Annotated in this window: 93 protein-coding genes and 1 pseudogene (1 of these 94 running past the window's edge); 45 read left to right on the top strand and 49 right to left on the bottom strand. The window is 65.1% G+C overall.

Annotated features, from left to right (window positions below; genetic code table 11):
* Nucleotides 1–412: the 3' end of an outer membrane protein assembly factor BamD gene (locus tag ASC94_RS00450; protein WP_082615974.1), read on the top strand. The gene continues 422 nt to the left of window position 1, outside the view; 412 of the gene's 834 nt are visible here — the last part of the coding sequence; its start codon lies off the left edge, out of view; its stop codon occupies nucleotides 410–412.
* Between the two features lie 90 nt (nucleotides 413–502).
* Here ASC94_RS00450 and yaaA read toward each other — a convergent pair whose 3' ends face one another.
* Nucleotides 503–1,273: a peroxide stress protein YaaA gene (gene yaaA / locus ASC94_RS00445; RefSeq protein ID WP_056389148.1), complete on the bottom strand. Its 771-nt coding sequence runs from the start codon at nucleotides 1,271–1,273 to the stop codon at nucleotides 503–505.
* A gap of 35 nt (nucleotides 1,274–1,308) precedes the next feature.
* Between yaaA and ASC94_RS00440 the strand changes: the two genes are divergently transcribed.
* The 3 genes from ASC94_RS00440 (at nucleotide 1,309) to ASC94_RS00430 (ending at nucleotide 4,066) form a co-directional block, all read left to right on the top strand.
* Nucleotides 1,309–1,746: a putative toxin-antitoxin system toxin component, PIN family gene (locus ASC94_RS00440; protein WP_056389146.1), complete on the top strand. Its 438-nt coding sequence runs from the start codon at nucleotides 1,309–1,311 to the stop codon at nucleotides 1,744–1,746.
* Between the two features lie 117 nt (nucleotides 1,747–1,863).
* Complete coding sequence (locus ASC94_RS00435) at nucleotides 1,864–3,042, top strand: pyridoxal phosphate-dependent aminotransferase (protein WP_056389142.1); 1,179 nt, start codon at nucleotides 1,864–1,866, stop codon at nucleotides 3,040–3,042.
* Between the two features lie 25 nt (nucleotides 3,043–3,067).
* On the top strand, nucleotides 3,068–4,066 hold the full coding sequence (locus ASC94_RS00430; protein WP_082615973.1) for an HD-GYP domain-containing protein: 999 nt from the start codon (nucleotides 3,068–3,070) through the stop codon (nucleotides 4,064–4,066).
* A gap of 63 nt (nucleotides 4,067–4,129) precedes the next feature.
* Here ASC94_RS00430 and ASC94_RS00425 read toward each other — a convergent pair whose 3' ends face one another.
* From ASC94_RS00425 to ASC94_RS00350, 16 genes are all read right to left on the bottom strand, one after another.
* Nucleotides 4,130–5,518 (bottom strand): tetratricopeptide repeat protein, encoded by a 1,389-nt coding sequence (locus ASC94_RS00425; RefSeq protein ID WP_056389139.1) that lies wholly within the window; start codon nucleotides 5,516–5,518, stop codon nucleotides 4,130–4,132.
* The gene (locus ASC94_RS00420; RefSeq protein WP_056389136.1) at nucleotides 5,515–6,405 is read right to left on the bottom strand and encodes an ExeA family protein; all 891 of its coding nucleotides are present in this window, start codon (nucleotides 6,403–6,405) and stop codon (nucleotides 5,515–5,517) included. Before ASC94_RS00420 ends, ASC94_RS00425 begins: the two co-directional genes overlap by 4 nt.
* On the bottom strand, nucleotides 6,405–8,186 hold the full coding sequence (gene mshL / locus ASC94_RS00415; RefSeq protein WP_056389133.1) for a pilus (MSHA type) biogenesis protein MshL: 1,782 nt from the start codon (nucleotides 8,184–8,186) through the stop codon (nucleotides 6,405–6,407). The genes ASC94_RS00420 and mshL (ASC94_RS00415) overlap by 1 nt, the downstream gene beginning before the upstream one ends.
* A gap of 35 nt (nucleotides 8,187–8,221) precedes the next feature.
* On the bottom strand, nucleotides 8,222–8,590 hold the full coding sequence (locus ASC94_RS00410; RefSeq protein WP_229417118.1) for an MSHA biogenesis protein MshK: 369 nt from the start codon (nucleotides 8,588–8,590) through the stop codon (nucleotides 8,222–8,224).
* Nucleotides 8,575–9,366, bottom strand: a complete 792-nt coding sequence (gspM, locus tag ASC94_RS00405; protein WP_056389130.1) for a type II secretion system protein GspM — start codon at nucleotides 9,364–9,366, stop codon at nucleotides 8,575–8,577. The genes ASC94_RS00410 and gspM overlap by 16 nt, the downstream gene beginning before the upstream one ends.
* On the bottom strand, nucleotides 9,363–10,058 hold the full coding sequence (locus ASC94_RS00400; RefSeq protein WP_056389127.1) for a hypothetical protein: 696 nt from the start codon (nucleotides 10,056–10,058) through the stop codon (nucleotides 9,363–9,365). Before ASC94_RS00400 ends, gspM begins: the two co-directional genes overlap by 4 nt.
* Entirely contained in the window at nucleotides 10,055–10,999 is a 945-nt protein-coding gene (locus ASC94_RS00395) for a hypothetical protein (RefSeq protein WP_056389125.1), read from the bottom strand. Before ASC94_RS00395 ends, ASC94_RS00400 begins: the two co-directional genes overlap by 4 nt.
* 154 nt (nucleotides 11,000–11,153) lie before the next feature.
* The gene (locus ASC94_RS00390) at nucleotides 11,154–14,201 is read right to left on the bottom strand and encodes a DUF11 domain-containing protein (RefSeq protein ID WP_056389122.1); all 3,048 of its coding nucleotides are present in this window, start codon (nucleotides 14,199–14,201) and stop codon (nucleotides 11,154–11,156) included.
* A gap of 56 nt (nucleotides 14,202–14,257) precedes the next feature.
* Entirely contained in the window at nucleotides 14,258–14,710 is a 453-nt protein-coding gene (locus ASC94_RS00385) for a hypothetical protein (RefSeq protein ID WP_056389118.1), read from the bottom strand.
* Nucleotides 14,707–15,564, bottom strand: coding sequence for a prepilin-type N-terminal cleavage/methylation domain-containing protein (locus ASC94_RS00380; protein WP_056389116.1), 858 nt, complete (start codon nucleotides 15,562–15,564; stop codon nucleotides 14,707–14,709). The genes ASC94_RS00385 and ASC94_RS00380 overlap by 4 nt, the downstream gene beginning before the upstream one ends.
* Nucleotides 15,561–16,118, bottom strand: coding sequence for a prepilin-type N-terminal cleavage/methylation domain-containing protein (locus tag ASC94_RS00375; RefSeq protein WP_056389114.1), 558 nt, complete (start codon nucleotides 16,116–16,118; stop codon nucleotides 15,561–15,563). The genes ASC94_RS00380 and ASC94_RS00375 overlap by 4 nt, the downstream gene beginning before the upstream one ends.
* Nucleotides 16,108–16,656: a prepilin-type N-terminal cleavage/methylation domain-containing protein gene (locus tag ASC94_RS00370; protein ID WP_056389111.1), complete on the bottom strand. Its 549-nt coding sequence runs from the start codon at nucleotides 16,654–16,656 to the stop codon at nucleotides 16,108–16,110. The genes ASC94_RS00375 and ASC94_RS00370 overlap by 11 nt, the downstream gene beginning before the upstream one ends.
* A 16-nt stretch (nucleotides 16,657–16,672) precedes the next feature.
* The gene (locus ASC94_RS34110) at nucleotides 16,673–17,134 is read right to left on the bottom strand and encodes a type II secretion system protein (protein ID WP_056389108.1); all 462 of its coding nucleotides are present in this window, start codon (nucleotides 17,132–17,134) and stop codon (nucleotides 16,673–16,675) included.
* A gap of 63 nt (nucleotides 17,135–17,197) precedes the next feature.
* Nucleotides 17,198–17,743, bottom strand: a complete 546-nt coding sequence (locus ASC94_RS00360) for a type II secretion system protein (protein WP_056389104.1) — start codon at nucleotides 17,741–17,743, stop codon at nucleotides 17,198–17,200.
* Nucleotides 17,743–18,969: a type II secretion system F family protein gene (locus tag ASC94_RS00355; RefSeq protein ID WP_056389100.1), complete on the bottom strand. Its 1,227-nt coding sequence runs from the start codon at nucleotides 18,967–18,969 to the stop codon at nucleotides 17,743–17,745. The genes ASC94_RS00360 and ASC94_RS00355 overlap by 1 nt, the downstream gene beginning before the upstream one ends.
* Before the next feature lies 1 nt (nucleotide 18,970).
* Nucleotides 18,971–20,674: a GspE/PulE family protein gene (locus ASC94_RS00350; protein WP_056389097.1), complete on the bottom strand. Its 1,704-nt coding sequence runs from the start codon at nucleotides 20,672–20,674 to the stop codon at nucleotides 18,971–18,973.
* A 149-nt stretch (nucleotides 20,675–20,823) separates the two neighbouring features.
* Between ASC94_RS00350 and ASC94_RS00345 the strand changes: the two genes are divergently transcribed.
* The 15 genes from ASC94_RS00345 (at nucleotide 20,824) to ASC94_RS00275 (ending at nucleotide 42,829) form a co-directional block, all read left to right on the top strand.
* On the top strand, nucleotides 20,824–22,782 hold the full coding sequence (locus ASC94_RS00345) for an AAA family ATPase (RefSeq protein WP_056389094.1): 1,959 nt from the start codon (nucleotides 20,824–20,826) through the stop codon (nucleotides 22,780–22,782).
* Nucleotides 22,783–22,884: 102 nt separating this feature from the next.
* Entirely contained in the window at nucleotides 22,885–24,747 is a 1,863-nt protein-coding gene (mshL, locus tag ASC94_RS00340; protein WP_056389092.1) for a pilus (MSHA type) biogenesis protein MshL, read from the top strand.
* The gene (locus ASC94_RS00335) at nucleotides 24,744–26,840 is read left to right on the top strand and encodes a tetratricopeptide repeat protein (protein ID WP_056389089.1); all 2,097 of its coding nucleotides are present in this window, start codon (nucleotides 24,744–24,746) and stop codon (nucleotides 26,838–26,840) included. Before mshL (ASC94_RS00340) ends, ASC94_RS00335 begins: the two co-directional genes overlap by 4 nt.
* A 2-nt stretch (nucleotides 26,841–26,842) precedes the next feature.
* The gene (locus ASC94_RS00330; RefSeq protein WP_056389085.1) at nucleotides 26,843–28,573 is read left to right on the top strand and encodes a GspE/PulE family protein; all 1,731 of its coding nucleotides are present in this window, start codon (nucleotides 26,843–26,845) and stop codon (nucleotides 28,571–28,573) included.
* Nucleotides 28,573–29,781: a type II secretion system F family protein gene (locus tag ASC94_RS00325; RefSeq protein WP_056389082.1), complete on the top strand. Its 1,209-nt coding sequence runs from the start codon at nucleotides 28,573–28,575 to the stop codon at nucleotides 29,779–29,781. Before ASC94_RS00330 ends, ASC94_RS00325 begins: the two co-directional genes overlap by 1 nt.
* A gap of 7 nt (nucleotides 29,782–29,788) precedes the next feature.
* Entirely contained in the window at nucleotides 29,789–31,381 is a 1,593-nt protein-coding gene (locus ASC94_RS00320; RefSeq protein ID WP_082615970.1) for a hypothetical protein, read from the top strand.
* The gene (locus tag ASC94_RS00315) at nucleotides 31,378–32,055 is read left to right on the top strand and encodes a hypothetical protein (protein WP_056389078.1); all 678 of its coding nucleotides are present in this window, start codon (nucleotides 31,378–31,380) and stop codon (nucleotides 32,053–32,055) included. Before ASC94_RS00320 ends, ASC94_RS00315 begins: the two co-directional genes overlap by 4 nt.
* The gene (locus ASC94_RS00310) at nucleotides 32,052–32,636 is read left to right on the top strand and encodes a hypothetical protein (protein WP_056389075.1); all 585 of its coding nucleotides are present in this window, start codon (nucleotides 32,052–32,054) and stop codon (nucleotides 32,634–32,636) included. The genes ASC94_RS00315 and ASC94_RS00310 overlap by 4 nt, the downstream gene beginning before the upstream one ends.
* A gap of 49 nt (nucleotides 32,637–32,685) precedes the next feature.
* Entirely contained in the window at nucleotides 32,686–33,375 is a 690-nt protein-coding gene (locus tag ASC94_RS00305) for a hypothetical protein (RefSeq protein WP_157201226.1), read from the top strand.
* A gap of 19 nt (nucleotides 33,376–33,394) precedes the next feature.
* The gene (locus tag ASC94_RS00300; RefSeq protein ID WP_056391934.1) at nucleotides 33,395–34,093 is read left to right on the top strand and encodes a type II secretion system protein; all 699 of its coding nucleotides are present in this window, start codon (nucleotides 33,395–33,397) and stop codon (nucleotides 34,091–34,093) included.
* Nucleotides 34,094–34,119: 26 nt separating this feature from the next.
* Nucleotides 34,120–34,722 carry a prepilin-type N-terminal cleavage/methylation domain-containing protein gene (locus ASC94_RS00295; RefSeq protein WP_082615968.1) on the top strand — a complete coding sequence of 201 codons (603 nt, stop codon included), beginning with the start codon at nucleotides 34,120–34,122 and terminating at the stop codon, nucleotides 34,720–34,722.
* A 63-nt stretch (nucleotides 34,723–34,785) separates the two neighbouring features.
* Nucleotides 34,786–35,865: a phosphotransferase gene (locus tag ASC94_RS00290; RefSeq protein ID WP_056389070.1), complete on the top strand. Its 1,080-nt coding sequence runs from the start codon at nucleotides 34,786–34,788 to the stop codon at nucleotides 35,863–35,865.
* A gap of 11 nt (nucleotides 35,866–35,876) precedes the next feature.
* Nucleotides 35,877–37,136, top strand: a complete 1,260-nt coding sequence (locus ASC94_RS00285; RefSeq protein ID WP_056389067.1) for an acyl-CoA dehydrogenase family protein — start codon at nucleotides 35,877–35,879, stop codon at nucleotides 37,134–37,136.
* A gap of 135 nt (nucleotides 37,137–37,271) precedes the next feature.
* Nucleotides 37,272–41,909 (top strand): PAS domain-containing protein, encoded by a 4,638-nt coding sequence (locus ASC94_RS00280; protein ID WP_056389064.1) that lies wholly within the window; start codon nucleotides 37,272–37,274, stop codon nucleotides 41,907–41,909.
* Nucleotides 41,906–42,829: a diguanylate cyclase domain-containing protein gene (locus tag ASC94_RS00275; protein ID WP_056389061.1), complete on the top strand. Its 924-nt coding sequence runs from the start codon at nucleotides 41,906–41,908 to the stop codon at nucleotides 42,827–42,829. Before ASC94_RS00280 ends, ASC94_RS00275 begins: the two co-directional genes overlap by 4 nt.
* 33 nt (nucleotides 42,830–42,862) lie before the next feature.
* Here the strand turns inward: ASC94_RS00275 and ASC94_RS00270 are convergent, their stop codons facing one another.
* The 8 genes from ASC94_RS00270 to ASC94_RS00235 form a co-directional block, all read right to left on the bottom strand.
* On the bottom strand, nucleotides 42,863–44,353 hold the full coding sequence (locus ASC94_RS00270; protein ID WP_200955519.1) for a polysaccharide lyase family 1 protein: 1,491 nt from the start codon (nucleotides 44,351–44,353) through the stop codon (nucleotides 42,863–42,865).
* Between the two features lie 128 nt (nucleotides 44,354–44,481).
* Entirely contained in the window at nucleotides 44,482–47,919 is a 3,438-nt protein-coding gene (locus ASC94_RS00265) for a ligand-binding sensor domain-containing diguanylate cyclase (RefSeq protein WP_082615966.1), read from the bottom strand.
* A 142-nt stretch (nucleotides 47,920–48,061) separates the two neighbouring features.
* On the bottom strand, nucleotides 48,062–48,514 hold the full coding sequence (locus ASC94_RS00260) for a MaoC family dehydratase (protein WP_056389050.1): 453 nt from the start codon (nucleotides 48,512–48,514) through the stop codon (nucleotides 48,062–48,064).
* A complete protein-coding gene (locus ASC94_RS00255) occupies nucleotides 48,507–48,971 on the bottom strand; it encodes a MaoC family dehydratase (RefSeq protein WP_056389046.1) in 465 nt (154 codons plus the stop codon). Before ASC94_RS00255 ends, ASC94_RS00260 begins: the two co-directional genes overlap by 8 nt.
* Nucleotides 48,972–48,989: 18 nt before the next feature.
* Nucleotides 48,990–50,129 (bottom strand): acyl-CoA dehydrogenase family protein, encoded by a 1,140-nt coding sequence (locus ASC94_RS00250; RefSeq protein WP_056389042.1) that lies wholly within the window; start codon nucleotides 50,127–50,129, stop codon nucleotides 48,990–48,992.
* A gap of 11 nt (nucleotides 50,130–50,140) precedes the next feature.
* Entirely contained in the window at nucleotides 50,141–51,331 is a 1,191-nt protein-coding gene (locus ASC94_RS00245; protein ID WP_056389039.1) for an acyl-CoA dehydrogenase family protein, read from the bottom strand.
* A gap of 81 nt (nucleotides 51,332–51,412) precedes the next feature.
* The gene (locus ASC94_RS00240; protein ID WP_056389036.1) at nucleotides 51,413–52,225 is read right to left on the bottom strand and encodes a hypothetical protein; all 813 of its coding nucleotides are present in this window, start codon (nucleotides 52,223–52,225) and stop codon (nucleotides 51,413–51,415) included.
* A gap of 226 nt (nucleotides 52,226–52,451) precedes the next feature.
* Nucleotides 52,452–53,345 (bottom strand): DUF2306 domain-containing protein, encoded by an 894-nt coding sequence (locus ASC94_RS00235; RefSeq protein WP_056389033.1) that lies wholly within the window; start codon nucleotides 53,343–53,345, stop codon nucleotides 52,452–52,454.
* 155 nt (nucleotides 53,346–53,500) lie between these two features.
* Between ASC94_RS00235 and ASC94_RS00230 the strand changes: the two genes are divergently transcribed.
* Both ASC94_RS00230 and ASC94_RS00225 read left to right on the top strand, forming a co-directional pair.
* Nucleotides 53,501–54,571 (top strand): sensor histidine kinase, encoded by a 1,071-nt coding sequence (locus ASC94_RS00230; RefSeq protein WP_056389030.1) that lies wholly within the window; start codon nucleotides 53,501–53,503, stop codon nucleotides 54,569–54,571.
* Entirely contained in the window at nucleotides 54,568–55,353 is a 786-nt protein-coding gene (locus ASC94_RS00225; protein ID WP_056389027.1) for a LytTR family DNA-binding domain-containing protein, read from the top strand. Before ASC94_RS00230 ends, ASC94_RS00225 begins: the two co-directional genes overlap by 4 nt.
* Before the next feature lie 14 nt (nucleotides 55,354–55,367).
* Here ASC94_RS00225 and ASC94_RS00220 read toward each other — a convergent pair whose 3' ends face one another.
* The 3 genes from ASC94_RS00220 to ASC94_RS00210 form a co-directional block, all read right to left on the bottom strand.
* Nucleotides 55,368–57,635 (bottom strand): NHL repeat-containing protein, encoded by a 2,268-nt coding sequence (locus tag ASC94_RS00220; protein ID WP_056389023.1) that lies wholly within the window; start codon nucleotides 57,633–57,635, stop codon nucleotides 55,368–55,370.
* A gap of 193 nt (nucleotides 57,636–57,828) precedes the next feature.
* On the bottom strand, nucleotides 57,829–58,572 hold the full coding sequence (locus ASC94_RS00215) for an SDR family oxidoreductase (protein WP_056389019.1): 744 nt from the start codon (nucleotides 58,570–58,572) through the stop codon (nucleotides 57,829–57,831).
* Nucleotides 58,569–59,627, bottom strand: coding sequence for a patatin-like phospholipase family protein (locus tag ASC94_RS00210; RefSeq protein ID WP_056389015.1), 1,059 nt, complete (start codon nucleotides 59,625–59,627; stop codon nucleotides 58,569–58,571). Before ASC94_RS00210 ends, ASC94_RS00215 begins: the two co-directional genes overlap by 4 nt.
* A gap of 89 nt (nucleotides 59,628–59,716) precedes the next feature.
* On the opposite strand from ASC94_RS00210, the gene ASC94_RS00205 reads away from it, so the two are divergent.
* Nucleotides 59,717–60,919, top strand: a complete 1,203-nt coding sequence (locus tag ASC94_RS00205; protein ID WP_056389012.1) for a phosphatase PAP2 family protein — start codon at nucleotides 59,717–59,719, stop codon at nucleotides 60,917–60,919.
* A complete protein-coding gene (locus ASC94_RS00200; RefSeq protein ID WP_056389010.1) occupies nucleotides 60,916–61,533 on the top strand; it encodes a CDP-alcohol phosphatidyltransferase family protein in 618 nt (205 codons plus the stop codon). The genes ASC94_RS00205 and ASC94_RS00200 overlap by 4 nt, the downstream gene beginning before the upstream one ends.
* Here the strand turns inward: ASC94_RS00200 and ASC94_RS00195 are convergent.
* Genes ASC94_RS00195 through ASC94_RS00185 form a run of 3 tightly spaced genes read right to left on the bottom strand, consistent with a single transcriptional unit; the run spans nucleotide 61,484 to nucleotide 65,310 of the window.
* Nucleotides 61,484–63,277 (bottom strand): bifunctional alpha/beta hydrolase/class I SAM-dependent methyltransferase, encoded by a 1,794-nt coding sequence (locus tag ASC94_RS00195; protein WP_056389007.1) that lies wholly within the window; start codon nucleotides 63,275–63,277, stop codon nucleotides 61,484–61,486. The genes ASC94_RS00200 and ASC94_RS00195 overlap by 50 nt on opposite strands.
* The gene (locus tag ASC94_RS00190; RefSeq protein WP_056389005.1) at nucleotides 63,274–64,185 is read right to left on the bottom strand and encodes a phosphatidate cytidylyltransferase; all 912 of its coding nucleotides are present in this window, start codon (nucleotides 64,183–64,185) and stop codon (nucleotides 63,274–63,276) included. Before ASC94_RS00190 ends, ASC94_RS00195 begins: the two co-directional genes overlap by 4 nt.
* Before the next feature lie 45 nt (nucleotides 64,186–64,230).
* Entirely contained in the window at nucleotides 64,231–65,310 is a 1,080-nt protein-coding gene (locus ASC94_RS00185) for a rhodanese-like domain-containing protein (RefSeq protein WP_056389003.1), read from the bottom strand.
* Between the two features lie 365 nt (nucleotides 65,311–65,675).
* Here ASC94_RS00185 and ASC94_RS33395 point away from each other — a divergent pair, with 365 nt between their 5' ends.
* Together ASC94_RS33395 and ASC94_RS33390 are read left to right on the top strand one after the other, a co-directional pair.
* Nucleotides 65,676–65,834 carry a hypothetical protein gene (locus ASC94_RS33395; RefSeq protein WP_229417117.1) on the top strand — a complete coding sequence of 53 codons (159 nt, stop codon included), beginning with the start codon at nucleotides 65,676–65,678 and terminating at the stop codon, nucleotides 65,832–65,834.
* A gap of 144 nt (nucleotides 65,835–65,978) precedes the next feature.
* Nucleotides 65,979–66,374 (top strand): hypothetical protein, encoded by a 396-nt coding sequence (locus ASC94_RS33390; RefSeq protein WP_229417116.1) that lies wholly within the window; start codon nucleotides 65,979–65,981, stop codon nucleotides 66,372–66,374.
* A 603-nt stretch (nucleotides 66,375–66,977) separates the two neighbouring features.
* On the opposite strand, the gene ASC94_RS00180 is transcribed toward ASC94_RS33390, so the two are convergent.
* Complete coding sequence (locus ASC94_RS00180; RefSeq protein WP_157201225.1) at nucleotides 66,978–67,469, bottom strand: hypothetical protein; 492 nt, start codon at nucleotides 67,467–67,469, stop codon at nucleotides 66,978–66,980.
* Between the two features lie 292 nt (nucleotides 67,470–67,761).
* Here ASC94_RS00180 and ASC94_RS00175 point away from each other — a divergent pair, with 292 nt between their 5' ends.
* Together ASC94_RS00175 and ASC94_RS00170 are read left to right on the top strand one after the other, a co-directional pair.
* Nucleotides 67,762–68,376, top strand: a complete 615-nt coding sequence (locus tag ASC94_RS00175) for a hypothetical protein (protein ID WP_056388997.1) — start codon at nucleotides 67,762–67,764, stop codon at nucleotides 68,374–68,376.
* Nucleotides 68,377–68,444: 68 nt separating this feature from the next.
* Complete coding sequence (locus ASC94_RS00170; RefSeq protein WP_157201224.1) at nucleotides 68,445–69,791, top strand: restriction endonuclease; 1,347 nt, start codon at nucleotides 68,445–68,447, stop codon at nucleotides 69,789–69,791.
* A 22-nt stretch (nucleotides 69,792–69,813) separates the two neighbouring features.
* Here ASC94_RS00170 and ASC94_RS00165 read toward each other — a convergent pair whose 3' ends face one another.
* From ASC94_RS00165 to ASC94_RS00150, 4 genes are read right to left on the bottom strand one after another with little or no spacing between them, the layout of a single operon-like run.
* Nucleotides 69,814–71,211, bottom strand: coding sequence for a dsDNA nuclease domain-containing protein (locus ASC94_RS00165; protein WP_056388993.1), 1,398 nt, complete (start codon nucleotides 71,209–71,211; stop codon nucleotides 69,814–69,816).
* Nucleotides 71,208–71,678 carry a Mov34/MPN/PAD-1 family protein gene (locus ASC94_RS31465; RefSeq protein WP_082615964.1) on the bottom strand — a complete coding sequence of 157 codons (471 nt, stop codon included), beginning with the start codon at nucleotides 71,676–71,678 and terminating at the stop codon, nucleotides 71,208–71,210. Before ASC94_RS31465 ends, ASC94_RS00165 begins: the two co-directional genes overlap by 4 nt.
* On the bottom strand, nucleotides 71,653–73,365 hold the full coding sequence (locus ASC94_RS31460) for a ThiF family adenylyltransferase (RefSeq protein ID WP_162251376.1): 1,713 nt from the start codon (nucleotides 73,363–73,365) through the stop codon (nucleotides 71,653–71,655). The genes ASC94_RS31465 and ASC94_RS31460 overlap by 26 nt, the downstream gene beginning before the upstream one ends.
* A gap of 29 nt (nucleotides 73,366–73,394) precedes the next feature.
* On the bottom strand, nucleotides 73,395–74,402 hold the full coding sequence (locus tag ASC94_RS00150) for a nucleotidyltransferase (protein WP_056388983.1): 1,008 nt from the start codon (nucleotides 74,400–74,402) through the stop codon (nucleotides 73,395–73,397).
* A gap of 423 nt (nucleotides 74,403–74,825) precedes the next feature.
* On the opposite strand from ASC94_RS00150, the gene ASC94_RS00145 reads away from it, so the two are divergent.
* Entirely contained in the window at nucleotides 74,826–75,254 is a 429-nt protein-coding gene (locus ASC94_RS00145; RefSeq protein WP_157201223.1) for a hypothetical protein, read from the top strand.
* Between the two features lie 111 nt (nucleotides 75,255–75,365).
* Here ASC94_RS00145 and ASC94_RS00140 read toward each other — a convergent pair whose 3' ends face one another.
* Nucleotides 75,366–76,592: an MFS transporter gene (locus tag ASC94_RS00140; protein WP_056388977.1), complete on the bottom strand. Its 1,227-nt coding sequence runs from the start codon at nucleotides 76,590–76,592 to the stop codon at nucleotides 75,366–75,368.
* A gap of 89 nt (nucleotides 76,593–76,681) precedes the next feature.
* On the opposite strand from ASC94_RS00140, the gene ASC94_RS00135 reads away from it, so the two are divergent.
* Complete coding sequence (locus tag ASC94_RS00135) at nucleotides 76,682–77,476, top strand: helix-turn-helix domain-containing protein (protein WP_056388974.1); 795 nt, start codon at nucleotides 76,682–76,684, stop codon at nucleotides 77,474–77,476.
* Nucleotides 77,477–77,655: 179 nt separating this feature from the next.
* Here ASC94_RS00135 and ASC94_RS00130 read toward each other — a convergent pair whose 3' ends face one another.
* The 5 genes from ASC94_RS00130 to ASC94_RS00110 all read right to left on the bottom strand — a co-directional run bounded on the left by ASC94_RS00130 (nucleotide 77,656) and on the right by ASC94_RS00110 (nucleotide 84,736).
* Nucleotides 77,656–79,908, bottom strand: a complete 2,253-nt coding sequence (locus ASC94_RS00130) for a carboxy terminal-processing peptidase (RefSeq protein ID WP_056388969.1) — start codon at nucleotides 79,906–79,908, stop codon at nucleotides 77,656–77,658.
* 143 nt (nucleotides 79,909–80,051) lie between these two features.
* On the bottom strand, nucleotides 80,052–80,588 hold the full coding sequence (locus ASC94_RS00125; protein WP_056388967.1) for a hypothetical protein: 537 nt from the start codon (nucleotides 80,586–80,588) through the stop codon (nucleotides 80,052–80,054).
* 65 nt (nucleotides 80,589–80,653) lie between these two features.
* The gene (locus ASC94_RS00120) at nucleotides 80,654–82,351 is read right to left on the bottom strand and encodes a phospholipase D-like domain-containing protein (RefSeq protein WP_056388965.1); all 1,698 of its coding nucleotides are present in this window, start codon (nucleotides 82,349–82,351) and stop codon (nucleotides 80,654–80,656) included.
* Nucleotides 82,352–82,465: 114 nt separating this feature from the next.
* Nucleotides 82,466–83,020, bottom strand: a complete 555-nt coding sequence (locus ASC94_RS00115) for a thymidine kinase (protein ID WP_056388962.1) — start codon at nucleotides 83,018–83,020, stop codon at nucleotides 82,466–82,468.
* 96 nt (nucleotides 83,021–83,116) lie between these two features.
* A complete protein-coding gene (locus ASC94_RS00110) occupies nucleotides 83,117–84,736 on the bottom strand; it encodes an ATP-dependent endonuclease (protein WP_056388960.1) in 1,620 nt (539 codons plus the stop codon).
* A gap of 223 nt (nucleotides 84,737–84,959) precedes the next feature.
* On the opposite strand from ASC94_RS00110, the gene ASC94_RS00105 reads away from it, so the two are divergent.
* Entirely contained in the window at nucleotides 84,960–86,336 is a 1,377-nt protein-coding gene (locus ASC94_RS00105; protein WP_056388958.1) for a cystathionine beta-synthase, read from the top strand.
* Nucleotides 86,333–87,523 (top strand): PLP-dependent aspartate aminotransferase family protein, encoded by a 1,191-nt coding sequence (locus tag ASC94_RS00100; protein WP_056388955.1) that lies wholly within the window; start codon nucleotides 86,333–86,335, stop codon nucleotides 87,521–87,523. The genes ASC94_RS00105 and ASC94_RS00100 overlap by 4 nt, the downstream gene beginning before the upstream one ends.
* 25 nt (nucleotides 87,524–87,548) lie before the next feature.
* Here the strand turns inward: ASC94_RS00100 and ASC94_RS00095 are convergent, their stop codons facing one another.
* The 4 genes from ASC94_RS00095 to ASC94_RS00080 all read right to left on the bottom strand — a co-directional run bounded on the left by ASC94_RS00095 (nucleotide 87,549) and on the right by ASC94_RS00080 (nucleotide 93,873).
* On the bottom strand, nucleotides 87,549–88,952 hold the full coding sequence (locus ASC94_RS00095) for a hypothetical protein (protein ID WP_056388952.1): 1,404 nt from the start codon (nucleotides 88,950–88,952) through the stop codon (nucleotides 87,549–87,551).
* Nucleotides 88,953–89,030: 78 nt separating this feature from the next.
* Complete coding sequence (locus ASC94_RS00090; RefSeq protein WP_082615959.1) at nucleotides 89,031–91,283, bottom strand: penicillin acylase family protein; 2,253 nt, start codon at nucleotides 91,281–91,283, stop codon at nucleotides 89,031–89,033.
* Between the two features lie 15 nt (nucleotides 91,284–91,298).
* Nucleotides 91,299–92,132 (bottom strand): hypothetical protein, encoded by an 834-nt coding sequence (locus ASC94_RS00085; protein ID WP_056391931.1) that lies wholly within the window; start codon nucleotides 92,130–92,132, stop codon nucleotides 91,299–91,301.
* Between the two features lie 112 nt (nucleotides 92,133–92,244).
* Nucleotides 92,245–93,873: a sensor domain-containing diguanylate cyclase gene (locus ASC94_RS00080; RefSeq protein WP_056388948.1), complete on the bottom strand. Its 1,629-nt coding sequence runs from the start codon at nucleotides 93,871–93,873 to the stop codon at nucleotides 92,245–92,247.
* A gap of 249 nt (nucleotides 93,874–94,122) precedes the next feature.
* Here ASC94_RS00080 and ASC94_RS00075 point away from each other — a divergent pair, with 249 nt between their 5' ends.
* From ASC94_RS00075 to ASC94_RS32220, 4 genes are all read left to right on the top strand, one after another.
* Nucleotides 94,123–95,127, top strand: a complete 1,005-nt coding sequence (locus tag ASC94_RS00075; RefSeq protein WP_056391928.1) for a chromate resistance protein ChrB domain-containing protein — start codon at nucleotides 94,123–94,125, stop codon at nucleotides 95,125–95,127.
* Between the two features lie 28 nt (nucleotides 95,128–95,155).
* Nucleotides 95,156–96,280: a chromate transporter gene (locus ASC94_RS00070; protein WP_056388946.1), complete on the top strand. Its 1,125-nt coding sequence runs from the start codon at nucleotides 95,156–95,158 to the stop codon at nucleotides 96,278–96,280.
* 609 nt (nucleotides 96,281–96,889) lie between these two features.
* The gene (locus ASC94_RS00065) at nucleotides 96,890–101,065 is read left to right on the top strand and encodes an RHS repeat-associated core domain-containing protein (RefSeq protein ID WP_082615955.1); all 4,176 of its coding nucleotides are present in this window, start codon (nucleotides 96,890–96,892) and stop codon (nucleotides 101,063–101,065) included.
* Nucleotide 101,066: 1 nt separating this feature from the next.
* Nucleotides 101,067–101,666: a hypothetical protein gene (locus tag ASC94_RS32220; RefSeq protein WP_157201222.1), complete on the top strand. Its 600-nt coding sequence runs from the start codon at nucleotides 101,067–101,069 to the stop codon at nucleotides 101,664–101,666.
* 153 nt (nucleotides 101,667–101,819) lie between these two features.
* Here the strand turns inward: ASC94_RS32220 and ASC94_RS00055 are convergent, their stop codons facing one another.
* Complete coding sequence (locus tag ASC94_RS00055) at nucleotides 101,820–102,197, bottom strand: hypothetical protein (protein WP_157201221.1); 378 nt, start codon at nucleotides 102,195–102,197, stop codon at nucleotides 101,820–101,822.
* 630 nt (nucleotides 102,198–102,827) lie between these two features.
* Entirely contained in the window at nucleotides 102,828–103,004 is a 177-nt protein-coding gene (locus ASC94_RS31455) for a DUF3606 domain-containing protein (protein WP_082615950.1), read from the bottom strand.
* Between the two features lie 182 nt (nucleotides 103,005–103,186).
* On the opposite strand from ASC94_RS31455, the gene ASC94_RS00050 reads away from it, so the two are divergent.
* Nucleotides 103,187–103,411: a hypothetical protein gene (locus ASC94_RS00050; protein WP_056388926.1), complete on the top strand. Its 225-nt coding sequence runs from the start codon at nucleotides 103,187–103,189 to the stop codon at nucleotides 103,409–103,411.
* A 376-nt stretch (nucleotides 103,412–103,787) separates the two neighbouring features.
* Here ASC94_RS00050 and ASC94_RS00045 read toward each other — a convergent pair whose 3' ends face one another.
* Nucleotides 103,788–104,186, bottom strand: coding sequence for a response regulator (locus ASC94_RS00045; RefSeq protein WP_056388923.1), 399 nt, complete (start codon nucleotides 104,184–104,186; stop codon nucleotides 103,788–103,790).
* A 701-nt stretch (nucleotides 104,187–104,887) separates the two neighbouring features.
* Here ASC94_RS00045 and ASC94_RS00040 point away from each other — a divergent pair.
* The 9 genes and pseudogenes from ASC94_RS00040 to ASC94_RS00005 form a co-directional block, all read left to right on the top strand.
* On the top strand, nucleotides 104,888–106,420 hold the full coding sequence (locus ASC94_RS00040) for a recombinase family protein (RefSeq protein ID WP_056388920.1): 1,533 nt from the start codon (nucleotides 104,888–104,890) through the stop codon (nucleotides 106,418–106,420).
* A gap of 687 nt (nucleotides 106,421–107,107) precedes the next feature.
* Nucleotides 107,108–107,635: a DUF1003 domain-containing protein gene (locus ASC94_RS00035; protein ID WP_056388916.1), complete on the top strand. Its 528-nt coding sequence runs from the start codon at nucleotides 107,108–107,110 to the stop codon at nucleotides 107,633–107,635.
* A gap of 216 nt (nucleotides 107,636–107,851) precedes the next feature.
* Nucleotides 107,852–108,202, top strand: coding sequence for a hypothetical protein (locus ASC94_RS32215; protein ID WP_157201220.1), 351 nt, complete (start codon nucleotides 107,852–107,854; stop codon nucleotides 108,200–108,202).
* A gap of 452 nt (nucleotides 108,203–108,654) precedes the next feature.
* Nucleotides 108,655–109,656: a tyrosine-type recombinase/integrase gene (locus tag ASC94_RS00030; RefSeq protein ID WP_056388908.1), complete on the top strand. Its 1,002-nt coding sequence runs from the start codon at nucleotides 108,655–108,657 to the stop codon at nucleotides 109,654–109,656.
* Complete coding sequence (locus tag ASC94_RS00025) at nucleotides 109,653–110,993, top strand: hypothetical protein (RefSeq protein WP_056388903.1); 1,341 nt, start codon at nucleotides 109,653–109,655, stop codon at nucleotides 110,991–110,993. The genes ASC94_RS00030 and ASC94_RS00025 overlap by 4 nt, the downstream gene beginning before the upstream one ends.
* Nucleotides 110,994–111,002: 9 nt before the next feature.
* Nucleotides 111,003–112,304, top strand: coding sequence for a metallophosphatase family protein (locus ASC94_RS00020; protein WP_200955518.1), 1,302 nt, complete (start codon nucleotides 111,003–111,005; stop codon nucleotides 112,302–112,304).
* A gap of 171 nt (nucleotides 112,305–112,475) precedes the next feature.
* Nucleotides 112,476–114,746, top strand: a complete 2,271-nt coding sequence (locus ASC94_RS00015) for a DNA repair protein (protein ID WP_157201219.1) — start codon at nucleotides 112,476–112,478, stop codon at nucleotides 114,744–114,746.
* A 45-nt stretch (nucleotides 114,747–114,791) separates the two neighbouring features.
* The gene (locus ASC94_RS00010; protein WP_056388899.1) at nucleotides 114,792–115,106 is read left to right on the top strand and encodes a DUF1153 domain-containing protein; all 315 of its coding nucleotides are present in this window, start codon (nucleotides 114,792–114,794) and stop codon (nucleotides 115,104–115,106) included.
* Nucleotides 115,103–115,343, top strand: a pseudogene (locus ASC94_RS00005) (IS3 family transposase); the annotation flags it as partial. The gene ASC94_RS00010 and the pseudogene ASC94_RS00005, both read left to right, overlap by 4 nt.

The raw sequence follows: 115,343 nt of genomic DNA, 5'->3' as shown, positions 1-115,343 counted from the left end.
CTACGAACAGGATCCCACCGAGCGCGATCCGAAAGCCACCCGCGAGGCCTTTGCTGCATTCAAGGCCCTGGTCGACAAGTTCCCGGACAGCCAGTATACGCCGGATGCGATCGACCGTATGAAGTATCTGATTAACGCCATGGCGTCGTACGAAGTGCACGTGGCGCGCTACTACTACCGCCGCGGCGCCTACCTGGCGGCCGTCAACCGCGCCATGGGCGTGATCAGCGACTACCGCGACTCGCCGTCGATCGAGGAAGCGCTGTTCATCATGATCCGCGGCTACGAGAAAATGGGCAATGTGCAACTGCACGACGACGCCCTGCGCGTGTTCAAGCAGAACTATCCGAACAGCAAGTTCCTGGACGAAGGCGTGAAAAAAGAGCGCCAGTGGTGGAAGCTCTGGGGTTGACGTGCGGCGGGTTACGGCCTGCGGCCTAACCCGCCCTGCGCGCCGTCCATATGTAGGGCGGGTTAGGCGGAACGCCGTAACCCGCCGGGCTCAGTCAGCGACCCGGCGCCGGAACACCCAGGTGCGCTCGTCCGAATCCCGCTTGTCGAAGGCATAGCCGTCCACGTCGAACGCCTTCAGCTTTTCAGGATTCGTAATATTCTTCACCGCCGCGTAGCGCGCCAGCAAGCCGCGCGCGCGCTTGGCGTAGAACGAAATAATCTTGTACTTGCCGTTCTTCCAGTCCTCGAACACGGGCGTAATGACCGGCATGCCCAGCCTGGCGCGCTTGACCGACTTAAAATATTCCTCCGACGCAAGATTGACCAGCACTTCGGCGCCCTGCGCTTCCGCCGTGCGGTTCAGTGCATCGGCGATGGTATCGCCCCAGAAGGTGTACAAATCCTTGCCGCGCGGCGTCGCCAGGCGCGTCCCCATCTCCAGCCGGTGCGGGTGGATCAGGTCCAGCGGGCGCAGCATGCCGTACAGGCCGGACAGGATACGCACGCGCTGCTGCGTGTAATCGAGCTGCTTGGGCGTGAGCGTGCGGGCGGCCAGGCCGTCGTACACGTCGCCGTTGAACGTCATCACGGCCTGGCGCGCTTCGGACGTATCCTTGGTCCAAGACGCATAGCGGGCCACGTTCAGCGTGGACAGCGCGTCGGAAATATCCATCAGCTCGCCGATTTCGGCCGGCGAATACTCGCGCAGGCGGTTGATCAGCTGCTCGGAATGGTCGAGAAAGTCGGGTTGGGTGTGCAGCTTGGTGGTGGGAGGCGTCTCCAGGTCGAGACTTTTGGCGGGCGAAAGCACTATCAGCATAAATTTAGAATACTTACTTCATATCAAGAACCGACATGATACCTGTTTCACCAAAACGCATCGTGCTGGACACCAATGTCTGCCTCGACCTGTTCGTCTTCAAGGATCCGCGCCGGGCCGCGCTGCTGCATGCCATCGAGAGCGGCGCCGTGGAAGCCATCACCCGCGCCGACTGCCGCGAGGAATACCTGGTGGTGCTGCACTACAAGCACCTGCCGCTGGACGACAACAGCAGGCCGCTGAGCGCGGCGCGCTTCGACCAGCTGATCAAGGTGGTGGCGCCGCCTGAATCCGGCGTGCGGCTGCCGGTCTGCACCGACCGCGACGACCAGAAATTCCTGGAGCTGGCGCGCGACGCCGGCGCCCACGTCCTGCTCACCAAGGACAAGGCGCTGCTGAAACTGGGCCGCCGCCTGGCTAAGGCCGGCATGTTCAAGGTGATGGTGCCGGAAGCGTGGTCGCTGGACGCGTGATGCCGGACGCTTGGCGTTCGACGTTTGACGCGGGCGCCAAAATATACCGGGCTTCCAAGCAACACCTAAGCACTCCGGCTGCGCTAGAATAAGCGAACGCCTCTACGCTCACGCCCTATGAACAGCCGTCAAAATCCGCCTGCAACGCCCATCCTGACCACCCGTTTGCCGGCAGTCGGCACCACCGTCTTCACCCGCATGTCCACGCTGGCCGCCGAGCATGGCGCGGTCAACCTGGGCCAGGGCTTCCCCGACTTCGCCTGCGAACCCAAACTGGTGGACATGGTGGCGGAGGCCATGCGCGCCGGATTCAACCAGTATCCCATGATGACCGGCGCGCCCGTGCTGCGCCAGGCCATCGTCGCCAAGATCGCCGCGCACTACGGCCACCTGTACGACGCCAACGCCGAAATCACCGTCACCGCCGGCGCCACGCAGGCGCTCACCACCGCCATCCTGTGCGCGGTCCACCCGGGCGACGAAGTGATCGTCATCGAACCCGCCTACGACAGCTACTTGCCCGCCATCGAGCTGGCCGGCGGCGTGGCGGTGCGGGTGCAGATGGAAGTGGGCGCCTCCGGCTACAGCGTGCCTTGGGACAAAGTGCAGGCCGCCGTCAACGGCAACACGCGCATGATCGTCATCAACACGCCGCACAACCCCACCGGCACGGTGCTGCGCGCGGCGGACATGGAAGCGCTGGCGGACATCGTCCGCGGCAGCAATGTGCTGATCTTGTCGGACGAAGTGTACGAACACATGGTCTACGACGGCCAGCGCCACGAATCGATCTGCCGCTATCCGGAGCTGGCCGCGCGCAGCTTCGTGGTGTCCAGCTTCGGCAAGACCTACCACGTCACCGGCTGGAAGATAGGCTACGTGGCCGCGCCGGCCGCGCTGATGGTGGAGTTCCGCAAGGTCCACCAGTACAACGTCTTCTCGATCAACACGCCCACGCAGCACGGCATCGCCAGCTACATGGCCGACCCGGCGCCCTACCAGGAGCTGCCGGCGTTCTACCAGCGCAAGCGCGACATCTTCCGCAACGGCCTGCAGGGCAGCCGCTTCGAGCTGCTGCCGGCCGACGGCACCTATTTCCAGTGCGTGCGCTACGGCGCCATTTCAGACATGCCCGAAGCGCAGTTCGCCGAATGGCTGACCACAGAGGTGAAGGTGGCGGCGATCCCGGTTTCTGCGTTTTACCAGCAAGGCAAGGAATCGGGCATTGTCCGCTTCTGCTTTGCGAAGAAGGACGACACCTTGGCCCTGGCGCTTCAGCGCCTGGCCAGCATATAAGAAGACAAGCGGCACGGGGACCATCATGAACCAGTACAGCAGTTTGAAAGACATTGTCCTGGGCGACAACACCAACCTTGCCATGGCGCGCCCCTCGGTGCTCAATGCGCTGAACAAGTCCAACCGCCGCCTGGAGAAGCTGCTGGCCGACCTGCGCAACGAGGCCAACGCGCAAAGCGAACTGCTGGCCATCGCGCGCGAAGTGATGATGGCCGTGGAGCTGAACAAGGACGTGGCGCTGGCCTGCATTTTCCTGAGCCAGATCGCCGGCACCTACGCGGTGCGCCACTGCATCGAGACCGCCATCGTGGCCACGCTGGTGGCGCAGCGCATGCGCAAGAGCCGTGACGAGATGCTGATTATCGCCGCCGCCGCGCTCACCATGAACGTGGGCATGCTGCGGCACCAGAACACCTTCAACAAGAGTTCCAGCCTCACCAGCGAGGAAATGTCCATCGTGCGGCGCCACCCGGAGGAAAGCGTGGGCCTGCTGCGCGACGCCGGGGTGGACGATGAAGAGTGGATCACCTGCGTGCTGATGCACCACGAGAACGACGACGGCACCGGCTACCCGGAAGGCCGCACCAGCGCGGACATCACCCAGAACGCGCGGCTGATCAGCCTGGCGGACCGCTACTGCGCCCAGGTATCGGCGCGCAACTACCGCTGCTCGGTGCTGCCAGACAAGGCGTTGAACAACCTGCTGGGCGATCCGGCGCGCGTCAGCGATCCCCAGCTGGCCGACCAGTTCATCAGCCAGATCGGCAAGTATCCACCGGGGGCGCTGGTCAGGCTGGCGAACGGCGAGGTGGGCGTGGTGATGCAGCGCGACGGCGGCGGAGAAATCCACATCCACTGCCTGCGCGACGCCGCCGGCAAATCGCTGCGCGACGCCAGCGGCTTGAGCCAGGCGCTGCGCCGCGCCAGCGATCCCGAGTGCGCGATCGCCGAAGTGCTCAGCGAAGACCAGGCCGACGTGCGCTTCAGCATGAAGCAGATCTGGGGCGAGCAGGCCAGCCTCTAACCCGCCCGCACCAAACGGCTTCGTAGGGCGGGTTAGCTGCGCAGCAGCGTAACCCGCCGGGCGTCACCGCAGCTGCTGCAGCTTGCGCTCAACAAAAGCCTGCAATTCCTGCGACAAGTTCCCACTATTCTTAGCGCGCGCAAACGCCTCCCGCGCCTCCGCATCGCGCTTATCCGCCAGCAGCGAAATCCCCAACCCCATCCACCACACGCCGTTCTGCGGCTGCAGGCGCAGCGCGGCCTGGTACTGCTCGGCCGCCTCGCGGTTACGCTGCGCGCGCTGCAAGGCGCCGGCCAGGAAAGCCAGATAATCGCCATTGCCGCCCGCATACGGCAAGCTGCGCTGCAGCGTTTCAATCGCAGGACCGCCCTTCTCTATCTGCAGGCGCGCCAGGATCATCGCCATCTGCGGCTGCTTCGGGTCCAGTCCCAGGCCGAACTGCAGATGCCGTATCGCCTCGTCATGGCGCTTGTTCTCGATCAGCAGGCCAACCAGTGTCTGGCGCGCCGTGTCATGGCGCGGGTACAGGAACACCGCCTGTTCCATGTTCGACAGCGCCTCCTGCACGCGGCCTTCCTGCAAGGCTGCCAGCCCGCGCCGGTAGGCATTCTCGCCCTGCTGCTGCGACGTGACGGTGACGCCGCCGGTGCCCGGCTGGGCCGCGATCTCGGTTGCCCGCGCCGGCCTGGCTTCCGCCTTCGCCGCGCGCTGCGTGGCGGCGTTGCCGCCCGCGCCGCCCGCACTGCCGGTGCCGGCTGCACGGCCCGCACGGCTTGCACTGTCTGCGCTGCTTGAACTACCAAGATTAACCGCGCCCACCGCCGCCAGGCGATCCGCCTCGGCCTTCGCCTGGCGCGCCTTCTGCCTGGCCGTTTTCAGCTCGGCAGCCAGTTCGGCGGATGTCTTCTCGTCCGCCTTGCGGCGCGATGGCCGGGGCGTAAAGGTGGCGGCGTTGTCGCCCGCGTCGGCAGCCACGGCGGCCGGCGGCGCCGGCATCGGACGGGCCACCGCCAGCAGCCGCGCCCTTGGCTGCGAGGCCGGCGCGGCCACGGTTGCGGGAGGGTTCGCGGCTGCGGCCAGGCCTGCACCGCCCTCCGCATTGACGACTGGCGCCGTGCCAGCGATGCCAGCGACGCCAGCGGAACTTGCAGTGCCAGCGGTGCCGGCCATGCCAGCCGCACCGGCATCCGCCGTCACCGCCGGCGCAACTGAGCGCGCGGGCGCCGCCGCAGCGGCCACCGGTCCGGAAGCGGCAGGCCGCTGGAGATAACGCCATCCCAGCCAGCCCCCGGCAGCCAGCAGCACCACGGCCAAGCCGGCGCCCGCAGCCAGCATGGCGCGCGGCGGCTGGCCGCTGCCGGTGACGGGCCGCATCTGCGGAACATTGCCTTGCCCGGATTGCGCGCCGCCGCGCGCATCCAGATCCTGCAGCATCTTGTTTATCAGGCTCATTTGATCAATGCCCAGGTTAATCCGCACGCCGCCAGCGCCAGCCCTGCCGCGCCGGCAAACCAGGGCCAGCGCGCGCGCGGCTCGGCCACCGTGTCGGACGCGGCCAGCGCCACGTGGCGCTTCTCCACTTGCTGCCGCCCCTCGCCATACGCCAGCATCAGCGCCTTGTGCGACATGATGTTCACCAGGCGCGGGATGCCGCCCGTGGCAGCATACAGCTTGCGCACCGCGCTGCGGCCGAACAGACGCCCGCCCGCATAACCGGCCACGCGCAGGCGGTGCGCCAGGTAATAGTCCAGGTCATCCCTGGACAACGCACCCAGATGGTAATGAAAGGTGATGCGCTGCGCCAGCTGGCGGATGGTCGGGCTTTCCAGGTGCGCGTTCAGCTCGGGCTGCCCGAACAGCACGATCTGCAGCAGCTTGCGCTTCTCCGTTTCCAGGTTGGTGAGCAGCCGCAGCGCCTCCAGGCTTTCCACCGGAATGGCCTGCGCCTCGTCCAGGCACAGCACCACCTGCTTGCCCTGCCCGGCCAATTCCAGCAGCCGGTAATTGATCGACTTGAGCAGCTGGTGCTGGTCCACATCGCGCGCCAGGGTGATTTCCAGTTCGTCCGCCAGGGCCAGCATCAGCGTGCGCGGCTCCAGGTAAGGATTAGGAATATAGGCGGTGACGAATTCCTCGCCCAGGGTGGCCAGGAATTTGCGGCACAACAGCGTCTTGCCGGTGCCCACCTCGCCGGTGATCTTGATGAACCCTTCGCCGCTTTTCGCCGCCACCAGCAGCGTGTTCAACGCTTCCTGCGAATGCGGGCTGGTGAAGAAAAAGCTGGTGTCCGGCGTGATGCTGAAAGGCACCTCGCGCAGGCCGAAGTGGGACTGGTACATTAGCGGCGCTCCGAAGGCCGGCGCGGGTCCAGCTTCTCGATGCGGCCGCTGGCGTCCTGCATGTCCTGGGTCCAGCTGGCGGCGCCGTCCACGATGGTGGGCTTGATCAGCACCACCAGTTCGCGCTTTTGCGTCTGCCGGTCGGTATTGCGGAACAGCGCGCCCACCACCGGCAGGTCGCCCGCGCCGGGCAGTTGCGAGCGGTCGTCGGTGGTGGACTGGCGCATCAGGCCGCCGATCGCCACGATCTGGCCGTCCTGGCCGCGCACCATGCTGTCCATCTCGGACGTGCTGGACGCCGCCAGCGGCAGGTTCAGCGAGCCGGCGCTGCCCAGGTTCACCACCTTGTTCACGGTGGTCACCTGGCTCACCGACGGGTGCACGTGCAGCATGATGTTGCCCTCGTCGTCGATCTGCGGCGTCACGTCCAGCACCACGCCGGAGAAGAACGGCTGCAGGGTCACGTTCGGGCTGGTGGTGTTGCCGGTGGCATTGGAATTGGTGGTGGTGCTCACGCCGGTCACATAGAACTCGTCCGTGCCGATCTTGAGCACGGCCTTCTGGTTGTTCATGGTGGCGATGCGCGGGCTGGACAGCACGTGCACCGAACCCTGCGACTCCAGGAAGGAAATCATGGCGGCGAAATTACTGGTCTGGAAGGCCAGGCCGAACAGCGAGCCGGCGTTATTGGCTGCGTTGGCCAGTGCAAAGCCCGTGCTGGCGGCCAAGCCGGCGCCGGTGGTCATGACGGGCGGCTGCCCTCCCTGGTAAGGCAACGGCTGCAACGCCGAGCCGGGCTGCAGGAAACCGGCCGACACGCGGTTGTCGTGCCCGGTCTTGAACGAGGCGAAGGAGGCCCAGTTGATGCCGCTCTGGAAGCCGCTGTTGAGCTGCACTTCCAGGATCTTCGCCTCCAGGATAACTTGCCGTTCAACGGCAAGCTGCGTCGCTTTCAGGTACTGGTCCACATTGCGCAACTGCTCCGGCATGGCGCGCACCACGATCACGCCGGACTGCGGGCTGATCACCAGGCTGCGGCCCTCGCCCGTGCCGCCCATCAGCGCGGTCAGCGCTTCCTTCAGGTCGGCCCAGAAATTGTTGTCGGAGGTGGTGGTGACGTTGCTGGCGTCTTCCTGCGTCTGCTGCAGCTGGTTGCCCTGCTGCTGCGGCTGCGGAACATTGTTCTGCCCGCTGTTGCCGCTGCTGCCGGTCTGGCCGGACGTTGTGGCCCCCACCGAGCCCACCGAGGTGGACGATACACGCACATTGGAACTGCCCTTGCGGTTCGAAGTCAGGTAGTTCACCTTGAACATGCGGGTCTGCATGGTCAGCGGGCGGATGTAGATGCGGGTGCCTTCGACCTTGTAGTCGTAGCCGTACAGCTCGCGGATCGCGTCCAGCGCTTCGAACAGCGTCACGTCCTTCAAGTGGGCGGTGATGGTGCCGCTCACGTCGGGGTGAATCAGCATGTTGTAGCGGGTGCCGGCCACGATGGAGTTGAAGAACTGCTGCACCGGTACCTGGTTGAAGGCCACGTTGAAGCGTTCATCCAGCACGGCGCGCGCTTTCGGCAGCTGGGCCGCCAGCGCGGGCAGCGGCGGGATCAGCGCCGATTCCACCGCGTCCGGCGCAGCCGCCTGCTTGGGCGACTTGGCGGCCGCTTGCCGCACTTCCTTGCTGATTTCCTCATAGGTGTCGCGTTTCGCGGCGGTCTGGCTCTGGCAAGCCGCCAGGCTGGCGGCGGCGCCCACGGCGCAAGCGATATGTATGAGTTTTTGCATGTGTTCTACTCGGTTTGGTCGCACTTTTTTATGCATTATGGTTTCGCGAACAGCTTCAGCGTTTCCCTGGTTTTGCCCCGGCGCAGCACCACTTCCGTTTCGCCCACCCGCTCGACAATGGCGTCGCCGAATTTCATACCCTGCCGCACCATTTCGCCATTAATCACGGCAACGCGGCGCCCGCCTGGTTCGCGCGATACCAGGATGGACTGCAGCTGCGGCGCGGCCGGCGCAGCGCCTTCGCCCGCCGGGCCTTCGCCGCCCTGCACGCCCAGCACGGCTGGCGGCCGGGTCGGGTCGGCCAGGTGCTGGGCCTGCACCGCCCCGCCCGCAGCCAAAAGCAGCAACAGCAGCAGCGGTCCGCCAGCCAGGATGGCAGCGCGGGTCTTCACAGCGATATCCATTTCGTATCCAGGCTGAGGGTATAGAGCGTCAGGGTCAGGCGCGCCTTGGGGTACTCCTGGGCGTCCAGCGTGGCTTTGCCCCAGAACAGCTGGGACGGCATGCGCTCCAGCGCTTCCATGTAGCTCACCATGTCCAGGTAACTGCCTTGCAGCACCAGCTGCACGCCATGCCGGTACAGCAGTTCCTGCTCCCTGGCCGGCGCGGCGGCCGCAGCCGCAGCGTTCGCCGCGCCCGGCGGCACGGCTGCGGACGCGGGCGGCGGCGCCGGCACCAGGCTGGCGGCCACGCGGTGCACGTCGTTGCCTGGCTGGCCAGGCCCGGTGCCCTCGCCCGGTTCGGCGAAGCGGCCATCGCTCATGCCGCGCGGCGGCAGCGTCTTCAGCGATACCAGTTTCAGTTTGCCGCCCTGCAGCAGCTGCTCCAGCATGCGGCTGATCCTGTCCGGCGCCACCAGGCCTTTTTGCATGGTGCGCAGCGTAGTGCGCATGGCGTCGTTCTCGTTCTTGAGCTTGGCCAGGCGGTTCTTGCTCCCCTGGTCCGGATCGACCAGCGCCAGGGCCTGGCGCTGCGCCAGTTCCACGTCGATGGCCGCCATTTGCTGCCGCTGCTGGTCGATCACGGCGGTGAGCGCCTTCTGGCGCGCCTGCGCCGGCTCGATCATCATGGTATAGATCAGGAACAGCAAGGCGGCGGCAGCGGCGCCGCAGGCCATGAGCCGCTCCCGCAAGCTTAGGGCTTCAACGCGCGCGGCCAGTTTCAACCATTGTTGCTTCATAAGCCCTCCGCTTTCGCGCCGGCCGGCATGGCTTGCAGGCTGAACTCAATGTACGGCGCCACGGCAGGTGCCGGCGGCGCTGCCGTGCCGCCCGGCGGCGCCGGATTCGGCGCCGGCGCCGCGGCCGGGCCAGCGTCCGCAGCCTTGGGCTGTGCCATTTCCAGCTGGCCGAAACTGGTGCCCTTCAGCACCGGCTCGCGCGACAAGCCGCTCAGATAACCCGGCAGCAGGCTGGCCTGCAAGGTCCTGCCCTGCAGGCCGATCTCGTTGCCCGCGCCGACAATCTGCACACCTGTCAGCCACAGTCCATCTACGCGGCTGCGCGCAAAAGCCTTGAAGTAAGCCGAATAGCCGCGCGTGTTGCCGAACTCGCCCTTGTCCAGGATGGCGGACACGGCCAGCAGCGCGCGGTGCTCCGCCTCGGCCTGTTCCAGTTCCTGCTGCACAGTGGCGCTGCGCTGGCGCGGCGCCAGCTCAGTGGCCGCCGCTGCCCTGCGCGCCTCGCGCGCGGCCAGCTCGTTCTTCACACTGTTCGCCTGCGCTTCCAGCGCGGCGGCCTGACGACGCGCCACCAGGCCCATGGCGATCCCGCCGACCAGCACCACAGCGAGCACGCCGGCCAGCGCGGCGGCGGAAAAGTAGTTTTTCTGCTTGAGGAAACGCGGATTGAACAGATTGATTTGCTGGCTCAAGCGCTTGCTCCTTCGTCGCGCAGCGCCGCGCCCAGCGTCATGAAATACCGCGCCTGCTGCGCGGCGTCGCGCAGTTCCGGCACCTTGTCCAGGTCCAGCACGCTGTCCAGGTCCAGCACTTCCACCGGCAGGTAGAGATTGCGGGCCAGGTACTCATGCAGCGCCGGGCTGCCGGTAGGCGCCAGCACCAGCTTGGACACGGCCACGTAGCTAAACTGGCGCTCGAAATGGTCCAGCGAGCGCTGCAGTTCCAGGGTGATGCGGTCGTGCAGCTGCTGCACCTTGTCGCTGTCGCTGCCGAGCAGCTGGGCCAGCGTCACGTCCATGCGGCGCGCCAGGTACAGCTCGCCGCCGAAGGTCACTGTCAGCAGGCCGCCGTCCAGGTCGAACGACAGCATGGCCACGCCGCGCCCTTCCGGCTCCAGCAAGGCCGACACATTGCGCTGCGCCATTTCGGGGATGTCGATGGCGGACAGGTCCACCTTGTGGCCGGCGAACAGGTTCTGGCGCGGCTCGATCACGCTGTTGCGGGCCGCTACGGCAAAGCACTGGTGGTTGTGCGCCGGCCCGTTCCTGGACACTGGCACGTCCACCACGTCCACGGTGGCGTCGGCCACGGGGAAATCGATCATGTCTTTCAGGCGCCAGCTCACCGCCGTCTTCATTTCCTCGGCCGGCACGTTGGGCGCTTCCAGCATCAGCAGCTGGTATTCGCCCATGCCAAGCAGGCTGGAGCACTGGTACTGCGCGGTGTTCAGGTCCTTGTGCAGGCGCGACAGGGCGGCGCCTGCCTGCTCGCGCGCGCCGGCCACGAACATCGCCAGCATGACGGCGGGCTTGGCGTTGCGGCGGCGCTCAATGCGCGCAGCCAGCACGCCGTCCGCATACAACGCGACAGCCAGCCAGCCCTCTTTCTTCTTCGCTTTTCCCCAGAAAATCATAACCGCGTCTCAATGATTTAGCGATGCATTCACAAACCATCGCAATGGCTTGATTATATTCAAGATTCCTGTCCCGTCGAGGCGATATTTTGCGCAGTGAAACAACTTTCAACAGCTTTTTGCCGAATGGAGACAAAAATTGCCCAAATGATGATCAATGCATTTCCCTGAGGTAAATGTACATGGCACGGTAGGCGCCGAAATTGAAGCGCGCCACGCCGCCGGGCAGCCAGGCCGGACTATTGTTGATCACGTCTCCGCTGCCGGCGTTGCCGATACCGGGCGCGGCGATCTTGACCGACGTCCTGCCATTGGCCAGCGTTCGCGTGCCTGCTTCCCCGGCCTGCAAGGCATAAGCGCAGGCCGCCGCCGCCGTGCCGCGCCGGCAGTTGACATAGGCCAGATCGGCCGGCAGCGCCAAGCTGCTGACGCTGTCGGCCACGGACGGCAGCCAGCTGCTGCCGTTGTAGAACTGGGCTTCCAGCTTCAGTGCGAGCGGCAGGCGGTCCGAGCCGTAGGCGTTGGCGATCTGCATGCGCCCGCTCACGATCAGCACGCCGCCTTCCAGCGCACCAGTCCCCAGAGAGGTGGTGCCGTCCGCATTGCTTTCAGTGCCACGGAAGTACACCGGGGTGGGCGGCACCCAGTTGCGCGCGGACGGCGCCGCGCGCGTGTAGGCATTGGCAGCCGGGAAGCGGTAGCTGGTGCGCCCCAGGGCGACACCGTCCGAGAATGCGGTACTGGCAACGGCGGTACTGGACAGCGACGAGCCGGCCGGCAGCGTGGGCGGATTGGCCGCGCTGCCCTGCGCGGTGCCGAAGGCGCCCAGCGTGACGGCGCGCGCAAACGCGCCGCGATAGTTGCCGGTGGTGGCGCCCTGCGAATTGCGTGCGGTGATCTGCACATCGAACGGCTGCTGCGAGTACGCCGCGCTGCCGACGCCGGCAGGACAAACCAGCTTGACGCCGCAAGGAAGCGGTCCCAGCGGCACCGTGTCGAAGTGGTGCGGATGGAAGCGGCCCACGTTGACCGGTAGCGCGATGACCTTCCCGGTGCCGAGATAATCTGCCAGTTGCACCGACATCTTGATGATGCCCACGTCATCATAGGCAAACTGGCCGCTGGCTACGCCGTTCGTAAAGGCGCCCAGCGCACCGCGCACGGTGACGTCGCCACTTCCGGACGACTCCCGCATATCGGGGAAGTAATTGCCGTCCGCATCGGTGGCCACCTTGAACGCCGGCAGGAGGGTAACCGGCTCGTCCTCGCGCCCGAAGTTGGGGGTGACCACCGGCACCGCCCCGCCGGACATGGCCTGCACCTGCACCACGAACCAGTCGCCGGCCGCAATGAAGCGCGGATCGCCCACCGACGCGGTCGGCGTGCCGGCCAGGTTGGTCATGACGGGCGAGACCCCGACGCTGGTAATGGGAGGCAGCCGCAGCTCGCGCGGCCGCGACACGAAAGGATCGGTGGTGCCGAGCTTGCCGGCCTGGTCCATCATAAGCAGTTCGATCCGGCCCACGTCGGCGTAGTTGAAATCGTAGATCACCGGGCTGGTCGGCGAATTGCCGGGCAAGACTACGTCGCGGTAGGTGCTGCCCCAGGTGGCCGAGGCCGGCGGAGGCACCAGGCCGCTCTGCGCGCACAGCTCCAGCTGCCAGCCTGACGCGCCGCGCGGCGTGAGCGTGGCACGGCGGCCGTTGGCGCTGCCCGGATTGTGGCACGACAACGCAAATTTCATCTTCAAGGTGGTACTGCTGGTATCCAGGCTGGTAGGCACGTCGTTCACCACGTAGGTAATGTACATGGGTATCGGTTCGTTGGCGATAACCTTGTCGCCGTCCAGCGAGAGCGGCTTGCAGGGCTGCGCTGCGCTGCCGAAGGGCTGGCCGTGCACGCAAACAGTATCCGTAAACAGGTACACCGGCGCGATGCCGCCCTGCCCCACGCGCACGCTGACGGTGGCGCTGTTGTTGCTGCCGTCGTAGTCGAACAGCGAGCCGCTGACGCGCGCCGTGTTGCTGACCAGGCCGCTCGCGTTGGCAGTGGGTGTCACCCGCAGCTGGATGGGCGGCAGCGTGGTCCCGGCCGCCAGCGCGCCGCTGTAGGTGCAGGTCACCACCTGCGAGGCCATGGTGCAGGTCCAGCCGGTGCCGGTGGCGCTGGTGTAGATCAACGAGGCCGGCAGCGTGTCCCGCACGATGATGGGCCCGGTCTCGGTCAGCGGCCCGTTATTGCCCACCGTGATGGTATAGATACTGGGCAGCGAGGGCGTGAGCGTGTTATTCAGCGTCATCGTGATGTTGCGGTCGGTGGCCGGCACATTGGGCGCGGCGATGATCTCGGCGTTCACCACCACCAGGTCCTGACCCGAGCGGTAGGTGGTGGTGGCCTGCGTGTCGCCGCCCTTGATGACAGGCGAACGCACCGTGTAGGCGTCGAAATCGATGCCGTAGGAGGCCAGGTCGCCGTTGATGTTGCTGGCCGAATTGAACTGGTTGTCGCCGTTGTTGACGCTGTCCTGCATGGCCACGCCGTTGTACTGCAGGTACTCGCTGTCGTTCAGCGTGGCGTCGCCTTCCCAGGTGATGTGTCCCACCCGGCCAGTCACCGTGCCGATCGGATCGGGAATCTGGAAATTGCTCAGCACCAGGGACTGCGCCGAGTTGTGCACGTACTGCAGCCCCTCGTAGATGTTCAGCACCCGGAACGTCTCGCTCGGCAGCGAATAGACCACCAGCAGCTGGAAGCCGCCCAGCACCGCCTGCGAATTGCAGTAAGTGGCACTGTTGTCGATGGTGAGCCCGCCCACGGTGTACGTAGCGTTGCGCCTGAGCTGCACTTGCGCGGTCACATCGTACGCGCCAGCAAAATAGACGCTGCCGGTGGTACTGGTGGTGAACTGGCGCGCAGCCAGGGCGGTGATGCTGGTGCCGTCGAAGTTGACCGTATAGTCCGGCGTGGTGCTCGAACCCGCCCAGTACAGGTGCGCGCTCAGCACGGTGGAACCGGACGGCAGGCTGTTCAGCACCATGTTCTGCGTGCCGGTGTTGACGGAGCAGGCATTGCCGCCATTGCTGCCGCTGGGATTGGGCAAGGTGCGCATGGTCTTCTGCGTACCCGTGAAATTGATGTTGCCGGCAAAGGCCCGGAACTGCTTGACGGGTGTATCGGCGCGCGCCGGTACGGCCGCCAGCATAACCAGACCCAGCCAACCCACGGCTGCCCATGACAGTGCACTGCGCATCGCCTGCCTTAGAACTGGACGGTGACCACGCGCTGCACGTAGTCGGGCGACGTGGGTGCAGGGTTGGGACAGGCGCCGCCGGCCGGCTGGTTGCAGGCCGTGGCGGTGATGGTGGTCACGAGCGGTTTGCCGTCCGCGAAACCGGCGGTCGGCGTGGCGACGCAGCGCACCGTGACAGTGAAGCTCGCCATCGTGGGCGCGGCGGCCGGCACGAACGATGTGGTGCCGCACTCGTTGGCCTGCGTGTTGCGGTACAAGCCGTGCTCAACGCCGGAGCGCGCCGCCTCGTAAGCGCGCGAGCCCAGCAGGTCGAGCGCCGAACTGATCTGCTGGCCGGTGGACAGCGTGACGATGGCCGCGCCCAGCGCCGACAGCACCACCAGCAGGAAGATGGCGGTCACGATGCTGACGCCGGCCTGGTGCCGCAGCCGCAGCGGAGTGGCGGTAAATATAGGCTTCATGGGGTGTTGTCCACGTGAACCTGACGCACCAGCGTCACGCGTTCCCCGTTGGGGTGGCGCAGCGTCAGGGTGATGGTAACCAGCGCGGCCTGCATGGTGGCCAACTGCGCGGCGCGGAATTCGCAGGCCGCCACCATGCCTGCCATCAGCTGGCCCGTGCCCGCCACCGGCGCGGGCACGTCCACATTCTGCGGAATCTGGCTGCTGAAAAAGCGGGTCAAGGTTCCGGTGCCCCCGCCGCTAGGCAAGGCGCATTGGTAGGTCACCGCGCCAGTCACCACCTGGAAGCGGGACTCAGGAGACGGCATGGACGGGTTCGCACTGGCGAAGGGATTCGTGTTCATGCTGACGCGGGTGCCGTTCACGGCTGTCACCTGCGCCGCGTTTTGCATGGTGTAGGCGTCGGCCGGGGCCTGACCACGGCCGAGGTTATAGACCACGATGAAGTCGCCCGGCACGATGGTCTGCCGCCCCGTGGGCGCAGCGCCGGCCATGTCGAACGCGGTGGCGGCCAGGTTGTTGAAGTCGAGCGGCAGCACGCCGGCGGGCGGCTTGTCGCGCACGTCGATGTAGCGGCCGCCGGTCTTGGTCAGCAGGAAGCCCACGCTGCGGCCGTCGCCGGACAGCAGGATGGAATTCGGCAGCGCCAGCCTGAGCTCGCGGCTCATGCGGCGCATCATCAGGTCGGCCGTGTCGCTCAGCTCGGCGCGCGCGGCGGTATCGACGTAGCTCTGCACCGGAGCACGGATGAACACCGCCACCATGCCCGCCACGATGCCGGTGATGACGATGACGATAATCGCCTCGACCAAGGTAAAGCCGCGCGCGCGGCGCCGGAAGTTCAGCTGCCTCATGGCGCCGGCTCCGGGCTGACGGGGCGGTTTCTGGGCGCGTAGCGGGTGCGGAAGCTTTCCAGCACCACGCTTTCGGTGTCGTAGCTCACGTTCACGGTGATGCGCAGGGCCGCATCGGCGGGCACTGTGCCGATGGCAGCATTGGCGACCGCCACGGTGGCGGTGTAGCCCGCAGGGAAGGTGTTGCCGGAAATGTCGTTGCTGTAGGCGACCGGCGCGCCGTTCGCGCTGCCGTAGTCGTTCACGTTGTCGTAAGGGCGCACGGCACCGGGCTCCTGGCCAGGCCCTTCTGCCCTGACGGCGCAGTCGGCCGCGCTGCTGGCGGATTCGACGGCCGGATCGCTGAAATCGCACCAGGTAAAAGCTGCCAGGCGTACCTCTTCCATCAAGCCTTCGGCAATCGCCATGGCCTGCTTGCGGCGCGCGGGGTCAGCGCTGCTGCGGGTGTTCAGCGTGAGCACCTGCAGGATGCCTACCACGGCAACGCCGACGATGACAATGAAGATAATCAGCTCGACCATGGTCAAGCCGCGCTGGCGCCGTTTAATAGACATAGCCAGTCTGCGTCGTCACGATGACATTGTGATTCAGCCCGTCGCCGGTGATAACGACGGTCTGCGTGGGCAGGCTCTGTCCGCCGGTTGCCAGGAAGGGCTCACCGGACGGATCGAAAAAGAAGCCGGGGTGAGCGGTGATGCTCAGGCCGGAAGGCACGCCCTCGCAAGCCCAGGCAGTAACGTTGCTGCAACGCTGCCGCGTGGCGCTACTGTTGGAGTTCGTGCCCGAGGCAGGCAGCACGCGCTGCGCACAGGTAGCAGGAGCGTCATAGCACAAAGCCACGCTGGCGCCATCCAGCCGCACAAAGACATTCCGGTTCTGCGCGATCGCCAGTTTCTGCCCAAAGCGGATCACACTGCGCACCTGGTCGGTGTACGACACCGCTTCGAATCCTTGGCGTTGGAAGAATCTGGGGGCCGCTACCGCGCCGAGCACACCAATGATTACCATGACGATAATCAGTTCTACCAGCGTAAACCCAAACTGCCTGGCGCCGGGGCCAGGCAGTTCTGCGGCGGGCCGAAGCAGCGCCATGCAACTAATGGAACGATTAGCAGGTAGTAGTGGTAGCCGCACTGACGACGCCAGTGCTTGGAGTGTAATTGAAGAAGCAGGACGTCGTCGTGGTGGAAGTAGCCGCGATGACCACTGGATCTACACCTGCATTGATGGAGTACTCCGTGGTAGCCAAGCCTGCAGCGCTGGCAATGTCGGCAGCGACAGGGTAACCGGCAGCGTTGACCGCGACGTTAACGCCGCCCTCCATGGCGACGTTACCCGCGATTCCAGTACCGCCAGCCAACCAGCGCCCATGAACAATCGCCACCGCGCCCGCAACAGAACCACGCGCGGCCTGCAGTTTGGCACGACGGGCATCGCCACCCAAGTCGGCGAAACGCGGCAGCGCCGTCGCGGCCAGGATGCCGAGGATGACGATCACGACGATCAATTCGATCAAGGTAAAGCCTGCTTGTGCGCCACCACGCAACGAACCGATTTGTTTGTTTTGCATTGAATACTCCAACTTAGTCTGAAAGAAAATGTGAAAGCCGTGCAGTCAGTATGTATAACGACCTCAGCTTCCGTCAACTTGAATCAGGGCTACGCTGCCGCTGTGGTCAGGCGCTCCATCCGGCTTGGCGGTTTTTGTGGGCAAGCGGCTGAATTCTACCCTGAAATACCAGCGTTCATTAGCCTTGTCGGGAAAACTTTTTTTCCCTCTGAACACATATACAAGCATGCGCTTGTTTCGCACGAAATACCAATAGCCCGGTGCTAAGCTATTTGCTGCCAGACTGTCAATCTCGCCCACGTAATTTTCAGGCACGCTCGCCAGCAGGCCAATTGGATTCAAGCCTTCCAAACCCGCCAGTTGCGCACGCCTTTCCTGCACCGTCGCCTCAAGAGCCTTGCCGTACAAGGCGCTCCGCATATTTGCGACCAACAATTGCGCGCCGGCCCGCTCGGCTTCGTCTTGATAAAATGCCAGCCGCTGAAGCAGTACCGCTGCCAGCACGCTGAATATAATGGCAACCACGCCCAATTCGAGCAGGCTGAAACCGCCGACCCGCCGCCGTTGCGGCGAAACTACACATTCAATCGAACGAGCCCGCTCGCTCATCAGTGCAAGGCCGCCTGCCCCAGGTTCCAGATCGGCAAAAATATCCCCAATGCGAGCACCAGCACCATCGCCCCAAGGAAAGTAATCATGATGGGCTCGATTTGAGATGCCAGCGTCTTCAATTCATAATCGACTTCGCGCTCGTACATTGCCGCAATCTCATCCATTAAATCGTCCAGCGCGCCGGATTCCTCGCCTACCGCAATCATTTGCAGCACCACCGGCGTAAATATGCCTGCCGCAATAGAAGTGCGCAAGATGCTGTCGCCGCGCTCGACGCTGTCGCGCATCTGCTCGACGCGGGAGGACAAATAGGCGTTATCGACTGTCTGCGACACCACGGTCAGCGCCTGGACAATCGGGACGCCGCTGCGACTGGACAGTGCGAAACTGCGCGCGAAGCGGGCCATGGTGGCCTTCTGGATAATCTTTCCCGCAATGGGGAAACGCAGCTTGCCCCGGTCCCAGGCAAAGCGTCCACCGGGCGTGGCGATCCAGGCTCGCACGCCGAAGAGACCGGCGATCGCCACCACCAGTAGCACCGGCCAGTACTCGACCGTGAATTTGGATGTTCCAATCAGTATCCGCGTCATCAAGGGCAACTCTGCGCGGAAGCTCTCGAACACTTTCTGGAATTGCGGAATGACAAAGATATTCACCACGATCATCGCCAACGTCATGGCAATAATGACAAAGGTCGGATAGCGCGTTGCGCTCTTTACGCGGTTCTTCATTTCCCGGTCGAATTCCAGGTGATCGAACAGGCGCAGGAACACGTCGTCCAGGCGACCCGTCATCTCGCCGACCTTCACCATGGACAGGTAGAAATTGTTAAACACTTCTGGATGGCGCCGCATGGCTGCCGACAGCTCGCGGCCCGCGTCCAGCGATTCGCGCAGGTCCTTGATGACGCGCCCGAAGGACTTGCTGATAGCGGATTCCTGCAAGCCCGCCAGCCCGCGCATAATCGGCACGCCCGATTTGAGCAAGGTGTAAATCTGGCGGCTAAATAGCTGGACGTCCATCGAATTCACCTTCTTCTCGGTCAGCTGGGTCCACCAGTTCCCGCCGTCCGACTTGACGGCCTGGCGGGTGAGCGTGATTTCCACCGGCGTGACCCCGGTGCCGAACAGCTGGTCGGCCACGGCATTGCTGTCGGCGCCTTCCAGCACCCCTTGCAACAGTTCGCCGCGCGCGTTGCGGCCCTTGTAGGCGAAGAACGGCACGTCACTCCTCGTACTGGTTGCTGATGCGCATGGCTTCAGCGATGGTGGTGCGGCCCTGGATCACCAGGTGCACCGCGTGCCGGCGCAGCGTTTCGCCGCGCATCTGCGCGTGCGCCACCTTCATGAAGTGGCCCGCATCCGTGCTGTGCGACGCGTCCACCACCGCCTGCGTCATCTCCAGCAGCTCGTACACGCCAGTCCGGCCGCGATAGCCCATGCCGTTGCAGTGCGAGCAGCCCTTGCCGTGGAAATAGCGCGCCATGTCCACCTTGTCGTTCAGCTCCAGGCGCAGCCATTCGTGCTCGGTCGGGGTCGGCGTGTATTGCGTGGTGCAGCTTTCGCAGATCACCCGCACCAGGCGCTGCGCCAGCACTGCCTGCAGCGAGCTGCCCACCATATAGCGCGGCACGCCCATGTCCATCAGGCGCAGCGGGGTGCTGGCGGCGTCGTTGGTGTGCAGGGTGGACAGCACCAGGTGACCGGTCATGGCGGCGCGCAGGCCGATCTGCGCGGTTTCCTGGTCGCGCATCTCGCCCACCAGCACGATGTCCGGATCCTGACGCAGCGCGGAGCGCAGCACGCGCGCGAAATTCAGTTCAATCTTGTCGTTCACCTGCACCTGGTTAATGCCGGCCAGGCGGTATTCCACCGGGTCTTCCACGGTGATGAGCTTTTTCTCCACCGAGTTCAGCTCGGCCAGCGCACTATATAAGGTGGTGGTCTTGCCGGAACCGGTGGGGCCGGTCACCAGCACCAGGCCGTTGGGGCGCTGCACGATGGCGCGGAACTTCTCGAGTATGCCGCGCGGCATGCCGATCGCGTCCAGCCGCAAGTTCATGCCGCCCTGGTTCAGCAGACGCATCACCACCGATTCGCCATACTGCGTGGGCATGGTGGAAATACGCACATCGATGCGCTGGTTCTTCACGCGCACGGCGAAGCGGCCGTCCTGGGGCAGGCGCTTTTCGGAGATGTCCAGGTCCGACATGAGCTTCAGGCGCAGCGCCAGCGCGGGGGCGATCTTGATGTCGGCCTCGGTCTGCAGGTGCAGCACGCCGTCGATGCGGAAGCGGATCTGCAAGCGGCTTTCCTGCGGCTCGATATGGATGTCCGAGGCGCGCACCTGGGTGGCGTCGTCGAACACCGATTGCAGCAGCTTGACGATGGGCGCTTCTTCCAGGCCGGGGTTGGCGGCCAGCGCGCCGAAGTCCACCGACACGTCGCCCAGATCCTGCTCCAGCTCTCGCGCCAGGTCGGTGATGTCCTCGGTGCGGCGGTAGATGCGGTCGATGGCTGACAGCACTTCGGTCTCGTTGACCACCGCCAGCTCGATGTTCTGGTGCACCAGGCGGGCGATTTCGTCGTAGGCGAACAGGTCGGTGGGGTCGGCGATGCCGACCAGCAGCGAGCCCTTGCGGTCTTCCAGCACCAGTGCGCGGAAGCGCCGGGCCTGGGTTTCCGGCAGCAGGCGCACCACTTCCGGATTGATGTTGTAGAACTTGAGGTTGATGTAGGGGATGTTGAGCTGGCGCGCCAATGCCCCGGCAATCTGCTCCTCAGTGACGTAGCTGCTTTCAATGAAGACCCGGCCGAGCTTGCGGCCGCTGCGCTTCTGTTCGGCCAGCGCCAGTCCCAGCTGTTCCTCCGTCAGCAGCTTTTGCTGCACCAGGATTTCCCCTAAACGGACTTTTTCGGGCCGAGCCATACACTACTCCAGACGTTGCACAATGGTCGCGGCCATTTTATTCCAGATCAGGCAGTTTCTACGAGTAATATGTGCTGCCTGCTGGCTAAACCAGTCCGATATTTGCTACAGTGCTCATTAGTTACTCATCAGTACGGCATTCAACCTCCATGGCCCTCGACCACTTCAACCTGTCCCGTCCGCCGTTCAGCGCCTTGCCCGACCCGGCCTTCCACTACGAAGACGCGGCGCGGCGCGAGTTGCTGGGCGCCTTGCAGTACGCGCTCAGGCTGGGCGATGGCGTGATCAAGGTGACCGGCGAGCCGGGCAGCGGCAAGACCATGCTGTGCCGCGTGCTGGCGAAAAAGCTGGCCCAGGCGGCGCCGCCGGTCCGGGCGCTGCTGCTGGAGCGTCCGGTCAACACAGCGGGCATAGCGCTGTCGCCGCAGGATGCGGTGTGCGCGATAGCGCGCCAGCTGGGCCTGGACCCGGCGGGCCTGCGCAGCGACGAGATCATGCGCTTGCTGCATTCCCGTCTGGCGGCCGAGCGCGCGGCCGGCAAGCTGGCGGTGCTGCTGGTGGAAGAGTCGCAGGCGCTGCCGGCGGACACGCTGGAGACGCTGCGCCAGCTGACCAATCTGAGCGAAGGTCCGCACAATCTGCTGCCGGTTGTCCTGCTGGGGACGCCGGAGTTGAGCAATGTGCTGCGCCAGCCGAAACTGCGCCAGCTGCGCGAACGCATTACGCTCAGTTTCGTCCTGCCGGCGCTGCCACCTGAACTCGCGCCCGAGCTGCTGGCTTGCCGCCTGCGCGCAGCGGGGCATGCGGACGGTGCCCTGTTCCAGCTGGACGCCGCCAAACTGATCGCCCGCACTGCCCGGGCCGACCTGCGCGCTGTGATGGCGCTGGCTGCCAGGTCAGTGGCCGTGGCCGCCGAGGCCAGCGCGCCCGCCGTGGCCATGCTGCACGTGCGTGACGCCATCAAGGGGAGCTCGGGCCATTCGGTGTTCGATGCTGCGCCGGAAGCCCTCTCCCCCGTTATCAGCGTCGCGCCACTGCCGCAGGTTACGGCCATCGGCCAGGATGAAGCGGTGCCGCAGGCCGAAGTGATGCCGGAGCCTGCCCCTGAGGCTGAAGTGATGCCGGAGCCCGCGCCGGACGCCGGAGTGACGCCCTTGCCCGCCGCGGCGCCCGAGGCAACGCCAGTACCGGAACCGACGGCTGCGGCAATGCCCGGTCACGCGCAAACGGCTGAAGTACCGCCGCTGCACCCTCCGGCCTTCGACGCCACGCAAGCGCCAAATCACGCAACCGAAGCGATGCCGGGGCCGGCACCTGCGGCCGACATGACGCCCGTAGCCGCGCCAGCTGTGCCGTCGACGCCGCAACGCGCCGTGCGCCGCAGCGCCCTAATCGCAAGTGCTGCCATGCTGGCTGTCGCTGGCGCCGCTACCGCCGCCTTCTTGCTGCGCCCCGCCGCCGCACCTGTCCCCATCGTTGCCGGCCAGCCGGCCCCGCCTGCAGCGGTGCCAGCGCGGCCGCCGGTTCAGATGGCGCTAGCGCCAACAGCATCGTCTGCCATGACGACAACTGCACAGCCACTCGTTGCCGCTTCTGTGAGTACGTCCGAGGCGCCCGCAACAGCCGCCCCACCGGCGGTGGCGGCTTACACCCGTGGCCTGGCGGAGGACGCGCCAGCGAAGCCTGCCGCGGTAGCGACGGCAGTATCGGCCGAGCCACCCGCACCTCCGCCTGCGCCCCGCAAACCCACCCTGCTCAAGCAATCCCTACTCGCCAGCAAGACCTGGCTGCGCGACGAGCCCGAGAACAACTTCTGCGTGCAAATTGAGAACTTCCCTGCCAGCGAGCCCGCCCGCGTCGAAAAATTCCTCGCGGACACCCGGGCCGCGATGGGGCTGAGCGAAGTCCACACCTACCCCATGCTCATTAACGGCGAACGCCGCATCGCCATCGTCTACGGCAGCTTCGCCTCCGCTAAAAAGGTGCTCGAAGTACAAGCCACGCTCGCCGAGCGCTCCGGAACTCACCACAAAATCCGCACCATCAAGGGCATACGCCAGGCAATCGCCAAGGCGGACGGCAAAAAACAGGCGAACTCAACAAGTTAACAAACGGAAATTGAATTGTGCGCCCCTGTTGTTGTTTTTGTTAGATGATGCGGGTTGACGTTTCAAAATTACAATATTTCGCTTGCCTGGGGCGTTCCGCACATGAAACAACTCGCCGCTCCGTTGATACCGGTTGCCTGCGTCCTTCTGATCACCGGCTGCGCCACGCCGCAGTTGCCGGTGTCGCCCGTCCACATCGCCGACGCGCCGCGCGTGGCCGGCGCCATCCCCGAGCCTGTGCGCCAAAGCGCCCTGCCCCCGCCGCCCAAGCCATCCGCCAAGGTGGAAACCTATAGCGTCACCGTGCATAAAGTGCCGGTGCAGTCGCTGCTGTTTGCGCTGGCGCGGGACGCTGGCATGAACGTGGACATCCATCCCGCCATCGACGGCACCGTCACCCTGAACGCGCTCGACCAGACCCTGCCGCAGCTGCTGGGCCGCATCGCGCGCCAGGTGGACATGCGCTACGAGATCGAGGGCAGCAACCTGGTGGTCTTGCCGGACGCGCCGGAATGGCGCAACTACAAGGTTGACTACGTGAACGTGGCGCGCAGCACCAGCAGCAGCGTCAACATCGCCACCCAGATTTCCACCACCGGCGGCGGCTCGGCCGGCCAGAGCAGCAACCCGGTCGGCGCGGCGACAGGCGCTGCGGCGTCCAGCGGCGGCAGCGGCAACCTCGGCAGCGGCAACAACAACTCCACCACGTCCGTGGCCAACCGTTCGGACAACAATTTCTGGTACAGCCTGGAGAAGAATATCCGCGACATGCTGCGCGCTTCCACCCTGGGCGACACCCAGCAGGATCCGCTGGCGCAGATGGCGGCACAGAACCAGAGCCAGCAGGCGGCGCAGGGTGGCCAGGCCGGACAAAACCAGGGCGGCCAGGGCGCCATCGCCCCCATGAGCGCGGCACCGCAGCCGTTCGGCGACAACGCCGCGCCCTTCTCCCAGCGCAGCCGCACACGCAACGATCCATCCATCGTGGTCAATCCCGAAGGCGGGCTGATCGCCGTGCGCGCCACCGCGCGCCAGCACGAGAAAATCCAGGAATTCCTGGACCTGGTGGTGAACAGCGCCAAGCGCCAGGTGCTGATCGAAGCGACCATCATCGAAGTGAAGCTGGGCGACCAGTACCAGCAAGGCATCAACTGGTCCGGCCTGAACGGGCGCTTGAGCATGAACCAGGGCCAGGTTGGCACAGCCACGTTGCCCACCGGGGTGCTGCCCGGCACCACCCCGGGCATGTTTGTGCTGAATTATCTCAATCCCGGCAATCTGACCGCCACCATCCAGCTGCTGGAGTCGTTTGGCAAGGTGAAAGTGCTGTCCAGTCCCAAGATCAGCGTATTGAACAACCAGACCGCCATGCTCAAAGTGGTGGACAACAACGTCTTCTTCACCATCAAGGTCACGCCTGCCGTGCTCAACTCCAGTGGCACGGTGACCGCGCCGGCCACCTACGAATCCACTTTGCAGACGGTGCCGGTGGGCTTCGTGATGAGCGTGACTCCCCAGATCGCCGACAGCGACGAGGTGACGCTGAATGTGCGTCCCACCATCACGCGCATCGTCGGCTACGTGCAAGACCCGAACCCGGCGCTCCAGGCGGGCAACGTGCGCAGCCAGGTGCCGGTGATCCAGGCCCGCGAGCTGGAATCGATCATGAAGATCAGCAATGGCCAGGTGGCCGTCATGGGCGGGCTGATGCAGGACTCGGTGGACAACACCAAGGACGGCGTACCGTTGCTGAGCTCACTGCCGGTGGTGGGCAACCTGTTCTCCTACCGGAACGAGAACGCCAGCAAGACCGAACTGGTGATCTTCATGCGGCCGGTGGTGGTGAAGGACGCCAGCATGAGCGGCGACTATAAGGACTACCGCTACCTGCTTCCCGGCCAGGCCCCCGTGCCCGCGCCGGCCTATGCGGAGCCGCCCCTGGCGGGCAAGGCAGGTGGGCTATGAGCTTGCTGATGCAGGCGCTCAAGAAGGCAGAGCGCACCAAACAAAGCAGCCTGCCCGACGATGAGCCGGCCGACAAGCCGTCCGAGGCATTCGACGAGGTGCTGGCGCTGACACCGCAGGATTTGACGCAGGAGCGCGTCGAGCCCCGCGTGGCGGAGTTTTCGCTGGAACCGCTCGATGCGCCCCTGATGCCCGAGCCGGAAGCCGAACAGATTCCGGCGCTGACGCCGGCCGAGGAAGCACCGCATGATCCAACCCCGCCGCAAGCGCGTGTGGGCGGGGCCCGCCCCCAGCGCGGCGAGCTGACCTTGCAGGATGTGCAGGACTTGCAGGGCAAGCCCGCTGAACGCGAGGGATCGGGCAGTGCGCTATCGATCACGCCGCTGGGGGAGGCGGCGCCCGAACCGGCGGCGCCGGATGCCGCTGTTATCTCGCCCGCGTCGGCGCTTGCTGCGACCGGCAAACCCGACGCGCGCAGCGGCGAGCGGCGCCAGAGCAGCGGCCAGCGCATATCGGACCATTTCAACACGGCTGCAGCCCCCCGTGGCGGCAGCGCGGCCGGCGGCGCTGCGGGCGCCGGCGACAGTGGCCAGCCGCCTCCGCCGGGCAGCCCGGGTCATGGCACCGCACATGGCTCTGCCCCTGCCCCTGGCGTCGGCCCTGCTCCGGGTCCGGTACTGGGTGCGGCCGCGAGAGCACGCGCCGCAGCCGCGGCACGTGCGGCGGCAGCCGAGGACAAGGTGGGCTGGGACCCGGCCCGCATCAGGCTTGCCGTGCTGAGCGGCGTTTTGCTGCTGCTCGTCGCACTGTTCGGCTATATATATTGGCGCGCCACCACGGCGCCCGGTCCGGGCGCCAACCTGCCCATGGTGCCCATGCCGCCGCCGGATGCGGCCGGAACCAAGGCCGGGACCATAGTCGTGCCGCCCGGCGGCATGCCTGGTGATCCGGGTGCCGCAGGCACTCCGGGCGCATTGGGCACGACTGGCGCACCCGGCACACCCGGCGCCCCCGGCCCCACCGGCACGGCAGGGGCGCCGGCCGCATCAGGTGCGTCAGGCCAGCCGGGCGCACCGGTCGGCTTGGCAGGCCAGGACGCTGCGGGCGCGGCCCCGGGCCACGGCGGTGCGGGCGAGCACGCTCCCGTGAGTGCAGCACCGGCGCCCGTGGCCTCTTCCGCGCGCGGCCCCGGCGGCGCCAGTTCCATGCTGGGATCGGGCCGCAGCGCCGCGCCGGCATCCAGTACCGTGATGGCCTCGCCCGAGGAAATCGAACGCGCCATGCAGATGCAGGCCGGGCAGCAAGGCGGCTCGCCGCCGCCGTTTGCCGCCGCCGCGCCCACCTCCGCTGCACCCGGCGCAGGGCAAGGCGCCGCTTGGACCAGCGGTTCAGGTGCCGCCGCCCCGAACCCGCAGGGCAGCCAGGGGCCGGCGGCCAACGCCGCCGGCAGCGCGGGTACGCGGCAGGCCGACGCATCCTGGTCCAGCAGCGACATCAAGGTCAGCCGTCACAACCACGCCGCGCGCATCAGCCCGGCACTGCAATACGGCTACCAGGCCCTGCTGGACGGCGACCTGCCCACGGCCGCAGACCAGTACGCCACCGCGCTGCGCCAGGACCCGAACAACCGCGATGCCCTGCTCGGCAACGCCGCCGTGGCGCTGCGCCGCAACGACCCCGCGCAAGCGTCGGCCAGCTATATGCGCCTGCTGGAGCTGGACCCAAGCGACGCCGACGCTCTCGCCGGCCTGCTCAGCCTGCGCCCGGGCGATACCGGCCAGTCGGAGCGCCGCCTGAAGGAGCTGCTGCGCAAATCGCCCGGTTCGGGGCCGCTGCTGTTCGCGCTGGGCAACCTGTATTCGCGCCAGTCGCGCTGGACCGACGCCCAGCAAGCCTACTTCCGCGCCTACAGCGCCAGCCCGGACAACCCGGACTACGCCTTCAACCTCGCAGTCGGCCTGGACCGCCTGAACCAGCCCAGGCTGGCCCTTACCTATTACCAGCGCGCGCTGGCGCTGTCCCAGGCCGGTCCGGCCGGTTTCGACAGCGAGGCGGTGCGCGCGCGCATGCGCCAGCTGGCGGAGCCGAACTGACCATGCCGGACACCCCGAAAATCCCCCTCGGCAAACTGCTGATCCAGAAAGGCGTCATCAGCGAGGACCAGCTGCGCATTGCCCTCATTGAGCAAAAGCGCGCCGGCGAGCCGCTCGGCAAGATGATGATCGCGCTCGGCTTCGTCACCGAAGCCACCATGCGCGAGGCGCTCAGCGAAAACCTGCACACGCCGAGCGCCGACCTGAACAGCCTGGTGGTGGACGCCATCGCCCTCAAGCTCATCCCCAAGGAAGTGGCCAAGCGCTACCGCGTGTTCCCCATCGTCTACCAGCGCGACATCGACAACCTGGTGCTGGCCATGTCCGACACCAGCAACATCGTGGCGCTCGACCAGATCAGCGCCATGCTGGTGCAGGGCATCACCATCTCGCCCATGTTGGCCAACGAGTCCGACATCCAGCGCGCCATCGACCAGTATTACGGCTTCGAGCTGTCCATCGACGGCATCCTGCACGAAATCGAAACGGGCGAGGTGAATTACGCCAGCCTGGGCTCGCTGAGCGACGAGTACAGCCAGCCCATGGTGCGCCTGATCGACGCGCTGCTGGCCGACGCGGTACAGAACGGCGCCTCGGACATCCATTTCGAGCCCGAGCAGAGCTTCTTGCGCATCCGCTACCGCATCGACGGCATCCTGCGCCAGATCCGCAGCCTGCACAAATCCTACTGGCCGGCCATGGCGGTGCGGCTCAAGGTGATCAGCAATATGAACATCGCCGAGACCCGCGCGCCGCAGGACGGCCGCATCTCGATCAAGTTCTCCGGCCGCCAGATCGACTTCCGCGCCTCGGCCCAGCCCACCACGCACGGCGAAAACATCGTGCTGCGCGTGCTGGACCGCCAGAAAGGCATCGTGCCGCTGGACGGCCTGGGCCTGGACGAGAACGAGCTGACCCTGCTCAAGCTGATGATCGCCCGCCCGGACGGCGTGATCCTGGTGACCGGCCCCACCGGCAGCGGCAAGACCACCACCCTGTATTCCATCCTGAACCACATCAATACCGAGAGCGTGAACATCATGACCTTGGAAGATCCGGTGGAATACCCGATGAATATGATCCGCCAGACCTCGGTGAACGAGTCGGCCAAGATGGGCTTTGCCGACGGCATCCGCTCCATGATGCGGCAAGACCCGGACGTGATCCTGGTGGGCGAGGTGCGCGACAAGGAAACCGCCGAAATGGCGTTCGCCGCCGCCATGACCGGCCACCAGGTCTATTCCACGCTGCACACCAACTCGGCCATCGGCTCCGTGTCGCGCCTGCTCGACATCGGCATCGTGCCGGACGTCATGGCCGGCAACATCATCGGTGTGATCGCGCAGCGCCTGGTGCGCCGGCTGTGCCCCCACTGCCGCGAGCCCTTCACGGCCGACGCCGTGGAGCGCCGCCTGCTGGGCCTGCCGCAGGAGGGCCACGGCGGCCACGACGGACGCAGCGATGGGCCGGCCATGCTGTACCGCGCGGTGGGCTGCGAGCGCTGCGCGCACCAGGGCTACAAGGGCCGGCTAGCCATCATGGAGCTGCTGAAAATGAACGCCGAGCTGGACGAGCTGATCGGCCGCCGCGCGTCCGCGCGCGAGCTGCGCAAGGCGGCGCAGGCAGCCGGCTTCAAGACCCTGGTGGACGACGGCATGCGCCGCGTGCTGGAAGGCGTGACCACGCTGGAGGAAGTCTCGCGCGTGGTCGATCTGACGGACAGGCTGAGCTGATGCCGCACTATCTGTATACCGCCATGGACAATGCCGGCCAGGTCTTGCCGGGCAATATGGACGCGGCCAACGTGCCGGACCTGGAGCTGCGCCTGGGCCGCATGGAGCTGGACCTGATCGACTACACGGTCACGCGCGACAAGCTGCTGGTGCTGGGCCGGCGCGCCATCACGCGCGCGGACCTGATCAATTTCTGCTTCCACATGGAGCAGATGACAGGCGCGGGCGTGCCCATCCTGGAAGGCCTGGACGACCTGCGCGAGAGCATGGAGCAGCACCCGCGCTTCCGCGAAGTGCTCACCGCGCTCATCGAAAGCATCGAAGGCGGCCTGCAGCTGTCGGACGCGCTGGCCGCGCATCCGGAGGTATTCGACCACACGTTCACCAGCCTGATCCACGCCGGCGAGCAGAGCGGCAAGGTGGCCGAGGTGTTCAAGAACCTGTCGGACAGCCTGAAATGGCAGGACGAACTGGCCGCGCGCACGCGCAAAATCCTCACCTACCCGGCAGTGGTGGCGCTGGTGGTGCTGGGCGTGACTTTTTTCCTCATGATCTACCTGGTGCCCCAGTTAACCGCCTTCATCAAGAACATGGGCAACGAGCTGCCGCTGCACACGCGCGCGCTGATCGCCGTGTCCGGCATCTTCATCCAGTTTTGGTACGCCATCCTGCTGTTACCGGTGCTGGCCTGGGTGGCGCTGCGCATTTGGCTGGGCCGCAGCGAGCGTGCGCGCTACGCCTTCGACGCCTTCAAGCTGCGGGTCTGGATCGTGGGCCCGGTGCTGCGCAAGATTATCCTGGCGCGCTTCGCCACGTTTTTCGCGCTGATGTACGCGTCCGGCATCACCATCCTGGAGTGCTTGCGCCTGTCCGAAGGCATCGTCGGCAACCGCGTGATGGCGTCCGGGCTGCGCCGGGCCGCGCAGCTGATCTCCGAGGGCTACAGCGTCACGGCGGCATTCCAGCACACCGGCATCTTCCCGCCGCTGGTGATCCGCATGCTCAAAGTGGGAGAAGCCACCGGCGCGCTGGACCGCGCCCTGCACAACGCCAGCTATTTCTACGACCGCGAAGTGAAGGACATGATAGAACGCGCGCAGGCCATGATAGAGCCGGCCATGACGGTGACCCTGGGGCTGATGCTGGGCTGGATCATGCTGTCCGTGCTGGGGCCGATCTACGACACCATCAGCAGCATTCGGCTATGATCCGGCTATGAAGCATCTCCTTTACCTTGGCGGCGAACGGCTGGATGCCTGGCTGTGGGACGCCGGCCGCCTGAGCGGTCCGGCCAGCTTCGCCGCGACCCGCGCCGGAGTGGACGCCTTCGTCGACTACCTGGAGCACCACCATCCCGGCACGCCCGCGCTGCTGCTGGTGGACATCGTGGAAGAGGACTTCCAGCGCCTGCTGCTGCCCCACGTGGGCGGCAAGGCCGGGCGCAACCTGATGGAACGGCGCCTGCTGCAGCAGTACCGCGACACGCCGTACCGCCAGGCCACCATACAGGGCCGCTCGGAAGAGGGCCGGCGCGACGATATCGTGCTGTGTTCCGCACTCACCAATCCGGTCCTGCTGCTGCCGTGGACGGACGCGCTGGAGCTGCTAAAAACGCCGCTGGCCGGCATCTATTCGGTGCCGCTGCTGAGCGAGGAGCTGGTGGACCGGCTGGGCCTGGACATGGAACACGAACACCTGCTGGTGGTCACGCCGCAATCGGCCGGCGTGCGGCAGAGCTATTTCCACCGGGGCTGCCTGAAATTCAGCCGTTTGACCCCGTCGGCGGACCGCGAAGGCGTGGCCGTCAACGCCGGCGTGGAGACGGCGCGCACGCAGCAGTTCCTGGTCAGCGTGCGCCTGATCGAGCGCGGCGAGCAGCTGCATGCCGTGATGATGGCGCAGGACGGCGAGCTGGAACGCTGGAGCGCCCAGTGCGAGAACGGTCCGGAGACGGTGTACCACTTCATCCCGCTGGGTATTGCGGCAGGACTGGCCGGCGTCGCCCTGCCGGACGAGGACACCCCGCTGGCCGACCCGATGTTCCTCTACCTGCTGGCGCGCACCCGTCCGGCCAGCCATTACATGCTGGGCGCCGAGGGCCGCTATTACCGGCTGTGGCAGATGCGCCAGACCCTCAAGGCGTCCAGCGCGGCGGTGGCCGCCTGCGCCCTGCTGTGGGTGGGCGGCAACCTGTGGGGCTACGCGGAGGCGCAGCGGGACGGCGAAAGAATGAACCGCGAGGCGGCCGGCTACGACGCCAGCTACCGCGCCAATATGTCGGACATGCCGCCGTCGCTGGCGCCCACCGCCAACATGAAGGCGGCCGTCACCATTGAACGCCTGCTGGCCACGCAGGCGCCCGCGCCGATCGACATGATGGGCATGCTCAGCGCCGCGCTGGACAAGGTGCCGCAGGTGCAGGTGGTGCGCCTGGACTGGCGCGTGGCGGCGGACAGCCTGCCGGCACCGGGCCCGGGCGCCGGCCTGGGTGCCGGCCGTGCCGGCGGCGCGGGCAGCACCGAAGCGGACGCGGCGCCCATCCCCTCGCGCGTGCTGGGCATTCCATCCAAGCCGCCGCAAACCTTGCGGGTGGAGGCGCAGGTGGCCCTGATGAGCAACAACGCGCGCGGCATCCTGGACAGCATGAACGCCTTCGCCCAGGAACTGGCGCGCAATCCCAAGCTGACGGTGGCGATCGAACGCACGGTGCTGGACATCAGCCCGGGCGCGAAGCTGAGCGGCAGCACGGCCGCCGCGGCGGGCGACAAGCCGGCCCAGTTCATCCTTAACCTGAGTCTGGCGCCATGAGCCTCGCTGCCCGCAAAGCCAAGCCCCGCGCCACGGCTGCGCCCGCGCTGCCCTACTGGCTGCGCGAATTCGCACTGATCCGGCTGCAAGTGGTGACGCTGCTGCTGACGGTGGCCATCGGCGCCGCCGCCATCGTCAGCAGCCGCTGGTACTGGCACCAGGCGCGCGACTACCAGGCCTGGGCCCAGCAAAAGCGCAACGCCGCGCGCGACCGGCTGTTCAACGCGGAGACCGAGAAGCGCGAAATCCGCCTCTACCAGCCGCAGTACGCCGCGCTGCGCGAACGCGGCCTGATCGGCCAGGAAAACCGGCTCGACTGGGTGGAGGCCATCCGCCAGGTCCAGGAGCAGCGCAAGCTGCTGCCGATCACTTACGAGCTGGAGCCGCAGCAGCCGGTGCGGATGGACAGCGGCACCGCCCTGGGCGGCTACCGCCTGCACGGCAGCCGCATGAATCTGCACATGGACTTGCTGCACGAGGGCGACCTGTTCGTGCTGCTGGACGACCTGCGCCAGCGCAGCTTCTACAGCGCGCAGGAGTGCAGCATCAAGCGCGCCGCTGGCGGCCTGGCCGCCCCGCTCGCGCCCATGCTCACGGCCGACTGCACCCTCAACTGGCTGACCCTGACGCCCGGCCCCACGCCCCAGATCGCCCAGCAGTGGAGGCCGCAATGACGCGCCATCGCCGTTCCCCCCTCGCCGCGCCTGTGCCGCCGCGCTGGCGGTGCGCGGCAGCGGCCGCCACGGTGCTCACCATTGCCGCCGCTGCGGCCACCTGCAGGCCGGCCGCTGCAGGACCGGCCGCGGCGGGCTGGCGCGCCGCAGTATCGTCCGCTTTCGGGCCGGCCGCTGTTTCGGCCGCAGCCGCCTCGGCTGCCGCAGTGCCGGCCGCGGCAGACACGCACGGCCAGCCGGGGCAGGCGCGCCATCTGGGCCGGCTGTTCTCCACGCCGCAGGAGCGCGCGCTGCTGGACGCGCGGCGCGACGGCACCGTCATCGACGGCGAGCCCGCCGCCCCGCCTGCACCGCCGCTGCCGCCATCGCCGCCCGCGCCGCTGCAGCTCAATGGCGTGGTCCAGCGCAGCAACGGCCAAAGCACGGTCTGGCTCAACGATGCACCGCTGTCGGAACGCGACGGCAAAGTGCTGCCGGACCGCGCCGTTTTGCTGCGCCTGCCGTCCGGCAAGCGCGTCACCCTGAAACCGGGCCAAAGCTATGACGAAGCCACCGGCACCATCAGCAATGCGGGCGAATAGCAGCGCCCGCCCGGCCCCGGTTCCGGCCAGGCACCGGCAGGACGGCGCCGTGCTCCTGATCCTGCTGGCCGTGCTGGCCCTGGCCGGATCGTCCCTGCTGATGTCCGCGTTCGGCGCCAACACGGTGGAGACACGCCGCGCGCAGCGCACCCAGATGCTGCTGGCCCAGGCAACCGACGCGCTGACCGGCTTCGCCGCCGCCAACGGCCGCCTGCCGCGCCCCGCCGTCTCCGCCACCGACGGCCGCGAACAGGCCCTGCCCTGCACCAGCGACGAGCAGTGCACCGGCTACCTGCCCTGGGTCGCGCTCGGCATCCCAGGCGAAGACGCCTGGGGCAAGCGCCTGCGCTACAGCGTCACCCCCGTGTTCACCAGCTACGACTACCAGCCCGCCAGCGCTGCCGCCACCCGCACCGTGCGGCAGCGCGGCGCGGATGGCGAGCTGCGCTACGTCGCCGGCGGCCCCGCCTGCAACGCGCAGGCCCGCTGCGCCGCGCTGGTGGTGCTCTCGCACGGCAAGAACAACTACGGCGTGTCCGCCGAGGGGGCCGAACAGGCCAACGCCGGCACCGCCAACGAGGACGAAACCGTCAACGCCGCCGCCACCGCGCACTTCATCACGCGGGTCGCCACCAGCGATCCGAACACAGCCGGCGGCGAATTCGACGACCAGGTTGCCTGGCTCAGCCTGCAAGCGCTGTACGCCCGCATGCGCGCCGCGCGCACGCTGCCCAATTAAAATGATCAAACCCGGGACCATGAACAAGCAACACGGATTCAGCCTCGTCGAAATCGCCATCGTGCTGGTGATAGTCGGCCTCATGGTGGGCGGCCTGCTCACGCCGCTCAGCATGCAGCTGGAACAGCGCAAGGCGGCCGACACCCAGCGTGCGCTGGACGACGCGCGCGAGGCGCTGGTCGGCTTCGCGGTGCGCTACGGCTACCTGCCCTGCCCCGCCATCTCCGCCAGCGACGGCCAGGAGGACCGCAGCGGCAGCCGCTGCACCGACGAGCGCCGCGAAGGCTACCTGCCCTGGGCCACGCTCGGCCTGGCCCGGCTGGACGCCTGGAACCATCTGTACCGCTACAGCGTCACCCCCGCCTTTGCCGACAGCGCCAACCGCTTCAAGCTGGTCACCGCGCGCGACATCACCGTCTACACGCGCGACGGGCTGGGCAACCTGGCGGCGGCCACGGCGGCGGCCGACATCCCGGCGGTGGTCCTGTCGCACGGCAAGAATGGCTACGGCGCCACCAGCGACGCCGGCCTGCGCCTGGCCAACGGCTCGCGCAGCAACGAGGACGAGCAGAACAACATCGGCGCCGACATCAACTTCATGGCGCGCAACGCCAGCGACAACCGCGCCCTGCCGGGCGGCGAGTTCGACGATATGGTGGTGTGGGTTTCACCCAACATCCTGTTCAACCGCATGGTTGCGGCGCAAGTGCTACCCTAAGATTCGACACAGAGAAAGGAAAAACCATGCGCCAACCCGTCCGCCCAGCCCATCCTCGCCGCCACGGGCGCCAAGGCGGCTTCACCCTGGTGGAAATCGCCATCGTGCTGGTCATCATCGGCCTGCTGCTGGGCGGCGTGCTCAAGGGACAGAGCCTGATCGACAGCGCCAAGGTCAAGAACATCATCCAGCAGGCCAACGCGCTCACCTCGGCGGTGAGCGCCTACCAGGACAAATTCCGCGCCCTGCCGGGCGACGATCCGCTGGCCACCGCCCATGTGCCAGGGGCCACCGGCAACGGCAACGGCGACGGCCAGATCAGCGAATACCAGCTGGCGCCGCAGCACCTGGCGCTGGCCGGCTTCATCACCGGTTCCTTCAACGGCAGCACCGACTTCATGACCAGCGCCCAGGGCGGCGCCGTCTACATCTACAACGACGTGGTGGGCGGGCGCGGCGGCAACGGCATCCGCATCGACAACCTGCCCGACACAGTGGCCGAGCAGATCGACGCCAAGCTCGACGACGGCAAGCCCAACACCGGCTCGGTGCGCGCCGCCGTCGGGCCGGGCGTGACCGCCTACACCAATACCGGCGCTATCATCACCCGCCTGGCCATCTTCTTCTAAAAAAGTACGCGCGTTCGTTTTTTTGGGATAGAATCCATACACTATCCCAACGCAGGAGACGCGATGTTTGAGGAATTCATGGGCACCAAAGCAGTGTCCGAACGCCACCAGTTCGACGTGGCGGCGCTGGACGCTTACCTGCGCCAGCACGTGGAGGGCTATCCGGAGGGCGAACTGGCGGTGGTCCAGTTCAAGGGCGGCCAGTCCAACCCGACGTTCAAGCTGAGCAAGGGCGAAGGCGCGCAACAGCAGCACTATGTGCTGCGCACCAAGCCGGCCCCGGCCGCCAAGCTGCTGGCCTCGGCCCACGCCATCGACCGCGAATACCGCGTGATGGATGCGCTCAACAAGGCCGGCTTCCCGGCCGCCCGCCAGTACACGCTGTGCACCGACGAATCCGTGATCGGCCGCGCCTTCTACGTGATGGAGTTCGTGGACGGCCGGGTGCTGTGGGACCAGGCCCTGCCCGGCATGACCGCGGCCGAGCGCGCCGCCATCTACGACGAGCAGAACCGCGTCATTGCGCTCTTGCACAGCATGGATTACCAGGCCATCGGCCTGGGCGACTACGGCAAGCCCGGCAACTACTTCCAGCGCCAGATCGAGCGCTGGAGCAAGCAGTACGTCGCGTCGCAGACCGAACAGATCGAAGCGATGGACCAGCTGATCGCGTGGCTGCCCAACAACATCCCGCCCGGCGACGACACGTCCATCGTGCACGGCGACTACCGCCTGGACAATATGATCTTCCACCCCACCGAGCCGCGCATCCTGGCCGTGCTGGACTGGGAGCTCTCCACGCTGGGCCACCCCTTCGCCGACTTTTCCTACCACGCCATGGGCTGGAACATCGAGCCGGGCCAGTTCCGCGGCATCGCCGGGCTGGACCTGCAGGCGCTGGGCATCCCCTCGCAGCAGGACTACATCGCCCGGTACGCCGAGCGCACCGGCAAGACCATCCGCCTGGAGGATTTCAACTTCTATTTGGCCTTCAATATGTTCCGCCTGGCCAGCATCATGCAAGGCATTATGAAACGCTACGTGGACGGCACCGCCGCCAGTGCGCAGGCGCTGGAATCGGGCAAGATGGCGCGCCCCATGGCTGAACTGGCCTGGGCGTACGCGTCGGGCAAACCAATTTGAAGGAGACCGGCATGGAATTTGAGTACTCGGACCGCTGCAAGGCGCTGCAAGCAAAACTGCTGGCCTTCATGGACCAGCACATCTACCCGAACGAGAAACAGTTCTACCAGGAAGTGGACCGCAACGGCCGCGAACAGGGCAACCGCTGGATTCCCACGCAGCTCATCGAACAGCTGAAGCCGCTGGCGCGCGAACAGGGCTTGTGGAACCTGTTCCTGCCGAAATCCACGCGCGCGCCGGAAGGCCTGTCCAACCTGGACTACGCGCCGCTGTGCGAAATCATGGGCCGCGTGCCATGGGCTCCGGAAGTGTTCAACTGCGCCGCGCCGGACACCGGCAACATGGAAACCCTGGAACGCTACGCCAGCGAAGCGCACAAGCAGCAATGGCTGGAACCGCTGCTGCGCGGCGAGATCCGCTCGGCCTTCGCCATGACGGAGCCGGCCGTGGCCTCCTCGGACGCCACCAATATCGAGACCCGCATCGAACGCGACGGGGACGACTACGTGATCAACGGCCGCAAGTGGTGGATTTCCGGCGCCGGCGACCCGCGCTGCAAGATCTATATCACCATGGGCAAGACCGACTTCGACGCGCCGCGCCACCAGCAGCAGTCCATGATACTGGTCCCGGCCGGCACGCCCGGGCTGACGGTGATCCGTCCCCTGCCCGTGTTCGGCTATGACGACGCGCCGCACGGCCACTGCGAACTGGTGTTCGAGAACGTGCGCGTGCCGGCCGCGAACATCCTGCTGGGCGAGGGGCGCGGCTTCGAGATCGCCCAGGGCCGCCTGGGCCCGGGCCGCATCCACCACTGCATGCGTGCCATCGGCGTGGCCGAGCGCGCGCTGGAACTGATGTGCCAGCGCCTGCACAGCCGCGTGGCCTTCGGCAAGCGCATCTCCGAGCAGGGCGTGTGGCGCGAGCGCATCGCCGAAGCGCGCATCCAGATCGACACGGCGCGCCTGCTGACCCTGAAGGCCGCCTATATGATGGACACGGTGGGCAACAAGGGGGCGCAGGCCGAAATCGCCATGATCAAGGTGCTGGCGCCGAACGTGGCCCAGCAGGTGCTGGACTGGGCCATCCAGGCGCACGGCGCGGCCGGGGTGTCCGACGAGTTCCCGCTGGCCTACCAGTGGGCCGGCAACCGCACCCTGCGCCTGGCCGACGGCCCGGACGAGGTGCACCGCAACGCGATTGCCAAGCTGGAGCTGGCCAAGCACTTGCCGCTCAAGGAAGACCTCAGCCTGCCCATCACCCGCAGCTGATTTCCCTAGCCCCGCCCCCGGCCCGGCCTGTTGCGCCGGGGCGGCGCGCGCGGCGGCGGCTCGACAATTTACTTGGTCACCGCGCGGCGCTCAGCTATGATCAGAGCGCTATCAACGCATTCCGGGGGCCATGCAGTGCCGCACTCTACCGCCAAGCTGCCATCCATACGTTCGCAGATCGCTCTGCTGGTGCTGGCTTGCGCGCTGCCGTCGGTGCTGGGGCTGGGCGTGTTGCTGCAGCACTTCTACCAGCGCGAACAGCTGCAAGTCCAGCACGAGGCGCTGGCCACCGCGCGCGCGCTGGCCAGCGCCGTCGACCACGACATCGGCAAGGCCGAAGCGGCAGCGCTGGCACTGGCCAGCTCGCCCAGCCTGGACCACGGCGACCTGGCTGCATTCGCGGCGCAGGCCGGCACGCAGCTGCGGGCAGCGCTGCCCGTGCAGCGCATCCTGCTGAACGGCACCGACGGCCGCGTCCTCCTCACGGTCGGTGCCGCCAGCCCGGCCCCGGCAGCAGCAGCAGCAGCAGCAGCAGCCCCGGAGACCGAAGCCGCTGCGCAATCCGGCCCCGCCACGCCGCAGGCCCCTGCCGCTGCCGCCGGCGGCGGCGACACCGACGCCACCCGTCCTGCCAACGCGGCCCGCTTCGCCGCCGCCATTGCGCAGCGCGGCCCGGCGCTGTCCGTACTCCCCCGCAGCGGCCTGCCGCACCAGCCTGACGTGGCGGTGGACGTGCCGGTGCAGCGCGGCGGCAAAACCCTGTACGTGCTCACCGCCGTGCTCGAACCGCGCCTCCTGGCTGACGCCGCCGCCGCGCAGCGCCTGTCGCCGTTGTGGCTGATCGCGCTGATTGGCCCGGACGGCGTGATAGTGGACCGCAACAAGGATCCGGAGCGCTTCGTGGGCACCCGCATCTCGGACCAGTCGCGCGAGGTGCTGCAGGGCAGCGGCGAGGGCGCGCGGCTGACCCAGTCGCGCGACGGCGTTCCGGTGTTCGCCGGCCTGAGCTTGCTGCCGGGACGCCAGTGGGCGGTCGGCGTGGGCATGCCGGAGCACCAGGCCATGCGCGACGCTGCGCTGCCCTCGGTGCCGCTGGTGGCCGGCGCGGTGGGCATGCTGCTGCTGGTGGGCATCGTGCTGGCCTGGCTGATGGGCGGCCAGATCGCCCGTTCCATCGCCAGCCTCACCCATCCGGCGCGCGCGCTGGCCGGCGGCGAGGCCATGAAGCTGCCGCACATGACCTTCCGCGAGGCCGACGAGGTGGCGCAGGCCCTGGCGCAGGTGGAGGTGGACATCCAGCGCCACCGCCACGAACTGCAAACCCTGGTGGCCGAGCGCACCGCCCAGCTCGAAGCGTCCAAGGCGTTGCTGGAAAACGTTTACGCCAGCGCGCCGGTCGGCCTCAGTTTTGTCGACCTGAACCTGCGTATCGTCATGATCAACGAGTACCTGGCCGCCATCAACAGCAAACCGGTGTCCGAGCACATCGGCCGCCATTTCGGCGACGTGATACGCGACGAGCAGGTGCGGCGCGACGTGGAACGCGACTACCGCCACGTGCTCGCCACCGGCGAGGCCCTTACCGGCATCGAGCTGTCCGGCACCGCGCCCGGCCGGCCGGACCAGCCCACCCACTGGCTGTCCGGCTACTTCCCGGTGCGCGACAGCGCCGGGCGCATGATAGGCATTACCGGCCTGCTGCTGGACATCACGCCGCAGAAGACCATCGAACGCCAGCTGCGCCAGTCCAAGCAGCTGTTCAAGCAAGTGGTGGAGAACATGCCGGCCATGCTGTTCGTGAAGCAGGCCGGCGACCTGCGCTTCGAGATGATGAACCGCCAGGCCGAGCTGACGCTGGGCCGGCCGCGCGCCCAGTTCCTCGGCAAGAACGACTACGACTTCTTCATGCCCGAGCAGGCCGAGGCGTTCGCGCGCGCCGACCGCGCGGTGCTGGCCAGCGAGGAAGTGGTGGAAATTCCGGAGGAGGAAGTCACCGCCGCCGACGGCACGGTGCGGGTGCTCAATACGCGCAAGGTGGCGCTGCGCGACGAACAGGGCAACCCCACCCACCTGCTGGGCATGGCCATCGACATCACCGAGCGCAAGCGCGCCGACGAGGTGCTGCGCGCCACTTCGCTCAGCCTGGCGCGCAGCAATGCCTTCATCCGCACCGTCACCGACCATGTGCCGGCCATGGTCACCTACTGGGACCGGGACCTGCGCTGCCGCTTCGCCAACCGCAGCTTCCTGCAATTCATGGGCGTGGGCATCGACCAGGTCATCGGCGCCCACCTGCCCGAGGTGGTGGGCGGCGACCTCTACCGCCGCAACCGGCAGCGCGTGGAAAGCGCCCTGGCCGGCCAGCCGCAAAGTTTCTACCAGGACCGGCCGGACCGCGCGGGCGAGTCGCGCTTCGTGTGGGCCAACTACATTCCCGACATGGACGAGGACGGCAGCGCGCGCGGCTTCTTCGTGATGGTCTCGGACGTGACCGAACTCAAGCGCACGGAGCTGCGCCTGCACGACCTGAACGACCAGCTGGTGCGCGCGCGCGACAAGGCCGAGGCGGCCAGCCGCGCGAAAAGCGCCTTTGTGGCCAATATGAGCCACGAAATCCGCACGCCCATGAACGCCATCATCGGCCTGGCGCGGCTGCTGGAGGAAGCGCCGCTGGCGCGGCGCGAGCGCAGCTACGTGGGCAAGATCCAGCTGGCCACGCAGTCGCTGCTGGCGGTGGTAAACGACGTGCTGGACTTCTCCAAGATCGAGGCCGGCCAGCTCAAGCTGGAGCACAGCCCCTTCAATCTGGACCACATTCTCACCAGCATAGGCGTGCTGGTCGGGCAGAACGCCTGGAACAAGGGTGTGGAACCGGTCTTCAGCGTGGCGCCGGACGTGCCGCTGGAGCTGGTGGGCGACGCCATGCGGCTGCAGCAGGTGCTGCTCAACCTGACCGGCAACGCCGTCAAGTTCACCGAGCACGGCGAAGTGGTGGTGTCGGTGCGCCAGCTATCCTGCACCGCCACCTCCACCACGCTGGAGTTCGCCGTGCGCGACACCGGCATCGGCATCAGCCCGGCGCAGCAGGCCCACCTGTTCGAAGCGTTTTCGCAGGGCGACAACAGCACCAGCCGCCAGTACGGCGGCACCGGGCTGGGCCTGGCGATCTGCCGCCGCCTGGTGGACCTGATGGACAGCAGCATCAGCCTGCACAGCGAACTGGGCAAAGGCTCCACCTTCCGCTTCGCCTGCACCCTGGAGCGCGCGGTGCACGGCCTGCCCGGCCCGCGCCAGCTGCCGCCCGCAGTGGAAGGGCTCAACGTGCTGATCGTGGAAGACAACGCCACCGTGCTGGAGATGCTCACCCGCCACTGCCAGGCGCTGGGCTGGCGCGTGTGGAGCGCCGACAGCGGCCAGGCCGGGCTGGCCCAGCTGCACAAGCTGGCGCGCGCCGGCGCCCCGCGCCAGCTCGACCTGCTGCTGCTGGACGCCGGCCTGCCGGACCTGGACGGCATCTCGCTCTTGACCCAGGCCCACACCGACGCTACCCTGCAGCTGCCGCCCACCATCATGATGGCGCCGGACCACTACACCGAGGAGTTGATCCCCATCGCCGACAGCCTGCACATTGCCACCATCCTGGCCAAGCCGACCACGCCCAGCCGGCTGCTGGCCACCGTAGTGGCGGTGCGCACCGGCTCGGCACACCATTCCGCGCTGCCGGCCCACACGCCGCTGTCGGGCCGCCTGGCCGGCATGCGCGTGCTGCTGGTGGAGGACAACGAAATCAACCAGGAAATGGCGCAGTACATCCTGCTGCACGCCGGCGCGCGGGTGGATATCGCCTGCAACGGCAGCGTGGCGGTGGAGCTGCTGAAGGCGGACCCGGCCCGCTACGACGCAGTGCTGATGGACTTGCAGATGCCGGTCATGAACGGCTACGAGGCCACCGCCACGCTGCGCGCCATGGGCTTGACGGACTTGCCCATTATCGCCATGACCGCCAACGCGCTGGACGAAGACCGCCAGCTGGCCGTGGAAGCCGGCGTGAACGCCCACGTGCCCAAGCCGATCGACGTGGACGAGCTGCTGGCCACGCTGCTGCGCCTGGCGCCGCTGCGCCCGGGCCGCGCGGCGCCGGACGAGAGCTGGCGCAAGCCTGCCGCCGAAGACCGTCCCGCCAGCCTGCCCGGCATCGACCTGGAGGCCGCGCTCAAGCGCCTGGCCGGCAACTACCCCGCCTTCGTGGGCCTGCTCAAGCGCTTCGAGAACTCGCAGGGCGGCACCGTGGGCGAGGTGCGCGTGCTGCTGGCGGGCGGCAAGCAGCACGCCGCCGCCCAGCTGCTGCACCGGCTGCGCGGCGTGGCGGCCAACCTGGGCGCGGGCGACATCGCCCGCCTCAGCGCCCAGGCCGAAGTGGCGCTGCACGAGGGCAGTGAAACCGACCTGGCCTTCCTGCTCACCGCGCTGGACCAGTCGATCAGCGTGGTGACCGAGGCCGCGCGCACCCTGCCCCTCCCGCTGCCAGCCGAGGACACGGCGGCCGCCGCCGGCCCGGACGGCGCCGATCTCCCGCAAGCGCTGGCAGACCTGTTATCCTTGCTGCAAACTAACAACATGAAAGCGTTGACGCACTTCCAGGCCCTACGCCCCGCCCTGGACCAGCACAGTCACGAGGCCGTGCTGGCCCTGGCCCACGCAGTGGAAACGCTGGACTTTGCCGCAGCCGAACACCTGGTGCAAGATATGCTGAAGCGAAAGGACATGGTATGAGCTGGAGCGACTTGGCGATGAATGGGCGCATTCTGATCGTCGACGACGCCATGGAGAACATCCAGATTCTCCACCATGCGCTGCGCGACGAGCATGATGTGCTGTTTGCGCTCAGCGGGGACAAAGCCCTGCAGATCGCGCACAACCAGCAGCCGGACCTGATCCTGCTGGATGCGGTGATGCCCGGCATGGATGGCTACGAAGTGTGCGGCGCGCTGCGCGCCTCGGCGGCGGTGCGCGACATTCCGGTGATCTTTGTCACCGCCCTCAGCACGCCCGAAGATGAAACGCGGGCGCTGGAAGCGGGCGCGGTGGACTTCATCAGCAAGCCTTTCAACGTGGCCGTGGTGCGCGCCCGCGTGCGCACCCAGCTGACCGTCAAGCGCCAGGCCGACGCCATGCGCGAGCTGACCCTGACCGACGCCCTGACCGGTGTGGCCAACCGCCGCAGCTTCAACGAGGCCATGGACAACGAATGGCGCCGCTGCGCGCGCTCCAACCTGCCGATAGCGCTCATCATGATCGACATCGACCACTTCAAGAACTACAACGACGCCTACGGCCACCAGGCCGGCGACTTGTGTCTGCAGCAGGTGAGCGCGGCCATGAAGCGCTGCGCGGGCCGGCCGCCGGACCTGCTGGCGCGCTACGGCGGCGAGGAATTCATCATTCTGCTGCCGCAGGTGGGCGCGGAAGGGGCCGAAGTGGTGGCGCAACGCATCCTGGACGAGATCCGCGAACTGCAGATCCCGCACAAGGCTTCATCGGTGGGGCCGCAGGTCACGGTCAGCATGGGCGTATCCACCGCCATGCCGGACGAGAACGCCGACTCCAGCGCCTTGCTGCGCCAGGCCGACGGCCTGCTTTACCGCGCCAAGGAAACCGGCCGCAACCGCTACTGCGTCGCGGCCCGGGACTGAGCGCCCTCCTGCGCCATCCTCCTCACATCACCTTCAATTCACCGTCAGCTTGCCGGTGCCCGCGTTGCTCAGCACGGACTGCTTCACCGCCGAGGTGGACAACAGTTGCGGCGTGTACGGCAGGGTCCAGCCCACCGAGGCGCTGAAGCTGCACTTATTGGCCACGTCCAGCGCCGCGCCGTTCAGCAGCGAGCCGCTATCCGTGATGGCCCCGGTCTTGCCCGACGTTCCGGGGTTGGTCAGGATGTTGGTGCAGGAGCTGGCGCCGGCGATGTCGAACGCATTGTTCTGCGAGATGATCTTGGCCAGGTAGGCCACGCCGATGCTGTAGTGGTGGGGGTAGATGGCGTGCGAACGGCTGCCCTCGAAGTAGTTGTTGTAGATGTGCACCTTGCCGAAGCGCACGCGCGGCGCCCGTTCCGCCACGTGCAGGAAGTGGTTGTTGTTGAAGGTGACGGTCAGGTGGCCATCGTCGCTGGTGGTGCTGTCCGAGGATCCGACCAGGTTGTTCTTCTGGTGCAGCTCGAAGCGGTTGTTGGACACCGTCACGTAATCGGAACCGTTCTTCACGTCCAGCGCGCCGTCGTGGCACTGCTTGATCTTGCCGTTACTGATGGGCAGCTTGTCATCCGTCAGCGGCGCGTCGGTGAACACATTGTGGTCCACCCACACGTTTTTGGAATTGCTGATCACCACGCTGTCGAATTCCGAGTTCCAGTTGCCGCTGCTGCCGTCGTTCGGGTCCCACACCGGGTTCACGTCGCACGGGTTGACGATGTTCAGGTTGCGCACGATAACGTTCTGCGCGTCGCTGATCGAAATGGAACCGTTTACCAGCCGCGTGTCGCTGCCCATGCCGATCAGCGTACTGTTGCTGCCGACCCGGATCTTGCTGCGCAGTGACTGGTCGCTGGTGCTGGTGAAAGGGCCGCCGTTGTCGGCCGAGGCCATGTCGATGGTGCCATACAGCTTGATGATCTTGGCGTTGCTGCCCTGCGCCTTGAGCGCGGCCAGCAGCTGCGAGGGCGTGTTCACCTTGTAGATTGCAGTGGCGGGCGCTGCTGCGCCGCCCGTGGTGCCGCCGTTGCGTCCGGCCCAGCCGGTGGCTGGCGCCGCTTCGGTGCTGGCGTCCGCGCCCGGGGTCGGAGTCGGGGTCGGGGTCGGGGTCGGGGTCGGGGTCGGGGTCGGGGTCGGGGTCGGGGTCGGCGTTGGCGTCGGCGTTGGCGTCGGGTCGGGCGTCGGCGTGGTGCCGCCGATGGGGCCCACTGCGCACTTCTTGGCCAATCCGGGATAAGGATCGGAGCCAAAGGTGGCCACCGTGCACGGGATGTCGCCGGACAGCGTCTTCACCACGAATTTGTCCTTGATGCCGAACGATACCGCGCGGGCGCTGCTGCCCGCCTTGCAGGTGCCGCCCTCATCCGCGCACTTGGAATAGCCGGACGGCCAGTCGGCCGCCTGGACTGCGCCGCTCGTGGACAACAACGCCACCATGCCTGCCAAAACAATCTGTTTCGATGCCAAGATTCGTCTCCCTGTTGTGAACGCCGGGGCATGAGTGCCTCCGGTCAACAGACATCATACGACTGGTTCTATGGCAATGTGCGCGCGATTGCAACATTTCCGTGCGAGCATGCAACACTTGCAAAACGTTAGTGCCAGCGCAGCGTGTCCCGCTTGGCCTCGTCGGCAAGGACATCGATGCCGCCTTCCGCCACGGCGGATTCGGCGTCCGACAGGAAGCGCGCCACGCGCGCAGCGACCAGCGCAGCGGCGCTATCGGCGCTATCGGCGCTATCGGGGATATCGTGGATATCGGGGATATCGGCGCTGCCCGCGCCATGGGCGCCATAGACGCCATAGACGCCATGGGCACCTGCGGGCGGTTGCAGGGCGCGCGGCGCCACGCCGACCCACCCATTGCGCCAGCTGCGCTTGGCCGCGTACAGGGCGGCGTCCGCCATGCGCTGCAGGGTGTCCAGGGCGGCGTCCAGGTCGCCGGGCGCCGCCCCCTGCCCGCCCGCCATGCCCGCCGAGCCCGGAGCAAAAGGAAACGGCGCGAAACCGATCGACACCGTCTTGCGCAGCACCTGCCCGTCCGGCAGCGTGAACGCATGCGCGGCAATGGCGGCGCGGATCTTTTCCGCCAGCAGCGGCCCCTGCTCGCGGCTGACAAAGCGCGCCACCAGCAGGAATTCCTCGCCGCCCCAGCGCACCACGTAGTCCGACGCACGCATGCAATGCTTCAGCACGTCCGCCGCCTGCACCAGCACGGCGTCGCCCGCCGCGTGGCCATGCACATCGTTGACCTGCTTGAAATGGTCCAGGTCCAGCATCAGCAGCACCAGGTCGGCATCGGGCGGCACCGGGGTTTCGCTATGGCGGCGTGCCGCCAGCGTGAGGTCGGCCCCGATGGCCTGCTCCAGGAAGCGCCGGTTGCGCAGCCCGGTCAGCGGATCGGTCAGGCTGGCTTCCTCGATGCGGCGGTACGCCGCCTGCAGGTCCGCCGTGCGCTCGGCCACGGTACGCTCCAGGTGCGCGCTGCGGCGGCGCAAATGCCGCAGCCGCAGCCGGAACAGCCCCGCCACGGCTGCCGCGCCCAGCAGCCACACCAGCGCGCGGAACCACCAGGTCTGGTAGAACGCGGGCACCACGGTCACCGCCATGTTCAGCTCGTCAGGACTCCAGGCGCCGGCGCGGTTGCTGCCCTGGATGCGCAGCCGGTAGCCGCCCGGCGGCAGATGGGTGTAGGCCGCCATGCGCTGGCTTGCGTCCAGCGCGGTCCAGCCCGTGTCATAGCCTTCCAGCCGGTAGCGGTATTGCAGCTTCTGCGGCGCGCTGTAGTCCAGCGCCGCGAATTCGAGCCGCAGGTCGCGCTGTTGCGGCTGCAGCACCAGCTTGCCGAGCACGCCCGCGCCCGGCTGCTCCACGCCGTCCACGCGCACCGCGCTAGCCACCAGCGGCGGCTGGTAGGTCCAGTCGCGCAGCTGCGCGGGCCGCAGCACCAGCAAGCCTTCGGGCGAGCCGAACAGCAGGCCGCCGTCGCGCATGCGGCTGCGGCTGGCGATGTACAACGTACGGAACTCGTTGCCGTCGGCCGGGCCGTAGGAGCGGTGCGTCCAGCGCACCGGGTCGATGCGCACCTTGCCGTTCAGCCAGACCTGGCCTTGCGCATCCTCGATCAGCGACTCGGCCGGGCCGGACGGCAGGTGCAGGCGCGGGCCCAGCAGGTCGAAGCGGGCGCTCTTGCCGTCCCAGGACTGCAGCACGGCCGCGCCGGACTGCGTGGCCAGCCACAGCTTGCCGTCGCGCGCGGTCATCAGGTCCGGCACCCAGTTGTCCGGCAGACTGTCGGCGCGGCCGGCCTCGCGGCGGATGCGCACGCCCTTGCCGGTGCTGGTGTTGAAGGCGGTGAGGCCGTTGTCGCTGCCGGCCCACAGGGTGCCGTCCGGCGTGAATGCCAGCGACTCCACTTCCCGGCCCGCCAGCGTGGACGGATCCTCCGGCTTGTGCATGTAAGCGGCGGTGACGCGGCCGCTGGCCGCGTCGATACGCGCCAGGCCGTTCAGCGCGCCTGTCCACAGGGCACCGTCCGGTGCGAACACCATCGCCCGGATGGGGCCGCCCGGCAGGCCGGCCTTGGCATCGTAGCGTTGGAAGGTGCGCTCGCCGGGACGCAGCCTGTGCAAGGTGCCGTCCAGCGTGCCCACCCAGACCGTGCCGTCCGGGCCCTGCGCCAGGCAGCTGACGGAACCGTCCGCCAGCGCGCCGGGCGCCGCCGGGTTGGGCCGGTAGCCGGTGCGCAGCACGCCGTCCGGGCCCAGCACGTCGATACCGTTGCCGTTGGTGCCCAGCCACAGATTGCCGTCGGCGGTTTCCATCGCGCGCACGATGGCGGGATGGCTGGGACCGTTCGGCTCGCGCGGGCTGTGGCGCAGCTTGAGAAAGGCGCGCGCGGCCGGATCGTGGCGCGCCAGGCCGCCGCCCCAGGTGCCCGCCCACACCAGGCCGGAGCGGTCCGACAGCAAGGCGCCGATGCGGTCGTTGCCCACCGTGCTGGGCAGCGCGTCGTGGCGCAAGCGGTCCACCACTTTCAGCGTGTCCGGGTCCACTACGTCGATGCCGCCGCCGAAGGTGCCCAGCCAGATTTCGCCGTTCGCCGTCTCGGTCAGGCTGTAGACCCAGAAGTGGCTCAGGCTGCCGGTGGCGATGGCGGCTGGCGCTGCCGGCGTCGTCGGCGTCGTCGGCGTCGTCGGCGTCGTCGGCGTCTTCGGCGTCGTCAGCGGCGGGCCCAGGCGCGCCAAGCTGCCTTTTGCGGGATCGTAGACCGCAGCCCCCTCACGCGCGGTGCCGATCCAGATGCGGCCGCGCTTATCTTGCATCAGCTTGGTGATCGGTACGCCAGCCAGCGTGGCGCCATCCGCGCCGGCAGCAGTGACCGCCTCGAAACGGCCATCACCCAGCCAGCGCTGCAAGCCGCTGCGCGAGCCTGCCCACAAGCGCCCTTCGCGGTCGAACAGGACGGCGCGCAACTGGTTGCCGGCCAGGCTGCCAGCGTCGCCCGGGACACTGCGGAAATGCTGGAACTTGCCGCTGGCCGGATCGAACCGGTCCAGGCCGCCGTCCGTGGCCAGCCAGAGCTTGCCTGACGGGTCCTCGGCGATGCCCTCCACCCTGTCATGCCCAAGGCTGTCCGGCCTGGCGGCGTCGTGCCGGTATTGCGTGAAGCGCTCAGTGCGGGGATCGAACACGGCCAGGCCGCCACTGATGGTGCCCACCCACAAGCGGCCGTCCCGCGCCACCATCAGGCTGCGCACATAGCTGCCGCCGAGCGCGTTCGGATCGCCCGGCCTGGCGCGGTAGACCTTGAAGCCATAGCCGTCGTAGCGCACCAGGCCGTCCTGCGTGCCCAGCCAGAGCAGGCCGCGCTGGTCCTGCACCATGGCCGTGGTCAGGTGCGCCGGAACGTCGTCCGGCATGGCGATGCGCTGGAAAGAAACGAGGCCGGGGCGGCTCTGCGCGGCAGCTGGAGAAAGGGCAAAGGCCAGGCAGAAGCCGACGAGCAGGCTGGGCCGCAAGAGCAGAGGCATGAGGCGATTCGATATTGATCTGAAGCATGATTATCGCATAGGCGCCCGCCGCCCCGGCAGCCAACCGGCCGGGCAGGCCGGCGCGCCCGTGCTGCCCGGCCTGGCGAGGATGGCCAGGATGGCCAGGCTGCAGCTGGCTGGCCTAATACCGCCGCATCACGAACTCCGCCACGCACACCGGCTTGGCCTGGCCTTCGCGTTCGATCACCACGCCCCACTCCACTTGCGCGCCGCCTTCGATGTCCTCGACGGACTGGATGGTCATGCGCGCGCGCAGGCGGCTGCCGACCGGTACCGGGCCGGGGAAGCGCACTTTGTTGAGACCGTAGTTCAGCCCCATCTTCATGTCCACCATGCGCAGCGCGCTCTCCAGCATGGCCGGCACCAGCGACAGCGTCAGGAAGCCGTGCGCGATGGTGCCGCCGAACGGCGATTCACGCCTGGCGCGCTCCACGTCCACGTGGATCCACTGATGGTCGTTGGTGGCCACGGCGAACTGGTTCACACGCTCCTGCGTGATCTCGATCCAGTCCGACACCGCCACTTCCTGGCCCACCAGCGTCTTCATTTCCTCCAGCGTGGCGATGTCACGCATGGGCAGCTCCCGCCGGCCGGCGGCCGAACATGCCCATGCCTTCCACGGTGCAAACCAGCTCGCCATGCTGGTTGGTGGCCTTCCAGACGGACACCACCACGCCCCGGTCCGGCTTGGAATTCGACGGCCGCACTTCCTTGGTCACATAGCTCACGCTCAGCGTGTCGCCGCCGTGCACGGGCTTGAGCCAGCGGATGCCGTCCAGGCCGGGCGAGCCCATGCTGGACGAATCGTTCAGGATACCGTCCACCACCAGCCGCATCATCATGCCGCAGGTGTGCCAGCCGCTGGCGGCCAGCTTGCCGAAGATGGAGCGTTCCCCCGCTTCGCGGTCGACGTGGAAAGGCTGCGGATCGAACTGCGTGGCGAAGGCGACGATCTCCTCCTCCGTCACGTGCCGGCTGCCCAGCGTAATCTCCTGGCCTTCAAAAAAGTCCTCGAAATACCATTTCTTCATGCAGCCTCTCCTTGTCGCTTACGCGGCGTGTTTGAATCCGGGCTGGGCGATGAAGCGTTCCAGGTGGTGGTCGGCGTCGCCCAGGGTCAGGTCTATCATGGTCAGGCGCTTGAAGTGGTGGGCGGCCGGCAGTTCGTCCGTCACGCCCATGCCGCCGTGCAGCTGCACCGCCTGCTGGCCGACGAATTTGCAGGCGTGGCCCACGCGCACCTTGGCGGCGGACACCACGCGGCGCCGTTCTTCCACGTCGCTGGAGGCCACTTTTACCGCCGCCAGCATGGCCATGGAACGCGCCTGCTCCAGGTGGATGAACATGTCAGCCATGCGGTGCTGCAGGGCCTGGAACTTGCCGATCGGCGCGCCGAACTGCTGGCGCGTTTTCAGGTATTCCAGGGTGGCGCCGAAAATGGCGTCCATGGCGCCCACGGCTTCCGCGCACAGCAAGGTGGCGCCGTAGTCGGCGGCGGCGTCGAGGATGTCCCAGCCTGCGCCCACGCCGCCCAGCAGCGCGGACGCGGGCACTTCGGCGCCGCTGAACTGCACGGTAGCGGCGCGCTGGCCGTCGATGGTGCGGTAGTCGGTGACTGTCACGCCCCCGGTATCGGCCGGCACCACGAACAGGGAAATGCCGCCCTTGTCGCGCTGCTCGCCGCCGCTGCGGGCCGAGACGATGAAAGCGCCAGCCTGGCCGCCGTGGATGACGACGGTCTTGGTGCCGTCCAGCACGTAGCCCTCCCCACGCTCGCGCGCGGTGACGGCCACGTCGCTCAGGTCGTGGCGCGACTGCTGCTCGCCCAGCGCGCAGGCCAGCTTGAGTTCGCCGCCCGCCACCTGCTCCAGCAGGCTTTCGTGGCCGCCGGCCAGCTTGAGGAATTGCGCGCCCATCACGGTGGCCAGGTAGGGTTCCACCACCAGGCCGCGGCCCAGTTCCTGCATCACCACCAGCATGTCCACCGCGCTGCCGTTGAAGCCGCCCTGTTCTTCCGGGACCGGCAGCGCCAGCATGCCCAGTTCGGCGAGCGTGGTCCACGCCTGGTCCGACACGCCGGACGGCGAATGGATGATGCGCTTGCGCGTTTCGAAGCCATAGTCCTTGTCCACCCAGCGGCGCAGGGCGTCGGCGAATTGCTGCTGTTCTTCTTTGAAAGTAAAGTCCATGCTGTCTCCCCTCACAGGCCCAGGATCATCTGGGTGATGATGTTTTTCTGTATCTCGTTCGACCCGCCGTAGATCGACGTCTTGCGGAAGTTGAAGTAGTAGCCGGCCAGCGGCGCGTTGTCGTCGTCGCCGGTCACGGCGTGCTCGGACTTGCCTTCCAGGTAGCTGGTGTCGAACGGCAGCGCGTCCGGGCCCAGCGCTTCGATCATCAGCTCGGTGAGGATCTGCTGGATCTCGGAACCGCGCACTTTCAGCATGGACGCTTGCGGGCCGGGTGTCTGGTCTTCCTGGCAGATGGTGCGCAGCACCGTGGTCTCCAGCGCCATCAGCTCGATCTCCAGGTTGGCCACCTTGGCGGCGAACAGCGGATCGTCCAGCAGCGGCTTGCCGCGCTTGAGCTGCTTCAGGGCCACCTTCTTCAGGAACTGCAGCTCGCGCTTGGAGCGGCCGACGGCGGCGATGCCGGTGCGCTCGTGGCCCAGCAGGTACTTGGCGTAGGTCCAGCCCTTGTTTTCCTTGCCGATCAGGTTGGCCACCGGCACCTTCACGTTGTCGAAGAAGACTTCGTTCACTTCGTGGTCTTCGTCCAGCATAATGATGGGGCGCACCGTGATGCCCGGCGTCTTCATGTCGATCAGCAGGAAGGAGATGCCCTCCTGCTTGCGCACGGTGCTGTCGGTGCGCACCAGGCAGAAGATCATGTCGGCGTGCTGGCCCAGCGTGGTCCAGGTTTTCTGGCCGTTCACGATGTAATGGTCGCCCACGCGCTCGGCGGTGGTTTTCAGCGAGGCCAGGTCGGAGCCGGAACCGGGCTCGGAGTAGCCCTGGCACCACCAGTCTTCGCAGCTCAGGATGCGCGGCAGGTAATAGGCTTTTTGTTCTTCGTTGCCGAAGGCCATGATGACCGGGGCCACCATGTTGATGCCGAAAGGCAGCACGGGCGGCGTACCGGCGATGGCGCACTCTTCTTCCCAGATGTGGCGCTGGGTGGCGTTCCAGCCGGGACCGCCGTACTCGACCGGCCAGGCCGGCGCAACCCAGCCTTGCCTGGCGACGATCCGGTGCCAGCGCACGATGTCCTCGCGCGACAGGCGCAGGTGCTTGCGCACCTTCTGCTGCAGGTCGGCGGGCAGGTTGGCTGCGAGGAAGGCGCGCACCTGGTCGCGGAACGCCAGATCCTCGGACGAGTAGTTCAAATCCATGCTGTCTCCTTGTTATGATCAATCGCAAAAAGCACGACCGTTCATTTATTGTACCGCACAAGGAGACAGCTTCAACACCTTTTAATGCACGACGGCCTCCAGCTGTACCATTTCACGCTGGAAGCCCTGCGGCGCCAGGCGCTGCTCGACCAGGGCCTTGGACACTTCCACCAGCCGCTCCTTGCGCACCGAGACGATCTCGTCGATCACGCTGAGTTCGGCCGGCATGCAGACGATAACCCAGATCGGCAGTTTGAGCAGCTTTTCCAGGTAGTCCAGGCGCGAGCCGTGCATGGCGAACATCTGGCTGCCCTGCCCGCCGATGTGCTCCACCGTGTGGCGGAAGTTGCCCACCTGGAGGCTGAAGGTGTCGGCTTCGCGCGCCAGTGCGGCCGGGCTCACGCCGGCCGGGAACAGGATGCCGGCCAGTTCGGCCAGTCCTTTCGGCGGGCGCGGGCCTTTCGGTCCGCCGGTGCCGCACCAGTCGTCGTCGTCCCAGCCGAAGTAGCTGCGCGCCTGGCCGCGCGTGTACTCGGCCGCCGCCAGCAGTTCGCGCTCGTCGGCGGCGCCGCGCTTGCCGAAGAAGGGGAAATGGTGCAGCGGCTTGCCGAACAGCGTGGCCGTCTGCGCCAGGTACAGTTCGGTATCCAGGATGTGGTTGTGCCACACGTAGTCCACATAGCGCGACGGCGAAATGGCTTTGCCGTGGTTGCTGTGCGAGAGGAACAGGAAGCCCTTGTAGCGGGTAATGGCGTTCGCCGTCTGCTCCAGCGACAGGCCGGGGCGGTCCTCCGGGTTCATCAGCTTGTAGGCCAGGGGGCCGAAGTCCAGGCTGTTCAGTTTTTGCAGGAAGTCCTTTTGTGTCTCACTCAGTCTCTCCGGAATTTTGGACATGACTCTACCTCCACGTAGTGGCCGCGGTTTTGGATAGGTTCCCACCACGCCGACCACTACGCGGCCGTCACCCGTGTCCCTGCTGTTGCGCCGGGACTTGTTTTGCTGCGAACCATATTAGGTCACGGCCATTTTTAAATACTCACCAATTGTCACAGCCGGCGGCATATTTAACAATTGAGCGATCGTTCACCATAGCCGGGGGCGGCACCGATTGTGACATTTTTCACAGGCGCGGCAGCCACATGATGGCGGCGGCCGCCACGATGCCCAGGCCCATGGCGGCCGTCAGCACGGCGAGGCCGGCCGCTACGGCGTAGCGCGCAACCGCCCCGCCGCCGTCGCGCGCGAGCAGGTAGAGCTGCAGCACCGCCAGCGGCAGCAGGAACTGGGCGAAGGACAGGAAAGTGAGGAAAGGGCCGGTGAAGGTCTTCGGGTCGAAGCCGGCCGGCCCCTGGTTGGCGACGATCCAGCCCATCAGCCCTACCCGGAAGAACCACACGCCGCTCACCGCCAGGAACAGGCGCAGCGCCCAGGCGCGGTGGCGGGCGAAGTCGCGCGCGCGGGCGTGGCGCACGGCCAGCGCGGCGCACAGCAGGATCAGCACGCCGTTCAGGCTCACGCCGATGTGCTGGGACAAGTCACCCACCGTGCCGCGCGCCCACACCATGTACAGGCCGGTCAGGCTGGCCACGGCGGCGAGCAGCACATAGACGCGGCCGTTCCAGCGGTGGAACGCGGGCGCGCGGCTGCGCACTTGCGGCACCAGCTGCAGGGCGCCGCCCACCGTAATGACCACCGCCAGCAGCATGTGCAGGCCGAAGGCGGCGTTGCCTGCCGTATCGCCCGGCACGTGGGCGTGCGGCGCCACCGCATGCCAGCGCGCCGGGTCGCCGCGCACCACGGCGCCGCCATACAGCGCGGCCACGTAATAAGCGAACAGCAGCTGGCCGATGACGGCCACGGTGAACCACAGCGTCGCCGCTGCGTTCAGAACGGCGCCGGCCGCCTTGGCGCCGCCTAAGCCGCGATTGCCAGGATTGCCAGGATTGCCGCGATTGCCGGCGGCGTGCGGCGCCGGCGCGTGCCCGGCGGCGGGATGTGATTGGATGGTGGTCATGCGAGGTCTCCGGTGAATGGGTCTGCGCACAAGATAGAGCGGCGCCGGAGCGTCCGGCAGCTTGCGGGCGGGGCGATGCGACGGGCGGCGGTTTTCGCGCCGTGAATGACGGTCCCCGGCTTGAACGGCGGCGTGCGAACGGTTATTGTTGCAAGATGATTAAAGCGCCGTCACTTCCGCTGTCCCTCCGCAGTGCCCTGCCAAGCTGGCGCCAGTTCCTGGTGGTGCTATTCCTGACCGGCCAGCTGTCCTGGCTGCTGCATGCCATGTCCAGGACTCCCTACACCACCGTGGCGGGCCATATCGTCTCCATCGGCATGGCCATGCTGCTGGTCTACGCGGCCTCCGCGCGGTGGCGCGTGCGCTGGCTGCCGCAGCCGCTGCTGCGGCTGGCGGCCGTGGGCCTGACGGCGCCGCTGGCGGCGCTTGCCACGCTGGTCGCCACGCAGCGCGGTAATTCGCTGGTCTTCATGCGCTCGTCCAGGGAAGTGTCCGGCTACGCCATGCTGGCCATCGTGATGTTCGTGCTGGGCTCCATCGTGGCCATGATCGGCCTGCGCGTGGAGCGCCGCGCGCGCGAACGGGCCGCGCTGCTGCAAGCCGAGCGGGAGCGCAACACGCTGGAACGCGAGCTGCTGGACGCCCGCCTGCGCCTGCTGCAAGCGCAGATCGAGCCGCACTTCCTGTTCAACACGCTGGCCAATATCCAGGCACTGGTCGAATCCGGTTCCGGCAACGCCGCGCCTGTGCTGCGCCACCTGATCGCCTACCTGCGCGCCGCCATGCCGCGCCTGCACGACGCGGACGCCACCCTGGGCAGCGAGCTGCAGCTGGTGCGCGCCTACCTGGAGCTGATGCACCTGCGCATGCCGGACCGGCTGCGGTACCAGCTGGACGCGGCGCCCGAGCTGCACGGCCTGCCCTTCCCCGCGATGGCCTTGCTGACACTGGTGGAGAACGCGGTCCGGCACGGCATCGACCCCAGCACCGACGGCGGCAGCATCGAAGTGGGCGGCAAAGCCGACGCAGCCAGCGGGCTGGTCACCCTGTGGGTGGCCGACACCGGCGTCGGCATGGCCGAGTCGGCGCAGCCGGGCACCGGGCTGGGCAATGTGCGCACGCGCCTGCAAGCCTTCTACGGCAGCACCGCCCGGCTGGACCTGCTGGAAAACGAGCCGCACGGCCTGCACGTTGAATTGATCTTCCCTCCCAGGAGCCCCGCATGAACCGCATTACCGCCCTGATCGCCGACGACGAACCGCTGCTGCGCGAGCACCTGCGCGCGCAACTGGGCAAGCTGTGGCCCGGGCTGGACGTCGTGGCGGACGCGCGCAACGGGCGCGAAGCGGTCGAACTGTTCGACGCGCACCAGCCGGACATTGCCTTCCTGGACGTGCACATGCCGGGGCTGAACGGCATTGAAGCGGCGCGCGCGCTGGCGCGGCGCGCGCAGATTGTCTTCATCACGGCGTACGAGCAGTACGCGGTGCAAGCCTTCGAGCAAGGCGCGATCGACTACCTGGTCAAGCCGGTGGACCCGGCGCGCCTGGCCGACACGGTGCAGCGGCTGCAGGAGCGGCTGGGCGCCGGGGTGGGCGCAGGGAGCGCGGCGCCGGACGCCATGCTGGACACGGTACTGGAGCGCATGGCCAGCGAATTGCGCCAGCGGGTGCCGGCGCGCGCCTGGCTGCAATGGATCAAGGCGTCGAGCGGCAGCCGCATGCGCCTGATCCCGGTGGAACAAGTGGCCTACCTGCGCGCGGACAGCAAATACACCACGGTGGTGTGGGACGACGGGCAGGCGCTGATACGCAAAAGCATCCGCGAGCTGGCCGACGAGCTGGACCCGGAGCGCTTCGTGCAGATCCACCGTTCGGCCATCGTCAACCTGCACTACGTGCGCGAGGTGGTGCGCGGCATGAACGAAACCGCCGACGTGCACCTGCGCGGCTATGCCGAGGTGCTGCCGGTGAGCCGCAGCTATCTGCACCATTTCCGGCAGATGTAGCCGCCGGCCCCCGCCTATTCCAGCGTGAACGGCAGGTCGCGTCCCTCGACGGCCTGGTTGCCGGCGTAGTCGGCGGCCAGCACGCGCAGGCGGTAATTGCCGGGGGCGAGGTCGGCCACGTTCCACATGGCGGGCGTGACCTGGCCGTGGATCATGCGGTTGGTGAGCGTGTAGGCGAAGCGCGTGGCCTTGCTGCCATAGACCGTGATGCCGCTATTGGGCGCGTAGGCATACTTCACGGCTTCGCGGTTGCGCGGCAGTTCGTCGTAGACCTGCGTGATGCGCGGCTGCTCGTAGCCTGGGACGGGAGTGCCGTCCTCGCGCAGCAGCTGGTAGCCCAGGGTGTACAGGCCGAGGCGGCGGCGCGCCTCGTTGCCGTCCATCTGGTCATAGGCGTCGACCACGATGCTCAATGCACCCGCGCTGCGCTGCACGGTCAGCGGCTTGCGCTTGGCCGCCTTGATGACCTTGCCCCGGCTGTCGAACAGGGTGATGCTGTTGATGCGCGGGCGCACCGTGTCCTGCTGGCCCCGGAACGGCAGGCTGAGGGGGTTGAGGGCCTTGCCCTGGTCGTAGTAATCCAGGTGGACGTGGGCCATGCCGTTGATAGTGCCCAGCGTGTCGCCTGCAGCGAAGCGGGCACCGCGCCGCACGCGCACGCGTTCGGGCTTGCCTTTGGCATTGCGCAGCAGCTGGAAGCGCTCGTCGAGCGCGGCGTTCCTGGTGTTGCGGCCCACCCGCATGTGGATGTAGGAGATGTTGCCGAGGGCGATGCCTTCGCTCAGGCTGCCGAAACCCCAGTTGGGCAGCGGGTCGCTGACCTTGACGGGCGCCACAGCCAGCACGGGTTTACCGACGTCGGCTTGCACGTCGAGGCCGGCGTGGAAGTGGTCGCGGCTCTCGCCTTCGAAGTTGCCGCGCACCTCGCCCATCAGGCCGACGATTTCATGCGGCTCGTCCTGCGGGCCGACCGGCCACAGCATGGTGGCGACGGGCGCCGCGCGGCGAGTCGTGGCAGACGCGTTCGGCGCGGCGACGCTGCTGCTGCCCGTGCCGGCGGCGCCGGGGTTGCCGGCGTTGCCGGGGTTGCCGGGGTTGTCGGGATTGCCGGCCTCGCCGCCCGCCTGCGCGGCAGCGATCGGCAGCGCGGCCAGCGCGGCCGAGGCCTGCGCGGGCGGGGCATCGGCGGGCGTGGCGGGGCTGACGCGGTGGATGCGGAAGGTCGCGGCGTCGCTGATGACCAGGCTGCCGTTCGGCGCCAGCGCCATGCCGCGCGGCGCGTACAGCTGCAGTTTGCCGTCGCTGCCGTATTCCGGCTCCACCCGCTGCGCGACGTCGGTCAGCCCGCCCACCTGACCCTGCGCCGTCAATTGCAGGATGCGGCCTTGCGCGCCGCTGGCGATGTAGAGGTGGCCGTCGTGCGTGCGCGCCAGCGCCATCGGCCGGCGCAACAGGGCCTGGCGGTCATTGTCCGGCGCGCGCATAACGGTGCTGACCACGCCGTCCGCGCCCGGCTTGCTGAGCTTGCGTATCGCATTGTTGCGCGTGTCCGCGATCAGCAGGCCGCCGTCGCCGTCGAGCACCACTGCGCACGGCGTGTCGAAACCCGCCTTGAGCGCCGGCCCGTCCGCGTCGCCCGGCGCGCCGCTGCCGGCGATGGTGGTCACCGTGCCGTCCGGCGCAATGCGGCGGATCGCGTCGTTGTACGTGTCTGCCACGTAGACCACGCCATCCGCGTCCACCGCCACGCCCACCGGGCCGTTGAACTGCGCTTCCCTGCCCTTGCCGTCCGCCGTGCCCGCCACGCCGCTGCCGGCCAGCGTGCTCACGGTGCCGTCCGGCGCCACTTTCCTGATCGCGTTGTTGCCGGTGTCGGCCACGTACAGATTGCCTCTGGCGTCGATGGCAATGCCGGACGGCGTATTGAACATGGCTTGCGCGCCCGGGCCGTCCGCGAAGCCCTCCTTGCCGCCCGCCAGCGTGGACGTGGCGCCGCCCGGCGTGAGCTTGCGGATGCGGTTGTTGTCGCCGGCGTCGGCGATGTAGATGTTGCCCGCCTCGTCCACCGCCACGCCATAGGGGTCCGAAAAGCGCGCCACGGTCAACGGCATATTGCCTTCCCCCGCGCCGGCCTTGCCGTCCCCGGCCAGGGTAGTCACGCGCGCGGCCCAGAAGGCGGGCGTGTGCGCCGCAGCCCGGTCCGGCTGGGGCCCCTGCGCCTGCGCGGGCGCACGCTGCGGCGCCCCCGCCTGCAGGTAAAAATACACGCCGGCGCCAGCCATTGCCGCCGCCACACCTATGCCCGCCAGGGCCAAATGATTCCGCTTCGCCGCCACGTCACTACCCATCGATGTCTGAAGAGCGAGCTTAACCGAAAAGATGGTGTCCATGCCATAGTTAGCGTTCGTACGACGCGCCTCGAGGCTGCCATGCTGAAAGGCTCGCGGCTGCACCGCCCATGCGCTCGGGCACGGCTTACTTTTTCCGCGCGCGCTTGAGGAAAGCCGGCAGCAGGTTGAACGCTGTCGCCAGCGCGTGCATCTGCCAGGGGAACACGCAGCGCTCGTCGCGCCGGGCGATGGCGGCGGCAATGCGCTGCACGGCTTCCTGCTCGGACATGAGGAAGAGCTTGCGGCTGGCGTCGCCGCCGTTCAGTTCGCGCAGGCGGGCCGTGTCCACATAGCCGGGCACGATCACGGTGACGGCGATGCCGAACGGCGCCAGCGCCTTGCGGTAGGCGCCGCAGATGGCGATGGCGGCGCGCTTGCTGGCGCTGTACAGGGAGCCGTTCGGGTAGTCGTCCTGCAGGCCGGCGATGGAGGCGATGGCCACCAGGTGGCCCTGGCCTTGGCCGTGCGCCATCATGGCGTCGGCGGCGGCGCTGAAGGCGTGGTCCAGGCCGCCCACGTTCACGCGCAGCACCGGCAAGGTGCTGCTGCGGTCGCGCGCAATGGCGGCGGCGTCGGTGTACTGGCCTGCCGAGACGATCAGCAGGTCCAGGCCCGCCCCGGATGCCACCTCCGCCACCACGCGCGCCACCGCGGCGCGGTCCGCGATATCGCAGGCGTGCACGCTGACGCGGCTGTCCCGCGCGAACGCCTCGCCGTCCAGCCTGGCGGGATGCCGGCCGCAGACCGCCACCCGCGCGCCCTGCTGCCAGTAATGCCGCGCCAGGCCCAGCCCGATGCCGCTGGTGCCGCCGATAATCATCACCTTCATGCCAGCGCCCTGTTGTAGCGGGTGGCGCGGCGCATGGCCGGGCGGCGGCCCTGGGCGGCCAGCGCGTACGCCTCGCTGGCGCGCTGGTAGCCGTACTGCCACTGCGCCTCCACCTGCGCCACATAGTCCGGATAGCTGGGCGGCGCCACCAGCTGCACGCGGTTGCGCAGCCAGTCCACCCGCTTGCGGATCCCGTTGCCGCGCAGGGCAATGCCGACGTCGCTGGTGTCCACCCACACGTCCACCGGCTGGCCGTGCACGTGCTGCATGCGGCGGTTGCCGTCAAAGCCGAACACGGCGCGCAAGGCGGGAATGGCCATCAGCTGGTCGTATGGCGGCTTCATCTCCATGGTGACGCGACGCGCCAGACTACGCGCCAGCTCAACCGGGAACAGGTCCACCACGCCGCCGGTGTAATGGCCGCCGGCGACGGAATGGCAGCGGAAGTAAAACATGTCGGAAATCGAGATGCGCACGGCGTCGGCCAGCGGCATCGCGGTATCGACCAGCAGCGCGGGCGCCACCGCGTCGGTCCAGCCGTCGCTGCCGATGGCCGACGGCAGCCCTTCGGCCAGCGCGGCGGTGCGGCTGCCGCAGAACAGCGTCACGCCGTACAGCTGGCGGTCCCCGCGCACCTGGCCCACCTCGTGCTCGCCGAACAGCATCTTGCCGCCGATGATGGCCAGCGCGGTGCCGCCCTGCCCGGCCGCCGGCGGCAAGGGCAGCACGGCGGGGATTTCGAACAGGTAGTCGTGGAACAGGTCCGGCAGGCGCGCAACCTTGCCGCGGTGCAAGCGGCGCAGCGCCACGTTGGCGAGCGCGCGCAGCGGCGCGGCGCGCGGGCCGGATTGCAGGCCGCAGAAGAATTCGTACATCTGCGGCGACGCCACCCAGGCCTTGCGCGCGGCGCTGTCCGGCAGGTTGCGGATGATGGCGCCGGCCACGGCCCCGCCGCAGGTGGCCAGCAACAGGTCCGGCTCCTGGCCGGCGTCGACGGCGGCGGCGTGCATGCCGAGATAGTAGCCAAAGCGGAAGCCGCCGCCGGCCAGCACCATGCAGCGTTCGTATCGTTGGTCTGGCTGAGCTTGCATCATGCGTGACATAATGCATCAATTACATAGTTATTAACAAGGACAGTTCGATCATGCAGCCGGACGCAGTGCCCAGCATGCGCGAGCGCGTGGCCCAGCTTGTGCTGAATGGCGCGCTGTTCGGGCTATGTTACCCCTTGGCGAACCACTTGGCAGCACGCGCCGGGGTGACCCGCAGCGTGGCCCTGCCGTGGGACGCGGCGCTGCCCTTCGTGCCCTGGATGGTGCTGCCCTACATGACGTCCGGCCTGCTGTTTGCGCTTAGTTTCCTGCTGGCGGAAAGCCGCGCCGGCCTGTCCGCGCTGAGCAGGCGCGTGGCCTTCGCCACCGTGGCCGCCTGCCTCGTGTTTGCTGCCTTTCCAGTGCGCTTCGGCTTCGAACGCCCGGCAGTGGACGCCGCCCTGCCCGCCTGGCTGTTCGCCCGCTTGTCCGCCATGGACCAGCCCTACAACCAGCTGCCTTCGCTGCACGTGGCTTACTGCCTGATCTTCTGGCCGGCCCTGAGCGCCGGCCGGCGCGCCGCGCCGCGCCTGGTGCTCGCTGCCTGGCTGCTGCTGGTGGCGGCGGCCACCGTGTTCACCTACCAGCACCACCTGGCCGACGTCGCCGGCGGCGCCCTGCTCGGCCTGCTGGCCATCCGCGCGCTGCCCGCCACCGGCGCCGGCAGCGTTGGCCGGACCGCATCCCGCCCGGTGGCCTTCGTCTACACGCTCATGGCCGGCCTGGCGCTGCTGGCCTGGTTCGCGCTGGGCGGGCCGTGGTGGCTATACCTGTGCGCCAGCCTGCTGCTGGTGGCGTGGGCTTACCACCGCCGCAATGCCGCCTTCCTGCACAAGCGCCACGGCCGCTATCCGCTGTGGGTCTGGCTGCTGTACGCGCCCTACCTGGGCGGCTACCTGCTGACCTGGCAGCTGGTGCGCTGGCGCGAACGCCACCGCCCGCCATTCGACCGCCACAGCGACCGGCTGTGGGTGGGCCGCCGCCTGAGCAACGCCGAAGCGGCCCGCCTGCCGGCCGACTGCGCCGTCATCGACCTGTCCAACGAGCTGAGCGAAACGGCGGCGCTGCGCGGCCGCCCGTATCAACACTTCCCGCTGCTGGACCTGCAGGCGCTGGACGCCCGCACCGCCCAGCCGGTGCTGGCCGCCATCGCCGCGCACGCCGGCCAGGGCCGCAATATCTACCTGCACTGCGCCATGGGCTACCAGCGCAGCCGCCGCATCGCCCAACTGTATGAGGAGTATGCCAAGCAATGAGCTTTTCGATCTATCAGCTGAAACCGAAATTCCAGCAACTGCTGCAACCGCTGATGCGTGCGCTGGTACGCTGCCGCGTGACGCCCAACCAGATCACGCTGGCCACCATGCTGCTGTCCGTGGCCTACGGCGCCGCGCTGGCCTGGCAGCCCGGCTGCAGCGGCCTGTGGCTGGGCATGCCGGCCTTCCTGCTGCTGCGCATGGCGCTCAACGCCATCGACGGCATGCTGGCCAACGCCACGGGCCAGAAGACCCGCCTCGGCACGCTGCTGAACGAAATCTGCGACCAGGTGTCCGATGCGGCGCTTTACCTGCCCTTCATGCTGGCCGCCGCGCTGCACGCGCCGCTGGTGGTGCTGTGCGTGGTAGGCGCGCTGCTGGCCGAGTTCGCCGGCGTGCTGGCCCTCAGCGTGGGCACGCCGCGCCGCTTCGACGGTCCCATGGGCAAGAGCGACCGCGCCTTCTGGTTCGGCCTGCTTGCCCTGCTGATCGCCTACCGGGCCGCGCCGCTGCTGCTGAACGGCATCCTGATGCTGGTGATCGCGCTGTCCGTGTGGACCGTGTTCAACCGCCTGCGCCAGGCGCTGCGGGTTTCTGCGCCAGCGACACGGTAAAGATCCCTTCCAGGCCGATGCTGGTGGAGATTTTCGCGCCGCCGGAATAAGCCACCAGCCCGTCCATTTCCGCCTGCGGACGGGGGCGCATCTGCCACGGCGTGCCGCGATGGCTGCTCAGGGTCAGTGCGATCATGTCCAGCTGCGGGTGCCAGGGCTGGCCGGTGTAGATCAGATGGCCGCCAGGGCGCAGCACGCTGAAGATGCCTTTCAGCGATGCGGCCACCGGCTCGTTGTCGCTGAACAGCTCGTGCAGCCCGGACACGATCACGATGTCGTACAGGCCTTCGGCGGCGCGGTAGCTGTCAGGATTGAAGGCGTCGCGCAGCTGGAACTCCACGCTGGCGCGCAGCTGGAGCGCGTCCGCCAGCGCGCGCGCCTGGTCCAGGTTGTGCTGGGCGTAGTCGCGCAGCGTCACCTGGATATCCTTGTCCTGGAAGCGCTTCACCGTCTCCAGCACGTAGCGGCCCGAGCCCGCCGCAATGTCCAGGATGCGCAGTGGCGCCTCCCCGCTGTGCGCGGCGATGCGCTCGCCCAGCATTTGCTGCAGCTGGCGCTTGCGCAGGCGGATGCCGCGCCAGCCCACCGCGTCCAGGTAGCCCCGGTCCATGGTCTTGCCCATGATGAAACGGCCGCCGGCCTGGTTGCGGTACACATAGTCCAGCGAGGCGCCCGAATCGAAGCCGTGTTCCAGGCCGATCTTCATGCCGTCGCTCACGCCGCCCATGGCGCCCAGCATCACGCGCTGCATGCCGAACCAGGCCTTGGCCAGCACGCCGCAGCTTTCTCCGGCCTGCATGGCGGCATAGCGGCGCGCGCTATGGCTGTCGCGGTCGGCGTTCAGGTAGTGCGACGGCGCCAGCGGCGCGCGCGCGAAGCAGTGTTCGACGAACTGCCGGCTTTCGTGCAGCGCCACGCTGGTGTCCTGCTCGTAGAACAGGGCGTGGAAGGCGTCTGGCAGGCGCACGTAGCGCTTGAGCGGCGAGGACAAGCGCTCGAAGAAGGTCTGCTGCGGCCCCTCCTTCACCACGTAGTCCTTGCCGGCGGCCAGCATCAGCACCGGCGTGTCGATGGCGGCGGCGTCGTGCACGATGCGCTTTGCCGTGTCGGCCAGGCCCAGCAGCACGCAGGCGGAGATGGCCTTGGCGATCAGCGGATCGGCGCCGTAGGCGGCCGCCTCCTGCGGCGAATGCGTCAGCATGCCGGGGCGGATGTAGCTGGTGACGAACAGCTCCGGCTTGAAGCGGCGCGCGAACCGCAGCGCCGGCTTGGCCAGCGGCACGTAGAGTTTGATCTCGAACGCGGCAGCAGCCATGATGACGCCGCGCACGCGCGGCGCATAGTCATGCAGCCAGGTGGCGGCGATGACGGCGCCCACGCTGTTGGCCACCACCAGGATGTTTTCCTCGGCAAAGCCGTGCACCTGGCGGAGATGGCGGATAAAGGTGTCGAAATCCTCCACCAAGGCCTCGAAGCTGGGCGCGTCGCCGCGCTCGCCGGGCGAGTAGCCGTGGCCGCGCGCGTCCCAGGCGAAGGCGTGGTCCTGGGTGAAGCCGAACTGCTCCACCAGCGGCTGGATGCGGCCGGAATGCTCGTGGCCACGGTGCAGGAACACCAGCGCGCGCTGCGGCCCGTCCTGGCGCGGCGCCATCGGTTCCCAGGCGCGGTAGAACAGGCGGGTGCCGTCCTTGCAGTCGAAACCGGATTCGGTGGTGCGCCAGGCCAGTGAGCGTTCAGCTTTCATGCGAGCTTCCCTTGATAGGTGATGATCAGACAATACAGCAGCGGCGCGGTGACCACCAGGCTGTCCACCCGGTCCAGGATGCCGCCGTGGCCGGGTATCAATTGCGAAAAATCTTTTACGCCCAGCACCCGCTTGGCGGCCGAGAACATCAGGTCGCCGCAGAAGCCGCCCAGGGACAGCAGCACGGCAAAAGCAGCCAGCTGGCCCGCGTCCGCCAGGTGCAGATAGCGGCCCAGCGCCAGCGACAGCAGCACGCTGGCGGCCACCCCGCCCAGCAGCCCCTGCCAGGTTTTGTTAGGGCTGATGCCGGGCGCGATGCGGTGGCGGCCAAACAGCGTACCGCTGATGAACTGTGCCACGTCGTTCAGCGACGTCAGCACATACAAATAGAACAGCCATGCCAGGCGCTGGTGCGACGCCAGCGGCAGCGCCTCGTAGCGCGGCAGGAAACTCACGCTGAAGCAGAGGATCAGCCACAACAGCCAGAGCAAGGCGTCGCGGCTCCGTGACTTGAGGAAATATACCAGCGTTGTGAAGATGGCAAGCGCCAGCAGCAGGGAAACTGCCAGCGGTTTGACGGAGATCAAAGCGAGTGTGGCTGCGCCAAGGGCGGCGGCGGGCCAGGCGAAGCGCCTGGCCCGGCCTGTGCTGGCAAACGGCGCCAGCTCGCGCAGCGCCAGCGCGACTATGATCAGCGCCAGCAGCGGCGCGCCGGCCGGATGCAGCAGCAGGCTGACCGTGACAACGGGGAAGATCCACCACCAGGCGTTCACTTGCAGCCTGAGCTGGCTTTGCGGCCGCGCACGCAGCGACAGCCCAACGCCCAGCGAGGCCATGCCCAGCATCAGGTACAGCATGCCGAGCGCGGTGAGTATCTCCGTGCCCAGCAAGGAAAGCATGACTTGCATAATCGCCTCAATTGCTTGAAATGCAATTATACGACGGATTTCCTATTAGGCAACGTCCTGCGCGACAGGCAGCGCTTCACTCTTCCAGCGCAGCATGCCGCCGGCCAGATTGGCCACCTGCTTGAAGCCAGCCTTGGCCAGCAGCACGCTGGCCTGGGCCGACCGTACACCGGAGCGGCAGACTGCCACCACGGGACGCTCGCGGTCGAATTCGTCCAGCTTGCCCACCAGCTGCGACAGCGGCACCAGCCGCGCGCCTGGCACATGGCCCAGGCGGTCGATGAACTCGGGCGCCTCACGCACGTCCACGATCTGCACCTTGTCCGCGTGCTCCAGCAAAGCCATCGGCTCGATTTCCCACACGCCGCTGAAACGCAGCGTCAGGGGCGCCCAGGCGGGGGTGTCCGGCGCGGCGCCGCTGCCCTCGTCCGCGTGCCCTTCCGGCCGGCCGCAGCGCAGGTTTGCAGGCACGGCCACCGCCATCTGCTTGGGATGCGGCAGGTTCAGGTTGTTCATGTGGCCGGCGAAATCGCCCTCGTCCACATCCCCGCCGAGGCGCGGATTGAAACGGCGCTCTTCGGCCACGCTGGTGACCGTGATGCCGCGATAGTCATGCGCGGGGTACAGCAGGCAGGTGCCGGGCAAGGTAAGGATCTGTTCCCGCACCGAGGCAAACAGTTGCTGCGGGCTGCCGCCCTGGAAATCGGTACGGCCGCAGCCGCGTATCAGCAGGCTGTCGCCGGTGAAGGCCATGCTTTCGTCGTCCAGCACGTAGGTCAGGCAGCCATTGGTGTGGCCGGGTGTGGCGCGCACCGTCAGGTAGCGGCTACCAAAGTCAATACGGTCGCCGTGGCGCAGGGGGCGGTCCGCCAGCGATGCGCCGGCGGCCTCGGCCACCGCAATGCTGCTGCCGACGCGCTGGTGCAAACGCCAAGCGCCAGTCACATGGTCCGCGTGCACATGCGTATCGAGCGCGACCAGCAGGCGCAAGTCCAGCTCCCGCAACAGCGCCAAATCGCGCGGCACCTGCTCATAGACCGGATCGATCAGCACGGCTTCACCGCCGTCTCCCAACAGATAGGTGTAGGTGGATGAAGTGGGATCGAATAGCTGGCGGAAGATCATGATCGTGAAAGGAAAGAGTCGATCATTCAATGATAGCAAAGCGGCATGCCAATACTATGAAATAGTGTGCATCCTGGCAAAAAAACGGCCAGCATTTGACCTCGACGATGCGATGGGGGGCGTCGTTTTTTCGATTTTTACTAAAACCTGCTACCCATTGCTAAACCGCGATGTTCCTCGATATTTCGCAGGTTTTTGCGCTACGCGGGAACTGAACTGTGCTAAACGCGTCTAACCAATATGGGCGGCAAAAATCAAGTGCCGCCTGGTGTTCGGAAATCGCAATTTTATTAAGCGATAGCGCGCTGTAGTAAGCCTTAGCAAGAGTTAGCAGCGTTTAGTAAAACCCGATTTTAGGAGGCCCCATGCCTAACCCTACAATGCCGGTCTTCATCTCTGTCAAGACACTTGAAGCACTGGGTAAATTCACCGGCAACTGGTGGTCCGATACGTATGCCATGGAGCCGTTTATCCTGGAGGCGATAGACAACTACATCAACGCGCCGGCAGCCCAGCAGCAATAGCAGCAGCCTGCGGCGCCATCCGAGGCCGGCTATCAATGGAAGCAGCTCTTTCTTCCCGAAGGCACCCGCCTGCGCGCCAGCTTCGGCAAGCGACCTTACTACGCCACGGTGGAGGGGACGCAGATAAAGTACGGCGAGCACGCCGTGTCGCCATCGTGTTTCGCAAACCTGCACGGCAGCGGCAACCGCAATGCCTGGAAAGCCATCTGGCTGCGCTTCCCAGGCAGTGATGAATGGCTGCTGGCTGATGTCTGCCGGTCCGCCAGGAAAGCAGCCATCGCGCGCTTGCTCGGCGACGCAGTGCAGACCGATCGCCTGCCGCAGGAGAAAGAGAAGCCGCCGCAACCGTGCCAGACGGCCAGCCGTTCCGCTGACCGCTTGCGTGACGAAGGCGCAGGACAGCTCCAAGCCGGGCATGTCGACAGGCCTCCGCGCAGCGCACCGCCAGCGAAAAAAGGCGGCAGTACCCAGCGCGGCTCCGGACGGGGCAGCCGCCGCAAGCGCCGTGCGGCGAAACACCATCCCCAAACTTCTCGATGAGCCAAAAAAAAGCCCGCTCAGGAGCGGGCTAAATCTAATCTCTTGGAGGAGAATAGAGGAGACAGGAACGATGATGCCGCGTCGCAGCATATGGGTCCACTTTATCTTCATGATGATAGTAATCAACTTTTCGTATATCTCATGCAAGTGAGGGCGGCGCTACCGCTCCCTCTGGAATTCCGCCCCCGACGTGTCGCCGTCTTGACGATGGCGCATTGGACGAGCAAGGGTGTTAATAAGCAGTTGGCCCAAAGGAGGCAGAACTGGCACCGAAACCGCATGGATTGGTGCGTCGCACCCAAAAATCGGCCTTGCCGACTCGCTGTACTTGGGTATCGTCCTAATCATGTGCCCTGAAATTGAGAACCCGAACCCCTCCCGAAGTGAAGTGGCTCCTCGTCGAACGGGCCACGCTCGCCGGCGACCTGGCCAGCCTGAAGATGCGCCTATGCCATCTCGAATCCAAAATCGCCCAAGTGCAGTCTGCCGTGCAGGCGCTAGATACGACCATCTTGTTGATAGAGAGCCGGGTTCGACCCAATGCGGCCGGCGTGATTCCCCGCCACGAGACGGGTTATGGGGCACGTGGAGCACTGAGGGCGTTTATCGTCGAAACGCTCCAAGACACGGCTCGGCGGGGTTGAGTGCTTTGCAGCCGTACTCGAAGTGCGTATCGCGGGCGCCTAGAACGTCTTCGTCAAAGCTGGCCGTGTACACGCCGCGGCGCGGGCCGTCCTGCAGGATTTCGACGGTGCCCACCTCGTGGCCGCGGCCAACAGCTGTCATGCGCTCCACCGAGGCGCAAATGCGAGTCGCGTACGCGCAGCGCCGGTCGGCCTTGACGCTCGCTGGAATCTGATTAGACCGGTACAGGGTTTGCGCTAGCCCACGCGCGATGAGGTCCCACACACTCGCGGACCAGCGCGGGTAGTTTTGAACGAAGGCCGGCGCGACTTCTCCACTCCCTCGAAGCGACAGAGCCACGACGTAGTCGGCCAGCGCGCACTTCTGCTGATATGCGACGTCAAGCACTGCCAGCTGGTTCGCCTCGGTGCGGGCCGCAAGCAGGCCCGAATGAATCGTCATCTTCAGCACGGCATCACCTCGATGGCCCAGGTCTGGGCGTACGCCACATTGTCGATATGCTCGAAGCCGGTGAGGCGCATCTTTTGCTCGCGGCCCACAACAGCTGCACGTCCAGCAGTTCGGGGAGGAGGTCGGTGTCGGAGCCGGCAGCAATGCCGGTCAGTTTCGCGCGGGGCATTGTGCGACCCAAGGACGGGTCATGCTTCTCGTCGATAGTGACTACTGTATAAAAACACAGTAGTGAAGCGGTATTGCTGAGGCCCCTGGCTGGCTATACTTCGAACTACTATGGAGAATTAAAATGATGAAAGAGCAAATCTCGCCAGCGATAGACCGATTGTTTCGCACATATTTCCAATACTGCACTGCGTTTAACGAAGACTCACTGTTTCAGTTGTTGACGGCTCTCCACAGCTTGGACGACCGCTTGAAGCCCAACCACGGGCGCCCGATGTTCAAAATCCAGGAATACATCGCGCTGAAGGCGCTCAGGAATCACTTCCATCATGCGGGCGAAATTCAAAACGTAGTGAAGCTAAAATCACTGCAGGGAATGGGTGTGGCTACTGACTTGTTGCAGGTTTGTCTAATATCGTTTAATGACACAATTGCTGCTATTGAAGGTACGGAGAAGAAATTCAAAGTCCAGGCGGCCGACGCAATAGCAGCTACCTTCAAGGATTGGGGCGCCGTCGTCGACATCAATCCGTGCGTCCTCAACTGCGTGGCGAAAGTATTCGAACTCCTGCAAGTGTTGAAGATTCAGGGAACCTCAGATGAGTATTCAAACTTTGTTCGCCAGTACGAGTGGGAGAGCGCAAATGGCCACTCCCACTACGTGACTGGGCAGGTAATGCTGCGGCCAGGCGAAGTGTCGACGTATGCGGCGTTGATGGCCTCCCTCTACAACGAATGAGGGGCGACTGTCACTCCTGGAGTCATTGCTCGTGCAAGCTTTGTGGTCAAGCTATTCAGCAAGAGCCAATGGACTTAGACGGCAATCGGAGATATTGCTTTCTTGTTCATAATGGTGCAATCTCCATGTCCTTACCGGGCACAGCAACGAGAATACTGAAAGAAAAATTGCGACATCGGGGTCTCATCACATTTCTACTTCTCACCTGGTCAGTGCCAGCTTTCGCGCGCAGCTCTGACGGCAGTGGATTTGTCGTCCTTCTCGGAATTGGCGGCCTGGTGGGCGCCTATTGGCTTTTTACGACGATGGTCGACAATGCCGTTGAACGTCAGATGACGAAGCGGAAAAACGAGATTGATACCAAGGAGCGCAATGAGCGGGCGCAAACTGCCAAGCTTGCCGAACAGGAGCGCGCGCAGAATGCAGCGTTGTTCAATCAAAGACGCGCCGAGCTTACCGCGATGTCCAAGGCATTCGACACCAGCTACATTGCTGGGCGTGCCTGGCTTGCGAATTTTGTGGCCGAGGCGTTTCAGACGCCTGACGACGCTATAGCGCGCACGTTGGAGTTGAAGAAGAATCCTGCTCACAAAGCGGCTGACGAAGTGCGCCGCATCGGCCGCGAAAAGAAGGATATCGCTCTACGGCTTAAGCAGGTTGAGTACATCCTCAAGACCTACCACGAGTACTACCCGGTGCTCGAGCAGTACCACGACGATATTCTTAACGAGGACGCAACTCTGAACCTGGATGATGAGGACGCTGAGAGTGACCGCGTATCGAGGTATATCAGCCAGCAAGAGTACGACCGACTAAAGCCTGTCGAACGGAACCAATTGGCCTTGGAGAAATGGAAGGCGCGTCCAAAGTCGTCAGTGGAAATCGGGCGGATGTTCGAGCGTTACCTAGGTCACCTTTACGAGACTGACGGATGGACGGTCAGCTATTTTGGCGCCAACGAGGGCCTGGAGGACATGGGCCGCGACCTTATTTGCATCAAGGGTTCAGTGATGCATGTGGTTCAGGCCAAGTACTGGGCCAAGCACAAGACCCTGCACGAAAAACATATTTTTCAGCTATATGGCACTACTGTGCTCCTGCCGTTGACGCGGCCAGACTTGAAAAATATTAGAGTCAAGCCGGTCTTTGCTGCGACGACAAAATTGTCGCCGACAGCCGAATTTGCGGCGAAGCAGCTCGGTGTTGAGGTGCGGAGCCTCGACATGAGCAAGGACTACCCGCTTATAAAGTGCAACGTGAACGGGAAGAGCAAAATTTACCACCTGCCTTTCGACCAGCAATACGACCGCGTTCGCATCGACCCGGCCAGGGGAGAGGTTTACGTTCGTACGGCACAGGAGGCCGAAAAGCTGGGGTTTCGTCGGGCCATGCGTCATACCGCAAGAGCTGCCTAGCCTGACTCACCCAACACTCGACCTACGAGGGGAGCAGTGCGGTAGGTATGTACTGGCTGTCAACCCAATCATTGAGCTGCACCGCGCAAACTCCATTGAGCCTGTGGCCCAGCGCGAACGGGAATATCGACGGAGCCTTTATGAAGACGTATAGCTTTGAAATTCGATTTTGCGACCGAAACCGCACGAGCGCGTCCTTCGATTCCGCGACCGCCAAGTTTAGGTCCTCAATATTCGAAATTGCTCGAGCGCTTTCAAGGCTCAAACGGGGCAGCTCGGCAGTTACCCCCGTGTCACCCATACTAATGTCGGCACCCACCACAGTGGGGAATCCGATACATGCGATTCCTTCCGAAGTTGAAGAGTTTCCCGGTAATACGGACTCGATGAAAAAAGGTCCGGTACTTCGGGAATGAGTGGTCGTTCTGTATGAATTCCCGTTGTGTTCGAGCGTTAGGTCAAACCCTAGAGTTGCGCTGAATGCGAAGCCGAGGACGCCGGCTGTGGACATCCGCTGTTTACCGTCGAATTCGACGCACCGGCGTAGAGTACTTGTCTTGATGAACTCCGCGATATTGTGCGCGGCAAGGAGAAGGGAACGCCATTCCTCGCTGCTTTTTGAAGCGCGTTCGTTTCCGTTAAAGGAACTGACGTCCATGCCTAGTTCGTAGTACTCAATCGCCCGTGCCACGGCGTGAATTCGAACCGGCTTGCTGAGCCAGTTATTGCGTTCGGCAATCGACAAATCGCAAATAGCGGATTCAAGTTCCTTTCGGTAGACTGGCCTTGAGGACGACCTTGCAATTTGTCCTTTGTAGACATCTCGAAGGCGGGCTGCTTGGCGAACGCTTAGGTCGAGCTCGGGAAAGTTTTTTTCGAGCTCTCCGATGAAGGCTTGGTCAGCACTTTCGGATGCGTATGATATGAAATCGACACGGTCAAGGGCAAACCCGGCCAAGTCAGCGCTGTGCCCATTGTTTGACGCCCACTCAACCAGTTCTTTTCGACCGATGGCCAAGACTGGCGAGTCTTTTTCATACGACGAGCCAACTCCACGAAGCCGTTCAATTTTTGAAATGAGGGGATTGGTGTTGCTGTTGTATCCAACGCAAACCATCGCGAACCTCGGAAACTCGCGTGGCGAGGTCTCATGTGCCACTTTGAACCGGCTTATTTCCTTCCAGAAGTCTCCAACGCTAAGTGCGTAGTTCTTGGCTTCATACATCACGCGAACAATACCGCCGTCGGGGTTGAAGTAGCACACTTCCATATCGCCGATTGCTTCGCTGACAACATGACTAAAAGCGTTCTGAGCAAGCCACCGCGGGAGCTTTTCAAGAACGTAGGCATCTTGATACTCGAAACCAACCCGCGCGTTAGCCCCGCCGGTCGATTCTTTTTCCAGAAGGCTTGCCGTCATTGCACATTCTCCAAGTCTAGTACTGATTGATATATGCTGCCGTCAGGTAAGTAGGTATGGGCGCTGCCTTCGAGTTTGCAATTACTGTTTAGACGAAAAATCAGCAGTACGGCAAAATTCGCGCCTACCTTGACATCGGTGGCCAGGCTTCGCATTGTTGCATGGTCGGTTGAGCTTGGTTGCACACTAAAAAGCGGGTGGCTGTGCCACTCGCCAAGATAGTTAAACCGGGTGAAGTTATCACCTCGGGCTCGGCAAAAAGCCTGAATTGCTTTGACAGCCCCCGTGAGCGACCTCACGAACGAGGCGATTCCGCCCGGCTTCTGTAGGGATAGCTCGCGCACGGCAAAGTGGTTGACACCCACATGTTCTCCCATGAGCACGCCGCCGCACTCGCGGTCCCCAGCCTTCATCAGAGCTAGATGTAAGCGCTCTTGAATGTCATTTGGCACTGTTATGCGCAGCATGAGTGTCGGCCTCCATCGCCTCGCGGAGCGGCACTAGGTCGCTCTCTTCAATTTCGGTAAGGGATTCCCGTGCATCCTTGGGTCGGCGCGCTGAAGTGCAGTCAATTGGTATCGTGTCGAACGGACCCTTAAATTCCCAGTATTTGCGGTAGCCCAGGAGATATGCTGCGACGGGATAAACGGTTGCCTCGCCCGCGCACAGGGTATCTAAGGTGAACTGTGTCATTGCAGCAGCCAGTGCGGATACGTCTGCGTCCGAGGCGACGCGGACTTCGCCGCCTGCTTCATGGGCGTACTCCGTTGACCTGCCGTTTGGCACAGGTGGCATGGTGGCCAATACGCCGTAAATATGTGAGCGTACAGCTAGGGCATCCGCATCAAGACACGGTCTGCTACGAGCCATCATGGCACCCACCCCACCGGCAAATACTTCGCCCCAGACCATACTGATATCGTTGCGCTTGGTAATGGCGGCCAGCACGACAAACGCCTTCGAGTTTGCCGTCGCATCAATGACTAAATTGCATGTGGCTACTTCATCGTAAATTTCCCCGGCAAATTTTGAATTCTCTTGGCCCGCGACGCTCGCCGTGTAGGTTTTCACATCTGCCCCAATGGCCACCAACTTCAACTCTCGCGCGACGGCGGCGACCTTCGCAAACCCGACGTCTAGCCAGTTCAGCTCATTTCGTACCAAGTTGTGGGGGGCAAAAATGTCCTCGTCCACTAAGACAAAATTTCGCACGCCGGCCCGGGCTAACGACACCGCTACTTTGCTCCCTAACGAACCCAGGCCAATAATCGCAACCCGGACATTTGAAAGAGTTTTGAATTCCAGCGGGAGGCGCTGATTTTCCGGACCGATAAAATCCAGGACATGGTAGGACCAGATATCCGGTTCCGCACCTTCATGCAGGCGATATGCCAACACGGCGCCGGAAATATCGCGCAATATCAAGTAGCGGAGATTGTCACCCAAGTCCTCGTTCCATGGCCAAGCTGAACCCATCGCCGATTTCAGCAACCCAACGGACATGCTTACGTCGAAGTCAGACAGGTTGTCGACGAGCACTGCGAACCCTTGTCCCTCGTAGTTTTCAAGGGCCAGCGATGCGGGTACGCCGGGAATCGCCACGGATGGCGTCCCCGCTGATGTTGCGATGACTACTGAGCATCCGGCTACCGTCCTTCTGACAAAATTTAGAGCCAGCGGGGTCGCTGCTTCAGCCCGTGTGAAAACTTCGTGTAAGCCGGGAGTGACCAGAAAACGACGGGAATGGCCACGGAGGAGTCCGCCGACGGTGGGTATGTGTCGCGAGTGTACCGCCCCGAATTCAGGGTCTATGGCAACGAAAACTTCGTTCCAAAGCAGGGTGTTTGCGCTCTGAATGAGGTCGGCACCCGTAATCGCCGGGTGCCAGTTATCAGGGCCATATTGCAAGCAAAGTACGCCCTCGCCCAAATATTGATGGTGACTCCAACGTTCGCCCGGCTTTTGAGGCACGACATATGCAGGCACATCCGGAAACATCTCCGGGTAGATTAAAGTCCCGTGAAAATTACAAATCGCAAGCGCCAACTCGAAGTGAATACAAAGCTCGCCAGTCCCGGTCTTACCCCAGCGCTGCAGGGTTAAGTTAGTCTGAGAGGCCGCTAGCTCAATAAGCAAGCGGCGTTCCCGCGCCATTCTTCTAGCCTGTTGGTCGAGCAACCCCATTAAGCAAAACCGTCGAGCTTATTGGGCAGAACCTGTGCTGCGGGAAAAGTTAGGCCTACGCCTACGGCCGGCCGTAGCAGTGAATTAGCCAGACCCGACGTCGACCGTTGAGCGGCCGCAGAGGCGGGGAACCGTGGCCCCAGAACTTTTCGCCAAAGTTTCAGCGCTTTCTCATCGTCAGCTTCGTTATGCGCCTCGCGGGCGAGCGATGCATGTTCCTCAACTTTGTTGTAGAAAGTCTTGAACTCATCTGCCGTCACCGCTGAGAAAACGTTATTCCCTGGTACTCCGGGGTCCTCCAAGAAGGGGACCATTCCGAGCGTGACGTAGCCTCGGTAGGAATCACGAATTGCCTCCAACAAGGAAGCGAAGATAGTTTCGTAACTTGTCTCGCTATAGCTCATGTGCTCAGCGACGAGGCACTCTAAGATGAAGCCTTTCGGACGCTTGATGTCCGCCAAATGCACGCGACGCCACCACTTAAACAATTTCACGAGAGGCTTGAATCGACCATTTGCATCAGAATTAACGTCGATGGTCCACTGAGTGTGTGCTGGGGGATTGGTCGGGAGCCACTCTTCAAGATGGATGTCGGGAATAAGATACGAGTCACCGTTCGCAATGACGGGCACCACATCCATGTCGACCTTCACCAACTTCACGTTGATAGACCTGCGATTCACGGTAAGTGTTTTGTAGCCAGCGTCGACCAAAGCTTTGTGTACCGCGTCAAGAACAACTTTCGGCTCGTCCTCGGTCGTATGGTCAGTTACGGCAATGATGTCGACGTCGGGACGTTGAAGCACCCCGTCAACCAACGTCGGACGGATAGCGGTGTCGCGGATGTATGACCCGGAGAGGAAAGTTCGCACATGAACATCACCGAATTCTTCATGTTCGGCCAAGCTGTCACGCAGCGTATTGTGGGCGCTTGAGCATGTTGCCACAGTAGAGGGGGATGGCTCGATATCTTTGAGCAGGTCGAGAAATTGTTGCTGAGTAGTCATTTGCGCCCCAGAGGTTAAGTGGACTCCGGTTGGCAGCTAACGATTTCGTTGCCCATCGGTATGAGCAATATAGGGGCTGTTTTTATATTTGCAACAGTTGACTAACAGACTTTTTTACCGAATGACGCTCGATAGAGTGCATGAGCGGTTTGGCGAATCTCCTTTAAGCGCACTTATAGGGCATTGAACCACAAGGTTGGGTCCGGTAAGCCGAACTTAAACTTTCACGAATTGCCGCTGCAATGCGGTAGACTACCAGCTAACTTGTTGATTTCGTTAGGATTGGGCCACCTGCTTATTAACACCCACGAGCAAAAAAAAGCCCGCTGCGGGAGCGGGCTAAATCTAATCTCTTGGAGGAGAATAGAGGAGACAGGAGCTATGATGCCGCCCTGCAGCATATAAATCCACTTTATCTTTCTGATGTCAGAAATCATCAAATCGTATATGACCCTCGCTTTCAGCCGCCGCCTCGCACTACTCTTCGGTATCCTGGTTCCCCTGGCCGAACTGGTGCGCCGCAGCCAGCAGCTCGGCAGCTTTGCGGTGCTCCCCCACTTGCTGGATGACTTCCTGATAGGAGGCGCTTTGCTGTATGCCGCGATGCATTGCAGCCGCGATCCCGACAGCGGCCGGCGCTATTTGGCCGCAGCATGGGGCGCCGCGTGCGGCATGGGCTACTACAGCTTCGCAGGCCAGCTCATGACCCTGAATCAGCCGGACCCTGCCCCCATTTCCCCGGCCGCCGTGGCTGCTGTCAAAGGAATCGGGCTGCTGCTTTGCATCGCCGGCCTCGCGGGCTGCCTTACGGACAGAAGGGATAAAAAAAAGCCCGCTACGGGAGCGGGCTAAATCTAATCTCTGGAGGAGAATAGAGGAGACAGGAACCATGATGCCGCGTCGCAGCATATACGTCTACTTTAACTTGGTGATGAGAGCCATGATTAAGCCAAATATAAGGATTCAAGACTGCCTGGGTTCTTCGACGTTGGGCAAAAGCACGGTCAGTATCCCCAGCAAAGGCAGGAAGGAACACAGCTGGAAGACGTAGTTGATGCCGGCAGCGTCAGCTACCTTACCCAGCGCAGCCGCGCTGATCCCGCTGATGCCGAACATCAGGCCGAAGAAGATCCCCGAAATCATGCCCACGTTGCCTGGCACCAGCTCTTGCGCAAATACCACGATGGCGGAAAAGGCCGATGAAAGCACGAAGCCGATGACGACGGTCAGCACCGCGCACCAGTACAGGCTGGCGTACGGCAGCGCCAGCGTAAACGGCGCTGCGCCGAGGATGGAAATCCAGATCACGCGCTTGCGCCCGATGCGGTCGCCGATCGGCCCGCCGAGGAAGGTGCCGGCGGCAACCGCGGCCAGGAACAGGAACAGATAAAGCTGCGTGCTTGCCACCGGCAAACCGAACTGCGCCATCAGGTAAAAAGTGTAATAGCTGGTCAGGCTGGACATGTAGATAAATTTCGAGAACACCAGCAGCGCCAGCACGCTGAGCGCGCCCACTACCTGCCTGCGCGACAGCTTGGGCCCGTCGGCCGCGCCCGCCTTGCGCTTGAATGTTTGCAGATGCGCCTGATACCAGCGGGAGATGCGGTACAGCACCGCGATCGCCACCACGGCAAACAGCGCGAACCACGCGATATTGCCCTGCGCGCGCCCTACCACGACGCCGGCCGCCAGCAGCGGCCCCAGCGCACTGCCGGTGTTGCCGCCCACCTGGAACAGCGACTGCGCAAAGCCGAAACGCCCGCCCGACGCCATGCGCGCTACCCGCGAGGCTTCCGGGTGGAAGGCCGACGATCCCACGCCGATCAGCGCCGACGCCACCAGCAAGGCCGGAAAAGTGGCCACTACCGAGAGCATCAGCACGCCAGCCAGCGTAAAGCACATGGCGGCTGGCAGCAGGAATGGAATTGGGCGACGGTCCGTATAAAGCCCTATCCACGGCTGCAGCATGGAAGCGGTGCACTGGAAGGTCAGTGTGATCAGCCCGACTTCCGTAAAGCTCAGGTTGAACTGCGCTTTCAGCATCGGATAGATGGAAGGCAGCAAAGCCTGGATCAGGTCGTTGAGCAAATGCACGAAAGCGACAGCGCCCAGGATGTGCATCACGGTGCCCGATGCGGGCACCGTGGACGGATGGGCTGCGTTGACGGAAGCGGGTAAGACTGTACTCATGATAGCGCCGGCAATTTTCGAATGGGGACGTGCAGTGTAATATGGTGGTTTCGCAAGCATCTGCCATTAATCGTCGCAAACCTGCCACCATGCCCACCACGCCGGACATACTGACCGCCGACGCCCTGCAGAACATTCCCCGCACAGTGGTTGCCCTGCCGAGGGAACAGGCGTTCAGGCAATCGATTCCCCGCCATTGCCACCAGCGCGCACAATTCCTGTATGCCATCGAAGGCGTCATGCGCGTCACTACCGACGTTGGGGTGTGGCTGATTCCACCCCGCCGCGCCCTGCTGATCGCGCCCGGCGTAACGCACGAACTCACCATGCTGAGCAAGGTCAGCATGCGTTCGCTGTATATCGCCCCGGATGCCCTGCCCGGCCTGGACGCCGGTTGCCGCCTCATTGAAGTGAGCAATCTGCTACGCGAACTGGTGCAGGCCATGGTGGCGGAACCGGCCGAGTATCCCATTCCCGGGCGCGGTGAGCACCTGTCCGCGCTGATCCTGTCCGAACTGGCCGCAGCGGCCGCAGTGCCGATCGCCATTCCCTGGCCGCGCGACCGGCGCCTGGTGAGCGTGTGCGAAGCCATCATGGAGAATCCGGGCGACATCCGCTCGATTGAGGAATGGGCCGGCCACGCCGGCGCCAGCCCGCGCACGCTGATGCGCCTGTTTCCCAAGGAAACCAGCTTGCCCTTCCGCCAATGGGTGCAGCAGGTGCACCTGGCCGACGCCTTCTGCCGCCTCGCGCGCGGCGACAGCGTGGGCAGCATCGCCGCCGCCCTCGGCTATGCCAGCCCCAGCGCCTTCACCGCCATGTTCCGGCGCGTGCTCGGCAAAACGCCGCAGGACTACCTGGCCGAGTGGCGCTCGCCCGGCTGATGCGGACAAACACGGGCAAAAACACGGGCAAAAAAAAGCCCGCTCAGGGAGCGGGCTGAATCTAATCTCTTGGAGGAGAATAGAGGAGACAGGAGTTATGATGCCGCACAGCATCAAATATTTCTACTTTATATTGGTGATGAGAGAAATAAGTGATGCGTATAACTTGGCAAAAATCCCTACTTTCCCACGTCGGCTGCGTATGGGAGCACGCGGGAAGCCAGTCGGGTATCGGTTTTCAGCAGGCTCACTTCGTCCGCCAGGATGTGCACCGCTTCATTGAGCAGTACATCCTTGGCAGCCTTGGCGGCCTTCTCCGCGTCCAGCTCGGCGCTCAGGCCACGCTCGTCGGCTTGCAGGCCGTCGTCGGTGCGCAGCGCGCCCTTCACCGCCGCTACCTGGCGCGCAGCCTTGGCGTTGGCGTTGGCCGGCTTGGCTGAAATCGCCTTGTTCAGCGCTTCCTTGGCGTCCGGGATCAGGACCGGATCGTCCGGCGAGGACACCAGGCTGAGCAGGCGGGCTTCACGCAGCTTCGCGCGCGCCTCCTGCTGATCGCGCTCCTTGCGGCGCACGGCTTCGTTCAGCGAGATGGTGTTGTCCTTGCGCTGCTTCTTCACCAGGGCTATGTCTTCGGCCAGGTACTGGAAGTCCTTGTCCTTGGCCACGCGCGCCTCGTGCTTCTTGTCCAGCAGCGGCACGATGTCCTTCAGTTCGCCCGCCGGAATATAGACGGCCGGCTTGATGGCCACCCAGGGCAGCGCGTTGTCATAGCTGGACTCGCCAAAGCTCTCCGGGTCCGACATGGACGGGAGGTTGATGTCCGGGGTGACGCCGCGCAGCTGCGTGGTACCGCCGTTGATGCGGAAGAACTGCGCCACCGTCATCTTCAGCTCGCCGTAGCGCGGCTTGTCGCCCTGCGAGTAGCGGTCCAGGTTGACCAGGGTCTGCACGGTGCCCTTGCCGAACGACGGTTCGCCGATCACCAGGCCGCGGCCGTAATCCTGGATCGCGGCGGCGAAGATTTCCGACGCCGACGCCGAGCTGCGGTTGATCAGCACGCCCACCGGGCCGTCCCACGCCAGGCCGGCGTTGGTGTCGCTTTCCACTTCCACCTTGCCTTGCGCGTTGCGCTGCTGCACCACCGGGCCCTTGTCGATGAACAGCCCGGTCAGTTCCACCGCCTCGGTCAGCGAACCGCCGCCGTTGTTGCGCAAGTCGATCAGTACGTTGTCGACTTTTTCCTTCTTCAGCTCGGCCAGCAGGCGGGCCACGTCGCGCGTGGCGCTCTTATAGTCCTTGTCGCCTTTGCGGCGCGCCTCGAAGTCCAGGTAGAAGGTTGGCAGCGAGATCACGCCCACGCGGCGCTTGGCCGTGCCGTCGCGCACTTCCAGGATGGATTTCTTGGCCGACTGCTCTTCCATGCTGATTTTCTTGCGCACCAGCGACAGCTGCGCCAGCTTGCCGTCCGGACCGGCGTCGGCCGGCAGGATCTGCAGGCGCACCACGGAATCCTTGGCGCCGCGGATCTGCTGCACCACGTCGTCGATGCGCCAGCCCACCACGTCGGTGAAGTTGCCGCTTTCGCCCTGCGCCACGCCCACGATGCGGTCGCCCACCTTCAGCTTGCCCGACAGCGCTGCCGGGCTGCCCGGCACCACTTCGCGCACCACCGTGTAGTCGTCGCGCTGCTGCAGCTGGGCGCCGATGCCTTCCAGCGACAGCCGCATGGCGATGTCGAAATTCTCGGCCGCGCGCGGGCCCAGGTAGTTGGTGTGCGGCTCGATCGACATGGCGTAGGCGTTCATGAAGATCTGGAACACGTCTTCATTGTTCAGCTTGCGCGAACGGCTCATGTAGTTGTCGTAGCGCTTGTCCAGCGTCTCGCGGATGGCCTTGTCGTCCTTGCCTGCCAGCTTCAGGCGCAGCCAGTCGTTCTTCACGCGCTTGCGCCACAGGTCCTTGACTTCGGCTTCGTTCTTGGGCCACTCGGCCTTTTCACGGTCGATCTGGTAGCTCTCGTCGGCCGTGAAATCGAATTTGGTCTTCAGCAGCTCGCGGGCATACGTGATGCGCTCGTTAAAGCGCTGCTGGTAGAGGTTGTAGATGGCGAACGGCACCGTCAGGTTCTCCGACATGATGGCGTCGTCCATCTTGGTGCGCATGGATGCGAACTGGTCCACGTCGGCTTGCACGAAGAACAGCTTTTCGCCGTCCAGCGACTTGAAGTAGCGGTCGAAGATCTTCTCCGACATCGCATCGTCCAGCGGGGTAGCCTTGTAGTGATAGCGCGACATGACGTGCGATGCCCACAACGCGGCCTGCGACTGCACCGCTTGCGGCCTGACGACGTCCGCTGCCTTTTCGGGCGCCGCGGCGCCCACCTGTACCGAAACGGCCAGCGCGATCGCGCTCAACAGCATCTGCTTCTTCATCGGCTTACTCCAAAACTTTGATTTCATGGAAAACTGGTCCAGCTCCGCTTTATTCTACAGGATAGCAGGCCTGCGGCGGCGGGCTGGAACATGCAGTTTCAGCGAGCAAGCTTAAGGCATGATTAAAGGCAATGCGCCTTTATTTATGTAACGAATCGTGACCCGGACCAGGCCACTGCACCAATGACAACATAGGGCCACGAACGCAGCGAGATCTTCCAGTCCACGGCGGACGGCCAGCAAGCCAGGAATTGCGGCGCCACGGCAAAGGCCAGCAGCGCGTCCAGCGGCTGGAAGTGCCAGCCGGGATAGGTCCGCCACAGCGCCACCGCCAGCGGCACCGCCGCCACCAGGAACGGCGCCAGCGCCACCGGGGCGGCGTTGTACCAGCGCACCCGGGTCAGGCTCACTGAGCCGAGCTGCCAGTTGCGCCCCACCCTGCGCGGCACCACGGAAAAGCCGGCCGGCCGCGCGCCCGTCAGCACGCCGACGCAGAAGTGCGCCAGCTCGTGGCAAATGGTGCCGGCCAGGGTGAACAGGAAAAACACGGGATGAACTGAAGACAGGCGCCGGATCACCAGCGCCAGCGCCAGGGATGGCGCCAGGTAGAGCAGCACGTCAAGCAGCACATCGCGGTGCTGGCAGAACCAGGCGGGGGCGATGGCGGCGCAATCAAACATGAGCGAATTCTACCGAGTTTCCGCTCCTTGCGGCACAACTATCACGCCGCCGCCCTGCCCGCTCACTACTTGAGCCAGAACCGCCACTCGTCCTGCTGCCTGGCGGAGGCCACGCGGGACTGCTGCCAGCCGGGCTTGGCGTCCAGCTTCTGCCACGGCGTGCCCTGGTCCGCCAGGGTGGCGGCCACGTACTGCCGCCAGCGATAATGATTGTAGACCGACATGATATGGGTGGCATAAGCCTGCGCCAATGCCGCGTCGCCCTCCACGATCAGGAAGTTCTCGTCGTTGCTTTCCGAGGCCAGCGACGAGAAATTGTGCGAGCCGGTCACCACCACGGGATGGTCGCCAAAGGGATCGATGCACAGCACCTTGCTGTGCACCAGCACCGAGATTTTGCCGCCGCGCATGAATTCGGCCGCCCAGAAGGCGAATTGCTGCTTGATGCCGGACGGCTTGAAGACATCCAGGTCCATCGGGTCGGCCGCGCTGCCGCCCACCAGGGCCGCCATCAGCTTGCCCTTGGCGCCGCCCACGAACTGGTTCAGCACGCCACGCACATAGGTGCCGCCGGCGCGCTCTTCCAGCACATCGAGCACCGGGCCGTTCTGACCCGGCATGAAGGACAGGAACAGGATGCCCTCCTGCGCCCCCTCCACCAGCGCCTGCAGCCGCTTCAGGTCGCCCTGCTTCACGGTGGGCGTGAACCACGGTTCGATGCGGGCCGGGCTTTGCGTGCCGGCGCCCGGCGCCGCATTGCTCTTCTTCAGGGTGGACGGCAAGCCGCTGCCGGACTCGGCCAGCCGCTGCCACTGTGCCAGATATTGGCTGGCCAGCTCGCCGCTTTCCACCAGCAGCGCATTGTTAATCTGCGTAAACAAGCCGGTCGGCGTCAGATTGGTGGAACCGCTCCACACGCGCAGCGGCTGGTCGCCGCCCACCACCACGATGAACTTGTTGTGCCCCAGGTCGCCCACCTGCCCGGGCAGCGATGTCATCCGGTCCACCACCTCGCAGCCGGCTTCGCGCACCAGCGCGCGCCCCACCGCGTTGGCGTCCGGCTCGCTCGCCTTGGCGCTGCCATTGGACAGCACAATGTGGGCCCGCCCGCCCAGCTTGCAGAAGCGGCGCACCACCTCCTCGTCCTCCAGCTCGAACAGCGCCGCGTACAGGTGCACATCGGGATGGCGGTCGGCATGGTCGAACAGCCGGCGCAAAGCCACGACCAGGGTGCCGCCGCAAAAATTGCGCAGCGCCTTGCTGGACACGTCGGCGATGGTTTCCACCAGCTCGGTGGAGCTGTGGATGCCCTGCTCGGCCACCATGCGCGCCATCCACGGCGATGCGGCCATGGGCCGGTTGAAAAAGCAGCTCAGCTTGCCATGGCCGGGCTGCACCGCCTCCACCTCCACCCACGCGCTGGCCCATTCCTCCCTGGCTTCCAGCGCACCCGGCGCCCCCACCATGGGCACCACGCGGTAGCGCGCGCGATCCTTGAAGGCCAGCTCGTGGTCAGTCCAGTTATAGCGCTGGAACGGCCACACGTTGGACGGCTGGCGCTGGTTCGGCCCGGCCGCCGCGTCGCCGGCGAAGCCGACCCGGTTGACCAGGTATTCGGCCTGGTTCAGCACCCGGCCGGGCTGGTCGCTGTGCAGCCAGATGCGTTCAATGGCGAAGCCGAGGCAGCCCTCCAGCACATCGGCTTTCCAGACCAGGAACGTGTCGTCGGTATTGCAGTAAGCACCCAGTTGAATATGGCTCATCTCTGCTCCCCTCAGTATGAAAATATCAAATTGACAATTCCAACCAAGGAAGCTTAGCAGATCGCGGACGCCACAAACTCACGCATTATTGCGCCGCGTCAAAACGCAGCCGCGCTATTCGGAGTAGAAACAGCGGCCGCAAGCCTGGCGGTAGCTCTCATTGCCGCCAATGCTGATCTGTTCGCCTTCCTTCATGCGCTTGCCGTCCTGGTCCACGCGGATATTCATCGTTGCTTTTTTGCCGCAAGTGCAGATGTTCTTGAGTTCCTCGATATCGTCCGCCAGCGCCAGCAGATAGGCCGAGCCGGGGAAAGGCTCGCCCCGGAAGTCGCTGCGCAGGCCGTAGGTGATGACGGGAATGCCACGCACCTGCGCCAGCTTGTGCAGCTGCTGCACCTGGACCGTGGTGAGAAATTGCGCTTCATCAATGAGCAAGCAGGCGATGCGTTGATCAATCAGCTTGAGGAAGTCGGTGCCGGCGTCGAATACTTCAGTCTCGCGCTGCGGGCCGAGGCGGGACGTCACCTTGCCCACGCCGTAGCGGTTGTCGATGGCGGCGGTAAACAGCCGCACGGTCTGCCCCTGCTCTTCGTAATTGTGCGCGACCTGCAGCATCGCGGTCGATTTACCGGCATTCATGGCCGAGTATCGGAAGTAAAGTTTTGCCACTGCTGAATCCCTTGATTTCACGTTATGGAATTATAAGGGTGAACCCGCGCGGCGGGAAAGGGCACCCAAACGCCCCCCGCGCCTTGCACCCGCGCATTAGCTGCTCCATTGCGCCACCGCCGCGTACAAGCGGGCGGCGTGCTGCGCCAGTGCCTCGGGCATGCAGCTGCAGGCCGACAGGTCGCCGTGCGCAGCGGCATAGCGCGCCGCGATGTCCGTCTTGCGGCCCTTGCGCAGCTTCAGCCTGCCGCCCTCTTCCTCGAAATATACATTCCTGAAGGCGTCCGGCAAATAGGACTCCACCGTATAGCCGTCCGTCACCCAGGCGTAGCAAGAAGGCGCGCCCAGGTCCCGCATTTCCGCCAGGATCCGTGCTTTCGCCGAGGCCGGATCAAGGCACCGCAGGCCGTCCTTGCCGTCTGCCACGAAGTCGAGATCCCGGTCCATTACCAAGGCCATATTACGGTTCAGCTGCAGCAGCGCGATCAGGTCGCCGCCGCCGTCGGCGCTGAAATGCGGCAGCAGGGAACCGCCGTACAGGGCGAAGGAATAGTCGGCATTCTCCCGCAGCGGCCGCTTGCCGGTAGCGGCGGCGTACAGCGCCAGCCAGTGCTTGACGTACATCCGGTCCGACGGCCCCTCCACCCAGATCACGCCATTGGTCTGCGAAATGTCGGCGCCCTTCAGGCCCAGGGCGTCGAGCACCCGCGCGGCGGAGCTGCAGTCGAGGATGCGCTCGCCACTGGCCTCGAACAGGTGCAAGGGCCCGTCCCACACGCTCGGCTGCTGGAAGACCGTTGAGTGCGTGGCGATGAACAGCTGCAAGCCGTTGCTCCCGGCAATGGCTTCCATTTCCCTGGCCAGGTAGCGCTGCAGGCGCGGATGCAAATGCGTCTCCGGCTCCTCCAGCAGGCACACGGCATCGTACTGGCGACGCAGCCAGGCCAGCACGCCAGCAAGGCGCCGCCAGCCGGCCGGCAGGGCCGCCACGTGCACGTGGTTGCTCTGCGTCTGGTCGTCGGACAGCCACACGCCCACGCGGTCCTCATCGTGCCGGTAGAACGGATGGCGGCGCTTGTAGGTGCCCGACACCGCGTCGTCGGGAAACTCGATTGCCGTGTCGTCGGACAATATGCCGGGCAGGTGCGCTCCCGCTCCGTTGAGCACGCCGATCAGCTCATCCAAGCCAGCCTGGAAGCCGGGCTCCCAGTACGCCACCTTGCAGTCGAGCGCGCCGAACATGGACTGCAGCTCGTCCGCCGACTGCGCATCGAGCGCCAGCTTGCTGACATTCTTCTCAAAAGAGAACAGCTGCTGCTCGCCTCGCAGGCCCAGCAAATTGACGAACTGGGTGTCCAGGTGGCGGCCGCCGGGGCCCGCCAGGTTGGCGGCCAGCGGCTTGTTGTCGACAAAATTGGGCAGGGCAAGGGCGAACAGGCGCGCCTCGTCCGCGAAATGGATCTCAAACGCCGTCAAGGCGGTGCGCTTGTCGTTCTCGCGCGGCAGGCTCGCCAGTTTGGCGGGCTGGCGCAGCGCGTCGATCAGGTCCAGCACCGTCGACTTGCCGCCGCCATTGGCGCCGATAAACACGTTCACCATGCCGAACTTCAGCCATTGCCGCTTTTCCCTCCAAGCAAGAAACGGATCGCCGCCCTCTTCCATCCGGAAAGGGTTGGCGCGGCGGATGCCGCAAAACGACAATTGGCTGATGTGCATGTTCGCCCCACGTTGGTGTTCCCGGAGCCGAATTTTAGCCGCGCCACGATGGTGCTCAAACCAAAACGGCAAATTTGGCGCATACTATAAAAATGCAAAAATTGCATATACAAGCACAGAATGATTCCTTCCCAGCGTGCAGGGTGCGGCCTAACATCCGCCCTTTTCACGGAAAGCGCGGCCGACACAATCGGCCGGCGCCATTTCGAAGCGAGGAGTGTTTATGAACAAACCTAACGAGGCCGCCCTGTTCGGCCTGATCGGCAATACCCCGCTGATCGAAGTCACCCGGCTGGACACCGGCCCCTGCCGCCTGTTCCTCAAGCTGGAATCGCAGAACCCCGGCGGCTCGATCAAGGACCGCATCGGCCTGTCCATCATCGAGGCGGCCGAGCGGGAAGGCAAGCTCAAGCCGGGCGGCGTCATCATCGAGGCCACCGCCGGCAACACCGGCCTGGGCCTGGCGCTGGTGGGCCGCATCAAGGGCTACCGCGTGGTGCTGGTGGTGCCCGACAAAATGTCCACCGAAAAAGTGCTGCACCTGAAGGCGCTGGGCGCCGAGGTCCACATGACCCGCTCGGACGTGGGCAAAGGCCACCCCGAGTACTACCAGGACTACGCCGCCCGCCTGGCGCGCGAACTGCCCGGCGCCTTCTACGCCGACCAGTTCAACAACCCCGCCAATCCGCTGGCGCACGAAACCACCACCGCGCCCGAGATCTGGGAACAGATGGGCCACGAGGTGGATGCCATCGTGGTCGGCGTCGGCTCCTCCGGCACCCTGACCGGGCTGAGCAACTTCTTCCGCAAGGTCCAGCCCGAACTGGAATTCGTGCTGGCCGACCCCAAAGGCTCCATCCTGGCCGAATACATCGACAGCGGCAAGGTGTCCGATACCAGCGGCTCCTGGGCGGTGGAAGGCATCGGCGAGGACTTCATCCCCTCCATCGCCGACATGCGCTCGGTGCGCAAGGCCTACACCATCACCGACCAGGAAAGCTTCGACAGCGCGCGCGCCCTGCTGGGCGCCGAAGGCGTGCTGGGCGGCTCGTCCACCGGCACCCTGCTGGCGGCCGCGCTCAAGTACTGCCGCGAGCAGACCGAGCCCAAGCGCGTGGTCACCTTCGTGGCCGACACCGGCACCCGCTACCTGTCCAAGATGTACAACCACGGCTGGCTGGTGGACCAGGGCCTGGTCCAGCGCCCCCGCACCGGCGACCTGCGCGACCTGATCGGCCGCCGCTACGACGAAGGCGACGTGGTCAGCGTGGCCCCGTCCGACACCCTGCTGGTGGCCTTCAACCGCATGCGTGCGGCCGACCTGGCCCAGCTGCCGGTGCTGGAGCAGGGCAAGCTGGTGGGCATCATCGACGAATCCGACCTGCTGCTCAAGGTGGACAACCACGCCGAGCAGTTCAGCAGCCTGGTGGGCGCCACCATGACCTCGCGCCTGGAAACGCTGCATCCCGCCGCCAGCGTGCAGGCGCTGCGCAGCACGCTGGACCGCGGCCTGACCGCCGTGGTGGCCGATGGCGGCAAGTTCTACGGCCTGATTACCCGTTTTGACCTCCTCAACCACTTGCGCAGGACTTTATCTTGAGCTCAAACACCAAGCCAAACCACCCTAAAGCCCACCTGGCCACCCGCGTGATCCACGCGGGCCAGGCGCCGGACCCGTCCACCGGCGCCATCATGCCGCCCATCTACGCCACCTCCACCTTCGTGCAGGAGAGCCCCGGCGTGCACAAGGGCCTGGACTACGGGCGCTCGCACAACCCCACCCGCTGGGCGCTGGAACGCTGCGTGGCCGACCTGGAAAGCGGCGCCCAGGGCTACGCCTTCGCCTCCGGCCTGGCCGCCATCTCCACGGTGCTGGAGATTGCCGACGCCGGCTCCCACATCATTGCCGGCGACGACATGTACGGCGGCAGCTACCGCCTGTTCGAACGCGTGCGCCGCCGCAGCGCCGGCCACGACTTCACCTATGTGGATCTGACCAACCCGGAAAACCTGCTGGCCGCGCTGCGCCCCGAAACCCGCATGGTGTGGGTGGAAACGCCAACCAACCCCATGCTCAAGCTGGCCGACCTGCAGGCGATCGCGAAAATCTGCCGCGAGCGCGACATCATTGCCGTGGCCGACAACACCTTTGCCAGCCCGCTGGTGCAGCGCCCGCTGGAGCATGGCTTCGACATCGTGGTGCACTCGGCCACCAAGTACCTGAACGGCCACTCGGACATCATCGGCGGCATCGCGGTGGTGGCAGGCGAGGAGCGCCAGGCCGCGTGGCGCGAGCAGCTGGGTTTCCTGCAAAATTCGGTGGGCGCCATCGCCTCCCCCTTCGACAGCTTCCTGGCGCTGCGCGGCGTGAAAACCCTGGCCATCCGCATGGAGCGCCACTGCGCCAGCGCACTGCAGCTGGCCGAATGGCTGGAGCGCGAGCCCAAAGTAAAAAAGGTGTTCTATCCGGGCTTGCCCTCGCACCCGCAGCACGCGCTCGCCAGGCGCCAGATGGAAGGCTTCGGCGGCATTATTTCCATCGACCTGAACACCGACCTGGCCGGCGCGCGGCGCTTCCTGGAGCGCTGCGAAGTGTTCGCGCTGGCTGAAAGCCTGGGCGGCGTGGAAAGCCTGATCGAGCACCCGGCGCTGATGACGCACGCCAGCATCCCGGCTGCCCAGCGCGCTGCGCTCGGCATCGGCGACGGGCTGATCCGCCTGTCGGTCGGCATCGAAGACCTGGCCGACCTGCGCCAGGACTTGCAGCACGCGCTGGACGCGATCTGAGCCAAGCCGCGCCGGCCAGCCGCCCTCAGCGCGGCCTGGCCGGGTCCGGCACGTTGAATACGCGCCGCACGAAGCTTTCCATCGCCTGGAACACCCCCTCCACGCCAAAACCGGCGATGAAGGACAGCGCCGACCCGCTCAGGGTCCAAGCCCCGGCCACGCCCGGCTCGGCCGTGCTGCCGGTGCCGCTGGCGTTGACGAACAGGCCGATGCACGCGCCTATGGTGGCGCCCAGCGCCAGCTGGCCCAGGGCCAGCGAATAGTCGCGCGGCGAGAGCATGCTCTCGCGCATCTTGCGCCACAGGTCGCGCACCACCGCCGCTCCCGCGCCCAGGATGCCGTAGCACAGCGGCAGCACGGCGCTGCCCAGCACCAGGGTCAGGATGCGCGCGGTTTCCTCGTCGCCGCCCTGGCGCGGCGCACGGCCCGGCCGCGGCCTGGGCTCGGGCAGCGGTTCCAGGAAGTAGGTGGAGGTGCGGTACAGCGCCTTCCATGGCTGCAGCCAGGCCGCCAGGTTGCGCCGCGTGACGGAGCGCTCCCGGTCCAGCCGGCTGTCCTGCGCGCACAAGTGGTATTCCTCCATGCTGCGGTAGCGCTGCGCCAGCGGCGTGGCGTCCAGCTGCGGCGCGCGGGCCGGATCGCAATACACCACCAGCGGCAGCGGCGGCGCAGGCATGGCCGGCGGATTCGGCGCCCCCTTGAGCTGGCGCGCCAGTTCGTCCGCCGCCAGCTTGGACTCGGCCTCCGACAGCCGGACAGTGAGCTCGCGCTGCTGCGTGCGCAGGGTGTCCAGGTGGGTCAGGATCACATTGCCCGCCGTGACGTTCCAGGACAGCAGGCAGGTAAACACCAGCCACACCAGCAGCCCCACCACGATGCGCCAGATGCCCCGGCTGAACTTGTCCGCCGGGCCTATCAGCCCGGGAAACGCGGTACGCGCCAGCGACATGCGCGTGGGCGGCCGCGTAAAGCCGCCGCCGGGCGCGATCAGGTCGCCACCGCCATCCTGGCCGTCCTGCCCTGCGCCGCCCGGGCTGTCTGGCGGCCCCTCGGCAGCGGGGTGCTCCCGGCCGCGCCCGGTTGCCGGCAAGCGCCAGCCCTTGCGCCGGCGCGGGTCATCCTCGCCCACCACCAGCAGCGTGAAGGCGATGGTGGCGCCGTTGGCCGGCTTGGCGGCGGCGTTCAGCTTGTCCTTGGCTTGCAGCAGGATGGCTGCCTGGTGCGCCAGCGAGGCGGTGCCGTCCTCGGGCGGCCAGCCGATCTCGCAGATTTCCTTGATGAGCGACTGCACGTCCGGCTCCAGCCCCTTGTCCCAGCGGCCGGAAATGAAATCGAGCAGCAGATACACTTCGCTCAGCTCGCGCACAAAGATGAAGTCGCGGATCTGGACCGGGCGCGCGGGTCCGTCTCGTTTTTCCAAATCTGCCATGGCGCACCTCCTACGCCACAGCATGTGCCCTCAGGGATCAGCTGCCATGACCTGCGTCAATCAAGGCAGCCGAACCCCTCACTCCCCGGGGTGATACCTGCGCTCCAGGTGTTTTTCCACATCGTCCTTGTAGAACAGCACATCCTTGAACTCGCCGCGCGCGTACATTTCGGCCTGGTCCATGAAGTGCGGCGAGGCTGGATTGCCGCTCTGGCCGCCCGCCAGGATGCTCCTGGCGCGCACCCGCTTGCCAAACTCCACCGCCGCCACGAAGCTGTTGCCGCGTTCGCCGTAGATGCGGCGGGTCTTCGACGGCGAGGTCTGGCCGTAGGCCGCCAGCGCACCCCAGTTGCCGGACGCATAAGGCACCGGGATGCTGGGCTTCCTATCGTCGAAAGGCTGCACCACGTCGCCCGTCAGGCGCTGGAAGCGGTTGATCTCGCCCCACGGCGTCTGCCAGGTGCCGAAATCTTCGTTCAGCTTGGCGGACGCGCGCGCCAGTGCATACAGGCGCTCCTGCGGCGCCAGCTGGGTGGCGATATAGTCCAGCACCTGCATGTCCTGCTTCTTGGCGGCCGGACCGAAGATCTTGGCCAGGTCCTGCAGCCAGTAGATGGCCAGCGAGGTCTGCACCGACGCCAGCGCGTAGCGCATGTCCCAGCGGCGCAGCACGTGCACCTGGGGCGCCAGGCTGGACTTGAGCGTGTCGCCGTCCGGCAGCTCTTCCCAGGCAGCGAACAGTTGCGGCAGCAGCGGCTCGAAGGCGGTGAGCTGGCTGTCGTAGGCCGCCGCGATCAGGCTGTCCAGGGTGAAGTCCTTCTTGTTCTCCAGTACCCGCACTGCGTGGATGCCGCGCGGATTTTCCGGCTGGGCCGCCATATAGGCAGGGTAATCGGCCTGTTTCGGGCTGTGCGGACCGGCCGCCGTGAACGGCGTGCTGTTGGTGTTCTGTATCCAGCCGTTCTTCGGATTGAGCAGCTGGATAGTGTCCTTCACCGCGTGCAGGCCCTTCCAGTCGGTGGCCGGGTCGCTGCCGTCCACCGGCTTGCGATAATTGAAACGCGGATCGCGTACGGGAATGAAATTGCCGTGGAAGTAGGCGATGTTGCCGTCCGCATCCGCATACACGGTGTTGTTGGACGAATTGGTGCGCAGCTCCATTACCTTGTAGAACTCGGCGTAGCTGCGCGCCTTGGTGCGCAGCCAGGATTGCTGCAGGGCCTTGAGCGGCTCGTTCATCATGCTCACCGACACCCAGCGGCCCTCGGCCGAGCGCACCACCGGGCCGTGGTGGGTGAAGTAGGCGGTGACGGTTTTCTCGGCCATGCCGGCGGCGGTCAGGTACGGCAGGCGGATCTGCACCGCCTTCACCGGGCGCTCTTCGCGGCCGTATCTGTAGAAATACTTGCCGTCCCTGGCGCTGACGGTTTCGAGGAATTCATCGATCACGTCGCCACCGCCGGAGGTGTGCATCCAGCCCAGGCGGTCATTGAAGCCTTGGTAGACGAAGAACTGGCCCCAGGTGACGGCGCCGTAGGCATTCAGCCCTTCCGCGCTGTTGACCTGGACTTCAGGCCGGAAATAAAACGAAGTGTGCGGGTTGATCATCAGCAGCGCGTGGCCGGACTTGCTGATGGCGGGCGCGATGGCAAAACCGTTCGAGCCGCTCGGCTCGTGGTCCAGGTCGCTTCCCGCGAGGGCCACGGCGGGTGCGGCGGGAGCGCCCGGAGCAGTCGCTGGCGCCTTGCCGTAGAACCGTTCCAGCTCCTTCAGGTCTACCGATTCGATGTCGCCGCCGATGCTGCCTTCGCTGAAGCTGAGCGCCATCCACGGCTCGAAGCGCGCCAGCAGCGCCGGCTTTACCTCCGGATGGGTCAGCAGGTAGTAGTTGAGTCCGTCCGCCCAGGCGCGCATCAGCTTTTTCAGCCAGGCCGGGCTGGCGGCGTACTGGGCTTTCAGGCTGTCCGGCGTGATGAACAGCTTCATGCGCAAGTCGCGGTAGAGCTCGGCTTCACCCTGCACCTCGGCCAAGCGGCCCATGGCGTTGATGTAGTTGAGTTCCACGCGGTGGAAGTCGTCCTCGGCCTGCGCATACAGCAAGCCGAACACGGCATCCGCATCGGTCTGGCCATAGACGTGCGGAATGCCCCACTTGTCGCGCAGGATGGTCACGCGCTGCGCCAGGGCCTTGAGGCGGGCTGCCTCGGCCTTTGGCGCGGGCGCCGCGGGTGGCGTGACCACTGGCGCGGCTGGCGGCGGCTGCTGATGCGCAGCCTGCGCATACAGGGAAACGGCACAGGCGGCCGCAAGCAGAAGATGCAATCTCGACATACGGCCCATTCCGGATCAGGAAGCGTCAACCAGCTGCGCGATGCGCTCGCGCAGCTCCGCGTTCTCGTTACGCAGCTTGGACACGCGGTCCTTGAGCTGCGCCACCTCGGCGCGCAGCTGCTCCACTTCGCTCATCGGCTCGGCGGGCGTGCCGTCTTCGCCCAGCTTGGGCTCCTTCGGCGGGCGCGACGCGGCGCGCTGCTCGCGGATTTCCTTGGCGGCCTGCTGCAGCAGCTTTTTGCCCCCGGCCACCGCCGCCACCTGCTCGGCTTCCGGCAGCGAGGCCACCGTGGCAGCCGCGTTGATGGAAATGGTGCCGGCGCGTACCGCCTCCACCAGCTCCGGCGCGGCCGTCTTCTGGATTTTCTCGATCTGGCTGATGGTATTGCTGCTCAGGCGGGCGGCGCGCGCGATGTCCTCGCGCGAGGTGCGCACCTTGGCGGGCGTGGGCGCGGCCTCGTCCGCCGGCTCGGGCGGCGCGATGCTGGCGTCCTCGGCGGCGGCCTTGGCGGCCAGCTCGGCGGCGCGGGCGTCCATGATGTCCTTCTTGCGCAGCGCCAGCACGCCGCGCTGGAAGTCGGACACGCTGCGGCGGCCCAGGTGGTTGTCTATCATCCACAGCATCACGTCCTCCATGCTGTGGAAGGACTCGTTCTGGATTACCTTGAACGGGATGCTGTGGCGCTGGCAGATGGAATAACGGTTGTGGCCGTCGACCAGCACGTCGTTCCACAGCACCAGGGCGTCGCGGCAGCCCTCGGCCAGGATGCTGCGTTCAAGCGCAGTGTACTCGGCCTCGGTGAGCGGGTCGATATAGCTGCGCAGCATGTCATTGATTTGGATTTGCATTCGGTAGTCCTGGAAAAAACAGGCGCGGCCGGCGCGCATTGCGCGCACCCTGCCCCATCGCCGTCCAGCATGCTACACCAATTGCGTGTCCAACCCAAGATGCCGGCCCGGCCTAGGCCCGGCGCACCCGCACCACCCGCTCCGCGCCCACGCAGTTGACGGCAAAGCCATTGCGGCCCGCCGCCTTCACGCCATACAGCGCCTGGTCGGCGGCGCGCATCACGTCGTCGGCCGACACCGGATGCTCGGTGGTGAGCGCAATGCCCACGCTGGTGGTGACCATCAGCGATGTATTGCCGATAACGAAAGGCGTGCGCATGGCATCGACGATCTTGCTGCCCAGCAGGCTCATTTCCGCGCCGGACGGCAGCTGCTCGAACAAGATCACGAACTCGTCGCCTGCCAGGCGGGCCACGGTATCGGTGTAGCGCACCGCCTGGGTCAGGCGGCGCGCGAACTCCACCAGCACCGCGTCGCCGGCCGCGTGGCCGTGCAGGTCGTTGATGGCCTTGAAGTGGTCGATGTCAAGGAACGCCATGCCGACCTGCTGGCTGCTGCGGTGGGCGCGGGCCAGCGCGCGCGGGAAGTAGTCGTCGAACATGCGGCGGTTGTTGATGCCGGTCAGCGCATCGGTGGTGGCCAGGCGGTGCAGGTCCTGCTCGGCCCGCTCGCGGCGCTGCGACAGCGAGAAGAACGCCCGGCTCAGCTGGGCGAACTCGTCGCGGCCCTCCACGTTGAACACCTGGATGTCGGCCGCGCCGCGCTCGATGTCCACCACGTTGCCGTGCAAGCGCAGCAAGGGACGCAGCATCAGCTTGACCAGCAGCCAGCCGAACAGGCCGGCCAGCAGCGTCACCAGCGTGGCGGCAGCGAAGGCCCGCACCCGCACGCTGGCCATGGGCGCGAACGCGCTCTGGATCGGGTAGGACAACGCAATGGTCCAGTCCGCCTCGCGCAGGCGCTGGTGCGCCAGCAAGGTGGGCACGCCGTCGTCCAGCAGCTCGTCGGTCCAACCGTCTGCGCTGCGCAGCACGGCTTCCACCAGCGAACCTTCGCCGGCGTCGCCGCGGCTCAGCAGCAAGGACTTGTTCGGGTGGTGCACAAAGGTGCCGTCGCCGGACACGATGAACAGATAGCCGTCGGCACCGGCGCGCAGGTTGTCCAGCCGCGCCGAGAACGACGGGCGCAGCAGCTCGATGGCGCCCAGCAGCACGCCGATGATCTCGCCCTTGCCGTTCAGCAGCGGCTGCGTCAGCGCAACCACCGGTTTGCCGGACAGCACGCTGAGGAATGGGGCCGACGTCACGCCCTCGCGGGTGCGCAGCGTGTCCTTGAAATACTGCCGCGCGGCCACATTCAAGGTTCCCTTGGCGCGGCGGTCACGCAGGCTGGCCACCAGGTTGCCTTCCGCGTCGAACGCCGTCACATTGAAAAACTCGTCGCGCAAGCTGCCATGCGCTTCCAGCAAGGTCTGTATGTCATCCAGCGACGGCTCCCGGCCGGCGACCTGCTCGGTGAGCGACTTGAGCAACTGGCGCTTGGCGATGATGTCGCGGTCCACGTTGGCGGCAGCGCTGGAGAGCAGGGTCAACTCCTGGCGCGCAATCGACTGCCGCATGGCAGATTCAGCAATCAGCAGCGACACGCCCCCCACGCCCAGGCCGGCGATCAGCACCATGGCAGTGACCAGCAGGGTGATCTTGAATTTGAAACTGAGGAAGAAATGTAAAACCGGCCGCATGGAAGCCTCCTGCCGCGCGCATGGCGCATAGTGCTGCTAACTATTGGCAGAGGTTAGGCCAGTTCAGTGACCTGGCGCGAAGGTCAGGCGCGGGTCAACATGGCGCGATTATAGCCGAATTTCCATGCGGAATCATCCTGATGCTGCTTCGTTGCGCCTTGGCAACGGCCCGCCCCTGGCGGCCAACGTAAATAGTAGTGATTGCTACAAATATTGTCGCTAAACCTACTAAGCGCTGTGATCGCCATTATGACAATGGATTCCCAAAACTGGCTGCTGCTGGTCATCAGTCTGCCAACCACCAGCGCGACCGCCCGCATGCGCATCTGGCGCAACCTGAAAGCGCTGGGGTGCGCCGCATTACGCGACGGCGCCTACCTCCTGCCGTCCACACCGCATCTGCAAGGCCAACTGCAGGAACTGGCTGCGGAAACCACCCGCGAAAGCGGCAATGCCTGGCTCCTGACCGTCCACCCGCAGTCAGGCCTCGGAAGCGCAGCCTTCCGCTCCCTGTTCGACCGCAGCCAGGAGTACGCGGACTGGCTCACTGCCCTGTCCGCCGCGCGCGGCATGCTGCCCCAGCAGAGCACGCAGGACATCAACCGCAGCTTGCGCAAGTTCCGCCGCGAACACGAAGCAATGGCGGCCATCGACTACTTCCCCGGCGAGTCCGCCGCGCAGGCCGAAGCCGCCTGGCTGGAGTTCCTGAAGGAAGCGGAAGCGCTGCTGTCCCCCGGCGAGCCGCAAGCGGTCGACACAGCGATCGCCAAGCTGGACCCCGCCCAATTCCAGGGCCGGCGCTGGGCAACGCGGCGTAGCCTGTGGGTCGATCGGGTGGCGAGCGCCTGGCTGATCCGCCGCTTCATCGATCAGGGCGCCAGCTTCCTCTGGCTCGGCAGCCCTGCGGACTGCCCTGCCGACGCCCTGGGCTTCGACTTCGACGGCGCCGCCTTCACCCATGTGGGCGAGCGCGTCACTTTCGAAGTACTGCTGGCGTCATTCGGACTGGAGCAGGATAAAGGCCTGGCAAGGCTCGCAGCATTGGTACACGCGCTGGACGTAGGCGGCATGTTCGTTCCAGAGGCGGTCGGCTTCGAAGCCGTCATGTCCGGCGCCCGTGCCCGCGCAGCCGACGACGACCAGCTGCTGGCAGAAATGAGCCTGGTGCTCGATTCCATGTACACCCATTTCGGCAATGAACTGCCATCCAGGAAAACCAAAGGAGAACAAATTGTCAGCGAACGCAACGCCTAACGCGCAGCCGCCCTACAGCCTATGGCAGATGGTGCTGTACATGCTGCGGCTGGGCACGCTTAGCTTCGGCGGGCCCGTCGCCCTGGTGGCTTATATGCACCGCGACCTGGTCGAGCAGCGCAACTGGATCACAGAAGCCGACTACAAGGAAGGCCTGGCCCTCGCGCAACTGGCACCCGGCCCGCTGGCAGCGCAGCTCGGCATCTACATGGGCTACGTGCACTACCGCGTGCTGGGCGCCACGGTGGCCGGTATCGCCTTCGTGCTTCCCTCCTTCCTGATGGTGGTGGCGCTGGGCTGGGCCTATGTGCGTTTCGGCGGCCTGCCCTGGATGCAAGCAGTGTTCTACGGCGTCGGCGCTGCGGTGATCGGCATCATTGCGATGAGCGCGAAAAAACTGACCGCCAAAAGCATCGGCAAAGACAAGCTGCTATGGGCCATCTATCTCGTGCTGGCGGCGGTGACCGTGGTAACCGAATCGGAAATCAGCTGGCTCTTCATCGCGGCTGGCGTGCTGGTGTGGCTGCTGCGCGCGCCGCCCGCCTGGCTGCGTACCCGCGGCATGCCGGCGGTGGCGCTGCTGCCTCAAAGCCCGGCAGTGCTCGGCGCCCTTGACATACCTTTGCTGATGCAGGTCGGCCTCTTCTTCGCCGAGGCTGGCGCCTTCGTATTCGGTTCCGGCCTGGCGATCGTCCCCTTCCTGTATGGCGGCGTGGTGACCGAGCACCACTGGCTGACGGACAAGCAATTCGTCGACGCGGTGGCAGTCGCCATGATCACGCCCGGACCGGTGGTGATTACGGTTGGCTTCATCGGCTACCTGATCGCCGGCTTGCCCGGCGCCACAGTCGCAGCGCTCGCCACCTTCATTCCCTGCTACCTGTTCACTGTGCTGCCAGCGCCCTACTTCAAGAAATACGGCAAGCTGCCCGGCGTGCTGGCGTTCGTCGACGGCATCACCGCTGCCGCCATCGGCGCCATTACCGGCTCGGTCATCGTCATTGCCAAGCGTTCCATTGTCGACGTGCCGACCGCGCTCATCGCCTTGGCCGCGATAGCCATGTTCTGGAAATTCAAGAAGTTGCAAGAGCCGGTCGTGATCGCCGCCGCAGCGGCGCTCGGCCTGGCGATCTGTCCGCTGCTGCACGCATGAGCGGAGAGTATCGGGCCGCAGGCCATCAGCCAAGCAGGCGCGCCGTTGAAACCTGGGCGCACTGCCGTTTTGAAAGAATGGGCCGAGCCGGAATCGAAAACACCAAAGCGCACCATACCTTCACTGGTCATTGCGAATTTGGTGGCACACATGCCCGTGAAAATGCCCCTAAAGGCCGGAATGTTACGGGTAACATTCCCCTCCATGCTCTAACGGACGCTGTACTGTAAGTAAAGCATACCTCGCCAAGGGCGAGGCCCGTTCCACAGGCTCGATGCACAGCCCGACAGTCCAGCCCGCAAAAGGCGCGAACGCCCCGGGATGACGCCGCGCTTGGGTAAGCCGGAAGCGACAGAATCTGGAAACGCATCTGGAACAATCGAATCGAAGCAGGCTCGGGCAGTCCGGCGGCGCCGCCTAAACTTAGCCCAGCGGAACAATGGCTCTCGCGGACGGAGCGTTGGCATTCGCACTGAGTGGTTCCCTATCTACTGGGACGACGAGATCCCTAGACATTTTCTGCCCGTATCGTGCGCGGTTCCTGATGAGTTCCATGCTTCAATTCAGAAGTTATAATTTTAATAACTACCCTATCATGAAGGAAGCTACATGAAGCTCCTGGTTACTATCGCCGTGCTTTTCAGCCAACTTATATTGTCTCATGCTGAGGCAACGCAAATCGTGGTTATCAAAGGTACTCGTCCGGTATCGGATCCGACCCCTGCACCGCGTATAAGTTGGTGGGATATCGTCGACATGCGGCAGGCACGTGAGGTCGTACGCGAGGCCTATGGCCGGGACGTTAACTCGGACGCCAGAGATGGCCCTGGCAAGGGGCAGTTGGCCGAGACTGGATCTGAAAACAATTCAGCTATAAATGCATGCAGCCGGGAAACCCCGGTCACAGCCAATCCGGTAGTTATTTCAACTGGCGAAAAGCTGCTTCCCGAAACGGACTTCCAGGCCGGCGGTGATTACGGCCTAGGTCTTCATCGCAGATATAGAAGTATCAATGCTTCCGGCACCATGTTCGGACCGCAATGGATGTCAAACTTCGACTATCCGCGCTTGACGTTCGATACCACCACCTGTTATCACGATCCCAGCACTGGCAATTGCCCTCCGCGCACGGTGACCCACACCCGGCCGGATGGCAGTAAGTTTATTTACACGCTGTTGATCCAAAGTGGCGGTAGCGACAGTGAAATAATCTTGGAAGCCAAGAGGAAAAGGGCCTCTGCCGCCGAGACAACTAACGTTGTCCCCGGAACCGAATACTTTTACCTAGCAAAGGGCGCGGCCGGCAATTTTGAAGCGTCCAGAGCCGCCGGCGTGCTGACTTACTTCTATAACGTCCGATGGGAACTGGAACGGCAGAAAGAAAACTACACGTACAGTGCCACCGGGTATATCCAGAGCTATTCAGACAGCCGGTATGCAAAGACGACGTTCGGCTACCAGGGAACCAAGGTCGTTAGTGTGACCAGCCCCGCCGGCAAGGCCCTGGTGTTCGGATATGGTGGAAACGGACTGGTAAATAACGTCAAAGATCCTGCCGGAAATCTCTGGCGCTATGAGTACAATACCAGTAACATGCTGTCAAAAGTGACTTCACCGGGTGCCACCGCCCAGGACGTTCGCGAGTATGTTTACGACAATGGAAACAACCGTCCAACGCTACTCACCGGCTTGATAATCAACGGTGTACGCTACAGCACCTACAGCTACCATCCTGACGGCCGCGTCAAAGAAAGCCGCCTGGAGAGCGGTAAAGAAAGAGACTCCTTCGAATACAACTACCTCCAGACGATCGTCAAAGATGTACGTGACCAGGCAACTACGTACAACTTCGAAAATGTTCGAGGCGAGCTAAAGACCACAACAGTATCGCGCAACCCGACCGCTACGTGTCCGACCGCAGCCAACGCCCTTACCGCTTATGACAGCAATGGCTTCGCCGATTACAAGGATGACTGGAACGGCAACCGAACCGACTACACGTATGACGCCACCGGGCGCTTGCTCGAGTACACCACAGCCTACACAAGCAGCGACGCATTGACAGTTGTAAACACGTGGGTGAACGACGACATCGTCTCGGCGGAATACCGCGGAACCAGCGGTACCCCTTACGCACGCGTGACCTATACCTACGATGCCGGCGAAGTGGCGAGCGAAACCTGGGACGATCTAAAAACAGGCGCCCAGCGCAAGCTGGTTTATAGCTACACGCAGCACCCCAGCAATGTCGTAGCCACCCGCACGACAACGCGAACGCTTCCAGGATCTACCGTCGTTGAGACAAAGGTCTACGATGCCAGCGGCAACCTGACGAGCCGCACCAACTATCTCGGGCAAACCGAGAGCTGGTCGCTTTATAACAGCATGGGACAGCCGGGGCGCCACACAAATTTGAACGGTGTAAATGAAGACTACGGATATGAGGCAAAGGGCAATATGCATCAGCATACGCTGCGTTTGCCTGCTGGTAGCCGTGTCACCAAGTTCGCCTACAACAACAATCACCAAGTTACCGATATTACTTACGCGACCGGCCGCGTGGACCGCTTCCGATACGATGTCAGCGGCGGCCTGGAAAAGACCGGCGATGCTGCCAACAGCTTTGTCACGGAAACTTATGATGTCGCCAATAACACCAAAATCTGGACCTCGCAGCGCTATACACCCGGGACCGGCAGCACGCCCGTGGCGACGCTGGCAGGAGAATTCCGCCGGACTATAAAATACGATTCGCTGGGCCGTCCCTACACGATTTCTGGAAACAATGGCCAATGGCGGCAGTTCGAATACGACGCGAATGGCAACGTCAAAATGCAACACGACGCTGCGGGCCGGGGAACCTGGTTTGACTACGACGCTCAAAACCGTCCAATCAAGCGCACTGCGTCTGACGGCGGTGTGACCCGATGGGAGTACGACAACGACGGACGCCTGCAGTACGTTGACGATCCGCGCATTGTTCGGACCGAGTATACGTACACAGGGTTCGGCGACGTCAAGACCGTCGTCAGCCGCGATGGCGGAACGGTGACCTATGACTATGACAGCATTGGCCGTCTAGCCAGCGAAACGAAACTTGGCGGCGCCACCACGTACACTTATGACGCGCTGGACCGGATGAAAACCCGCACCCGCAACGGTGTAACGGAAACTTTTACATATGACGAGGGCACATACGGCAAAGGCTTCTTGACCCGTATCACCGATGCAACTGGCACAACTACGTTCACTTATAACGCCGCAGGCGAACTAGAAAACAAAACCGCGACTATCGGCGGCACCTCTTATCCAACCACCTGGACCTTCGACTTGGCCGGCCGTGTGACCGGGATGGGCTACACGGGCTTGACGCTCACCTATGCCTATGACAGCTACGGCAAGCTCAGCAAGATCAGTAGCAATCTAGCCGGCGTGGGCGCTACGCTAGCGTCGCAATTCCTATACCAGCCGGCCACCGGCGTGCGTTACGCATGGTCCCACGGCAATGGCATTCCGAGATCAGTATCGCTGGATGCCGATGGTCGAATCGGGCGGCTGTACAGCCTGAACGCTGTTAATCAAAGCTTCAGCTACAATCTGAACGACACCACATCAAGCATAACCAACCATGCCTACTCGTCGCTCAGCGAAGCGCCGCAGTATGACACGGCGGACAGGGTCAAGGCCTCGGGACCGAATGCAGACGTTCAGGTATTCGCGTGGGATTCGAACGGCAACCGTACCGAACACCAACGCCTCGGCGCGACGTACCAGTTCACCACTTCCCCAAGCAGCAATCGCCTGGACTTGTGGCAAGGAGGAGGAAAATCGCGCAGTTTCCAGTACAACGCCATCGGCGACCTATACCAAGAAACTGGTACGGCCGGTACGCGCACCTACGAGTACGATGCCTTCCATCGGTTATCCAAGGTCAGCGGTTCTGCCGGCGCACTTGGCATCTACGCCAACAACGCGTTCAACCAGCGCGTGCAAAAGCAGGCTGCTGGTGCCACCACCAGATACGTCTACGGTCCCGCTGGCGAACTGTTAGCCGAGGTTACAGGCGCGCTACGCACGAATTACGTCTGGCTCGCTGGGGAATTGCTTGGTATAGAGCGCGAAGGGAAATTCTATGCCAGCCATAACGACCGCCTTGGGCGGCCAGTGTCACTCACCAACGACAGCGACCAAATGGTCTGGCGCGCCGACAATGCCGCTTTCGATCGGAAAGTGGTCTTGGACTCCGTAGGTGGTATGAACATCGGCTTTCCTGGCCAATACTATGATGCAGAAACAGGACTCTGGTATAACTGGCATCGATATTACGATGCGTCGCTAGGACGCTATGTGCAAAGCGACCCCATTGGGTTGACCAGCGGCCTGAATACCTACGCTTACGCTCTCGGGAATCCCGTCAGATATAGTGATCCGACAGGGCTTGTGGTACCAGTCGCGGTAGTAGCTTGCGCTGCAAATCCGTTTTGCGCAGGCACAGCCATTGCAGTTGGAGCGCTTGCGGTCAAGGCATGCGGCGCGACGGTCAAGGCGATTGATCAATGGATGGCCAATTCCAAGTCTCCGGACGAGCAAGCGCTCGGCGATCTGATTAAAGATGAAACGAAGGGAGGCCGGCGACCTGTCTCCGAAACAGATGCCGACACCTTGCTTGACTGGGGGCGAGAGCTTGGCCTGGACGTGCGCGACGATCGCAAGAAGGACCACTGGATTGGTGGCCCTCACATTCACATTCCTGGCACCGGTGTCAAACACATTCCTGTTAAATAAAATGAAAAACATAATCTGCGGTTACGTCGCATTATTACTTCCACAGCATGTTGGCCGCTGCAACGGTGATACGTTAATCCCCGTAACAAGGGACGGCACTATCATTAATTACCTAGGCCTTGATCGAGATCCTTGGTGGAGCCTCGATGAAGCCTTCTATTCCGGTAAGCTTAGCAACGATTTAGTATCATTGCGCCGTACGATACAGGTTTCGGCAACGCCGACCTATGGCCCCGGCGTTTGTGTCGACATCTCGGAAGCGAGATCGCTCATGTTCTCTGCGCTTGGTTCTGGCGCCGAAGATGAGTTGGTTTGGATAGATAATGCGCCTTCCGACGAGCCAAGTATGACTGCTTTTCTGGGGTATGACATATATGTTGACGGCTTTGGTTCGTTGATCAGAATGGGCGTTTTCACCATCTCGACCGTGTTCGAAGAGTTCTTGTTGAAATTAAATTCAAACGGCCTCTTCGATAATCCGGATGACCTCCGCGCCTACAGTGAAGCCTACATTCAACGCTGCGAGAATGCAGGGTTAGAAATTATCGAACTACGACGAGTCCAGGACGCAAACATTTTTCGTTTGTACAGCGTTAGTTGATTTCCTCGGCTGATCAACGGCCCCAGGGGTTACTAACCATTGCGGCGAACCGATCAGAAGTGCGCTTCAAGCATCGCGCCAGGATTCCTTCGCAGGCACGGCGTTCAGAGCGCACATCCGCACTTTAGGACATGCGCCGAGGCGCAGCTGAGACTACATGCACAGTGCCCCACGCAAGTCCGACCTCATGTCGCGTTCCGCAAGCCCGCAAGCGACCGCGTAGCGGAACACTTGGCCACAAAGCTGCTTGATCTTGTGTGCAGATTCAACTGCTCCACGCGCCGCGATCTTTTGCAGAGCAGCCAGCATGTGCTGAGGCCTGATTGCACATACAGGCATTGCACCGATCTCAGGGAAGATCTTTCGCTCCAGCCAGCGGATGTTTTTATGCTGTGTGCTCGTCGCGCGCTCTGCAGCACTCTTGGCAAGCCACTGCCGCGCGGTGATTTCAACCGTATGGGTAGCGGCCGCTGAGTTGGCGTGCTCGGCTTCTCGCCTGGCTTGCCCAGGATCGAGGTCGACTGCCTTCATCTCGCGCCTGTGCGCGGGCTGCCCTTGCTTGAGCCAGGCAAACCTCCGGATATCGGCCGAAAGACAGCCGCCCCTCTCTTCGTCAACGGCCCTGATGGAAGTGTGGGTAGTGAAAGGCCCGCTACTCCATAGGAGACTGGACATATTGAAGAAACCGCGGGACGGCGCCGGACGTCGAATTGGTGCCCGAGCCGGAATCGAAAACACCAAAGCGCACCATACCTGCACTGGTCATTGCGAATTCTGGTGGCACATATGCCCCTAAACATGCCCCTAAAGGCCGAAATGTTACGGGTACCATTCCCACTCTATTATTTACGGCATTCCTAAGTCCGTGATTCAGCGAAAATTTCTGGTCTAGCGGAGGGGCAACACCATCAGAGATACCATCAAAAATCCGCGTGAGCAGTGCCGGGGCCTTGCACGATTTGCAGTGATGCCTTTACACCGATGCACCGCGTTGCCGGCGCGCTCCAATTCTGCGCACCGAGCGCCAGAGCGATGCCGACATTGCTGGCATGAAAGCACCTCGTCTCAACACATTCGGTCACCAGGCATCGGGAAAATTTTTTGCTTGGCCACGCGTTCCCATGCCGCGTGCTCGGCTGCAGGGCCGCGCTGCGGACGCGTCTATGCGTCTAGCGCTTTGAGCACGTCGAACACCACCGGTCCCGCCGCCTTCACAACAGCGGCCAGCTGATCTCGCGTCAGGCCCAGCTTCCGGGTCCAGAACGCGACCTCCCACTCCTCGTCCAGATTGATCTTCGACCTGTCGCCCAGCCAACTCTCATTTATCTCAGCGGCCATTTTAACGCTCCAATCTGTCAATCCTAGCAATTCCGTGCACGGCGCTGCTCTTCCGCGCACGAGCAATAGCCAAGCGCGAGATTATCGGGGCGTTGATAGTAAATTGCAATCCTGCGATACCGGGAAGCGCCTACAATTATTTGGGAGAAAAAAGTTCAACACCGGCCCAATAGAGGCGCGATATGACTACCGAACGGCGGTCCGACTTTGCCATGGCGATTGTCGTCGAGGTCGGAATGATCATGGCGACGACACGCGATACGAGCTATTCACTGCGCTTCCTCCGCAAGCACAAGGTGCGTGACGAAGTCGTCGTCCGCGTGCTCGCGCATGAAGGAGCCCGAAGGGATGGAACGGCGCGTGCACCAGATGCCGTCGCATATAGCAAGAACATCAGCCACTGGTAGCCTGCGCGGCGCTAGCGCAGGCCGGTATCGTCTTGTCCCCGCACCATATATGCAGCTACCGGATGCACCACAACGGGACCGCTCCGCTGCGCCGCACCAACTCCTCTGCCGAGGCAGCGCTGCTGCGGCGCCACCCGCCGACCGACACCGCCCGGACAACTCGGATTTTGGCTCGCTGGGCCAACATAGCTCGGATTCCGCGCGGAATGCTCTCGCGCCTCTGACGGCCCATCGGCACCGCGCGGGAGTTCCAGATCCCGCAGCACTGGACCTCAATCTATGCGTCACCTCGAAGGTCGCCATGGCGCTCGGCCTCACGCTGAGCCTACGCCGCGGCAACGCGTACGCGGCGTTTCGCCAGCGCCACGGTCAAGGCTTAACGCCGGCTGCCCTCGCCGTGCGCTGCGGGCGCAATTTCCAGCGCTGCCAGCAGGCGAGGCAAGTCGGCTGTTTTGGGCACATGCAAGTCGAAACCCGTAGCGCGGGCCTTCTGCATGAATGCCGCGTCCATGAAAGACGTGAACGCCACCAGCCTCGGCGACCGACCCTCCAGGCTGCGCACCCGGGCCGCGACTTCGAACCCGTTCATGTCCGGCATGCTAATGTCGAGAAAGACGATATCGGGCGCCAACCGGACCACAGCCGAGACCGCGTCAGCGCCGCAGCAGACGGTTCCGACCTCATGCCCCCAGGAGGTGAACATTTCGACCAGCAGGTTGATGACATCCTGGCTGTCATCGACGACTAGGATTCTGCGGCTACCAGTATGGTTCATATACGATCTATCGGAAAACGACGGCACGCCGCTTGGCGGGACGGCCGGCGAGTGTGGCCATCCGTGTTGATACGGGCTGCGCTACGTGGGGCGCGGTGCGGCGACGCGCTGATGTCGGCCTGTCGTACCGCGATCGTCTCGTTCGAGGCCACAAGATCCAGCGCGGCCTTTCCGCCCCTCGGAACCATCTTCCCTCCTCTGCAGCCTTGTGCTTCGGCTAGCCGGTGCTCACCAGCCGCTTCGCCTGGCCGACGGTAGCCCGGCGCGCCATCCTGCGTGCAAGCGTACCTAAAGCGAATAGGGCCATCTTATTCCCCACTCCACCGGCCCCTCGTAGGCGCGCTGGCAGTCGAGCCGTAGGACAAGTACCCGTTCCGTACTTGTCGTGCCACTGGAAGCGTCAATTTGCCGGTCGCTCCATGTTTGACTTAGCGCAAAACGGCCCGACGAGGCGCCGGTAAGATCAGACCATGGATATTCGACTACATCGGCTTTGCCTAGTCGCGCAATCGCTGCGGGATATGCACGGCGTCTACTACGCCGCCTGCTTCCTCTTTGACAATGGCGTAGACATCGAACTCGCGCGTTCCGCACTGCTTCGCAGGCGGCCGAGCTAGCGAACCGCCGGCCGGCGTCTATGCTGATCAGTAAAGGAGCGCAGCCTGCAATGGCAGTGCTGTTTTGGCGCACAAGGAGGTAGCATGCGAACAACAGGCGGCGCGGACCAACCGGGTGCGGACGCACCACTACGGCGCGCCGCAACATACAGCCGGATGTCGACGGAGCACCAGAACTATTCACTGGAGCACCAGCGCATCAAGTTCCACGCCTTCGCGGCGGCCAACGCGCTGACCATCACGCGGCAGTATGTCGATCACGGGAAAAGCGGTTTGAACCTGAAAGGTCGCGCCGGCCTGCAAAGCCTCCTGGCCGACGTCACCAGCGAACCGGACTTCGACGTGATCCTGGTCTACGACGTCAGCCGCTGGGGGCGCTTTCAGGACGTCGATGAAAGCGCCTACTACGAGTATGTCTGCCGGCGCGCAGGCATTCCCGTGCTCTACTGCGCCGAGCCGTTCGCCAACGACAACACCGCCATTTCGTCCATTCTCAAGGCGCTCAAACGCCTCATGGCCGCCGAGTTCAGCCGGGAGCTATCTGCCAAGGTTTTCGCCGCGCAGTGCAACTTCGTCGCACTGGGCTTCAAACCGGGCGGCACACCCGGATATGGGCTGCGCCGCGTCCTGGTCAACTGCGACGGGCAGTTCAAGCAGATCTTGCCGGCCGGCGAAAGGAAGTCTCAGAAGAGCGACCGGGTCCTGTTCGCCATCGGGCCACCCGATGAGGTCGCGGTGATCAAGAAAATATTTCAATGGTACGTGGAGCTCGGTCTGGGGTACACACGCATCGCTGCGATGTTGAACAGTTGCGGGATTGTCGACGAGCGCGGCAGGCCCTGGACAAGGTACTTGGTGAGACACGTCTTGACCAGCGAAAAATACATCGGCAACATCGTCTTCAACCGCAGCTCCAACAAGCTCAAGGCGCGCACAATACGCAACCCGCCCGAGATGTGGATACGCAACGAGGGCGCATTCCGCGCCTCGGTACCAGCCGCTGCCTTTCGGGCCGCCGAACAGCTGCGGATCAGGCGCTGCCAGCATCACAGTAGCTTGGAGTTGCTCGCCATGCTGCACCAGTTACAGGCGAGGCATGGATGCGTGTCGGGGTTACTGATCAATGCAGCGCCCGAGTTGCCGAGCGCCCAAACGTTCAGGTACCGGTTTGGCTCCTTGACCGAGGCGTATCGGCAGGCTGGTGTGGTCACCGCGGCGCATGCTCAATACGAACGTTCGCGCCGCCGTTTATATGACACGCGCGCGTTCCTCGCAAGCGAGATTGCGCGCTATGCGATGCTCGCAGGTGGCAAGGCAGAACCGACTGCCATCTGCAGCTGCTTTCTGGTCAACGACAGCGTCGTGCTGCAGCTTCAGGTTGCGCGAGCCCACCGGTACGCGCCCGACAGGCTACGCTGGCGCATCCCAATTCTGCGCGACAGGCAAGTCGATTTCGTCCTCGCGCCGATCATGGACGAGGGGAACGAGCAGGCAATCGGGTACTACCTGTTGCCCGCCGGGCTTTTCGATAAGGACTATGTCATTATACGCAGCGAGCGCAGGCTTGACTTTCAAGCGCATGCCTTCCCGTCGCTGGCGGCCGTTTTCGGCCTATAGCGCAGGCAGCGCGTCACCGCGTTCGATATACGCCTGAGGCGCCCGGGGTACAGGCCCCGTTCTGGCCGGACAATCGACCGGGACGCTGCGATAACGTCCAGACCCCAACGTGCGGGGCAATTCTACGGCCTGTGCCATCGTATGCGCGTGCGGACACCTTCGCCGATACCGTCCATGGTCCGCGATACCACTGCGCCCGGCGGCGGTTTCGACGCCAACGAAACGCGGGCACCTATCACAGGCTTACCACCCTCCGGCATGGCTCGTATGCGGTTGCGTCCGGGTCGCACAACAGGCTGGCCATGGCAAAATACAATCCGTCCCGGCTAACACTATCGAACCGCAACTAAATCCGGTTTCGATGGCCCATGCCCTGCCAGGTCAATGAGACAGAACCGATATCGAAACCACAGATGCCCCCCGGCCACACTCGTCGTATTGCTTCACTGCCCCAATTGCTGTGGGATGTGCATGCCGGGACAGGCCGAATCGGAATTCGCATAGGAAGCGCAGCGACAGACGGATAAGCATCCCGGGTCATCAATTCGGCCTATCCAGGAATCCCTGCCCCGCCACAGGCGCAGCCAATCATCGGAGGGAAAGTACCGATCAGCCACTTCCCGCCGAAGCTGGCGGATTTTCTCTTCTGATATAGTAGGCGCAAGCAGGTATTTTCCGAGAGGTGCCATGAATTCGTCTCAAATCAAGAATCCCGATTCGGAAGATGATCGAAAAGTCGACCATTTACGTTTTCATCGGCAGCATGAACATCTTTCAAAGACTTTTGGCAACGACTTTTTCGGCGTAACGGCGGAATCCTTTGCGCGGTTCTTCGGAACTCCCGTGTTTCTGGGTGCACAGACCGTTATCGTGGCAATCTGGATTGCCGCAAATGCCCTTGGCTTCACGCACTTTGACCTTTATCCCTTCATCCTGTTGAATTTGGCATTTAGCCTGCAGGCGGCGTACGCGGCGCCGCTTATTTTGCTCGCCCAGACACGCCAAGCGGCGCGGGATAACGCGCACGCGGACGCGGACGCCAAACACCGGGAAGCGATCGCCGTGGCGTCGGCCGAGTATGCCGCGCAAATGCTCGTACTCCTGCGACAAAACACAGAACTAACGGAAATCACCAAGACGATGGCAGCGCGCATCGAAAAGTTGACGACGGAACTGCACCACCACCTCCTGCGGGAAGGAGATAAAGAAAAATGACGCACGATCGCGTCCCTGGCGTCGACGCAAGATCGGGCCGCCACAACGCGTTTATTGTTTATAACAATCGCTAACATATCGGAACGGATGGGGAGCGAAGCGGCGATGCCCGTCAATCTTTGCGTATCGCACAGTGACAATTGGAGAGACTTGCGGGGCGGAGGACATGTAGAATCCTGTCATCGCCGCTAGGCTAGCTTGGCACCCGACCGCATCATGCACAACGATACAAAGAAATTGGTTGTGAGCTGCGCTGTCGGATTGGCGGCGCTGTTGGGGCTCGAATACGTGGTCTACCAACGCTGGAATGCCGAGGTTGCACGTAGGCGATCGCAACTGCCGCTCCCTTCACTTTCTGCCTGCACCGCCCTCATCGAGGCACATCCCAACTATTCTAGTATTGTTGCTTTGGACCGTCCATCGCACAACAAGAAGACCAACACATTGCTGTGGCCGCCCGGAACCGTCAAGCTGCGATACCCCCCCGATGCACTTAACAGCCGGCCACTCGAATGCCATGGCAGGTCAATCCGGGTGGCGATCCGCGAACTGGCAGCCGTGAAGTGAAGCGTACGTCGACCGAAGCAACGGGGCGCACGTTGCGATTCGCACGAAGCATCAGCACGCTGCGCGCGCCATCGACACCAAGGGGACAGTGTACAGCTACCCGCATACCAGGCAGAACGCACTGCGGACGGGTGAATGAACCGCCGTCTCGCAGCGTGTCCCACCCACCAACAAGCTTCGCTGCCACTTGCGCTCGTGCATGCGGCCGTTACGGCGCGTGCGTAGCGCGCAACCTTCCGCCAGACCCACCGAAACACGGGCGGCCTGCCCCCCCCTGACAACGCGCGCCCATGGCGGGCCGCCCTCCACGCGCTACGCCCGGGTGCAAGTTCCGGCAAACGCAGCCCCTGCCCCCTGCACCGGAAAACCGACGATTTTATGCCGCTTTTGCGCTGGCTTGACACACGACTTGGCTGGAAGATCCTGGAGTACTTCATCCATAGGAGAACATCATGGAACCGGCCAACCTCGCCATTACGCAAGCCATGCTGCGCGACGCCGCCGCAGGCATCCCATACGGCCAGATCGCCGCCGCCCACGGCGTGACCAAGAGCACCGTGTCGGTCCGGGTGCGCCGCCTGGCCCAGGCGCTGCAGCACATCGTCGGCGTGCTCGACGTCGATGAGGATGCATCGCCCACCGCAAGCCTGCTGCGCAACCACCGCTACGCCTACCTTGAGGCACTGGAGCACTTCCGTCCAAGCAAGGCGCCATTCCTGCAGCGCGTTCCGGCCACGCTGGCGCCGGCGCAGATCGGCATGCTGCTCAAGAAGATCGACCGGCACAGCCACAGCCCGCTACGCGACAGGGCACTCGTGCACGTGCTCTTCTCCACCGGTGCCAAACCACTCGAAATCGCCCAACTGACCGTGCAGGATTATCTCGACGCGGCCGGACAAGTGCGGCGCGTATCGGTGCTGCGCGCCGAGATCGCCGCCAACGGCGCCGACCGGCCGCTGCTGTTCGATTGCGGGGAGACGAACTCGGCCATCGACGCCTACCTGGCTGAGCGTGCCGGCGCGGGCCGGAACAGTATGGAAGCGGCCAGCCATCGCGGGCTCGATCCTGCCAGCCGGTTGTTCCTGTCACGCGACGGCCGGGCGTTCCAGGTGCTGCGCACGCAGGGCGGCAAGCGCCAGGCGGTGTGCAAGGAAATCCACGACATCTACCGCCGCATTTTCAGCCACGCGGGCATGGCCGGTGTCCATACCGCGTGCGCGCGCCGGATGGCGGCGCTAAGCATGCAGGCACGCGGCGCCGCGACGCAGGAGATCGCCGATGCGCTGGGCGTGAAGCGAGCGGCAGTGCGGAAGTTGTTCAAAAGCGTGGCGGCACCAGCATCAGCGCGCCAGGTGCCAGCGGCAAGCATCCGCAGGCCACAGCCGGTTGCATGCTCCCTGTCCGGTGGGAATATGGACCTGTTTCCCCACCCACCGTCCAGGAGAGAAGCATGAGCCACCACCCGGTAGCGTCCCAACGCACGCCCCTCAGTCCCCCCACCATACTCGGCCACCGGCAAGCACGCATCCCGACAGCGGGCAAGATCCGCGCCGGCATCAAGGTGCTCACCAAGGCGGCGGCCGCCAACCCGGCGATCCGCGCCCTGTACGAGGACGGCATTGCGCAGCAGGCCACGTTCGAGCAGATCGAACAGAAGATCGCCGAGCGCTTCCCCGACGTGAAAACGCCGCTCGCGCCCAAGAACGTGGCGTGGTTCACCGTGCGCCCCAACGATTTTCCCAATCCGGCGCTGGCGGGCCAGATCCTGGACGCCTACGGCGAGGACCGGGGCGACGGCGCGCTCCGGCTGTACCGCTTCCCCGTCATCTTCCCCGCCGATGCCTGGCAAAGCGTGATGCCGCACGAATTGGCATGCTGGGCGCGCAGCGAGAAGCGCTACTGGAGCGAGTATTCCAGCGACGGCCAGACCCGGCGCTGCATGAGGTTCGCACCGGCCAAGGTCGATCAACGCAGCGGGCGCGCGTTGCGCACTTTCGGCGGACGCGGCACCCAGCCGCGCCCGGAGAACGACGGCCTGTGCGCGCCGGAACGCTGCCCCGAATTCCAGAGCCGCCAGTGCAACCTGTCGGGCCGGTTCATCTTCTACATCCCGGGCATCCGTTCGCTCGACGCATTCGAGCTGCACACCAACAGCTTCTACGCCCTGTCGCGCGCCATCGAACGCTTCGAAGCGATCGCCTTCCTGCGCGGCGGGCGCCTGGCCGGCTTTCTCGATGCCCGGCGCACGCCGTTCTACCTGACCAAGACACTGCGCGAGGTGTCGCACCTGGACGCCAAGACCGGCCAAGCGGTGCGCAGCGCGCACTGGATCATCGAACTGGAAGCGCCGGTCGACGTGGCCGCCCTGCTCACCACACAGGACGACGAGGCCACGCTGCGCCTGGCCGACACCGCCGCGCACGCGCTCCAGGAGGACCTGCCGGCCTTGCCCGACCTGGCATTCGATATGGCGCCGACGGTGCAGGAGCGCGTCGGCGCGCCGGAGGCGAGCAGCACCACCATGCAACATGGCCAAGACGGTTTCCGCGCCGATGCGCGGGCGACGCCGCCGGCCGGTACGGACAACAGCGCCGACGCCGTGTACGCACTTGCGGCCGAGCTGGGCGTGGAGCGTGAGCGGCTCGACGCCTACCTGGACTGGGCGTGGGGCGCGGGATGGCGGCGCAACGCGCAGGGCGTCAAGCGCGTGCTGGCCGAGCTTGCCGGCTTCCAAGGCGATCCTGCGGGCCTGCGCGCGCGCATCACAGCCGAAATCGGCGCACAGCAATAGTGGGCCATCATGATCACCATTGCCCATTTCTCCGACCTGCACTACGCCGACGACACCCTGGCCGAGGTGGACGCCTGTTTTGCTTTCGCGGTAGACCAGGCCATCGCCCGCGGGGCGCAAGTGGCCGTCGTCACGGGCGACAGCACCGACCATGCGCTGCCGGCCCATTCCCCTGCTTTCGCCGCGCTGGCGCGGCAGATCCGCCGGCTGGCGGACCATTGTCCTGTACTGATGCTGCAAGGCACGTTCAGCCACGAGCCGCCGGGTCTGCTGCGCCTGTTCCCCTTACTGGGCGGACGGCATCCGGTGCACGCCGCCGAGCGCCTGTCGCAGGTGGCGCTACTTAATGACGGGCGCTGGCTGGCGTCAAGCGACTGGCGCTTCGACACGCCGCCCGCCGACGTGCGCCTGTTGTGCAGCTGCCTGCCCACCCTGAACAAGGCCGCGCTGGCCGCCAGCGTGGGCGCCGGCGACGTGTCCGCCGCCATGGGCGAGCACCTGGCGCGGCTGCTCGCTGGCCTGGCCCCGATCCACCAGGCGGCGCGCGCGGCGGGCGTGCCCGCCATCGGCTTGTCGCACGGCACGGTGCGCGGCTGCGTCACCGAACACGGCGTGCCGATGGCCGGACTGGACCACGAATTCACCACCGGCGCGCTGTTTGCCGCCCAGGCCTGCGCCTTCCTTCTGGGGCACATCCACCTGCACCAGCACTGGTGCGACGGTGAGCGCCTGATCGCCTATCCCGGCGCGATCGGGCGGCTGCACTACGGCGAACAAGGCGACAAGGGCTTCCTAGTGTGGCAGGTCGATGCCGCCGGGGCGCGAGCCACGCTGGTGCCAACGCCGGCGCGCCGCACCCACGAGCTGGTGTTCGACGGCGCGCCCGATGTGGCCGCCCTGCAGGATTTCGCGCGCGCGCACGAGCTGGCCGGCGCGTGGGTGCGGGTGCGCTGGTGCGTGGCTGAGGAAGCTGCGCACGCGGTAGACCGGGAAGCGATCGCCGCCGCGCTCGCGGGCGCGGCCGGGATAAAGCTGGAGGGGCGCGTGCTGCCGGTGGCGCGATCGCGCGCGGCGGGCATCGCGCACGCGACAGACCTACGCGCGCAGCTGCGCGCGTGGGCGACAGCGTCGGCTATCGATGCGGCGCCCCTCATGGCTTGCCTGGAGAGCCTGGAACAGCTGGCGCCGGACGCGATCGCCGCGCGCCTGCTCGTCCAGGAGGGCGACGGCGCCGGGTTAACCGCAGCCGGCCAGGACGTACCATGGGACCAGACAACGGCGATCCCAGCCGCCGTACCTGCGATCGCATGAAAGGAGTGGATCATGATTCCCCTGAAACTATCCTTGAGCGGCTTTTGCGGCGTCCGCGATGGCCTGCGCCGCGACAGCATCACGATCGATCTCGAACAGGAGGCCGGCGGCGCGGCGCTGGTGGCGCTGACCGGGCGCAACGGGCGCGGCAAGAGCACCATCCTCGACAACATGACGCCCTACCCCGTGATGCCCTCGCGCGCCGGCGCCGACGGGCTGGGGGCATTCTCCTACTATGACGAAGTCTACCTGCCGGAAAACCACAAGGAACTGGAATGGGCCATGGATGGCATGCGCTACCGCAGCCACCTTGTGATGCGCCTGGGGAGCAAACGGCGCACCGAGGCCTATCTGCACCAGCTGGGCGAGCACGGCTGGGCGCCTGTACGCTTGGCCGACGGCACGGTGTCCGACGGCAAAATGGAAACCTACAGCCGCTGCGTCGAAGGCGTCGCCGGGTCGGCGGCGACGTTTTTCAGCACCGCGTTTTCCGCACAGCAGCGCCGCCAGCTATCGGCCTACCGCAACGGCGAGATCAAACACTTGCTGGGGGATTTGCTGCGCCTGGACGCGGTGCGCGCACGGGGCGAACACGCGGCCGAGGTCGTGCGCCTCTTGCGTAGTGGGCTGCAGGACGGCCGCTGGCGCCAGCAGGCGCAGCGGGACACCCTGGCCCGGTTGGCCGCCGAGCGCAACGCGCTGGGTGACACGGCCACCAAGGCCGAGCTGGCAGGGCAGAACCGCAATGTCGCCGCCGCCCGGCTGGACGCCAAGCGCACCGTATTGGCCGCCCTGCGCGCCGAGCAGGCGGTCGCCGCCAGCCATGAGGGCCGGCGCGCCCAGCTGCTGCAGGAGCGCGCAGCGGCGCTCACCGAACGGCAACACGGCCTCGCGGCGCTTGAGACGGAGCTGGGACGCGAGCAGGCCGCGCTCGACGAGCTGGCTCAACGCCATGCCCAGCGCGCCACGCGCCGCGAAACCACCCTCGCCTCGCTGCGGGCGCAGCGCACTACCCTGCTCGCCTCCATCGAGCAGGCCCGCCACGCCGCGCGGGCCGCGAAGCGGCTCCCCGTCATGCTGGCCGTGCTGGGGCGGCGCGAAACCCGGCTGGCCGAAGCACGGGACGCCCTGGCCCAGGGCGAACGGATGGCGGCCGACCTGGCGCTGGCGCAGGCGAAGTGCGCGGCCATCGAACGCGAAGCCGGCCAGGCGGCGCTGGCGGCGCAGGACTTGCGGCGGCGCTTCGCGCTGACGGCCGAGGTGCCGTGCGCCGGCATGGCGCTGCAGGCCGGGTGCAAGCTGCTGGCCGATGCGCACACGGCCCACGCGCTGCTGCCGGATGCCGGGGCGGTGGTGGCGCGCCTGAACGCGCAGCATGCGGCACTGGCAGAGCAAATCGCATCGCTGCGAGGCCAGGCCGCTGGCATGCCGCGCGCGCGCCTGGCGGCCCAGGCAGCCGAAGAGCGGCTGGTACGCAGCCGGGACCGCCTGGCGCAATGCGAGCGGCAGGCCGCGCGGCTCGACGCGCTGGCGCAGTCCGGCGCCATGCTGGAAGCGGCCGAGGCCCGGCTCGCCGCGCATGGTGAACAGGCCGCTGCCGAGCGGGCCGAGGACGACCGGGCCTACACCGAGCGGCAGCACCGGATCGCAGGGCTGCAGCGGCGGCGCGCATTGACGGCGCGGCCGAGCCAGGTGGCCGAACGCATCGATGCGCTGCTGGCGGCGCTGCCACCGGCCTTCGACGAGCGGGCCATAACCGGCGCGGCCGGCGACTGCGAACAGGCCCAGGCGCGCCTGCAACAGGCCGAGCAGGCCCACCTGGGCGCACTGCGCGAACACGACCGCGCACGCGACCTGGCCCGGAAGCACGCCGCGCAAAGCCGGGCCTGCGAATACCAGAAACGCCAAACGCTGCGCCTGGAGCGGCATCTGGAGGACTGGGAACTACTGGCCAAGGCGCTGGGCCATGACGGCATCATCGCGCTGGCCATCGACGATGCTGGACCCGCCCTGTCGGCGTTGGCCAACCAACTGCTCCTGGCCAGCTATGGCCCGCGCTTTTCCGTGTCGCTCCAGACCCAGCTAGCCACCGCGAAGGGCGAACTGCGCGAGGGCTTCGACATCACCGTGCACGACGCGCACAGCGACTGCGTCAAGAGCGTGGCGAAGATGAGCGGCGGCGAGCGGATCTGGATCAACGAGTGCCTGACTAGGGCCATGGCGCTGTACCTGGCGGAAGGCGACGGCCGGCGCAGCGCCACGCTGTTCTCCGACGAGGCCGACGGCGCGTTCGACGCCCAGCACAAGCGGCGCTTCATGGCCATGAAGCGCGAGGTGCTGCGCATCGGTGGCTACACCCAAGAGTATTTCATTTCCCACACGCCGGAGCTGGCTGAGATGGCCGATGTGGTGATCGATCTGGAACGCTACGCAGCGTTGTAACGACCCACTGAATTCCTGCTCACGTCATAATTGAGGAAATTGACAGTGAGTACGAAAATGGACGAAGAGGTAAAACGCTGGACGGCCAAGCGCAAGAGCGCGCTGGTGCTGGAAATCATCCAGGGCAAAACGACGGTCGCGGAAGCAAGCCGTGCCTATGACTTGGCACCATCGGAAGTTGAAGCCTGGGTTGACGAAGGCAAGCGGGGCATGGAAAACGCACTGCGGGCCAATCCGCTCGATGTACGCGAGCAATACGAGCGCCAGATCAAGGAGTTGCAGGAGGCCTACGGGGAAGCGATGCTGGAGTTGCGGGTMCGAAAAAAGCTGMRGTCCCTGTTGGGCGAGGACGAGAAGTGATCGAGACGATCCGCCAGGGACTCAAAGCAGATGGGTTGTACGTCTCGACCAGCAAGCTGTGCAAATGGCTGGAGGTGCCGCGCCGCACCGCCTACTACAAGCCRACCAAGGCGGCGCCGAAGGTGAAGCCCGAGCTGGMCGAGCCCATCAAAGCCATGATCGAGGAATCGCCGTCCTTCGGCTATCGCACGGTGGCGCAGCTGCTGGGCATGAACAAGAATACCGTGCAGCGCATTT

Origin of the sequence: Massilia sp. Root418 (genome assembly GCF_001425265.1) — a bacterium.
In the GTDB taxonomy this organism is placed as follows: domain Bacteria; phylum Pseudomonadota; class Gammaproteobacteria; order Burkholderiales; family Burkholderiaceae_D; genus Rugamonas.
The sequence above is the reverse complement of the archived record's forward strand: the minus strand, read 5'-3'. Positions and strand labels throughout refer to the sequence as shown.

What these genes read in the sequence shown, in the direction of transcription:
- yaaA (WP_056389148.1), bottom strand. Translation starts at nt 1,273, where the DNA reads ATGCTGATAGTGCTTTCGCCCGCCAAAAGTCTCGACCTGGAGACGCCT.
- ASC94_RS00440 (WP_056389146.1), top strand. Translation starts at nt 1,309, where the DNA reads ATGATACCTGTTTCACCAAAACGCATCGTGCTGGACACCAATGTCTGC.
- ASC94_RS00435 (WP_056389142.1), top strand. Translation starts at nt 1,864, where the DNA reads ATGAACAGCCGTCAAAATCCGCCTGCAACGCCCATCCTGACCACCCGT.
- ASC94_RS00430 (WP_082615973.1), top strand. Translation starts at nt 3,068, where the DNA reads ATGAACCAGTACAGCAGTTTGAAAGACATTGTCCTGGGCGACAACACC.
- ASC94_RS00425 (WP_056389139.1), bottom strand. Translation starts at nt 5,518, where the DNA reads ATGAGCCTGATAAACAAGATGCTGCAGGATCTGGATGCGCGCGGCGGC.
- ASC94_RS00420 (WP_056389136.1), bottom strand. Translation starts at nt 6,405, where the DNA reads ATGTACCAGTCCCACTTCGGCCTGCGCGAGGTGCCTTTCAGCATCACG.
- mshL (WP_056389133.1), bottom strand. Translation starts at nt 8,186, where the DNA reads ATGCAAAAACTCATACATATCGCTTGCGCCGTGGGCGCCGCCGCCAGC.
- ASC94_RS00410 (WP_229417118.1), bottom strand. Translation starts at nt 8,590, where the DNA reads ATGGATATCGCTGTGAAGACCCGCGCTGCCATCCTGGCTGGCGGACCG.
- gspM (WP_056389130.1), bottom strand. Translation starts at nt 9,366, where the DNA reads ATGAAGCAACAATGGTTGAAACTGGCCGCGCGCGTTGAAGCCCTAAGC.
- ASC94_RS00395 (WP_056389125.1), bottom strand. Translation starts at nt 10,999, where the DNA reads ATGATTTTCTGGGGAAAAGCGAAGAAGAAAGAGGGCTGGCTGGCTGTC.
- ASC94_RS00390 (WP_056389122.1), bottom strand. Translation starts at nt 14,201, where the DNA reads ATGCTGGCGGCCGTACCGGCGCGCGCCGATACACCCGTCAAGCAGTTC.
- ASC94_RS00385 (WP_056389118.1), bottom strand. Translation starts at nt 14,710, where the DNA reads ATGAAGCCTATATTTACCGCCACTCCGCTGCGGCTGCGGCACCAGGCC.
- ASC94_RS00380 (WP_056389116.1), bottom strand. Translation starts at nt 15,564, where the DNA reads ATGAGGCAGCTGAACTTCCGGCGCCGCGCGCGCGGCTTTACCTTGGTC.
- ASC94_RS00375 (WP_056389114.1), bottom strand. Translation starts at nt 16,118, where the DNA reads ATGTCTATTAAACGGCGCCAGCGCGGCTTGACCATGGTCGAGCTGATT.
- ASC94_RS00370 (WP_056389111.1), bottom strand. Translation starts at nt 16,656, where the DNA reads ATGGCGCTGCTTCGGCCCGCCGCAGAACTGCCTGGCCCCGGCGCCAGG.
- ASC94_RS34110 (WP_056389108.1), bottom strand. Translation starts at nt 17,134, where the DNA reads ATGCAAAACAAACAAATCGGTTCGTTGCGTGGTGGCGCACAAGCAGGC.
- ASC94_RS00360 (WP_056389104.1), bottom strand. Translation starts at nt 17,743, where the DNA reads ATGAGCGAGCGGGCTCGTTCGATTGAATGTGTAGTTTCGCCGCAACGG.
- ASC94_RS00350 (WP_056389097.1), bottom strand. Translation starts at nt 20,674, where the DNA reads ATGGCTCGGCCCGAAAAAGTCCGTTTAGGGGAAATCCTGGTGCAGCAA.
- ASC94_RS00345 (WP_056389094.1), top strand. Translation starts at nt 20,824, where the DNA reads ATGGCCCTCGACCACTTCAACCTGTCCCGTCCGCCGTTCAGCGCCTTG.
- mshL (WP_056389092.1), top strand. Translation starts at nt 22,885, where the DNA reads ATGAAACAACTCGCCGCTCCGTTGATACCGGTTGCCTGCGTCCTTCTG.
- ASC94_RS00335 (WP_056389089.1), top strand. Translation starts at nt 24,744, where the DNA reads ATGAGCTTGCTGATGCAGGCGCTCAAGAAGGCAGAGCGCACCAAACAA.
- ASC94_RS00330 (WP_056389085.1), top strand. Translation starts at nt 26,843, where the DNA reads ATGCCGGACACCCCGAAAATCCCCCTCGGCAAACTGCTGATCCAGAAA.
- ASC94_RS00325 (WP_056389082.1), top strand. Translation starts at nt 28,573, where the DNA reads ATGCCGCACTATCTGTATACCGCCATGGACAATGCCGGCCAGGTCTTG.
- ASC94_RS00320 (WP_082615970.1), top strand. Translation starts at nt 29,789, where the DNA reads ATGAAGCATCTCCTTTACCTTGGCGGCGAACGGCTGGATGCCTGGCTG.
- ASC94_RS00315 (WP_056389078.1), top strand. Translation starts at nt 31,378, where the DNA reads ATGAGCCTCGCTGCCCGCAAAGCCAAGCCCCGCGCCACGGCTGCGCCC.
- ASC94_RS00310 (WP_056389075.1), top strand. Translation starts at nt 32,052, where the DNA reads ATGACGCGCCATCGCCGTTCCCCCCTCGCCGCGCCTGTGCCGCCGCGC.
- ASC94_RS00300 (WP_056391934.1), top strand. Translation starts at nt 33,395, where the DNA reads ATGAACAAGCAACACGGATTCAGCCTCGTCGAAATCGCCATCGTGCTG.
- ASC94_RS00295 (WP_082615968.1), top strand. Translation starts at nt 34,120, where the DNA reads ATGCGCCAACCCGTCCGCCCAGCCCATCCTCGCCGCCACGGGCGCCAA.
- ASC94_RS00290 (WP_056389070.1), top strand. Translation starts at nt 34,786, where the DNA reads ATGTTTGAGGAATTCATGGGCACCAAAGCAGTGTCCGAACGCCACCAG.
- ASC94_RS00285 (WP_056389067.1), top strand. Translation starts at nt 35,877, where the DNA reads ATGGAATTTGAGTACTCGGACCGCTGCAAGGCGCTGCAAGCAAAACTG.
- ASC94_RS00275 (WP_056389061.1), top strand. Translation starts at nt 41,906, where the DNA reads ATGAGCTGGAGCGACTTGGCGATGAATGGGCGCATTCTGATCGTCGAC.
- ASC94_RS00265 (WP_082615966.1), bottom strand. Translation starts at nt 47,919, where the DNA reads ATGCCTCTGCTCTTGCGGCCCAGCCTGCTCGTCGGCTTCTGCCTGGCC.
- ASC94_RS00260 (WP_056389050.1), bottom strand. Translation starts at nt 48,514, where the DNA reads ATGCGTGACATCGCCACGCTGGAGGAAATGAAGACGCTGGTGGGCCAG.
- ASC94_RS00255 (WP_056389046.1), bottom strand. Translation starts at nt 48,971, where the DNA reads ATGAAGAAATGGTATTTCGAGGACTTTTTTGAAGGCCAGGAGATTACG.
- ASC94_RS00250 (WP_056389042.1), bottom strand. Translation starts at nt 50,129, where the DNA reads ATGGACTTTACTTTCAAAGAAGAACAGCAGCAATTCGCCGACGCCCTG.
- ASC94_RS00245 (WP_056389039.1), bottom strand. Translation starts at nt 51,331, where the DNA reads ATGGATTTGAACTACTCGTCCGAGGATCTGGCGTTCCGCGACCAGGTG.
- ASC94_RS00240 (WP_056389036.1), bottom strand. Translation starts at nt 52,225, where the DNA reads ATGTCCAAAATTCCGGAGAGACTGAGTGAGACACAAAAGGACTTCCTG.
- ASC94_RS00235 (WP_056389033.1), bottom strand. Translation starts at nt 53,345, where the DNA reads ATGACCACCATCCAATCACATCCCGCCGCCGGGCACGCGCCGGCGCCG.
- ASC94_RS00230 (WP_056389030.1), top strand. Translation starts at nt 53,501, where the DNA reads ATGATTAAAGCGCCGTCACTTCCGCTGTCCCTCCGCAGTGCCCTGCCA.
- ASC94_RS00225 (WP_056389027.1), top strand. Translation starts at nt 54,568, where the DNA reads ATGAACCGCATTACCGCCCTGATCGCCGACGACGAACCGCTGCTGCGC.
- ASC94_RS00220 (WP_056389023.1), bottom strand. Translation starts at nt 57,635, where the DNA reads ATGGCTGGCGCCGGCGTGTATTTTTACCTGCAGGCGGGGGCGCCGCAG.
- ASC94_RS00215 (WP_056389019.1), bottom strand. Translation starts at nt 58,572, where the DNA reads ATGAAGGTGATGATTATCGGCGGCACCAGCGGCATCGGGCTGGGCCTG.
- ASC94_RS00210 (WP_056389015.1), bottom strand. Translation starts at nt 59,627, where the DNA reads ATGGTGCTGGCCGGCGGCGGCTTCCGCTTTGGCTACTATCTCGGCATG.
- ASC94_RS00205 (WP_056389012.1), top strand. Translation starts at nt 59,717, where the DNA reads ATGCAGCCGGACGCAGTGCCCAGCATGCGCGAGCGCGTGGCCCAGCTT.
- ASC94_RS00200 (WP_056389010.1), top strand. Translation starts at nt 60,916, where the DNA reads ATGAGCTTTTCGATCTATCAGCTGAAACCGAAATTCCAGCAACTGCTG.
- ASC94_RS00195 (WP_056389007.1), bottom strand. Translation starts at nt 63,277, where the DNA reads ATGAAAGCTGAACGCTCACTGGCCTGGCGCACCACCGAATCCGGTTTC.
- ASC94_RS00190 (WP_056389005.1), bottom strand. Translation starts at nt 64,185, where the DNA reads ATGCAAGTCATGCTTTCCTTGCTGGGCACGGAGATACTCACCGCGCTC.
- ASC94_RS00185 (WP_056389003.1), bottom strand. Translation starts at nt 65,310, where the DNA reads ATGATCTTCCGCCAGCTATTCGATCCCACTTCATCCACCTACACCTAT.
- ASC94_RS33395 (WP_229417117.1), top strand. Translation starts at nt 65,676, where the DNA reads ATGCCTAACCCTACAATGCCGGTCTTCATCTCTGTCAAGACACTTGAA.
- ASC94_RS00175 (WP_056388997.1), top strand. Translation starts at nt 67,762, where the DNA reads ATGATGAAAGAGCAAATCTCGCCAGCGATAGACCGATTGTTTCGCACA.
- ASC94_RS00170 (WP_157201224.1), top strand. Translation starts at nt 68,445, where the DNA reads ATGGACTTAGACGGCAATCGGAGATATTGCTTTCTTGTTCATAATGGT.
- ASC94_RS00165 (WP_056388993.1), bottom strand. Translation starts at nt 71,211, where the DNA reads ATGACGGCAAGCCTTCTGGAAAAAGAATCGACCGGCGGGGCTAACGCG.
- ASC94_RS31465 (WP_082615964.1), bottom strand. Translation starts at nt 71,678, where the DNA reads ATGCTGCGCATAACAGTGCCAAATGACATTCAAGAGCGCTTACATCTA.
- ASC94_RS31460 (WP_162251376.1), bottom strand. Translation starts at nt 73,365, where the DNA reads ATGGCGCGGGAACGCCGCTTGCTTATTGAGCTAGCGGCCTCTCAGACT.
- ASC94_RS00150 (WP_056388983.1), bottom strand. Translation starts at nt 74,402, where the DNA reads ATGACTACTCAGCAACAATTTCTCGACCTGCTCAAAGATATCGAGCCA.
- ASC94_RS00145 (WP_157201223.1), top strand. Translation starts at nt 74,826, where the DNA reads ATGTCAGAAATCATCAAATCGTATATGACCCTCGCTTTCAGCCGCCGC.
- ASC94_RS00140 (WP_056388977.1), bottom strand. Translation starts at nt 76,592, where the DNA reads ATGAGTACAGTCTTACCCGCTTCCGTCAACGCAGCCCATCCGTCCACG.
- ASC94_RS00135 (WP_056388974.1), top strand. Translation starts at nt 76,682, where the DNA reads ATGCCCACCACGCCGGACATACTGACCGCCGACGCCCTGCAGAACATT.
- ASC94_RS00130 (WP_056388969.1), bottom strand. Translation starts at nt 79,908, where the DNA reads ATGAAGAAGCAGATGCTGTTGAGCGCGATCGCGCTGGCCGTTTCGGTA.
- ASC94_RS00125 (WP_056388967.1), bottom strand. Translation starts at nt 80,588, where the DNA reads ATGTTTGATTGCGCCGCCATCGCCCCCGCCTGGTTCTGCCAGCACCGC.
- ASC94_RS00120 (WP_056388965.1), bottom strand. Translation starts at nt 82,351, where the DNA reads ATGAGCCATATTCAACTGGGTGCTTACTGCAATACCGACGACACGTTC.
- ASC94_RS00110 (WP_056388960.1), bottom strand. Translation starts at nt 84,736, where the DNA reads ATGCACATCAGCCAATTGTCGTTTTGCGGCATCCGCCGCGCCAACCCT.
- ASC94_RS00105 (WP_056388958.1), top strand. Translation starts at nt 84,960, where the DNA reads ATGAACAAACCTAACGAGGCCGCCCTGTTCGGCCTGATCGGCAATACC.
- ASC94_RS00095 (WP_056388952.1), bottom strand. Translation starts at nt 88,952, where the DNA reads ATGGCAGATTTGGAAAAACGAGACGGACCCGCGCGCCCGGTCCAGATC.
- ASC94_RS00090 (WP_082615959.1), bottom strand. Translation starts at nt 91,283, where the DNA reads ATGTCGAGATTGCATCTTCTGCTTGCGGCCGCCTGTGCCGTTTCCCTG.
- ASC94_RS00085 (WP_056391931.1), bottom strand. Translation starts at nt 92,132, where the DNA reads ATGCAAATCCAAATCAATGACATGCTGCGCAGCTATATCGACCCGCTC.
- ASC94_RS00080 (WP_056388948.1), bottom strand. Translation starts at nt 93,873, where the DNA reads ATGCGGCCGGTTTTACATTTCTTCCTCAGTTTCAAATTCAAGATCACC.
- ASC94_RS00075 (WP_056391928.1), top strand. Translation starts at nt 94,123, where the DNA reads ATGACAATGGATTCCCAAAACTGGCTGCTGCTGGTCATCAGTCTGCCA.
- ASC94_RS00070 (WP_056388946.1), top strand. Translation starts at nt 95,156, where the DNA reads ATGGTGCTGTACATGCTGCGGCTGGGCACGCTTAGCTTCGGCGGGCCC.
- ASC94_RS00065 (WP_082615955.1), top strand. Translation starts at nt 96,890, where the DNA reads ATGAAGCTCCTGGTTACTATCGCCGTGCTTTTCAGCCAACTTATATTG.
- ASC94_RS32220 (WP_157201222.1), top strand. Translation starts at nt 101,067, where the DNA reads ATGAAAAACATAATCTGCGGTTACGTCGCATTATTACTTCCACAGCAT.
- ASC94_RS00055 (WP_157201221.1), bottom strand. Translation starts at nt 102,197, where the DNA reads ATGAAGGCAGTCGACCTCGATCCTGGGCAAGCCAGGCGAGAAGCCGAG.
- ASC94_RS31455 (WP_082615950.1), bottom strand. Translation starts at nt 103,004, where the DNA reads ATGGCCGCTGAGATAAATGAGAGTTGGCTGGGCGACAGGTCGAAGATC.
- ASC94_RS00050 (WP_056388926.1), top strand. Translation starts at nt 103,187, where the DNA reads ATGACTACCGAACGGCGGTCCGACTTTGCCATGGCGATTGTCGTCGAG.
- ASC94_RS00045 (WP_056388923.1), bottom strand. Translation starts at nt 104,186, where the DNA reads ATGAACCATACTGGTAGCCGCAGAATCCTAGTCGTCGATGACAGCCAG.
- ASC94_RS00040 (WP_056388920.1), top strand. Translation starts at nt 104,888, where the DNA reads ATGCGAACAACAGGCGGCGCGGACCAACCGGGTGCGGACGCACCACTA.
- ASC94_RS00035 (WP_056388916.1), top strand. Translation starts at nt 107,108, where the DNA reads ATGAATTCGTCTCAAATCAAGAATCCCGATTCGGAAGATGATCGAAAA.
- ASC94_RS32215 (WP_157201220.1), top strand. Translation starts at nt 107,852, where the DNA reads ATGCACAACGATACAAAGAAATTGGTTGTGAGCTGCGCTGTCGGATTG.
- ASC94_RS00030 (WP_056388908.1), top strand. Translation starts at nt 108,655, where the DNA reads ATGGAACCGGCCAACCTCGCCATTACGCAAGCCATGCTGCGCGACGCC.
- ASC94_RS00025 (WP_056388903.1), top strand. Translation starts at nt 109,653, where the DNA reads ATGAGCCACCACCCGGTAGCGTCCCAACGCACGCCCCTCAGTCCCCCC.
- ASC94_RS00020 (WP_200955518.1), top strand. Translation starts at nt 111,003, where the DNA reads ATGATCACCATTGCCCATTTCTCCGACCTGCACTACGCCGACGACACC.
- ASC94_RS00015 (WP_157201219.1), top strand. Translation starts at nt 112,476, where the DNA reads ATGACGCCCTACCCCGTGATGCCCTCGCGCGCCGGCGCCGACGGGCTG.